93 protein-coding genes, 1 tRNA gene and 2 pseudogenes (2 of these 96 running past the window's edge) are annotated in these 115,343 nt (G+C 57.6%); 36 read left to right on the top strand and 60 right to left on the bottom strand.

The genetic code is table 11. The annotated features are described in order from the left end of the window. The 8 genes from FPK30_RS00870 to FPK30_RS00835 form a co-directional block, all read right to left on the bottom strand. Positions 1-2,331, bottom strand: the 5' portion of a protein-coding gene (locus tag FPK30_RS00870; protein ID WP_144084924.1) for a DNA polymerase III subunit gamma and tau. Its footprint begins 591 nt before the window's first position; only the first 2,331 of its 2,922 coding nucleotides appear in the window; its start codon is at positions 2,329-2,331; its stop codon lies off the left edge, out of view. 71 nt (positions 2,332-2,402) lie between these two features. Then, entirely contained in the window at positions 2,403-2,798 is a 396-nt protein-coding gene (locus FPK30_RS00865) for an Rv3654c family TadE-like protein (protein ID WP_144084923.1), read from the bottom strand. A 3-nt stretch (positions 2,799-2,801) separates the two neighbouring features. Then, on the bottom strand, positions 2,802-3,173 hold the full coding sequence (locus FPK30_RS00860; RefSeq protein ID WP_144084922.1) for a TadE family type IV pilus minor pilin: 372 nt from the start codon (positions 3,171-3,173) through the stop codon (positions 2,802-2,804). Then, on the bottom strand, positions 3,166-3,546 hold the full coding sequence (locus tag FPK30_RS00855) for a DUF4244 domain-containing protein (protein ID WP_232341847.1): 381 nt from the start codon (positions 3,544-3,546) through the stop codon (positions 3,166-3,168). Before FPK30_RS00855 ends, FPK30_RS00860 begins: the two co-directional genes overlap by 8 nt. Before the next feature lie 187 nt (positions 3,547-3,733). Continuing rightward, on the bottom strand, positions 3,734-4,276 hold the full coding sequence (locus tag FPK30_RS00850; RefSeq protein ID WP_144084921.1) for a pilus assembly protein: 543 nt from the start codon (positions 4,274-4,276) through the stop codon (positions 3,734-3,736). Further along, complete coding sequence (locus FPK30_RS00845) at positions 4,267-4,929, bottom strand: type II secretion system F family protein (protein ID WP_144084920.1); 663 nt, start codon at positions 4,927-4,929, stop codon at positions 4,267-4,269. The genes FPK30_RS00850 and FPK30_RS00845 overlap by 10 nt, the downstream gene beginning before the upstream one ends. 12 nt (positions 4,930-4,941) lie before the next feature. Next, positions 4,942-6,030, bottom strand: a complete 1,089-nt coding sequence (locus FPK30_RS00840) for a TadA family conjugal transfer-associated ATPase (RefSeq protein ID WP_144084919.1) — start codon at positions 6,028-6,030, stop codon at positions 4,942-4,944. Then, positions 6,027-6,989 (bottom strand): CpaE/TadZ family protein, encoded by a 963-nt coding sequence (locus FPK30_RS00835; protein WP_144084918.1) that lies wholly within the window; start codon positions 6,987-6,989, stop codon positions 6,027-6,029. The genes FPK30_RS00840 and FPK30_RS00835 overlap by 4 nt, the downstream gene beginning before the upstream one ends. A 670-nt stretch (positions 6,990-7,659) precedes the next feature. Between FPK30_RS00835 and FPK30_RS00830 the strand changes: the two genes are divergently transcribed. The 5 genes from FPK30_RS00830 to FPK30_RS00810 all read left to right on the top strand — a co-directional run bounded on the left by FPK30_RS00830 (position 7,660) and on the right by FPK30_RS00810 (position 15,013). Next, the gene (locus tag FPK30_RS00830; protein ID WP_144084917.1) at positions 7,660-9,906 is read left to right on the top strand and encodes an RNA degradosome polyphosphate kinase; all 2,247 of its coding nucleotides are present in this window, start codon (positions 7,660-7,662) and stop codon (positions 9,904-9,906) included. A gap of 61 nt (positions 9,907-9,967) precedes the next feature. Further along, on the top strand, positions 9,968-11,047 hold the full coding sequence (locus tag FPK30_RS00825) for an NUDIX hydrolase (RefSeq protein WP_144084916.1): 1,080 nt from the start codon (positions 9,968-9,970) through the stop codon (positions 11,045-11,047). Positions 11,048-11,060: 13 nt separating this feature from the next. Then, positions 11,061-11,756 carry a thymidine phosphorylase gene (locus FPK30_RS00820; protein ID WP_186279336.1) on the top strand — a complete coding sequence of 232 codons (696 nt, stop codon included), beginning with the start codon at positions 11,061-11,063 and terminating at the stop codon, positions 11,754-11,756. Between the two features lie 248 nt (positions 11,757-12,004). Beyond that, a complete protein-coding gene (gene upp / locus FPK30_RS00815) occupies positions 12,005-12,643 on the top strand; it encodes a uracil phosphoribosyltransferase (protein ID WP_015022561.1) in 639 nt (212 codons plus the stop codon). A 294-nt stretch (positions 12,644-12,937) separates the two neighbouring features. Continuing rightward, positions 12,938-15,013 (top strand): ABC transporter permease, encoded by a 2,076-nt coding sequence (locus FPK30_RS00810; RefSeq protein WP_144084914.1) that lies wholly within the window; start codon positions 12,938-12,940, stop codon positions 15,011-15,013. On the opposite strand, the gene FPK30_RS00805 is transcribed toward FPK30_RS00810, so the two are convergent. Beyond that, positions 14,982-16,064 (bottom strand): glycerophosphodiester phosphodiesterase family protein, encoded by a 1,083-nt coding sequence (locus tag FPK30_RS00805; protein ID WP_186279311.1) that lies wholly within the window; start codon positions 16,062-16,064, stop codon positions 14,982-14,984. The genes FPK30_RS00810 and FPK30_RS00805 overlap by 32 nt on opposite strands. 183 nt (positions 16,065-16,247) lie before the next feature. On the opposite strand from FPK30_RS00805, the gene FPK30_RS00800 reads away from it, so the two are divergent. Beyond that, positions 16,248-17,108 carry an aldo/keto reductase gene (locus FPK30_RS00800; RefSeq protein WP_144084912.1) on the top strand — a complete coding sequence of 287 codons (861 nt, stop codon included), beginning with the start codon at positions 16,248-16,250 and terminating at the stop codon, positions 17,106-17,108. A gap of 54 nt (positions 17,109-17,162) precedes the next feature. Here the strand turns inward: FPK30_RS00800 and FPK30_RS00795 are convergent, their stop codons facing one another. From FPK30_RS00795 to dnaB, 5 genes and pseudogenes are all read right to left on the bottom strand, one after another. Continuing rightward, positions 17,163-18,872: an ABC1 kinase family protein gene (locus tag FPK30_RS00795; RefSeq protein ID WP_144085194.1), complete on the bottom strand. Its 1,710-nt coding sequence runs from the start codon at positions 18,870-18,872 to the stop codon at positions 17,163-17,165. A 288-nt stretch (positions 18,873-19,160) separates the two neighbouring features. After that, positions 19,161-19,325, bottom strand: a pseudogene (locus FPK30_RS08375) (phasin family protein); the annotation flags it as partial. A 196-nt stretch (positions 19,326-19,521) separates the two neighbouring features. Then, positions 19,522-20,328 carry a type 1 glutamine amidotransferase gene (locus FPK30_RS00785; RefSeq protein WP_144084910.1) on the bottom strand — a complete coding sequence of 269 codons (807 nt, stop codon included), beginning with the start codon at positions 20,326-20,328 and terminating at the stop codon, positions 19,522-19,524. A 26-nt stretch (positions 20,329-20,354) separates the two neighbouring features. Then, positions 20,355-21,749 (bottom strand): Mur ligase family protein, encoded by a 1,395-nt coding sequence (locus tag FPK30_RS00780; protein WP_420809423.1) that lies wholly within the window; start codon positions 21,747-21,749, stop codon positions 20,355-20,357. After that, entirely contained in the window at positions 21,749-23,089 is a 1,341-nt protein-coding gene (gene dnaB / locus FPK30_RS00775) for a replicative DNA helicase (protein WP_121915062.1), read from the bottom strand. The genes FPK30_RS00780 and dnaB overlap by 1 nt, the downstream gene beginning before the upstream one ends. 415 nt (positions 23,090-23,504) lie before the next feature. On the opposite strand from dnaB, the gene FPK30_RS00770 reads away from it, so the two are divergent. Next, entirely contained in the window at positions 23,505-24,896 is a 1,392-nt protein-coding gene (locus FPK30_RS00770; RefSeq protein ID WP_260803927.1) for an MATE family efflux transporter, read from the top strand. 118 nt (positions 24,897-25,014) lie between these two features. Here the strand turns inward: FPK30_RS00770 and FPK30_RS00765 are convergent, their stop codons facing one another. The 9 genes from FPK30_RS00765 to FPK30_RS00725 form a co-directional block, all read right to left on the bottom strand. After that, the gene (locus FPK30_RS00765) at positions 25,015-25,353 is read right to left on the bottom strand and encodes a P-II family nitrogen regulator (RefSeq protein WP_101432992.1); all 339 of its coding nucleotides are present in this window, start codon (positions 25,351-25,353) and stop codon (positions 25,015-25,017) included. A 17-nt stretch (positions 25,354-25,370) separates the two neighbouring features. Continuing rightward, on the bottom strand, positions 25,371-26,636 hold the full coding sequence (locus FPK30_RS00760; protein ID WP_101432993.1) for an ammonium transporter: 1,266 nt from the start codon (positions 26,634-26,636) through the stop codon (positions 25,371-25,373). Positions 26,637-26,826: 190 nt separating this feature from the next. After that, complete coding sequence (ftsY, locus tag FPK30_RS00755; RefSeq protein WP_144084907.1) at positions 26,827-28,056, bottom strand: signal recognition particle-docking protein FtsY; 1,230 nt, start codon at positions 28,054-28,056, stop codon at positions 26,827-26,829. A 49-nt stretch (positions 28,057-28,105) separates the two neighbouring features. Next, on the bottom strand, positions 28,106-28,669 hold the full coding sequence (locus tag FPK30_RS00750; protein ID WP_144084906.1) for a hypothetical protein: 564 nt from the start codon (positions 28,667-28,669) through the stop codon (positions 28,106-28,108). Positions 28,670-28,733: 64 nt separating this feature from the next. After that, positions 28,734-29,321: a GNAT family N-acetyltransferase gene (locus FPK30_RS00745; RefSeq protein ID WP_144084905.1), complete on the bottom strand. Its 588-nt coding sequence runs from the start codon at positions 29,319-29,321 to the stop codon at positions 28,734-28,736. Positions 29,322-29,645: 324 nt separating this feature from the next. Further along, the gene (locus FPK30_RS00740) at positions 29,646-30,320 is read right to left on the bottom strand and encodes a response regulator (RefSeq protein ID WP_144084904.1); all 675 of its coding nucleotides are present in this window, start codon (positions 30,318-30,320) and stop codon (positions 29,646-29,648) included. Then, positions 30,313-31,218 carry a sensor histidine kinase gene (locus FPK30_RS00735; protein WP_186279310.1) on the bottom strand — a complete coding sequence of 302 codons (906 nt, stop codon included), beginning with the start codon at positions 31,216-31,218 and terminating at the stop codon, positions 30,313-30,315. The genes FPK30_RS00740 and FPK30_RS00735 overlap by 8 nt, the downstream gene beginning before the upstream one ends. 397 nt (positions 31,219-31,615) lie before the next feature. After that, positions 31,616-33,037: an FtsX-like permease family protein gene (locus FPK30_RS00730; protein ID WP_144084902.1), complete on the bottom strand. Its 1,422-nt coding sequence runs from the start codon at positions 33,035-33,037 to the stop codon at positions 31,616-31,618. Further along, entirely contained in the window at positions 33,037-33,774 is a 738-nt protein-coding gene (locus FPK30_RS00725; protein WP_144084901.1) for an ABC transporter ATP-binding protein, read from the bottom strand. The genes FPK30_RS00730 and FPK30_RS00725 overlap by 1 nt, the downstream gene beginning before the upstream one ends. A gap of 497 nt (positions 33,775-34,271) precedes the next feature. On the opposite strand from FPK30_RS00725, the gene FPK30_RS00720 reads away from it, so the two are divergent. Then, a tRNA-Lys gene (locus FPK30_RS00720) sits at positions 34,272-34,344 on the top strand. Positions 34,345-34,527: 183 nt separating this feature from the next. Here the strand turns inward: FPK30_RS00720 and FPK30_RS08330 are convergent. From FPK30_RS08330 to FPK30_RS00695, 5 genes are all read right to left on the bottom strand, one after another. Beyond that, positions 34,528-34,833: a type II toxin-antitoxin system RelE/ParE family toxin gene (locus FPK30_RS08330; RefSeq protein ID WP_144084900.1), complete on the bottom strand. Its 306-nt coding sequence runs from the start codon at positions 34,831-34,833 to the stop codon at positions 34,528-34,530. Continuing rightward, positions 34,830-35,120, bottom strand: a complete 291-nt coding sequence (locus FPK30_RS00710; protein WP_144084899.1) for a type II toxin-antitoxin system RelB/DinJ family antitoxin — start codon at positions 35,118-35,120, stop codon at positions 34,830-34,832. Before FPK30_RS00710 ends, FPK30_RS08330 begins: the two co-directional genes overlap by 4 nt. Positions 35,121-35,657: 537 nt before the next feature. After that, positions 35,658-39,494 carry a DEAD/DEAH box helicase gene (locus tag FPK30_RS00705; protein WP_144084898.1) on the bottom strand — a complete coding sequence of 1,279 codons (3,837 nt, stop codon included), beginning with the start codon at positions 39,492-39,494 and terminating at the stop codon, positions 35,658-35,660. Positions 39,495-39,616: 122 nt separating this feature from the next. Further along, entirely contained in the window at positions 39,617-42,655 is a 3,039-nt protein-coding gene (locus FPK30_RS00700) for a cation-translocating P-type ATPase (protein WP_415873695.1), read from the bottom strand. 454 nt (positions 42,656-43,109) lie between these two features. Next, positions 43,110-43,496, bottom strand: a complete 387-nt coding sequence (locus FPK30_RS00695; RefSeq protein WP_144084896.1) for a hypothetical protein — start codon at positions 43,494-43,496, stop codon at positions 43,110-43,112. Between the two features lie 75 nt (positions 43,497-43,571). Between FPK30_RS00695 and FPK30_RS00690 the strand changes: the two genes are divergently transcribed. From FPK30_RS00690 to FPK30_RS08320, 5 genes are all read left to right on the top strand, one after another. Beyond that, positions 43,572-44,273: an ABC transporter ATP-binding protein gene (locus FPK30_RS00690; RefSeq protein ID WP_052690805.1), complete on the top strand. Its 702-nt coding sequence runs from the start codon at positions 43,572-43,574 to the stop codon at positions 44,271-44,273. An 80-nt stretch (positions 44,274-44,353) separates the two neighbouring features. Beyond that, positions 44,354-45,700 carry an FtsX-like permease family protein gene (locus FPK30_RS00685; protein ID WP_222102852.1) on the top strand — a complete coding sequence of 449 codons (1,347 nt, stop codon included), beginning with the start codon at positions 44,354-44,356 and terminating at the stop codon, positions 45,698-45,700. A gap of 424 nt (positions 45,701-46,124) precedes the next feature. Continuing rightward, complete coding sequence (locus tag FPK30_RS08325; protein ID WP_269748805.1) at positions 46,125-46,427, top strand: ABC transporter transmembrane domain-containing protein; 303 nt, start codon at positions 46,125-46,127, stop codon at positions 46,425-46,427. A gap of 397 nt (positions 46,428-46,824) precedes the next feature. After that, positions 46,825-47,121 (top strand): ATP-binding cassette domain-containing protein, encoded by a 297-nt coding sequence (locus FPK30_RS00670; protein ID WP_198217313.1) that lies wholly within the window; start codon positions 46,825-46,827, stop codon positions 47,119-47,121. A 46-nt stretch (positions 47,122-47,167) separates the two neighbouring features. Then, a complete protein-coding gene (locus tag FPK30_RS08320) occupies positions 47,168-47,371 on the top strand; it encodes a P-loop NTPase family protein (protein WP_183122206.1) in 204 nt (67 codons plus the stop codon). A 1,141-nt stretch (positions 47,372-48,512) separates the two neighbouring features. Here FPK30_RS08320 and FPK30_RS00660 read toward each other — a convergent pair. From FPK30_RS00660 to FPK30_RS00640, 5 genes are all read right to left on the bottom strand, one after another. Further along, entirely contained in the window at positions 48,513-50,021 is a 1,509-nt protein-coding gene (locus tag FPK30_RS00660) for a HAMP domain-containing sensor histidine kinase (protein ID WP_144084893.1), read from the bottom strand. Continuing rightward, positions 50,009-50,740: a response regulator transcription factor gene (locus FPK30_RS00655; RefSeq protein ID WP_144084892.1), complete on the bottom strand. Its 732-nt coding sequence runs from the start codon at positions 50,738-50,740 to the stop codon at positions 50,009-50,011. Before FPK30_RS00655 ends, FPK30_RS00660 begins: the two co-directional genes overlap by 13 nt. A gap of 118 nt (positions 50,741-50,858) precedes the next feature. Beyond that, positions 50,859-51,683 carry an ABC transporter permease gene (locus tag FPK30_RS00650; protein WP_144084891.1) on the bottom strand — a complete coding sequence of 275 codons (825 nt, stop codon included), beginning with the start codon at positions 51,681-51,683 and terminating at the stop codon, positions 50,859-50,861. Between the two features lies 1 nt (position 51,684). Next, positions 51,685-52,521 carry a lantibiotic immunity ABC transporter MutE/EpiE family permease subunit gene (locus FPK30_RS00645; protein ID WP_121914933.1) on the bottom strand — a complete coding sequence of 279 codons (837 nt, stop codon included), beginning with the start codon at positions 52,519-52,521 and terminating at the stop codon, positions 51,685-51,687. After that, positions 52,518-53,213 (bottom strand): lantibiotic protection ABC transporter ATP-binding protein, encoded by a 696-nt coding sequence (locus FPK30_RS00640; protein WP_144084890.1) that lies wholly within the window; start codon positions 53,211-53,213, stop codon positions 52,518-52,520. The genes FPK30_RS00645 and FPK30_RS00640 overlap by 4 nt, the downstream gene beginning before the upstream one ends. Before the next feature lie 389 nt (positions 53,214-53,602). Between FPK30_RS00640 and FPK30_RS00635 the strand changes: the two genes are divergently transcribed. From FPK30_RS00635 to FPK30_RS00615, 5 genes are all read left to right on the top strand, one after another. Continuing rightward, a complete protein-coding gene (locus tag FPK30_RS00635) occupies positions 53,603-54,673 on the top strand; it encodes an iron-siderophore ABC transporter substrate-binding protein (protein WP_186279308.1) in 1,071 nt (356 codons plus the stop codon). Positions 54,674-54,692: 19 nt separating this feature from the next. Next, complete coding sequence (locus FPK30_RS00630; RefSeq protein ID WP_144084888.1) at positions 54,693-55,742, top strand: FecCD family ABC transporter permease; 1,050 nt, start codon at positions 54,693-54,695, stop codon at positions 55,740-55,742. A gap of 44 nt (positions 55,743-55,786) precedes the next feature. Further along, positions 55,787-56,803 (top strand): FecCD family ABC transporter permease, encoded by a 1,017-nt coding sequence (locus tag FPK30_RS00625; RefSeq protein WP_186279307.1) that lies wholly within the window; start codon positions 55,787-55,789, stop codon positions 56,801-56,803. Between the two features lie 5 nt (positions 56,804-56,808). Beyond that, complete coding sequence (locus FPK30_RS00620; RefSeq protein ID WP_144084886.1) at positions 56,809-57,672, top strand: ABC transporter ATP-binding protein; 864 nt, start codon at positions 56,809-56,811, stop codon at positions 57,670-57,672. Between the two features lie 214 nt (positions 57,673-57,886). Further along, positions 57,887-58,855 (top strand): siderophore-interacting protein, encoded by a 969-nt coding sequence (locus tag FPK30_RS00615; protein ID WP_144084885.1) that lies wholly within the window; start codon positions 57,887-57,889, stop codon positions 58,853-58,855. A 235-nt stretch (positions 58,856-59,090) separates the two neighbouring features. Here the strand turns inward: FPK30_RS00615 and FPK30_RS00610 are convergent, their stop codons facing one another. Both FPK30_RS00610 and FPK30_RS00605 read right to left on the bottom strand, forming a co-directional pair. Then, positions 59,091-59,666, bottom strand: a complete 576-nt coding sequence (locus tag FPK30_RS00610; protein WP_144084884.1) for an anthranilate synthase component II — start codon at positions 59,664-59,666, stop codon at positions 59,091-59,093. Further along, positions 59,647-61,290 (bottom strand): anthranilate synthase component I family protein, encoded by a 1,644-nt coding sequence (locus tag FPK30_RS00605; protein WP_144084883.1) that lies wholly within the window; start codon positions 61,288-61,290, stop codon positions 59,647-59,649. The genes FPK30_RS00610 and FPK30_RS00605 overlap by 20 nt, the downstream gene beginning before the upstream one ends. A 1,154-nt stretch (positions 61,291-62,444) precedes the next feature. Between FPK30_RS00605 and FPK30_RS00600 the strand changes: the two genes are divergently transcribed. From FPK30_RS00600 to FPK30_RS00580, 5 genes are all read left to right on the top strand, one after another. Next, positions 62,445-63,488: a LacI family DNA-binding transcriptional regulator gene (locus FPK30_RS00600; RefSeq protein WP_144084882.1), complete on the top strand. Its 1,044-nt coding sequence runs from the start codon at positions 62,445-62,447 to the stop codon at positions 63,486-63,488. A gap of 152 nt (positions 63,489-63,640) precedes the next feature. After that, positions 63,641-65,047, top strand: a complete 1,407-nt coding sequence (locus FPK30_RS00595; RefSeq protein ID WP_144084881.1) for a glycoside hydrolase family 32 protein — start codon at positions 63,641-63,643, stop codon at positions 65,045-65,047. A 111-nt stretch (positions 65,048-65,158) separates the two neighbouring features. After that, positions 65,159-66,478 (top strand): ABC transporter substrate-binding protein, encoded by a 1,320-nt coding sequence (locus tag FPK30_RS00590; protein WP_144084880.1) that lies wholly within the window; start codon positions 65,159-65,161, stop codon positions 66,476-66,478. Between the two features lie 135 nt (positions 66,479-66,613). Further along, positions 66,614-67,468 (top strand): carbohydrate ABC transporter permease, encoded by an 855-nt coding sequence (locus tag FPK30_RS00585; RefSeq protein ID WP_144084879.1) that lies wholly within the window; start codon positions 66,614-66,616, stop codon positions 67,466-67,468. Further along, positions 67,465-68,301 (top strand): carbohydrate ABC transporter permease, encoded by an 837-nt coding sequence (locus FPK30_RS00580; protein ID WP_144084878.1) that lies wholly within the window; start codon positions 67,465-67,467, stop codon positions 68,299-68,301. Before FPK30_RS00585 ends, FPK30_RS00580 begins: the two co-directional genes overlap by 4 nt. 383 nt (positions 68,302-68,684) lie before the next feature. Here the strand turns inward: FPK30_RS00580 and FPK30_RS00575 are convergent, their stop codons facing one another. From FPK30_RS00575 to FPK30_RS00525, 11 genes and pseudogenes are all read right to left on the bottom strand, one after another. Then, complete coding sequence (locus FPK30_RS00575) at positions 68,685-70,133, bottom strand: MFS transporter (RefSeq protein WP_144084877.1); 1,449 nt, start codon at positions 70,131-70,133, stop codon at positions 68,685-68,687. A gap of 38 nt (positions 70,134-70,171) precedes the next feature. Continuing rightward, positions 70,172-71,095 (bottom strand): nucleoside hydrolase, encoded by a 924-nt coding sequence (locus tag FPK30_RS00570; protein WP_198189387.1) that lies wholly within the window; start codon positions 71,093-71,095, stop codon positions 70,172-70,174. Between the two features lie 88 nt (positions 71,096-71,183). Then, the gene (locus tag FPK30_RS00565) at positions 71,184-72,428 is read right to left on the bottom strand and encodes an iron-containing alcohol dehydrogenase (protein WP_144084875.1); all 1,245 of its coding nucleotides are present in this window, start codon (positions 72,426-72,428) and stop codon (positions 71,184-71,186) included. Position 72,429: 1 nt separating this feature from the next. Beyond that, on the bottom strand, positions 72,430-73,095 hold the full coding sequence (locus tag FPK30_RS00560; RefSeq protein ID WP_144084874.1) for an HAD family hydrolase: 666 nt from the start codon (positions 73,093-73,095) through the stop codon (positions 72,430-72,432). 31 nt (positions 73,096-73,126) lie between these two features. Continuing rightward, positions 73,127-74,104 (bottom strand): nucleoside hydrolase, encoded by a 978-nt coding sequence (locus tag FPK30_RS00555; protein WP_144084873.1) that lies wholly within the window; start codon positions 74,102-74,104, stop codon positions 73,127-73,129. After that, on the bottom strand, positions 74,104-75,075 hold the full coding sequence (locus FPK30_RS00550) for a carbohydrate kinase family protein (protein WP_144084872.1): 972 nt from the start codon (positions 75,073-75,075) through the stop codon (positions 74,104-74,106). The genes FPK30_RS00555 and FPK30_RS00550 overlap by 1 nt, the downstream gene beginning before the upstream one ends. After that, positions 75,068-75,769 (bottom strand): phosphoribosylanthranilate isomerase, encoded by a 702-nt coding sequence (locus FPK30_RS00545; RefSeq protein WP_144084871.1) that lies wholly within the window; start codon positions 75,767-75,769, stop codon positions 75,068-75,070. Before FPK30_RS00545 ends, FPK30_RS00550 begins: the two co-directional genes overlap by 8 nt. Then, positions 75,762-76,586, bottom strand: coding sequence for an energy-coupling factor ABC transporter ATP-binding protein (locus FPK30_RS00540; RefSeq protein WP_144084870.1), 825 nt, complete (start codon positions 76,584-76,586; stop codon positions 75,762-75,764). The genes FPK30_RS00545 and FPK30_RS00540 overlap by 8 nt, the downstream gene beginning before the upstream one ends. Further along, positions 76,583-77,428: an energy-coupling factor ABC transporter ATP-binding protein gene (locus FPK30_RS00535; RefSeq protein WP_144084869.1), complete on the bottom strand. Its 846-nt coding sequence runs from the start codon at positions 77,426-77,428 to the stop codon at positions 76,583-76,585. Before FPK30_RS00535 ends, FPK30_RS00540 begins: the two co-directional genes overlap by 4 nt. Beyond that, the gene (locus FPK30_RS00530; protein WP_260803833.1) at positions 77,425-78,195 is read right to left on the bottom strand and encodes an energy-coupling factor transporter transmembrane component T; all 771 of its coding nucleotides are present in this window, start codon (positions 78,193-78,195) and stop codon (positions 77,425-77,427) included. Before FPK30_RS00530 ends, FPK30_RS00535 begins: the two co-directional genes overlap by 4 nt. Before the next feature lie 170 nt (positions 78,196-78,365). Then, positions 78,366-79,016: pseudogene (locus FPK30_RS00525) on the bottom strand (ECF transporter S component); the annotation flags it as partial. A gap of 338 nt (positions 79,017-79,354) precedes the next feature. Between FPK30_RS00525 and FPK30_RS00520 the strand changes: the two are divergent. Next, positions 79,355-81,226, top strand: coding sequence for a PfkB family carbohydrate kinase (locus FPK30_RS00520; RefSeq protein ID WP_144084867.1), 1,872 nt, complete (start codon positions 79,355-79,357; stop codon positions 81,224-81,226). Between the two features lie 394 nt (positions 81,227-81,620). Here the strand turns inward: FPK30_RS00520 and FPK30_RS00515 are convergent, their stop codons facing one another. Continuing rightward, positions 81,621-82,349 (bottom strand): helix-turn-helix domain-containing protein, encoded by a 729-nt coding sequence (locus tag FPK30_RS00515; protein ID WP_260803831.1) that lies wholly within the window; start codon positions 82,347-82,349, stop codon positions 81,621-81,623. 376 nt (positions 82,350-82,725) lie between these two features. On the opposite strand from FPK30_RS00515, the gene FPK30_RS00510 reads away from it, so the two are divergent. From FPK30_RS00510 to FPK30_RS00495, 4 genes are all read left to right on the top strand, one after another. Beyond that, positions 82,726-83,772, top strand: coding sequence for an NAD(P)-dependent alcohol dehydrogenase (locus FPK30_RS00510; RefSeq protein WP_144084865.1), 1,047 nt, complete (start codon positions 82,726-82,728; stop codon positions 83,770-83,772). 179 nt (positions 83,773-83,951) lie between these two features. Beyond that, the gene (locus FPK30_RS00505; protein WP_144085192.1) at positions 83,952-84,338 is read left to right on the top strand and encodes a VOC family protein; all 387 of its coding nucleotides are present in this window, start codon (positions 83,952-83,954) and stop codon (positions 84,336-84,338) included. Positions 84,339-84,544: 206 nt separating this feature from the next. Further along, entirely contained in the window at positions 84,545-85,438 is an 894-nt protein-coding gene (locus tag FPK30_RS00500) for a 3-hydroxyacyl-CoA dehydrogenase (protein WP_144084864.1), read from the top strand. A gap of 528 nt (positions 85,439-85,966) precedes the next feature. Beyond that, positions 85,967-87,661 carry an MFS transporter gene (locus FPK30_RS00495; protein WP_144084863.1) on the top strand — a complete coding sequence of 565 codons (1,695 nt, stop codon included), beginning with the start codon at positions 85,967-85,969 and terminating at the stop codon, positions 87,659-87,661. A 211-nt stretch (positions 87,662-87,872) separates the two neighbouring features. On the opposite strand, the gene FPK30_RS00490 is transcribed toward FPK30_RS00495, so the two are convergent. Then, positions 87,873-89,831, bottom strand: a complete 1,959-nt coding sequence (locus FPK30_RS00490; protein WP_144084862.1) for a right-handed parallel beta-helix repeat-containing protein — start codon at positions 89,829-89,831, stop codon at positions 87,873-87,875. A 151-nt stretch (positions 89,832-89,982) separates the two neighbouring features. On the opposite strand from FPK30_RS00490, the gene FPK30_RS00485 reads away from it, so the two are divergent. The 4 genes from FPK30_RS00485 (at position 89,983) to FPK30_RS00470 (ending at position 93,877) form a co-directional block, all read left to right on the top strand. Next, positions 89,983-91,296, top strand: coding sequence for an extracellular solute-binding protein (locus FPK30_RS00485; protein WP_144084861.1), 1,314 nt, complete (start codon positions 89,983-89,985; stop codon positions 91,294-91,296). 35 nt (positions 91,297-91,331) lie between these two features. Then, the gene (locus FPK30_RS00480) at positions 91,332-92,237 is read left to right on the top strand and encodes a carbohydrate ABC transporter permease (RefSeq protein ID WP_144084860.1); all 906 of its coding nucleotides are present in this window, start codon (positions 91,332-91,334) and stop codon (positions 92,235-92,237) included. Next, positions 92,237-93,067, top strand: a complete 831-nt coding sequence (locus tag FPK30_RS00475) for a carbohydrate ABC transporter permease (RefSeq protein ID WP_144084859.1) — start codon at positions 92,237-92,239, stop codon at positions 93,065-93,067. Before FPK30_RS00480 ends, FPK30_RS00475 begins: the two co-directional genes overlap by 1 nt. A gap of 186 nt (positions 93,068-93,253) precedes the next feature. Beyond that, positions 93,254-93,877, top strand: coding sequence for a TetR/AcrR family transcriptional regulator (locus tag FPK30_RS00470; protein ID WP_144084858.1), 624 nt, complete (start codon positions 93,254-93,256; stop codon positions 93,875-93,877). Positions 93,878-93,919: 42 nt separating this feature from the next. Here FPK30_RS00470 and FPK30_RS00465 read toward each other — a convergent pair whose 3' ends face one another. Next, entirely contained in the window at positions 93,920-94,321 is a 402-nt protein-coding gene (locus FPK30_RS00465) for a DUF4186 domain-containing protein (protein ID WP_144084857.1), read from the bottom strand. Between the two features lie 189 nt (positions 94,322-94,510). On the opposite strand from FPK30_RS00465, the gene FPK30_RS00460 reads away from it, so the two are divergent. Beyond that, positions 94,511-95,800, top strand: coding sequence for a class I SAM-dependent methyltransferase (locus tag FPK30_RS00460; protein WP_144084856.1), 1,290 nt, complete (start codon positions 94,511-94,513; stop codon positions 95,798-95,800). Positions 95,801-95,987: 187 nt separating this feature from the next. Here the strand turns inward: FPK30_RS00460 and FPK30_RS00455 are convergent, their stop codons facing one another. The 8 genes from FPK30_RS00455 to FPK30_RS00420 all read right to left on the bottom strand — a co-directional run bounded on the left by FPK30_RS00455 (position 95,988) and on the right by FPK30_RS00420 (position 105,300). Next, positions 95,988-96,539 (bottom strand): FMN-binding protein, encoded by a 552-nt coding sequence (locus FPK30_RS00455; RefSeq protein ID WP_144084855.1) that lies wholly within the window; start codon positions 96,537-96,539, stop codon positions 95,988-95,990. A 1-nt stretch (position 96,540) separates the two neighbouring features. Next, on the bottom strand, positions 96,541-97,368 hold the full coding sequence (locus tag FPK30_RS00450) for an ABC transporter ATP-binding protein (RefSeq protein ID WP_144085191.1): 828 nt from the start codon (positions 97,366-97,368) through the stop codon (positions 96,541-96,543). Positions 97,369-97,412: 44 nt separating this feature from the next. Beyond that, positions 97,413-98,579 carry an ABC transporter permease gene (locus FPK30_RS00445; RefSeq protein WP_186279331.1) on the bottom strand — a complete coding sequence of 389 codons (1,167 nt, stop codon included), beginning with the start codon at positions 98,577-98,579 and terminating at the stop codon, positions 97,413-97,415. Positions 98,580-98,595: 16 nt separating this feature from the next. Continuing rightward, positions 98,596-99,906 carry an ABC transporter permease gene (locus FPK30_RS00440; protein WP_144084853.1) on the bottom strand — a complete coding sequence of 437 codons (1,311 nt, stop codon included), beginning with the start codon at positions 99,904-99,906 and terminating at the stop codon, positions 98,596-98,598. Between the two features lie 21 nt (positions 99,907-99,927). Then, positions 99,928-101,202 (bottom strand): DUF2318 domain-containing protein, encoded by a 1,275-nt coding sequence (locus FPK30_RS00435; protein WP_144084852.1) that lies wholly within the window; start codon positions 101,200-101,202, stop codon positions 99,928-99,930. Positions 101,203-101,215: 13 nt separating this feature from the next. Beyond that, on the bottom strand, positions 101,216-101,839 hold the full coding sequence (locus FPK30_RS00430) for an iron transporter (protein WP_110417790.1): 624 nt from the start codon (positions 101,837-101,839) through the stop codon (positions 101,216-101,218). After that, positions 101,836-103,650 carry an FTR1 family iron permease gene (locus tag FPK30_RS00425; RefSeq protein WP_144084851.1) on the bottom strand — a complete coding sequence of 605 codons (1,815 nt, stop codon included), beginning with the start codon at positions 103,648-103,650 and terminating at the stop codon, positions 101,836-101,838. Before FPK30_RS00425 ends, FPK30_RS00430 begins: the two co-directional genes overlap by 4 nt. 159 nt (positions 103,651-103,809) lie before the next feature. Then, positions 103,810-105,300, bottom strand: coding sequence for an amino acid permease (locus FPK30_RS00420; protein ID WP_144084850.1), 1,491 nt, complete (start codon positions 105,298-105,300; stop codon positions 103,810-103,812). Between the two features lie 302 nt (positions 105,301-105,602). On the opposite strand from FPK30_RS00420, the gene FPK30_RS00415 reads away from it, so the two are divergent. Then, the gene (locus tag FPK30_RS00415) at positions 105,603-107,060 is read left to right on the top strand and encodes an amino acid permease (RefSeq protein WP_144084849.1); all 1,458 of its coding nucleotides are present in this window, start codon (positions 105,603-105,605) and stop codon (positions 107,058-107,060) included. 82 nt (positions 107,061-107,142) lie between these two features. On the opposite strand, the gene FPK30_RS00410 is transcribed toward FPK30_RS00415, so the two are convergent. Continuing rightward, complete coding sequence (locus FPK30_RS00410) at positions 107,143-108,153, bottom strand: LacI family DNA-binding transcriptional regulator (RefSeq protein ID WP_144084848.1); 1,011 nt, start codon at positions 108,151-108,153, stop codon at positions 107,143-107,145. Positions 108,154-108,273: 120 nt separating this feature from the next. Here FPK30_RS00410 and FPK30_RS00405 point away from each other — a divergent pair, with 120 nt between their 5' ends. Together FPK30_RS00405 and FPK30_RS00400 are read left to right on the top strand one after the other, a co-directional pair. Further along, on the top strand, positions 108,274-109,533 hold the full coding sequence (locus FPK30_RS00405; RefSeq protein ID WP_186279306.1) for an MFS transporter: 1,260 nt from the start codon (positions 108,274-108,276) through the stop codon (positions 109,531-109,533). A 43-nt stretch (positions 109,534-109,576) separates the two neighbouring features. After that, positions 109,577-110,440 carry an alpha/beta fold hydrolase gene (locus FPK30_RS00400; RefSeq protein ID WP_144084846.1) on the top strand — a complete coding sequence of 288 codons (864 nt, stop codon included), beginning with the start codon at positions 109,577-109,579 and terminating at the stop codon, positions 110,438-110,440. A 68-nt stretch (positions 110,441-110,508) separates the two neighbouring features. On the opposite strand, the gene FPK30_RS00395 is transcribed toward FPK30_RS00400, so the two are convergent. Then, positions 110,509-113,889 (bottom strand): endo-alpha-N-acetylgalactosaminidase family protein, encoded by a 3,381-nt coding sequence (locus FPK30_RS00395; protein ID WP_144084845.1) that lies wholly within the window; start codon positions 113,887-113,889, stop codon positions 110,509-110,511. A gap of 38 nt (positions 113,890-113,927) precedes the next feature. Continuing rightward, a protein-coding gene (locus FPK30_RS00390) for a UDP-glucose--hexose-1-phosphate uridylyltransferase (RefSeq protein ID WP_144084844.1) crosses the window boundary here: on the bottom strand, positions 113,928-115,343 show its 3' portion. The gene runs 57 nt beyond the window's last position; 1,416 of the gene's 1,473 nt are visible here — the last part of the coding sequence; its start codon lies off the right edge, out of view — the gene reads right to left on this strand; the stop codon is at positions 113,928-113,930.

Here is a 115,343-nt window from a genome sequence, read left to right as displayed (position 1 = left end):
GTCCGGCAGGGCCACCTTTTTGGACTCATGGTCTTTCTGGCCAGTGGATCCATCGCCGCCCTGATCAGGCTGCCAGGTCTTTTGCGGCGCATGAATCGCTGGCATGGGGTGAGCCCAGGGATCATCGTCCGGCAACACCGTTGAAGCGGTCGAGCCGAAACCCGCCGCTGGAAGCGGTTTCGAAGACGACTGGACAGGGCCACCGACCGGGTGGTGAGCGTCGTCGGAGCTCCCTTCGCCTGAAGCTTCTCCAGGAGTGGACTTCCCGTCTGATGCCGATGCTCCGGCCCCACCATCATGACCGGCCGAGGCCGTCATCCCTCTAGGAGCATGCCCCTGCTCTGTGGCCGCATGAGGCATGACCGCCGCCCCAAGGTTCATGGTGGCTAACCCGGCTCGCGCTAGAGCCACCTCCTTCTTGACCTCTGCCCGGCGCTGGGGAGACATCCTGTTGACGGACTCCACAGTCTCACCGTTGGCAGCCGTCCCCGATGGGGCGATCATGGTGGACTGTCCGAACTCCTGGCGAGCGCGGACCATGACGATACGCGGCACCTTGGTCTCCCCGTCAACCGACTGTGCAGCCACGGCCATGGCGAAGGCATGTTGACTGAGTGGACGGTCGAAGGTCATAGACAGCCGCTTGCGGCCGGAGGGGCCTGCTGTCATGGCTACGGTGGGCACCCGGTCTCGCACGACATACTGGCGGACCTCATCAGGCAGGGCAGCAACCAGGGCATCCCAGCGCTTATCCAGCTCTGTACCAGTCGGCACCTCGTTTGCCTGCCCTTGCGCAGTCTCCTGTTGTGCAGGCCGAGGTGTTTCCGCGGACCGGGCGGGTCTGGAGGGACTGGATGGCCTAGCTTGTCCCTCCGCCTGTCCAGTCGGCCAGGAGGGAGCTTCCTTGCGCTCGGGTTGGATAGGATCAGAGCCGGAATGGGGCGACTGCTCTTCGCCCTCTCGCTGTCCATAAGCGGAGGAATCAGAATGAGAGCCGGCCATGGTCTGTGGCCCGGCAGAGGAGGCGGGCGCTACAACAGATGGCGAGCCTGCCATGCTGGATTGTTCGGGGCGATCAGCGCCATCAGCACTGCCAGACTGCGATGCTGTGGACGGCCGACCGCTCCGCTGCGACCTGTCAGCGCCAATGAACCCACCGCGGGCGGGCGCCGTGGCCGACCCGGAGGGGGAAGCTGCCCCTGCGGCCGATGCCTGCTCCATAGGTTCGCAGCCAATTGCCAGCAGCCTGGCAGCCAGCAGCTCCAAGCGCATCCTGGGCGAAGTGGCCCCGTTCATTCCCGCCAGTGCATCGTTGATGATGTCGGCCATTCTGGTCAGGACCTGCAGATCCAAAGCATCCGCCTGCCGACGCAGATCGGCCACCTGGTCGTCGTCGCCATCTTCGCTCAGCACGCTTTCAGCCCGGTCCCCCGCCAGTTTGAGAACCAGCAGGTCGCGGACATGGGCCAGCAGATCCTCAACGAAGCGCTGGGGCTCGAACCCGCCGACGACAACCTTTTGAATGACCCCGTAGAGGCCAGCACCATCGTGGTCGATCAGCGTATCCACAGCTTCGCCGATCAGTGCGGCAGGAGTGAACCCCAGCAGAGCTACAGCCGCATCATAGGTGATGGTGTGCTCGTCAGCGCCTACCATGAGCTGGTCCAACACAGAAAGGGTGTCACGCACCGATCCGCCTCCAGCCCGCATGGCCAGCTTGAGAACACCGGGTTCGGCCTTGATGCCCTCTTTTTCGCAGATGCCCTCGAGATAAGGCCCCATGACTTCCTGGGGCACGAGACGGAAGGGGTAATGGTGGGTGCGGGAGCGGATAGTGCCGATCACCTTCTCCGGCTCTGTGGTGGCGAAGATGAACATGACGTGTTCCGGCGGTTCTTCGACGATTTTCAGCAGGGCGTTGAATCCTTGCTGGGTGACCATATGAGCCTCATCCAAAATGAAGATCTTGTAGCGGTCACGCACAGGGGCAAAGCCTGCCCGCTCCCTGAGCTCCCTTGCATCGTCGACGCCATTATGGCTGGCGGCGTCAATCTCCACCACGTCGATGGAACCGGGGCCTCCCGTGGCCAGATCCCTGCAGCTGTCACATTCGCCGCAGGGATGGCTGGTCGGTCCCTTGGCGCAGTTGACACAGCGGGCGAAAATCCGGGCACTGCTGGTCTTTCCACATCCCCTGGGACCGGAGAACAGGTAGGCATGGGTCAGCCGGTTCTCATCCAGAGCTCGGGTAAGGGGCACCGTGACCTGCTTCTGACCGATGATGCCGTCAAAAGTGTCAGGCCGATACCGCCGATAGAGTGCTAGTGCCATGGTTCAAGGCTATCCATTTCTTTAGACACGTTCGCTTTCCTTCCGAAGGCTTCCGACCACGCTTCCTGTTCTCATTCACAGGGCTCAGGCCCTGCCCGGGCCGACTGGACCAGACGCGGAATCATCGAGACTCCGGTGTCTACCCCCACCGAGACTTTCACGTCGCTCCCATCCACCTGGCAGTCTGTCAGGATCCCGCTGTTGAGACGGGCGACCCGGGAGGCCAGAGTACAGGGTTGCGCCTGTCCTTCGTCCAGGGCAGAAGCTGCAGCCAGAGCCGAGACATCGGCACCGGTGCGTGCATGTGCTCGACAGATCATGAGATTGCCCAGCAGGGCCGCCAGAACCAGACCCAGGCCAACCAGAGCCATCAGTATGATGCCCAGAACCGTACCAGATCCAGGATCCGAACCCCCTAGCCATGAACCGGTACGCTCCACGCGCGTCCTCCTGACATGTCCGAGCATGACTCATTCCTCCAATATGGCCACGGCATCGCCATGGACCTGTGCAGGCAGCACGCCCATCGGGCCGGAAACCACTGGGCATGACACCCTGACTGCCGTCTGTCCGGCCGATGGGCTCAACTTCACTTGAGTATGCGGACCGGCCATCCGGTGCACCAGCCCTTGGGGATCGCCCTTGCCCCGGGTGACGATCAGGTCTCTGGCAGCCGCGTTAGCCGCATCCTGACAAACCATGCCGGTTCTGATCGTCTGAGTCAGCGTCAGCAGTAAGAGAGCCAGAACCATGACGGCGGGAAGCACGATGGCGAACTCGGCCGTTACCGTGCCGCTGTCGGATCGCCACCGTCGTCTCCACTCGGACCGTCTTTCAGCCAACGGCACTGAGCGCCTTCTTCACCAAACCCATCAGCAGAGTGCGCGTGGAAGAGGATTTAACAATGGCCAGCAATACGCCGGCCAGCGTGGCAGCTGCCACCATGATCACGGCGTATTCGGCAGTGATGGCCCCCGATTCAGGTCTGGCCAGCACCACACCCATACGCGCACGCAGGGCACTCGCTGCAGAGTCCATAGCTTGGCTGATGCGAACATACAAAGCCGTCATGAACCGGTTGGAGCGCTGCCTCATTCTTTGCAGCCACCAGGACCCGGCACCTGCAGCAGGCCATGTCTCAGTTGGCACCAATTGCCCTCCTGCCTGTCTGGTCTGCAGATGGAAGACCGTCGCAACCTCCTGTGAATATGTCATCGTTCTCGCCTTTGCCTTTCCTTGCCTTCCCCGCCCCGACGAATGGCCGTTCCTCAGGGGAATCGGCATCCGGTACCTTTCACTGTGCCCGTTCCGGTCGGCCTCGGTCGCCTTATCGGATGCATGTGGACGAGTGAACCTGCATCGGCAGCCTGTGGACAACTCTGTCAGCATGGACTCCATGCCCTCAGGAAATCCGGCCTACGAAGGCCGCAATGCAGGGGATGACTCCTATCAGCACGAAGGCCGGCAGAATACACAGTCCGGTCGGCACCAGCAGCCTGACGGTTATCGCCGCTGTGGCCCGGGCCAGCACGCTGCGGGCATGGTAATCCAGCTGGCGCAGGGTCGTCTCGATACGCGTCAGAGGCGATGATCCCAAACGCCAGGACGGCTCCAGACAGTCAGCCAGGACCTGCATGGACTGCCCATAATCAGGATCCCCGATCGCTCCCGACCAAGACAGATCCCATCCGTTGCCACGTCCGAGCAGGTGAGCCACGCGAACCATCCGAAGCCCATAAGGGCCTGGCAGCAGCCCACCAACCACACCCAGGGCCCTGGGCAGGGAGGCCCCCTGACGAACAGCGACTCCCAACAAGGCCAATACCAGGCTCAAGGATGGCGTGGAGACCTGCTCATCGGCTAATCGCCCACCCGGGCCGTCGGATTCCATAAGCAGAAAGGCCAGTATGCTCGACAGGGCGGCAATCAGTGGTTTCAGATCCATAGATCCTCCCTGCCCAGATCGTTCATCAGCAGATGTATCCAAACCAGACCAAAAACATAGAAGGCCGCCCCAAGGATCAGACATATAGTTCCCAGGCCTGGGCGACATAGGAAGGACAACGGTCGCGCACCCATGAACTCTCCCATGATGATGGTCAGCACCGGCAAGGCTGACAGAAGACGGATCGTGGCCCTAGGCACAGCAAAGGCTTTTTCTCGCGCCTCATCCAGTGCCGCCCGCCGCCTCTGCATAGCTGCCACTGTCCGCAGCCCATCAGAAGCCCGGCAGCCCAGGATGGCGCTGAGCCCATAACAGGCCATCAGAGCCTGGGCCATAATCGTCAGAGTAGGCCCCCGTTCCTGAGGCAGGCACCGGTTCTCCAGCATGGCCATCACACGTTCCCGTGTGACCTCCTGGGTGGCGAACCGCCGCCCGGATGCCTCCTCGAAAGCCTCTACCAGACCGCCTCCATTGTCGACATAGGCAAGCAGGGAAGTGACCAGCACCGCCAGGCCGGGCCTATCCGACTGTGCAGAGGGCCTGACTGACATGGCCTTCAGTCTCGCGGATGCGCTGCCGCTAGGCGCGAACAAGACCAGACAGGCAATAGCCGTCATCATTGCAGCCAGCCAGGCTGCAGTCTCGTCATGCATAATCCACCTCAACTACGGAACGCCCGCCGGGGCGCTGGTCACAATGCCCCACCGCCTAGCGAACATTGACCAGGACGTTCCATATGTAGCGGCCCCTCGGCCCGTCCATGTACAGACGGCCTCCCCAAGAAGCCGGCCATCGGCTGCAGTTGTCAGTCGACCAATTTGAGCGATATGCCTATGGCCGCCGGAACGTTCCAGATGGATAACAGCATCGAACGCCCCCTGCGCCAGAGCAGCCAGGGCCCTCGGCTGCAACCCCGCCAGCAGCCCCAGAGTCGCCAGCCTAGCAGGAACGCGTTCCACATTGTCTGCATGCAGAGTCGCCATGCCACCCCGATGACCAGAATTGAAAGCCCGCAGCAGATCAGCTATTTCCTCACCCCGACACTCGCCCAGGATGATCCGATCGGGCCGCATGCGCAGTGTGGCCTTGACCAGATCAACCAGCCCCACACCCCCTGCCCCTTCGACGTTGGATTCTCTGACAGCCAAGGAAACCATATTCTCATGGCCGGCGATACGACCAAGTTCACGCACCTCCTCCACGACGACCAGCCGTTGCTCCCGTGGGCACATACCCAGCAAGGCTCGTAGGAGTGTGGTCTTGCCGGCACCCGTGCCTCCGGTTACCAGAATGCTGGCCCGATTGACCACCAGCGCCCGAAGGATGAAGAGCCAGCTGGCGGGACACAGCCCGGCAGCCGCCAGCTCCTCCAGACCTGGCGGGTGTCTGTTGGGCAGTCTGATGGAAATGGCGGCACCCTCGGGAACAAGCGGGGCCAGCACGGCGTGGACCCTGATCCCCTCCCTGCTGGAAGCATCAGCCATGGGCCGGGCATCGTCCAGACGACTTCCCAGCTGAGCGCATAACTGCACGGCAAAGTCCCTCACAGCTCGAGGGCCTTCGAATCCAGGCCGAAGCAGGACCTCCTCCATGCCCGCGCCTCGGTCGATCCAGACATGGCCCTGCCCGGTCACTGCGATGTCAGTCACCGCAGGATCGTTCGTCAGCCGGTCCAAGTACCCGAAAGTGGGCGGCTGACCGGAATCGTCGTCAGTGAATGGATCTTCATTGCTTTCCCCACTTCCTATGATCATTTGACAGCCCCAGACCGAACCGATTCGCGAGAAGATATCCGTTCTACTTTTCTTTCCCCGACGACGATCATCCCTGCGATCCGCTCAACCAAAGGATGAAGGGCCCGTGCGTATGTACGCGGCACCCGTTCCAGGCCACGCCCGTCCAGAACGGATGCCGACAGCTTCGGTTGCGGCTTAAGAACCACGTCCACCGATCGGCCCAGAAAATCCTCCGCCTGCTCCGGGTCGACGCCATGACTGACCCGGTGCTGTGTGGGCATCATTCCAATCAGAGCCATGGGGGGCCTACATGAAATCAATGGACTGTCTTGGGCTCGATCACCAGCATTGCTCCGGCCGTTCAGAGCATGGAGAAGCGCCTTCGCCCGTGCAAGGCCCAGCACGGTCATGTCCACCATCAATAGCGAAGGCAGCCCTTTCAGCGAGCGCAGATTACCCAGACCCCGGCCCCGACCGGCATCGATCAGCAAGAGATCAGCAAATCCAGCCATTGCGCTGACTGCCGCATCCAGATCCCACCAGCCCTGTGGCGGGGCACTCCAAGGATCGTTGCTGAGCAGCGGGATGCCATCCCAGGTCGGCAATTCTTCATGGAGTGCCTGAGGATCCACCCGGCCTAAGGGCGCGTGGATTCGCCCAAGCCGCATGCCAGGCGCTCCCTCGACGCCGACCAGGACATCCATCCCTCCGCCGTCCAGGTCCAGATCCACCAGAGCGCATGACAAGGCCATGTCCCGGAGCTGTTTGCCCATCAGAGCCGTCATGGTTGTCAGCCCAATTCCTCCCGAGGCCGAGAGAAAGACCAGACCAGCCACGACGGACTCATGTTCAGCATCTTTACCTACGCTCCGCCGATCGGACAGGATGGGTTGCTTGAATCGAACGGCATCCTCGCCTTGCAGGCGACCTGATCCTGAGGATCCCGGAAAATCAAACTGTCGGGCCGCGCCCGCCACTCTTCCTGGTCGGTGTTCCGGAGACAACCCGACTGAATTAAAAAAGCGCGGAGTCCATTCGGGCGCTCGCCCTTTCATGCCACCTTGTATCATCGTCGGCGGTCTGCATATGCTCATTCCAGTCATGGCTACCAGTACACCCGCCCCCTGGCATCAGCACCAGTCCCCAGAGCTTATGTGGTCGAATGACCCCATGTTTCCACATCGCTTCACCCTCACTGTGCATAAATCCATCGAGATTACGACACGCCTGGAACTGCAGCATTTTTGAGCCCACACCTATGAAAGGCCACAGATGATCACAGGGAAGCAACAGATTCCTCCAAACTTGGCGTATTCAGCCCGCCGTAATGCACGCAATCGCACAAAAGACCAAGCCGACTACTTGCTTCGCCCCAACTGCCAGTCATGCTTGCCAGCGGCCTGAAAACTGGCATAATGGCATATACAAGGACGGTTCGAGAACGAGGAAGCCCACAAAGTGTATGGCCACTAGGACCGATACGTTGAACGGGTGTATAAGACTTGACCGTTGCAACGATGATGTTGTGCAGAGATTCCATCCGGATCGACCTTGTGGGAACGGCCTCCTGCGGGGGGCCGTTCTTATTTATCCACAAGCGTTATCGACGATTGCAGAGGACGGCACCTGCGAATAGAGTGCTATGGTATGGTTCAGAAATTTGACGCACCCTCCAAGGCCTTGCTACGCAGCCAGATCGCGGAGCATATTGCCGAGACCGACGGCCAGGCACGGCATGTATCCAGGCACTCGGATCACCCGGTCTCGCCCTTGCCTGAGGATCGCTATTTCGACCGGGAGCTGAGCTGGCTCAAGTTCAACAAACGCGTGCTTGAGCTGGCCGAAGACGAGAGCGTGCCCCTGCTGGAGCGCGCCAACTTCGCTGCCATCTTCGCCAGCAATCTCGATGAGTTCTTCATGGTCCGCGTGGCGGGTCTGAAGCGTCGCGTGGACACCGGCATCGCTGTGACGGCCGCCAGCGGAATGAGCCCCCGTCAACAACTGCGGGCCATCTCCGAGCAGGCGCACAAGCTGCAGGACGAGCATGCCCACTATGTCATCAACCACATCCTGCCGGATCTGGCCGCCGAAAGCATCATCCTGCTGAGCTGGACACAGCTGAGCAGCCAGGAGCAGGAACGGCTCACCAACTTCTTCCGTAATCAGGTCTTTCCGGTCCTGACCCCGCTGGCCGTCGACCCGGCCCACCCCTTCCCCTATATCTCAGGCAACTCCCTGAACCTGGCGGTCCTGGTGGAGAACCCGACCTCAGGCAAGACCCACTTCGCCCGCGTCAAGATTCCCGACAACCTCTCCCGTCTGGTTCCTGTGGACGATCTGACCGACGAGGAGGGCCGGGAGGAGCGCTACGGGTTCATCACCATGGAGAACCTGATCATCGCCCACCTGGAATACCTCTTCCCAGGCATGATCATCAAAGAGGCCCGCTCCTTCCGCGTCACCCGCAACGAAGACATTGACGTAGAAGAGGACGACGCCGAAAATCTGCTCAACGCCATGGAGAAGGAGCTGCTGCAGCGTCGGTTCGGACCGCCCATCCGCCTGGAGATTTCCGACTCCGCCTCTCCCTTCCTCTCACAGCTGCTGGCCAGCAAGCTCCGGGTCAACCAGGAGGAGGTCTATCGACTGCCCGCACCTTTGGACTGCACGGTCCTGTTCGAGCTGCAATCCATCGACCGGGCCGACCTCAAGTTTCGCCCCTTCATTCCCACCACCAACCGGCAGATAGCCGAGGTGGAATCCAGCCAGGCCCAGGACATCTTCGCCGCCATCCGCGAGCATGATATCCTCCTTCACCACCCCTACGACTCCTTCTCCACCTCGGTCCAGGCCTTCCTGGAGCAGGCGGCGGCCGATCCGCGAGTGCTGGCCATCAAGCAGACCCTCTACCGGACCTCGGGCAACTCGCCCATCATCAACGCCCTGGTGGATGCCGCTCACGCTGGCAAGCAGGTCCTGGCCCTGGTAGAGATCAAGGCCCGGTTTGATGAGGAGGCCAACATCGCCTGGGCCCGTCAGCTGGAACGGGCTGGCGTCCATGTGGTCTATGGAATCGTGGGGCTCAAGACCCACTGCAAGCTCTCCCTGGTGGTCCGTCAGGAGCAGGACGGCCTGCGTCGTTACTGCCACGTAGGCACCGGCAACTACAACCCCAAGACCGCCCGCCAGTACACCGACCTGGGTCTGCTCACCTGTGACCCGGTGGTGGGACAGGACCTGACACGGCTTTTCAACCAGCTGTCAGGTTATGCGCCCAAGTCATCCTTCCACCGCCTATTGGTAGCCCCGCGCACGGTTCGCTCCGGGCTGCTGCAGCGGATCGCCCGCGAGGAAGAGACTGCCCTGAACGGCAAGCCTGCATGGATACGAATCAAGGTCAACTCCCTGGTGGACGAAAAGATCATCGACGCCCTCTACCGGGCCAGCCAGGCGGGGGTCCGCATCGACATCGTGGAGCGCGGCATCTGCGCCCTGAAGCCAGGCGTGCCCGGGCTGAGTGAGAACATCCGAGTCCACTCCATCCTGGGACGGTTCCTGGAGCACAGCCGCATCTTCGCCTTCGCCAACTCCCAGGGCCCTCAGATCGGCGAGGGTCCCCTGGCCGGTCCAGAAGTCTGGATAGGCTCTGCCGACCTGATGCACCGCAACCTGGACCGCCGTGTGGAGGCGCTGGTCCGGATCACTGCCCCCGAGCAGGTGCAGGGACTGATCGACTATGTGGATCTGCAGATGGCTGACACCACCAGTTCCTGGCACATGCAGCCCGACGGCACCTACGTGCGCCACAGCCGGGATGACCAGGGCCGGCCTTTGGTCGACTCGCAGGAGTACCTGATCGACCGCCACGCCCGAACCCCCAGGGCCAGGCGATGATGATGCGCCTCCAGGCCGGCAGGTCCGCCGCCGAGGTGGACGATCGGGATGGCATCCGGCCATGAGCAGGACGGTCGAAGCAGCCGGAGCCATTCTATACCGGTGGCGCACAAGCTTCCAGGGCTGGATGAAATTCAGCGACGACGGCCGGGCAGCCCCAGGAGCCAGCCCACGCTCCGACCTTGATGAGCTGGAGCTCTGCCTGGTTCATCGCCCCAAATACGACGACTGGAGCTGGCCCAAGGGCAAGCTGGAGAATCGTGAGACCCACATGCGGGCAGCCGTGCGCGAGGTGGGCGAGGAGACAGGCTGTCTTGTCCGGCTGGGGCCATACCTAGGGGATGCCGAATATCCCCTGAACAACGAGGGCCGACGCCGGGGCGGCAAGGGCGGCAGGCTCAAACATATCTGCTACTGGATGGCCACATCGACCGACTCGGAACACGCCGCCGGTCAGAGCACGCTGCTGGGGCCCATCCACCGGCCTGATTCCAGGGAAGTCGACCAGATACGATGGGTCGGAGCCTCCGAAGCCCGCAAACTATTGACCCACCCCAGCGACAGAACCATATTGGACGCCTTCGTGGATCGGGTGGAGCAGGGCGGCATCCGGGCTCGTCAGTTGATCATCGTCCGCCACGGCAAGGCAGTGGCACGGAAGGAGTGGACAGGCAAGGATGCGAATCGTCCTCTGACCCCCAGAGGCGCCGGCACCTCCTACGCCCTGGCTAGGGAGCTGGCCTGCTTCGCGCCCGACCGCCTCCTGTCCTCACCCTGGATCCGTTGTGTGCAGACGTTGCGACCCTACGCCGACGAGGTAGGCCTGCCCATGGAAATGGTGGCCTGCCTGACGGAGTCCTCCTACCACCGCCGCCCGGAACAGGCCCACAGCTGGCTGGACAGGCAGATGGCCGACCTGCTGACAGGCAACAGAACCACTATGATCTGCATGCATCGCCCGGTCCTGGGGGGCATCTTCGAAAAGCTTCGCGGGCTGTGCTCCAGCGGATCACTGTCCAAACGGCTGCCCGACGACTCCCCTTTCATGCCCACCGGCAACGCCGTCGTCCTGAGTTTGACCGGCGACCCCAATCATCCGACCATCATCGACATACAGAAGGTGACTCCCATTGTCTACTGACAGCAACTCCAGAATCGGCTCATCCTCAATCCGCTCTTCCCGTACGGGATTCGTGGCGTCCGGCACCGGAGCATCCCGGCCTTCACGCCCAGGCCAGCTGGACCCGGCCATCGCCGACCAGCTCTCCGGAGGCATGGATCCGCAGCAGATCAGCGAGATGAGCCACGTGTCTGCAGCCTCCCTGCTGGACCGGGTCCACCACAGCGCCGACCCCGTCATAGTAAAACGGGTTCTGACCCTGGTAGACCGCGAAGGCGTGGATGTCGTGGCCGAGCTCTGGAGCGACAGCGACCCCGACTCCCTGCCCGGCATCCTATGGCGGCTCTACATGCTTCGCAGCTGGATGCGTAAGGACGCTGACGGAATCAGTCGTCTGTGGCGGCTGGGCGAACCCACCGACACCGCTGCATCAGCCATCGCCGGCGTAGACCAGGCCCCGGAGGCCGACGACATCATCCGAACCGCCGACTCCATCCTCTCCGGAGCCTTCACCGGCGACTTCGCCATAGCCCTGGAACGGGCCGGAGCCTTCTGCGACGTGATCGCCCGCGGCATCAAGACCACCATCCGGGATGCCCAGAGCCGGCAGCTGGACGGTCAGGAGGCCAAGGATGTGGACGCAGCACAGCGCACCGTCAACTCCCTCAATCAGACGGCCCGTGACTTTATGCGGGGCGCCTCGCTCTGGCGGCGGGGACGGCTGGAGTAGAGCCCGCCGCCCTTTCAAGCCGGAAGCGTAAGCGCGCCGTGAGCACAGATCAGACTCCGGCATGCCCTACAATGGGGACTGCGCCGGACCATGGCTAAGCCCCGGGCTCCGTTTGTTGCCGCTGCGAGCGGCGTTTGCGCCGACAGGCGCTTGCATGGTTCGGCGTTTTCATTTCCATTCCCAAATCGAAGGCAGCATGGCTTGCCGGTCGCTACCAGAAGCCGACCCGCTGAGCTACGCTGAGAGGTATGGAACTTCACGTACTGGAACACCCGCTGATCGAGCACAAGCTGACCGTACTGCGGGACAAAAACACCCCTTCCAACACCTTCCGCGAGCTGATCAGCGAACTGGTCATGCTTGAGGCCTATGAGGCCACCCGAAATCTGGACATCGAAGACCACCCAATCGAGACCCCGGTCGCTCCCATGGTGGGCAAGAAGCTCTGCTCCCCGCGCCCCATGGTGGTTCCCATTCTGCGCGCCGGACTGGGCATGCTTGACGGCATGACCCGTCTGCTGCCCACCGCCGAGGTCGGATTCCTTGGCCTCAAGCGCGATGAGAACACCCTGGACATCATCACCTACGCCAACCGCTTGCCGGAGGACCTCTCCGGCCGTCAGTGCTTCCTGCTGGATCCCATGCTGGCCACCGGCGGCACCCTGATCGCCGCCACCAAATACCTGGCTGAGCGCGGCGCCAAGGACGTGACCTCCATCAACATTTTGGCCGCTCCCGAAGGCCTGAACCGCCTCAAGGAGGAGATGGACCCCTCCATCAACCTGAAGGTGGTGGTCTGCGCAGTCGATCAGAAGCTGAACGAGCACGCCTACATCGTGCCCGGCCTGGGCGATGCCGGCGACCGCCTTTACGGCGTCATCGACTGAGCTGGCGAACTGACAGGGGCATAAACCCCCATCTCTGACGAGGATCCGAACTTTGCGCGGTTCGGGTCCTTTTTTCAATCGCCTTCTACGGCAAGCCTCAGCTGAAGACACTCGGCAGGGCGCCCATTCCATCCGTGCTCCTCCCGCCCCCTCGCACCCCCCCCCGCCAAGCGCACAATCGCTCATCGCCACCCTGGTTCTCCCCCTGGTCTGACCCTGAAAACACCCTGAGTGGGCCTTTGCCCGGTGTTGCAATAAGAACAGCGGCATTCAAGGGCGAGAAAGGAGCACACCATGGAGGGCAAGTCCCTTTCCCTAGGTAGATCGCTGGCAGGAACCGGGACCCCAGGACCGATGGGCGGGGGCGGCTCGCAAACCGCAGGTCGAACCAAGGCACGCACTCCTGGACTGGGCTCCCTGGTGCGTTCCTTCCTGCATGAGCATCGGTCCTCCTACACGGTCATGGTCCTGGCGGTCATGGCCGCTTCGGTCCTTACCAGCGCCTGGATCCAGGTAGCCATTGCCGCTCGGAAGGGCGACGGAATGCCGGATACACGCGCAATGAATTCCTACGACCGCGCTATGACCCTGTCCTTCCAAGACGGCGCTTCACAGATATCCATAGGGTACGCCTGCATATGCGGGTTCGTCTCCATCTTCCTGGTCATCACTTCTGTGGGATTCCTGATCGAGCGCCGTCGTCGCGAGTATGCCATGATGCGGCTTTCAGGCGTCTCTCCCAGGACCGTGAGATTCATCTCCCTACTGGAATTCATGATTCCGGTAGGTTTGGCCGCCCTCCTGGGCAGTTTGGCGGGATGCCTGCTGGTGCCCGCATTCGCCAAGTCCCTAATCAACTCAGGCTTTGAAGCGCTGGAAATGACCGCGCATCCCCACCCCACGGGAATTTTCTTCACTTTCGTAGGGATACTCCTGGCAGGCCTCTTGGGAACCTGGTTCGCTGCCAGGAGGATTACCGCGATCTCTCCCATCGAGGCCCTGCAGGACTCGGGAAATCGGTCAGGGACCAAGTCAATCGGTCCTCTTCGCCTGATAATCGCCCTGGCCGGCCTGGCTGGAGGACTGGCCATGGTCTATCATCGCTTCAAGGGCATGGACATTGAAATCCAGATCATGGCCTCGACCGGCTGTCTGCTCGTCATCATCGGCGCCCTGGCCCCTGTCCTGGTTCCGGCCTGTGCCAACCTGATCGGCATCCCCTTCCAACTGGCCTTCCGAGGCGCCGGTCTCCTGGCGCGGCAAAGGGCGCGGAAGGAAAACCGGAGCTCCACCGCCGTAGCAGTGCCGATCATACTGATGCTGGTCATCGTAACCGGATTTATAGCCCTGGGACGATCCGGCTGGGCACAAGAAGCCATAAGCCGGTATAAGCCGATCGCTGCCGAAACCATGATCAACGCAGAGACCAATGATCCAAGAGACCTGGATCGCCGACTTCGGTCCATTGTAGACATCGAATCCGCAGTCACCTATAGCGAGGGATCCTGGACAACTGCGGACAAGGAAGATAATGGCGGCAATGACGAACCTTCCGTCATGGCTATGCACGTCAACAAAGCAGGCAAGAGCGTCAATACAATTAGCCCAATCTTCATCAAGGGCTCCGCTGCTGACCTGGGGCCGGGCAAGATCGCCGTCATAGCGAGTGGCCGCACCCAGGAGAAAAACCCTATTGGTCGCAAGCTGACTCTGATCGACAGGTACGACAAAGGCCATACGCTGACCATCACCGCCGTAGTCGATATGACCCCGACAGGGCAGACGGGCGAATACCTGATGACGGATGCAGACCTGTCGCAACTGGCGCCCGACAACAGTGGATCGACCACCCTGGCCAGGACCGCCCCAGGAGTTCAGACAGACGATCTGATCAGTCGGCTCAATGCAGCATGGGACAAGAAGGACATCAAGGCCTGCACCAAGAAGGAGTACATTCGTTCCAACATCCAAAGGTCACAGAAGGTGCAACGGGCCATGCCCCAGATAGCGAACGGGGCCATCGTCCTAACGGCCATATTCCTGATCCAGGCATGCGCCATCGCAGTCAATGAACGTCGCCAGGAGAATCGGAGAATGCAGGCTGCCGGTGTTTCACGTGGAACATTAGTCTGCTCCTCGATTTGGGAGTCAGTAATCGATGCCCTTTCGGCCATCCTTCTTTCAGCCCTGGCCATGGCGGGGGTGCTTGCCGTCATCTTCCACCAGTTGTCCGGCCAGATAGACATGAGCGTTGTGCCTCTCCCCTACGGCTACTTCCTGACCATGGCACTCTGGGCGATAGGCCTGGCCGCTGCGGCCTCAGGCCTGTATAGCTGGTTCAGCTCTCGGGCAGATACGACTCGAAGATAATCCCATCAAAGTCCGGACTGGCCTCCTCCTGCGCATGCTCGGAGCGGACGGTCCAGGCAATGGGCGTTCCACCTAGGAACCGATAGAGACGCATGGGCAGTGAGTGCCCGCTGTGCCACTCGCAGGCCACGAAGTCCGGCCGCCCCAGCCAGTTGAAGAGGAGGGACCCGGCCATCCAGCGCAGGGCCGATGAGCGGGAGTCCACCCGGCCATGGTAGGGGGCGACCAGTTGCCCCCTGGTGACGCCTGGGTGGTGAGCCCGATACCAGGCAAGGGCCAGGACGTTGAAGGACTCAATTACATAGGGGCCCTGGTACCTGGACAGGAGGGCATCGGTCCGACGCATGAGCTCCCGATCCAAGCCCCTGTCCATCTTGATCTCGACGACCAAGGGCACCCGGCCATCCACCAGAGCGAGCACCTCGGACAGAAGAGGCACATGCTGCGCGTCGGGATCGTTGAGGCCCCCGTCCCCGTCCTCCGTTTCGGGACCGCCATCGTGGTCGGCAGAGCCAGGAATTCCTTCCCCGGACTCAAGAGCCTGGGCAGGGCTTGGGCACAGGGGAATCCTCTGCAGCTGCTCATAGGTCAGGTCCGCCACTGCCCGGTTGACGCCAGCCATCCGCTGCAGGTCTCCATCGTGGATGACCACCACCTGGCCGTCCCGGCTGAGATGAACATCCAGCTCAATCCCGTAGCCGGCCCTGCAGGCCGCCTCGAAGGCAGCCAGAGAATTTTCAGGCGCCACTACCCGAGGGGACTTGGCTTGGGCCGAGACGTGCCTGCCTGAGGGACGATCGGATTCAATCTTCAGGCAGTCATGGATACGGTGCAGGTAGGCGGTCTGTCCAGGGTTGGGATTGGTCGTCTCCATCCCCGAGCCAGCGTCATGCAGGCCCCTATGGGCGTATGGATGCAAGGACAGGCCGACGGGCTTTCTCCGGCCCGCAACCACTGAAAGACCAGGGGCCAGGGCCCAGCACCAGCCTCCCAAAACACCGAATCCCAGACCCAGTGCGACCTTGCCGGCCAATCGTGCTTTGGACCCCATCATCGCCTCCAGCCATCAGCTACTTCACTACCCACGCTAGCATCGCAGGAGGCTGGACGCGCTTTGCTGAGCTTGACTTCAAGCTGCTTGAAGGCCCTATCCTTGAACAAGCAGATCAGAGAGGAACGCTCCCGCCTTTAGCCAACTCCGTCGAGCAATCTGCCAAGAAAGAAGCGCAATACCATGCAGAATGATTTATCCGCCTCCGTCCCGTCCGTCAAGCTCAACAACGGCGTCCTCATGCCTATGGAAGGCTTCGGGGTCTACCAGATCGCCGACCTGGACGAGTGCCGCCGCTCAGTTCTGGACGCCCTGGAGACCGGGTACCGGGCTATCGACACGGCCCAGGCCTATGGAAACGAGCAGGCCGTCGGAGATGCCCTGGCCCAGAGCGGCCTCGACCGCGACCAGGTCTTCCTGACCACCAAGGTCTGGATCACCAACTACGGGTACGACAAGACCAAGGCCTCGGTCGAGGAGTCCATGAAGAAGCTGGGCACTGACCACCTGGACCTGGTCCTCCTCCACCAGCCCTTCAACGACTACTACGCAGCCTGGCACGCCCTTGAGGACCTCTACGACCAGGGGGTCCTGCGGGCCATCGGCGTCTCGAACTTCTACGCCGACCGCTATGTGGACCTGGTCAAGTTCAACAGAATCGTCCCTGCCGTCAACCAGCTGGAGACCCACGTCTTCCACCAGCGCCCCCAGGAACGCACCTACATGGACAAGTACGGCACCCGGATCGAATCCTGGGGACCTTTCGCCGAGGGACGCCAGGGGATGTTCACCAACCCGACCCTGACCGAGATCGGGCAGGCGCACGGCCGGACCGCAGCCCAGGTGGCCCTGCGCTTCCTGGTCCAGGACGGGGTCATCGTCATCCCCAAGACCACCCACCGCGAGCGCATGCGCGAGAACCTCGACATCTGGGACTTCCAGCTCAGCGACCAGGAGATGGGCCGGCTGCGGGCCATGGACACCGGCAAATCCGCCTTCATGAACCATGAGGATCCTGAGACCGTGGAGGATTTCGCCAACTGATTCAGCATCTGACAGTATTTGACAGTATCTGTGCAGGATGGACGGGCTCTCAGCCTAGCCTTGGCCGTTGCGTCGCCGACGCTTGAGGGCCCGGTGCTTGATCAGGATGTCCAGGACTATCCAGACCGAAAGAATGAAGGCCACCACGTACCCCAGCATGCTGACCACCGGGATGCCGAAGACCACCGGCTTGACGCGGGCGAAGTAGACGATTGAAGAGCCCACATAGAGTCCAACGACAATGAGAGCCATGGTCAGTCTGTTGACCATGTCGGACAGCTGCTGCAGAGGTTCCTCGGAGCCTACCAGCTGCACATTGGCGCGCAGCTGGCCCCGGGTCAGCATCTTGGTCGCGGTCTGGGACTCAGCCAGGGCACCCAAAAGGCCATGCAGGGCCAGATCGCCTTGGATGCCCAGCTTCCGAGCCTCCTCCTTGAGGATGGACCCCGTGCTCTGGCTATAGGCGACATGATCAGTGATGATCTGCACGATGTTGGCCTCAGGCAGGAACTCGTCCAAGAGTCCTTCAAGGGTGACCAGGCACCGCGCCACCATGGTGACCGACCCTGGCACCTTGATGCCATGCCGGGCGGCCAGCCTCATCACGGCATTGACGTATTCGGCGATGTCCAGATCGGCCAGATCCAGCTTGCCGAACCGCTGGACGACCGCATCCAGGTCGGCAAGGAGATAAGGGTAGTCCTCGGCTCTGGCCTCTCCCGTACCGGCGAAACGGAGCAGCCCCTGGGCCAGGGCAGGTGAATCCTCGCGGCCTACTGCAAAAATCATGTCCTTCAAAGCCGATTTGGTCACCTCGTCCAGGCGGCCGACCATTCCCAGGTCGATCAGCACTATGGAACCATCGCGGATGATGATGTTGCCGGGGTGCGGATCGGCGTGGAAGAAGCCCCGGTCCATGATCTGGGTGGCATAGTTGTCGACCAGCTTGGTGCCGATCTCCTTCAGGTCATAGCCCTGGGCCACCAGCTGGGCGGGCCGTGAGAGCGATATCCCGTCGATGTACTCCATCACCACCACATGCCTGGTGCAAAGCTCAGGATAGGGCTTCGGGCAGTCGATGTAGGCGTATGAGCCGCAAAAATCCTTGAACTCCGCCAGATTGGCGGCCTCCTGCTGGAAGTCGACCTCGGACTGGAAAGTCTCCCAGAGCTCCTCGACCACTCCTCGGATGTCGATCACCTGGGTGCTGCGGACGAACCGGGAGGCCCACTTGACCATGCTGCGCAGAATGTCGATGTCCTGGGCCATGGTCTCTTGAATTCCTGGGCGCTGGACCTTGACGGCCACGTCCTCACCGCTGACCAGGCGGGCCCGGTGCACCTGCGCCAGGGAAGCCGACCCCAAGGGAACAGGGTCTATGGAGGAGAAGATCCGGTCGAGCGGACGGCCATACTCGGCGGCCAGGGTGCTGGTCACCACGGAGTACGGGATGGGATCCGCGTCGGCGCGCAGCTTGGAGAGCTCACGGCAAAAGGCCTCCGGCAGGATCTCCGAACGCATGGAGAGAATCTGGCCCACCTTGACGAAAGTGGGCCCAAGCGCCTCGAACAGTCGACGCATGGTGACCGGAGTCAGCCCGTGGATGATGTCGAACCGGTTGGCGATGCGGATCATCTCAGCCAGTCGACGGGCCCTGCCACGCCTGTGCCGGATCCTTCCTGCCGCCCCCTGCCGCTCTCCCGTGCCGACCCCGAAGAGGCCAATGGTCTGCACCGGGGCATCATGTCCGTTCATGGCATCCATACTCACCACTCACCTGCGTCCTTTATCCGCATGGCCGACCAGCGGCAGACATTCCGGCGCAGACGACCGACGCTGACAGTAATTGACTGCCTTTCAGCCCTGCTGACCTGCAATGGGATCATTGGAGGTGATGGGGATGGACCCGGACCGACGATTCGGCATTGGCGCCAAGGGATCATGGTCGGGACGACGGGGGTCAGGAGCAACATGGGTCGCAGGCCTGGGCGCGCCAGCAGCCGGTGCAGGAGCGCTGTCAGTAGGTGCAGGAGCGGGAGGGGTCTTCCTGTTCCGTTTGAGCTCAGTGTTGAGAATCTTCCCCTGCTCGACCGTCAGCTCGCCCTTCTTCACCAGACTGTCGATGACCTCCTGGCCCTTCTCCACGCCTGTGGCCAGCGCTCCAATGCCAGCCAGAAGCACCTTGTGCAATCCGTCACCAATATGTAAATCCGACATGATATGCCTCCCAGCATTCATACGCCCTTGAAGTACCGGGCCCTTTTGACCGCCAAGAGACGAGCGGCCGTCTCTCTTTACAGTCTAGCTGGTTATCATTGACCGATCCGATTCAACACCATGGCAAGAGGGACCGCAGCGCCTTGCCTCCTTGGCACGCCCCTGTGCCGGAACCGAAGGAACCGCAGGCTCCTCTTCATCTGGGCCTTGATGCAGCAATACGGCTGGCCTGATCCGCCAGGGAGTCCAGACGCTCCAACTCGCTCCGGCTCTTCTGGTCCATGGTCTCCTTCATCTGGGCGAAGGTGCCCTGGCCGTACCGCCTTTCGGCTGCGCCAGCGATAAGGAAGTCCGTAACAGCCGGGTTCTTCGGCAGCAGCGACCCATGCATGTAGGTGCCGATGACCTTCTTCCATCGGGCCCCCTCGGTGTGGTCCTTGCCGTTGTTGCCTCGGCCATCCTCGGTCACCATGCCCAGGGGATGGGCCCCCTCCCCCAGGTAGGTCAGACCCGAGTGGTTCTCATAGCCGACCACCCTGCCGAAGTCCTCTGCCTGCTCCACCAGGTTGCCGATCATCCGCTCAGGCTGAGCAATGGTGTGCACGTCAAGAATGCCGACCCCCTCCAGGCGCTCATGGTCGGAGGTCTCAAAATAATGTCCGAAGAGCTGATAGAGCCCGCAGATCATCAGCATGGGCACCTCCTGGTCGGCCAGATCGTGCAGAAGACCGCCCCGTTCCCGCAGGTCGTCGATGATCCGTTCCTGGCCATGGTCCTGGCCGCCGCCGCCCAGAATCATATCGATCCGCTCGGGCCAGGCATCACCGGGATCGTAATAGCGGACCATGGGGCGGAACCCGTACAGCTCAGCCCGGCGGGTCACGCTGAGAATGTTGCCCGAATCCCCATAGATGTTCATGTCACGGTGGTAGAGGGAGAGGATCTGCAGCGGCGGATGGTCTCCCACGGCCCCGACCTTGGCATTATCCTGTGTCTGCGGCATTCCTGCGCTCCTTTTGGTTGGCTCGCTCATGCGCCCACCCCGGCATCGTCCACGCTCGTGATCCTGCCGAGGGCGGACCGGAGCCGGAGCATAGACGTGTAGGTGCAGTAGATTCGCTTGGGTCGGCCGGGATGCACCTCAAGGAAGGCTGTCAGCGCCCGATCCAGGTCGGTCTCGATCGCCTCCGTGGGCACCTGGTCATAGGCCAGGCGCAGGGCCATGTCATAGGCCCGGGTGCCGGAGACCATGGCCACGCCGGTATCCCTGAGCGAGGTGAAGTCCACATCCCAGAGCCAGCTCATGTCACGCCCGTCCGCGTACTCGTCGCGGATGGCGATCATGGTGTCCTGGCCGGCAGGGTTAAAGGAGGACAGGGCCAGGCGGAAGCCCATGGGGTTCTTGACCAGGACCAGCTCAACCGGCGCGCCCTGGTAGGTGATGACCTCCCCGCGGCCGAAGGCGGGCGTCACCTTGGACAGGGCATCCATGAGCGCTGCATCATCAGGCTCCCTGTCCTCAAGAACGACCCTCACCAGCACCAGGGCAGCTGCCGCATTGTAGAGGTTGTAGACGCCCTCCAGACGCAGATCGGTCTCCAGAAGCCGACCATCCAGGCGGAAGGCGGCCCTGTGGTCCATGACCCGTTCCAGGGTAACCTCAGCTGGCAGCCGGTGACCTGGGCGAACGGGGCGGGAAGCGCTGGCCGTAGCAGCACCATCGGCATCCTGATCCGAGGCATGCATGTCGTCATCGGTGGGGAAATAGGTCAGCAAATCGTCCGACAGACCGAAGTAGGCCACGCCGGTCTGGGCCGGCGTCTGGGCGGCCAACCTAGCGATGCGCGGATCCTCACGGTTGAGAACCACCGTGCCTGTGGTGGCCTGAGCCACCTGACCCAGCAACCGAGCTGTAGTATCAATCTCCCCAAACCGGTCCAGCTGGTCGCGCATGACATTGAGCAGGAGGGCGTAGCGGGGCTTGACCTGCCGCACGAAGTGGACCGCATAGGCCTCGTCCAGCTCCAGGACGGCAATATCAGCATGCAGCCGACCGGACAGCCCCAGTGTAGAGACCAAGGCCGAAACCACGCCACGGGTGAAGTTGGACCCGGTCGGATTGGTGAAGACCTTGAGGCCCAGGGATTCCAGCATGGAGGCGACCATTCGGGTAGTGGTGGTCTTGCCGTTGGTCCCCGAGACCAGAACCACCCCGCGAGGCAGCCCCGACAGGGTCCTGGCCAGGAAGCCCAGGTCGATCCGCTCCACCACCTTGCCAGGCAGGGCCGAACCGCCGTGATGGGACAGACGCGCAACGAGACGCACCGCCTTGCCGACCAGAAGGGCCAGGAGGGAGCGCCAAGGCCGACGGGGACGACCGGGCTGATCGGCAGGCTGCGCCTTGGAAGCCGTGGAACGCATGATCAGACCCCTCCCTGCTGGTAGTCCTGAGGCATGTCCTTGAACTTGGACTTCTCGCCCAGAAAGGCCAGCTTGAAGGTGTCGGTGGGGCCGTTGCGGTGCTTGGCCAGGATGATGTCGGCCTCGCCCGGGCGGTCCTCCTTGTCGTAGAAGTCCGGCCGGTGGACCAGGAAGACCACGTCGGCGTCCTGCTCGATGGATCCCGACTCGCGCAGGTCGGAGAGCATGGGCTTCTTGTCGTTGCGCATCTCGGGACCGCGGTTGAGCTGGCTCAACGCCACCACCGGAACCTCCAGCTCCTTGGCCAGCAGCTTCAGGGCGCGCGAGAAGTCGGAGACCTCCTGCTGACGGGATTCGACCCGCTTGCCCGAGGTCATCAGCTGCAGGTAGTCGATGACCACCAGCTTCAGGTCGTTGGTCTGCTTGAGGCGACGGCACTTGGCGCGGATCTCCATCAGGCTCATGTTGGGCGAATCGTCCAGGAAGAGCGGGGCGTCCTGGAGTCTGCTCCAGAAGGTGTTCAGGGTGTTCCAACGCTCAGGGGTGATGTCGTCCGCCCGGCGCAGGGCCACCAGGGGGATGTCGGTCTCGGCCGAGATGATGCGCTGGGCCAGCTCGTTCTTGCTCATCTCCAGGGAGAAGACCACTGTGGTCATGTTGTTGTGGAGGGCCGCAGCACGGGCGAAGTCGATGCCCAGGGTGGACTTGCCCATGGCGGGGCGGCCGGCCACCACGATCATCTGCCCGGGCTGCAGGCCCTGGGTCACGTCGTCGATGCTCTTGAAGCCGGTAGGCACGCCCCGCTCCATGTCGCCGTTCTGCAGCTTGTCCAGCTGGTCAAGGGTGTCATGGACAACCGGCCCGATGGCCTCGTAATCCTGACGGACCCTGCCCACGCTCATCTCGTAGACCTCGGCCTGGGCCAGGTTGACGATGTCCTCCGCCTGGGAGCCCTCGGCCGAGTAGCCCAGCTGGGCGATCTTGGTGCCGGCCGCGATCACATTGCGCAGGATGGCACGCTGGTGGACGATTTCCGCATAGTAGGTGGCGTTGGCGGCTGTCGGGACCGAGGCCACCAGGGAGTGCAGATAGTCAGTGCCCCCCACCTTCTCCAGGTCCCCGGACTTGAGCAGCTCGTTGGCCACCAGGACCGCATCCACCGGCTGGGAGGCCGAGAAGAGGGTGACGATGGCCTCGTAGATGGTCTGGTGCTTGGGCTGGTAGAAGTCGGATATGTCGATCATCTGACTGACCTCGCCGATGGCATCCTTACTCATGAGCATGCCGCCCAGCACGGCCATCTCCGCATCGTCGTCATGCGGGGGCACCCGGTCGAAGAGCATGTCGCGGCCGGTCTGGGCATGATCGGTGGGACGCTGTTCGGGATGGGTGTAGTCGGTGTAGTCGTCGGAAGCCATAGCCACGATTCTACGAAGAGGACCGTCCTTGGCAGCCCCAAGAGACGGATTTCACTCAAGGCATTCACCGGGACGCGCCGACCGTACTGGACGGGCACAGGGTCGCCCTGTATGTGTACAGAAAAATAAGTTATCCACATTCAAGGCGTGTCCTAGAGGACATGTGCGCAACTTATCCACCTCATGGGTATAACTCTGTGTAAAACTTGGGGACAGTCTTCCACATCGTCAATCCAGCTTGCACTCAGGGCTGTTTGGTGATACGTCATCTGTCGGCAGGGCGTCCACGGACTGGCTTTCAGGGGTTGTGTATTCAGTCCAGAGCATTAGCATGGCGTCCATGCGCAGCCACAGGAACATCCCCGAAACCAAGACCGGATCAATCACGCCGGAAGAACGGCGGGCGACCTACCGGACCATTGCCGGACTGGCCATACCCACCTTCGGCCAGCTGATCGCCTCCCCGCTCTTCGTCATGATCGACACCGCCATCGTGGGCCACATCAGCGACTCGGCCCTGGCCGGGCTCTCCATCGGATCCACTGTGGTGCTGACCACCGTGGGCCTGTGCATCTTTCTGGCCTACGGAACCACCTCCCAGGTGGCCCGGCTCATGGGCGCCGGCCGCCGACGGGAGGGCATGCAGGCCGGTGTGGACGGCATGTGGCTGGCCTTCGTCATCGGTCTGGTCGTCTGCCCTGTTCTCCTGGCTTTGAGCCGACCCATCTGCAGCCTGATGGGAGCCCGTGGGCCGGTCCTGCAGGCGGCGCAGACCTATCTGAATGCTTTGGTCTTCGGCCTTCCGGCCATGCTCCTGGTCTACGCGGCCAACGGCATCTTCCGCGGACTGCAAAAGGTAAAGATCACCCTGGTGGCCGCCGTGTCAGGCGCCATCCTCAACACCGCCCTTGAGGTCCTTTTGGTCTTCGGCCTGCACATGGACATTCTGGGCTCGGGCCTGGCCACCCTGATCGCCGAGTGGGCCATGGGGCTCTTCCTGACCATCCCCGCCCTGGTCTGGGCCCGTCGGGAAGGCGCCCAGCTGCGGCCCCGGCTCTCAGGCATGGCGGCCAGCATGGGCGACGGTTTCCCGCTTTTCCTGCGGACCCTGGCCCTGCGGGTCTGCCTCTTTATGACCGTGGTGGCTGCAGCCCACTTGGGCGAGCAGGTGCTGGCGGCCTATCAGGGGGTCAACTCGGCCTGGAACTTCGGACTGAACATGCTGGATGCCGTGGGCATCGCCGGTCAGTCACTGGTAGCCACCGAGTTGGGCGCCGGACAGCGGTCGCGGGCACGGGTCATGACCGACCTGTCAGCCAAGGCAGGCATGGCTATGGGGGTGCTGGTCGGGCTGGTCATGATCGCCCTGGGCCTCTTCGCCGCTCCCCTGTTCAGCCCAACGCCGGCCATCAGGTCGCTGATCACCGTAGGCATGATCGTCCAAGGGGTCTTCATGCCCGTAGCCGGATGGATGTGGGCCCTGGACGGGATCCTGATCGGGGCCGGGGACTATCGCTATCTGGCGGCCACCTGCTCCCTGACCGCTGTGATCTACCTGATCGGGCTGCTGGGCATGACAGCTCTGGCCATGAGCTGGACGCCCACCTGGCGGATAGCCATGCTCTGGGCCGTGCTCAATGTCCTCTTCATCGGCGTCAGAGCTATCTGCAATGGCTGGAGAACGCGCACCGATGTCTGGATGGGGACGATTGGCCAGGTCAAGGAAGCCTGAAGAGTCATAGCAAAAAGCAGGACCCCGACCGCTCGACCATGAAATTGGCCACAGCTACGGGATCCTGCGAAACTGGTCAGTAGGAAGACGACCATGCAGACGGCAGCAGGTAGCTGCTTCAGATGGCGTCGACGCCGGTCTCCCCGGTACGGACCCTGACCACCGAGTCCAGGGTCTGCACCCAGACCTTGCCGTCGCCTACGGTGTTGGTGGCGGCAGCTTGGACGATAGCGTTGACCAGCTCGTCGACCCGGCGATCCTCGGTCAGCACCTCCAAGCGCACCTTGGGAACCAGATCCACCTTGACAGTGCTGCCCCGGTAGACCTCCTTATGGCCGCCCTGCCGGCCATAGCCCTGGGCTGACGAGACGGTCATACCGTGCACGCCGACCTCGGTCAGGGCCTGTTTAATCTGATCCAGCCGCCCGGGCTGAACAATGGCGGTAATGAGTTTCATGCTGCCTTCCTTTCTGATCAGTTCAGAATGGATCCGAAGTCGTAGGCGCTCTCACCCTGATCGCTCTGATCAACGCCGATGACCTCCTGATCCTTGCTGACTCGCCAACCAATGGTCTTCTCCAGCGCAAAGGCGATCACACCAGTGACTGCAGCTGCGTAGATGATCGCAATCAGCGCCACCAGGAACTGAACCAGCAGCTGCCGGAAATTGCCGCCGGCCAGGAAGCCCGTGCCGGTACCAAAGAAGCCTATCAGCAGCGTGCCCAATAAACCACCCACACCGTGGATGCCTACCACATCCAAGGAGTCGTCATAGGCGAAGCGGAACTTGAGCCCGCAGGCCAGGCAGCAGACGAAACCAGCCAAGAGGCCGATGACCATGGCCCAGAGCGGGGAAACCACGTCGGCCGCTGGCGTGATGGCCACCAGGCCGGCGACCATGCCGGATGCAGCACCCATGGCGGTGTAATGCCCGGTGCGGACCCGCTCAGTAAAGAGCCAGCCCAGGGTGGCGCCGCTGGCGGCGATGGTCGTGGAAACCCAGGCATATCCAGCCGTGCCGTTGGCGGCGAAGGCGGAACCGGCATTGAAACCGAACCAGCCGAACCAGAGCAGGAAGGCGCCCAGCATGACCATGGGCACATTGTGGGGACGTATGGACTCCTTGGGGAAGCCGATTCGCCTGCCGATGATGAGCACAATGACCAGGGCTGCTACTGCCGCGTTGATGTGAATGACCGTACCGCCTGCGAAGTCGTGCGCCTGAGCCCCGATGGCGTTGGAGATGGGTCCATCGGCAGCCAGCAGTCCGTGATTCCAGACCATGTGGGCCATGGGCGCGTAATCCAAGGTGACCCAGAGGGCCACGAAGATCATCCAGGTGCTGATTCTGACTCGCTCTGCCAGGGCTCCCGAGATCAGGGCCACGCAAATCATGGCGAAGGCGGCCTGGAAGGCAATGTCCACCGTGTGCGGGTAGGCAGCGTTGGCGGAATCAAGCGAGGTGAAGACCCCGTCCTTGGCCGTGACCGTGTCCTTGAGCAGGAAGCCGGTGATGGGGTCGCCGAAGACGCCTCCGATGTCCTTGCCTGCAAAGGAAATCGACCATCCCCAGAAGGCCCAGATAACCCCGGTCACGGCAATGGCCAGCGTGGACATCATCATCATGTTGAGCACGGCCTTGGCTCGGACCATACCCCCATAGAAGAAAGCCACCGCCGGAGTCATCAGGAAAACCATGGATGCCGCTACCAGCATCCAGGCAGCATTTCCAGAATCCATGCCTACACCTCTCTTTTCCCCATCCGGGCGGGCAGTCCCCGATAACGAGGGCTTCCCTCCGGACAGCCTACGTCAGATTCTCTTCCACTTCCCGATTCATCAAACAGGAAGAGGATGACGGTCAGGTCACCGTCGCATTACCTCCGGGTGACTATTGGATGACCACCTTATGACCAACCGACCGGCCGGACTACTCGTCTCCCAGGATGCCGTCGACAAAGGACTCGGGGTCGAAAACGGCCAGATCGTCGGGCCCCTCGCCCAGCCCGACCAGCTTGACGGGTACGCCCAGCTCCCGCTGGACAGAGACGACAATGCCGCCCTTGGCCGAGCCGTCCAGCTTAGTCAGGACAATGCCTGTGACCCCGATGGCCTGGGCGAAGACCTTGGCCTGGATCATCCCGTTCTGCCCGGTAGTGGCATCCAGGACCAGCAGAACCTCGTCCACGGGCAGGTTCTTCTCGATCACCCGCCGGATCTTGCCCAACTGATCCATGAGGTTGGCCTTGTTCTGCAGGCGACCGGCTGTGTCCACAATGAGAACATCTGCCTGATCATTTTTGGCCCGTTCAGCCGCTTCAAAGGCCACCGAGGCCGGGTCGGCGCCGTCACGGTCGCTGCGGACCACAGGCACGCCCACCTTGCCGCCCCAGGTTTCCAGCTGGTCAGCGGCGGCGGCACGGAAGGTGTCGGCAGCACCCATGACCACCGACTTGCCATCGGCCACGAAGAGCCGGGCCAGCTTGCCCGCCGTGGTGGTCTTGCCCGTGCCGTTGACGCCCACCATAATAATGACCGACGGCCTGTTGGCCTGGGGTCGGGCAGCCACAAGAGTTCGGTCCATATTGGGATCGACCAGATCGATCAGGCGCTGACGAAGGCCACGACGCACTGCTGCAGGATCCTTCTGCCCTGTGATCCGAGCATCGTCACGCAATTGCTTCACCAGCTGTTCGCTGGCCTCGGCACCCACATCCGCCATGAGCAGGGTGTCTTCCACATCCTCCCAGTCGGACTCGCTCAGATGATCCTTGGTCAGAATGGCAAAGAGGGCCTTGCCAAAGGGGTTGGGACTCTTGGCCAGTCTGGCCTTGAGCCTGGTCATGCGGGATGCAGAGGCCTCCGGATGCGCCAGCTCCTCCTGTGCCGACGATGCTGATTGGTCAGCCGAGGACGGCTGACTGGACTCCTTTGAATCGACTGAGCCGGAACCCGCAGAAGCACTAGATGCGTGCGAAGCAGATCGGGGTGCCTGGTCACCCGACGAAGCTGCTGGGAAGGCACCAGGCTCTTCCGCACTGTCGGGGCGCGCGGAATCCCCCGGGGACCGGTGTTTACGGACCGCCACCAGAATGCCGACCACTGCCAGCACCAGGACGATCAACACCGCGATAAGAATAAGGAGCTGCTGTGTTGTCATAGGTACCAGCCTAAAGGCGAAAAGGGACACGGATGGTCACCACCAGCGGTCACTTCCCGCTCGGATGGCTCGTTCCCGCCTGCGGACCGCTCTGGACTGCGGGCATGATGTCGGAGGTGGTGGGCTGAGGCTCCCGTCGCTGCCGACGCGAAGGCTCAGGGCTTGATGATCGCAGGGTGGAGCTCCTGGGGGCTGGAGGCCCAGAGGTCGCAGAAACCGACGGTACAACATTCTTCTTTTGTCTCGGGCTGGTCGAGGACGCGGAATCAGCGCTTGGGGGCCGAGGCAGATTTATCTCGTCCGTGGAATCGGAGGCCAGCATGCCTCGAACCTCCACCACGGAGGAGGAATTGACATAGACCGGATAGGGATGTTCGGTATCTTCAGCAGTTGATGCGCCCTCGTCCGATCCAGGGGCAAAAGACAGATGCCCTCCTGCTATACGTGGCAGTTTATTCTCTCGTTCCTGCTGACGGCGGGCCGCCCGGCGTACACGCTCATCCAGAGACTGGGAGAAGGCACGGTCCTGGGACTCACCAAGCGCCAAGCGCATGACAAATACGATGAATGCCGCAACCACCAGCACCCATACCAGGACAATCAGCCAGACCATACCTGCCATTCTCTCAGAAGAACCCCTCAGACGCGCTACAACACGAGGAATCTATCGGTCTCTTTCACACTGGTTCATGCTGACGTGTTCTTTGGCCTGTTGACTCGGTAGGCAGCTCAATCCAATACCGTTCTACTGGCTGACCAGATCTGCTAGGGAGCACATTCTCCAGTTGCCCGCCACACGAGAGGATGGTCCGGCGACTAGCCAGGTTCGATGGAGAGCAGGTAATCAGGACCCGGCGCATGCCCAGAGCGGCCGCCCGTCGCAGACAGCCATCCAGCATCAGTCCGGCATAGCCCCGCCGACGACAGTCCGGACGAACTGAATAGCCGATGTTGCCGCCTGTGCGCAGAAGCGCCTCGGTAAGCCGCAGCCTCAGCTGGATCGTTCCCACCAGTTTGCCGTCGGGGTCCAGGGCGGCGAACTGCAGAGCGGGCACAAATCCCGACGGCAGATCATCACCACGCGCCTGACGAGCCACCTCCGGCAGACCAAACCGACGAACCTCATCCAGGCTGTGGCAGCCCTCCAAGGGGCCGAGACCAGCCGCTTCATCCTCAGTCCGGGCACGACAGGACTGCAGATATTCCCAAATCACTTCGGTGTCCACCGCCCCTGGCTGGTCCATCCTCACCAGACGGATTCCCACGATCCACCTCCTATATCGAATGCTTGACCACCCTTTATCAGCTGCAACCTGACCAACAGTTGTGATTCAGCTTACTTGAGCAGCATTCAAGAGAACTGAAGTTTCAAAAGGGAACCAGTGTCGCCGGGACATCACGTGCATAACTGAATAGTTGAAACTCAATACAGCAAGAATCACAATGTTCAATAAAAGTTCTCCCAAACTTACGTTCTGGGCTTTAGTCCCTGGCTTCGGCCTCATCAGGTCAGCGAAAGAGTCGCTCTGGAATCTGTCATTCTTTCTGCTTTTCTCCCCGCAATGCCCGGAATGGCCGATCAGGGATCGTCAGTCAGACATTCCGGCCTGAAACCATGTGATGACAATTTGCGTACGATCTCGCAGACCGGTCTTGTCGAGTATGCGGCTTACGTAGCGCCGGACGGAGGTGATTTCGAGAGTGAGGCGCTGGGCTATTTCCTGGTTGGAGAGCCCTTGAGCGATGAGCCCGGCTATCTCGCACTCCCTGGGGGTCAACTTATCCAGCTGCTGCCTGGCCTGCGGGTCACTGATCTTATGCCGGGCATAGGCTCTGTCGCGGTTGATGAGCTCTGCTGTAATACGGGGGGTGAGCACTGCGTCTCCGTCAGCCACTGCGTGAATGGCTCGGTGCAGATCTCTCGTAGATACATCCTTGAGCAGAAAGCCGTAGGCGCCTGCGTGCAGACCGGTGAAGGCGTAATCGTCTTCGTCATAGGTGGTCAGAATCAGCGTGCGAATGTCGGGGAACTCCTTGGCAATGACCGCAGTGGCACTGATGCCGTCCATCACCGGCATGCGAACGTCCATCAGGATCACTCGAGGCAACGGCTGGGCGGCTGCTTTCATCTCCCGAAGCATGGTCACCGCCTCCTGACCGTTGGAGGCTTGTCTGACTACCTGTAAATCGTGGTCGGCCTCAATCATGCGTACCAACCCCTTGCGGAGGAGCGCAAGGTCATCGACCAGCATCAGGTCAATCATGGGCGTTGCACCCTTTCTCGCTGGTGCCAGGCAGGACGGCTTTTACCGTCCATCCCCCGTTCTCGCTCGGTCCGCAACTCAGACTCCCTCCCATCAGTCGGCATTGCTCGCCAATCTGTTTGAGCCCCACTCCTGGATGATCATGAATGGCTGGTTGCTGATCGCCCAAGACTGGCCCATGCTCATCCCCATGCCCATCGTCGTGGATGCTGATGCGGAGGGTGCCGTCCTGTCCATAGTCACGGGAGATGACGATGGTGCTCGGGTCTGAGGCATGCCGGAGCGTGTTGGTGATGGCCTCCCTGCTGACGATGAAGCAGAGGTTGTCCTGTCTGGGATCGTGCCGATGATGGCCTGTTTTAGTAGACACGACAGCCAGCCCAGCCGCGCGAGCATGGGCGATCACGGTGTCGAGTTCGTCGAGCGTGTGCAGCCTGGAGCCAAACCTGCACCCATCATCATCGGACTCTTCAGGCAGCGCCTCATGCCCCTGGACAAGGGTACGGACGGCTTGTCGGGTGTCAGACAACCCATCCCTAGCCACTTGGTTGACGCCCTTAAGCACCTCTTGCAGCTCTTCGATCTCAACCGAGTCAGCGAATCCCTGGGTCAGGGCGATGATCGTGGTGAGGTCGTGGCCCACGCTATCGTGCAACTCCCCTGCTACCTGGGCACGTGATATAGCCTGATCCCTTTGCCTGGCAAGCATTTCAGAGCGGATGCGCTCCTGCTCCTCACGCCGTTGCGTCTCGCGCCGAATCCGGTAGGATCTGACAGCTACGGCAGCGGCCACTACAGCCATGATGACTGCCATCCGAGCCGACCATTCCAGAAAGAGCATGTGCCCGGCATGCATACTGACAGTGACCAGGCTGACGGCCGCGACTGCCTCACTCACGCCTGCCGCAATCCTGGGTGCTGACGATAAACAGACACAGAAATAAAGAGCGCCTACCAGAGGTATCAGGAAGCTATCGTCCGAGGCGGCAAATGACAGGCCGATGTATACCAGGGTCTCCACGGTCGTGATGAGCAGGGGAAATTGTCTGCTCCAGTACGACAGGCAGGAACACAGGAGTCCGATCAGGCCGATGACAGTCTTCCAAACGGGCAAAGGAATGTTCTCGGCCCAGACTGGAGGAAACATGGGGGCGCTGACATAAAGAAGCGTATACGCCAGGCTCAGCAGAGGCGCGACAAATCTGGTCAAGCGTTGATTGCTCAACAGCTCGAATAGGTAGGTTGCCATGCCCTTCATCGCGCCCCCTCACGCCGTATGCCGAGGATGCCCAGGTTCATTCGCCAGTGTACTGTGCTATCACACCGGCAGGGGAACGACCTGCTGATTTGCGCACCGTGGCCCACGAAGCCAACGATGCCGCAGAAGACAGAAGCAGGTAGACCAGCGCCCAATGAGCCCAAGGTATGCCAATGCTGGCAGCGCCGAAGACCTTGCGGAATCCGGCAGCGTAAGCTATGACGGGCAGGATGCTGGAGGTGAAGGATATGAGTACGGCAGTAGTCGCCATGATGAGCCCTTCGAGAGCGGACATGAGCTCAAGTTGGTTCGGATCCGCGCCAGCGATCGAGATAAGGGACAGATCCAGGCTTCGACCATGGGCTGAGATCAGGTATCCTGCGCATACTCCAGCCAGCGTGACGACCAGTGCGGGGCCCAGAAGGGTAATGAGCATGGAGAAATCAGAGCTGCTGACATCCAGGTTGGGAGGCAGCAGATGACTGGAATCGGCGCTGGTCTGGTAGAAGGAATCGGTCATCATCAGCAATGAAACCCCCACGACCAGCGGTAGGACCGTGGAGCTGAGACTACGCATGCGGGCGCTGGCTTGCCGGCAGGCGATCAGCCATGAGGGGCTGTGAAGAGCGACGAGCCTGGTCCAGCCGCTGGTGACCGCACCCAGCAGGGAGGGACCCGCCAAACAGATTGCAGCCAGCAGGAGCATGAAACCGAAAGTGCTGCCCATGGCGATAGGCAGGATGGGCGCCGCGGTGTGCAAACGGACCAGTTGCTCATCAGGTATAGTCCTAGCCTGCATAATCGGCATCAACATAACCGCCGACGCTACCAACAGACACAAGGCAGCGGCGATACAACGAACCAAACCCGCTGCTTTTGGAGGGATGATTGCGGCCCGCAGGGATTCCACCGGACTGATCTGGCTGATGGTTCGGATGGTCAGCAGCGTGCCGACCAAGGCCACCAGTACTCCGCATGAGGTCCCTGCTGCCCAGGAAGCAAGCTGGTGGCTGACGATGAAAGGCTGCTTGCCGATCAGAAACTGCGAGGTCTCCCAGGCGTAGAGGGGGCGAACCAGCAGAAAAGAGGCCGTCAGCGAGACCAAACTGGCCGCGAGCGCCAAAATGAGCACGCGCAGACAGGTCAATGAAGTCAGCTGCCAGGGCGTGGCGCCTTGCAGGGCTAATAGGGCAAGGTTGCGTCTGCGCTGGTTGATCAGCGACGAAACGACTTGCAGAACGATCAATACTGCGGCAACGAGAAGTGCTACAAAGGGGATCATCAAATTTTGGTAGGCGGTGCGGCCTTGCTCGGCCATGCCGGGAAGATCACCCAGGGCCCTGGCTGAAGAGAGCATCATGGCAAGCAGGCCGATCGTGGTTTGCGAGGCGATCAGCACGAGGGCGACGCCAGACCAAGCCAAGGGGGCATCCTTGAAATCTCGCAGAAGAAGTCGCATCAGCTGCCCGCATTCGGCATGGGAACCTTGTCGGCTGCGGCTATGCGACCGTCGCACAGATGCACCAGGGTGTTGCAGCGGGAGGCGACTTCCGGACTGTGGGTGACCATAATCACTGCGTGGCCCGGTCGATCGGCGAAGGCGGCGAGTTCATTGACGACCGCATTGCCAGTCTCCTGGTCAAGGGCGCCAGTAGGCTCATCGGCGAAGATGATATCGGGATCCGAAATCAACGCGCGGGCCAAGGCCACACGTTGCTGCTCGCCCCCTGACAGGAGGGTCACATTGGCCTTGACCAGTCCCCCGATGCCCAGTCTGTTCAGCAACTTGACCGCCCGATCTTCCGGCCAGCGGGTCTTGCGCAGAATGAAGGGCAGCTTGAGGTTGTCCTCCACACTCATCGAAGGCACGAGATTATAGGACTGGAAAACGAAGCCCAAGTGCGCGCGGCGGAATCGCGCTGACGCTGCAGACCCCATGGCAGAGATGCGACGACCCAGGACTTCCACCTGGCCCGAGCTGACGGGTTCGAGACCAGCCAGGCAGTAGAGCAGAGTTGATTTGCCGCTGCCCGATGGCCCTATAATCCCGGTCAGGGCTCTCCAGGAAGCAGTGAACTCCACATTCTCCAAAAGAGTTATGGTCTCCCTTTTCCTGGGCGAAACCTGCTTGCACAGGCCGGATGCGCGAATGGCGAAGGACTCGCCCTGGCCGGAAGGATCGACGGTACACTTCATAGCAGTATCCCGCGCCTGCAAACGGGTGAATGCCAGTATGAGCCTGTGCCGCTCTGTACATGCGGCGATGCGCATTGAGCCGGATGTTTCATCGGAGCTCCCTCCCTCAGCGCAGTTGCGAGGACAAGAGATCGCCTCGCAGGGATGATTCTCTCAATCCGAGTACGGGGAATCAACGTCGCTCGCCAGTTCGCCATCTGCAGATGGCAAAACATTGTCCGACTCACTGCGCAACGGGTAGGAAGCTACCCTACGCTTTGGCAGAAGCTTTTGGCAGACAGGTTGGTTTACTGTCCGGCACGGATCCCGTTGGCAGGTTCAGAGTTTGCCCCACCCCTCCCCCACGCATCCCAACAACCTTCTTAAGTGGGCGGAAAGGTAGCGTTTCAAGTTGATATTCTTCGTTGATCTGTACGGGTTCTCGGTCTTGCTTCGCCAGAGAACCGGCTTGCCGCCAACTGGAAAAATCCAAGACAAACATGTAGTGTTGAGCTGTTGCCCCTCTGGCTCAATGGTTAGAGCAGCGTCCTTTTAAGTCGTGGGTTGTGGGTTCGAGTCCCACGGGGGGCACTTTGGATTACCGATTATTTAATACCAGCCACTATGCTCCGTAAAAGATTCATACCACGAGAGCGTGAGTATCTCCCGCCATACCCAAGTGCTACAACCCCGACACAGCATATATCCAGACCATTCGCCTGGGCAACAGCGTGCTGAGCACCTGATATATAGCCTTGATTCATTTGCTGGGGATCAGTATCTACCGCGCCTACCCAACACCTGATCGTGGGAACCTACTCGCAGCATATAGGCAGCGTCGCCCTCCCTATGCCACACCAGCAGCAGATCTCCAGCATTGCCCACATGGCACTCATAAACAGCCGCATAGCCTTGCAGCATATGCATCCGATGATGCGCCTTCAATGTCTGGAGCGACGCTTCAGAATTCTCCGCTATCAAATCTAGCACCTCCTCGACCGACTCTAATGGGACATGCCTGCGGGCCAGGCGCTTCAGGTCTCTCGTAAAAGCACCAGTGGGAACCAGCGCAAGCCTCATCGGTCCACGCCAGCAGCTGCTAGCACGCCATCCACCAAGTCCTTTCCTGTGGCGTACCCCTTAGTCTTCCCCCTCATGGCCAGACGGCGCGATTCCTCCAAGGCCTCCTCGGTTTCGGCAGGTAGGCCCAGGCTGAAGTCCAAGGGGATCCGCTGCTCCCGAATGATCTGCTTGTAAAAGGCTCTGGTGACCGTAGTCATATCCAGACCAAGCTCCTTCACGATACGATCCACCTGTTGCTTGTCTGCATCGGATATACGCACCGTAATCTGAGACATCTTCTCCATCGGAGCCCACCTTCCTCGTTGTCTATAATTTTGCATTAAAGTGCAAAATTACAGCTGATTTCTTACTTTAATGCAAAATTGCAGTGCATGGTAAGGCATCAATGTGTATAGCTGACAGCAATAGCATGCATCCATTGCTTCATGCTGCGCTGGGCGATTCCGACTACTCATGCTTCCAAGCCAACTTTGACGAAGCGGATCTCTACGAAAGCGATAGTCAACCGGTCTTCTACTACAACCAAACCGCCCGAACGAGAAAGACACTGAACTCAGCTACGCTCACCTCTTAAGGGCAATAGCCTTGGAACCAGGCAGCTGATTAATCATAGCCACGCTACGTCAGAGGTTTTACGCCGATTGCCATTCCGGCCCTATTCTGAATGCAGTCAAGCGAGAATAAACGGGCAGTCAAAGCGTAAGGCAAAGTCACTAATAACCCTGCCTCACTTTTTAATCTGCAACAAAAGTATTGGTCTTACAGACTGAGGATGACGTGCTGTATCAAAAGGAATTCTAGCCGCACCTTTCCAGCTCCACTCAGTTTTCTGCGCTCGCCTCCACCGGTAGGTCCTTTGCGATCCTGGACGTATAGGTTCCATTCTTCCAATCAGCAAGATTGCCGACCACGTAGACACGGCACTTGGCTCGCGACACAGCGACGTTGAGCAGATTGGGCGACCCGTTAACCCATGAACGAGAGCCTTCTCCACGCCTGCCAGCTCTGCTGCCAAGGACTATAAAGACCACATCGGCTTCCCGCCCCTGAGAGGTGTGGACGGTTCCGGCCTGGCTCGATGCCAGCCGGTTCGCTTCGCTGCCATTGCAACCAGTGCATTGCCGCAAGGCATCCGCGAAGGTGTCACGCACCTGGTTAGCCACAGCTCTGAACGGAGCGATGACCAGAATATTGGTGGGGTCGATCCCACCCTTGAAGAGCCCGCACAGACGCTTGTGTAGTTCGTAGCCTTCCTGCGGCCTCCATTGCGTTCTCCCGGTTTCGCCGGAATTAGGCGGCACATTGTACCAGCAGGAGTCCGGCAGCTCATCTCCCGCATGAGGCCCGGAAGGATAGGAACAGGGATGATGCTCCGGCCCTACGCGAACCATCCTGCCGGAGTAGGCCATATCGTTGCATATGGAGAACATGGGTTCATCACAGCGCCGATGCACCACCAGAGGCATCCCCAGCCAGTGGTCGTCCGTCTCGTCCAAAAGGCCGCAAGGAGTCTGGTAATCGACCAAGGCCTGCATGTTTTCAGATTCCAGTCCCAGGCGCTGGAGGTGATGAGTGCTCGCCAGGAGTTCACGCATCGGCTTGGGCATGGTATCCACGGGCTGAAGCTGCATAGGATCTCCAACTGCAACCGCATGTTTCACCCGCTGCAGCAGACCAGCCGCAGCCTGAGGCAGGGCCTGTCCGGCCTCATCCACAATCGCCCAGCCGAGCGCCTCCTTGCCTATCCCTGAAAACATTCTGGATATTGATGCAAAGGACGAGGAAACGACTGGGATCACCAGGAAGAAAGTCTGCCAAGCCACCAACCTCTCGTCATCCGTAAAGCCATTCGACTGCATCACGGCGCAAGCCAGGGAAAGATTGCACATGAACTGGTGGGCAGCACCTATGATGGCCTGCTGATGAAGAGCCAGCGCTTTAATGTAGACCTTCGTCCGCGCCTTGCTCCATTCCTGATCCATCCACGCAACATGGTCATCGCCAATGTCGGGCCTGGGCCACTGAATCTGCTCGGCTTCAGCAATTTGTCTTTCTACCGTAGTTAGCTGATCGAACAGGTCTGTAGCTTGTTTTTCGCAATTCTCTGAATCTTGTTTCGCATCATCAAGGCTATCCTGCAAAAAAGATAACTCCTGACTGGCAACATCAACTTCGGCGTCGCAATAGCCCCTTTCCTTCCACGCCTTTTCCAGAGTAGTGCGTTTCTTGCGCTCATCCTGTTGTTGTTCTTTCGTTTTTTGGAAAAGATGTTTCAAAGGATGTGCCCGACAAGATGATAGATGATCCTCATAGGCAGTTTCGGCTTGCTCCTGGGCAGCGCATGCGACATCGGCAGCTTGCTTGGCTTTTGACAGCCGCTCTTTTACAGCTATGATCTGTCTCTCGTACTGCATCTGCTCGACTTTCAAGTCGTGCCGCATTATCTTTAATTCATCAAGCTTGGCCGAAAGAGCGGATCGTTGATCACACAGGTCTGAATAAGAACGAACGAGGTTATACTCATACACTTTTTGAGCACGAATGTGCTCTTCTTTCTTCAGAGCATCATTGAATCCTCTTTTGGCTTCATCCCATCCGTCAATTACACTTGTCGTTGTAGATAAATTCTTCAAAAAATTATATACAAACTCATTCTTGAAAGAACCCAAGAAGCGCTTTTTATTGCGCCTATTACCCAAAACTGCGGATATTAGAGCCCAGGTTGAGCGGTCATTGGAGGGTTTACCCCCATTATGCTTATCCTGACTATTGAGAATTAATGTAGCAATGTCCCGAAAATCAAACCCACGAGGTGCCTGTTTCCACATGCTTTCGATATAGGATTCCCACTCACTGTCTATAGCGTCGGCTCTAGGCAGTTCTTGGCTGACATTCTCAACAGCCTTGTTGTTGCTCGAAGCCACAACAATCTCAAAACCAGTCACCGACGGATCAAGCGTCCAATATTTATAGCTCTTGCGCCGATCGAAAATATCCGTGGCATGACGTTGATACTTGAAAATATCGTCAGGCTGCTGTAATTTCGCCAATCGTTTAGCTCGTGCAACGATAATCTCGGCTACTACATCCTTCAAAAGGGTAGTCTTACCAGTACCGGGGGGCCCATTGACACCTAATAGCGGTGAGCCACAGATTCCTTCTGCAACTGCACGTATTTGATTAATGGCAAACTGCTGTCCAACGGACTGGAACTGATTGGAAGCACTAGGCCATCTTCCAATCGGCATACTGGAAGGTTTCACAGCACCATCAACGAGAAGACCCTTTGAATCCTCAGCCAAATTGAATCGTCGAGGATGGCTCATCGACAGATAACTCCTGACTGGACGAGAAAAATTGTTTGGTCCGTCGTTGTGAAGCTTTTCCAAATCGTCTAAGAAGAAGGAGTCGATTAACCCGCCATTGAGATATTCCGAATCAGCTTCCAAATGGCAATTGACATAATTACACATCAGAGGCGATCCGTCTTGCGGGGAGAAAAGAGGCGAACAACTTATACTATGGTCGTCAAGCCTCATCAAGTTTGTCGTCCTACGAATAAGCTCTCTTATGTCGTTTTTGGTAACCGGGCGTTTCTCGTGCGTTATCTGCCCCTGTGCATCTTTGAGTTCCTTGCACACTGAAGTGTTGAAATACGATTCGATTTCGTTCTCTGCCCCATCGAGTTCGGTAATATCAGGCCACCCAGTCGGGCAATCAGGCCAACCTCGATGATTGAACAAGCAAGAAACAGCTTTAGCATATTGAGAGATAGCCAGCGATCCTAAGACCAATCTGCCGTCATCCCCTATGCAAAACTCTATAAGAGAAGCCATGACACCAAGACCGCCTCCGCGCTTGTACTGGCGATGAGCAAGTTCCAGCATTGTCTCGTTTTGAGCTATCTCTTCTACAGATGACAGATTTCGGACAAGTCTAGCTGCAGTCATCAACGCATTCGTGACCACATCCTGGCGGAGTCCGACAGCTATTCGGAAACGTTCATGATGAAGCCACGGGCAATCTATATACGTCTCTAATGTTTTCCGGTTTCGTTTCAGCTTCACCGCCCGCAGGACAGGGGAAGAGACAAACCGGGGGTCGTAGTCCTTACAGTAAACAGCGCAGGCTACGCCGTGCCGCCGGACTTTTATTGCCAGCTCTCTCACTACCCTTAGAAGACACAAAACCATGGAATCCGTCAGCTTGGTACCTACCGGCAGAGGGTCGGATTGATTCACTATTCCACGCCATAGCTGATTTGTTTCTTCAAGAAGACCAGTTATGGCCTGTTCGTCGAGTCCCGATTTGAACGCCTGGGACCGTAACCAGCTCTCAGTATCTTCTGCAAACGAGAAAGGTTTGGTCAGCCGGGCGTTCATGTCTGTCTGCAGCCGGTATATTTTCCTGCTCTGCAGGTCGTTATAGAGGTTTGTATAGGAACGATGCTCATTGTCAACCGGCCCGATGAGAAGATCAGCATGAATGCCATCCCATGGAAGTCGCTCCTGCTCAGAAACGCTTACCCTTTGGTCGTCGTTGCGGGAGGAGGATAAAGCAATGAGCTGGTTATCCCTCCAATTTTGTGGCGAGAACAGTTCAACCGCGCACCAATATGACAAAACATCCATTGCATGCTGTTGCTCATCGTTCCCCATATTTGCCAGTATGCGGATAAGCGGGGACAGGCGCAGGAACAGGTTCGAGCCACGGATGAGGCCATAGGAGGCAATCCCGATGCGGCAATGTCTAGCGCAATCACCGCATCAGGAGGAATTGATCATGCCCGTATCCGTCTGACTGCCCAGTTGAACAGTTTGCGCAGCTCCGAAGCGACCAGGACCAGGGAAGCCAGCGCGATGCACTCCAGCCAAGCCTGGGGTTGGAGGGGGACGGTGCCGAAAGCCTCGCCCAGGAAGGGCACATAGATCACCAGAAGCTGGAGCAGTATGGAGATGCCGATGGCACCCCAGAGCCAGAGATTGCTGAAGAGCCCCAGGAAGGTCGACTTCCGTGAAGATCGGGAGGCAAGCGCGTTGAAGAGCTGGGAGAAGACCAGGATGGTGAAGCCCATGGTCCGCGCCTCCCTGATCTGCGCCTCGTGACCAATCGCCTGAACGGACCTGTCGGTGAAGATGCCGCCGCTCAGATGCATGTCCATGCCGATCAGGGTGACCGCAGCCATGACCAGGCCTATGTAGATGATGTCAACCCACATGTCCCGGTCGATCACCCGGTCATGGATGGAGCGGGGCGGGCGGTCCATCAGATCGTCGGTCTGCGGATCCACGCCCATGGCCAGCGCGGGAGCCGCGTCGGTCAGGAGGTTGATCCAGAGCAGCTGGGTGGCCAGCAGCGGCACGGTCACGCCTGCCATGCCGGGCTGCGATATGCCCAGAAGACCGGCGAAGACCACGCCGCCGAAGACCGTGAAAACCTCGCCCATGTTGGAGCTGAGCAGGTAGCGCAGGAACTTGCGGATGTTGTCGAATATGCCCCGGCCCTCTCGTACAGCCTGGACGATGGTGGCGAAATTGTCGTCCGCCAGAATCATCTTGGCCGACTCCTTGGTGACCTCGGTCCCGGTGATGCCCATGGCCACGCCGATGTCCGCAGCCTTTACAGCGGGGGCGTCGTTGACGCCGTCGCCGGTCATGGCCACGACCTTGCCCTGGTCCTGAAGCGATTCGACGATCTTCAGCTTGTGCTCGGGGGCCACGCGAGCGTAGACGGAGACCTTGGAGGTGGTCTCCCGAAGCTGGTCCGCGTCCATGGCATCCAGCTGCTCGCCGGTGCAGGCGGGGCCGCCGGGCTCGGTGATGCCCAGGTCACCCGCGATCCTGGCCGCAGTGAATGGATGGTCGCCAGTGATCATGATCGTTCTGATGCCGGCACTGTGAGCCTGAGCCACAGCCTGGCGTACCTCAGTCCGAGGCGGATCGATGATGCCGACCATGCCCGCCCAGATCAAATCGCTTTCCAAATGGGCGCTCTCCTGGAATACCTTGTCCGCAGACAGGAGAACTGCGGAAGCACGCTGAGTCTCCTTAGACAAACGGTCCGTCTGGCCTGTCCCAATCATGCTTGACGGCCTCTCCCCCTCGTCATCTTCGGTCAGGGACGACAGTTCCTGACCGGATACAGGCCGGAAAGCCTGTCCCAGAGTCCTGTAGGCATCGCCGGACAGATGGCTGACTTGGGCGAGTATCCTCTCCCGGTCAGCGCTAGTCATAGGCCTGACCTGGCTGTCTTCGAGAATCCGGTCGCACCGGCCGAGCAGCACATCGGGAGCACCCTTGCAGAAGAGGCGCGATTGCCCTTCGCTGCCGTCACGCGGAGCGGCCAGGACCGACATGAGCTTGCGCTCGGACGTGAAAGGAATCTCAGCCAGACGACGGTAGCCGTCAGCCTTGGCATCAGCGCCGACTTTGCGAGCGGCGACAATCAGAGAGACCTCCGTGGGATCGCCGACGCTCTGCCAGTGACCCTGCCCGGATCCAGACTGGGTCTGGGAATCAGGTTCGGCCTCGACCGGCTGCCAATGCAGGTCTCCGTCGTTGGCGATGGCCCCGACCATCAGGGTCTCTTCCACTGCCTCAGCCAGAGATGAACCAATGGTATCTGTCAGTTGTTGATCATCTGACCCACTGGCCTCGACCGGCTGCATGGTTCCCTCCGGAGCGTACCCGGTGCCAGTGAGCCTGACCTGCCCCGAGGGGACGACCACCCGTTCAACGGTCATTTCATTGCGTGTAAGAGTCCCTGTCTTGTCGGAGCAGATGACTGATGCCGATCCCAGGGTCTCCACCGAGCTGAGCTTCTTGACGATGGCATGATGCTTGGCCATGCGCTGCACGCCCAGGGCGAGAACCACAGTCAGGATGGCCGTCAGCCCCTCCGGCACAGCAGCTACGGCCAGGGATACGGCCATGAGCAGGGAATCAATCAGATCCTGGGTTGTCTGAAAGCCTTCCATCAGGGCCAAAGCAGCCAAAACCAGGGCGGCAATCAAGCAGACGGCCAGTCCGAGGAGCTTGGAGACGCGGGCCATCTCCTTCTGTAGGGGCGTGGGTTCCTCCTGGGTATCAGCCAGCATGTCGGCGATCTTCCCGACCTGGGTGTCCATACCAGTAGAGGTGACGATCATGCGCCCGTTCCCCTGGGTCACTGCGGTGCCGTTGAAGACCATGTTGGTTCTGTCACCCAGAGCCTTGGGCTGGTCAAGCCGACCGGGCCGCTTGCCCACCGGCAGCGACTCGCCGGTCAGCGATGCCTCGGCCACGCGCAGACCCGCGGCCTGGAACAGTCTTCCGTCGGCGCCGACCGAATCGCCTTCAGCCAGGACTACTACATCACCAGGCACGATCCTGCTGGTCTCCAGGCTGACCACCCGGCCGCCTCGCAGCACCGAGGCGTGCGGGGCCGTCATGCTCGCCAGAGCATCCACAGCCCGCTCGGCCTTAGCCTCCTGAGCGTACCCCAGGGCGGCATTAAGGATGAGGATGATCATGATGACGATGGCATCAAAGGGCAGGGGCTCCCCGCCTCCTGATGCCGGATGTGAGCGTTCCACCACCCAGGCCACCAACGAAATGGCCGTGGCTGCCAGAAGCAGATAGACCAAGGGGTCCTTGAACTGTTGAAGGAATTTCCTCCATGCAGGAACGGGAGGCGCTCCAGCCAGCTCATTAGGACCGAACCTGTCCAGCCGACGCGCCGCCTCGGCCTCATCCAGGCCCCGGTCGGGGTCCACATTCAGGGCAAGGGCAACCTGATCGACACCTACTATAGAAGGGTCCTTGAGGACGGGGCCATTCACTCTGCGCCTCTGCTCATGGCCCTGCCCTGCAGTCGGGATCACGCCGGTATCTGTCGATTGCTCATGCTTGGGATCGCTGGTCAACCCAGTCATGCCACTCTCCTGCTTATGCCACGGAGTAGTCAACGCTTCAGAGGCCCGTTGGAAGAAATCAGAGGCGGCCAGACCAAAACGCTGCGTGGATGCTTGCCAAGTTGAACCAATAATATACATAAACACGGCCGAAGTCGTCAAGGCCTTTGCTTCAGTATGCATTCTCAGGCCTGTCTCATGACAGAGACGGTATCTTTGCTGCACTTAACTTGGCAGCGCCCTAGTTGCCGAATCCCCCCCCCCAAAAAAAATACTAGATCTTCATTAGAAAAGCTTTAATCAATTTGGGCTCATCTGGCATAAAAACCCTTATCTGCCCTGAGAATCCTATTTAAGACCCTCTTGTGATTATTCGACAGGCTCAGCTGGCGTTATCTGAGCAGTAAATAGTCTTATAGGCCAACCATGGTAGTTCTTGCCAGCCGTCTGCCCTAACGATCCTTTCAGTGGAGACACCATTGGAAATAGCACTAAACACGAGAAAGAGAGGAGAGAGACGGACAAAATGCACAACATTATCGATCTGCAGAATAGTAATATCGCCATGAATGATGAAGCCGCTCATCACAGCGGCGTCAGCATATTTGCATGCCACGGCGGTGGGCATGATAATATCTGGAGTTGATGGACCTGCAGCTAATCCACAAAAATATGCCACTGCGATGACGCATTCACCAAAATGGCATGGGCTGTCATTTTTGCCCTGATGACGGCAGGGACAACAGTCATGTAAGTCTATGGGCGCCATCCTTGTATGGCATCCATAGCAATATTCTGATGAAGATTTATAAGTCGCGAGAACGGCGATGATGGGAGAACGGTGATGAGTGGTGCTTCAGTGAGTTCAAATGGATTGACAATGACGGTGACTCCGAGGAAGGATGATTCGATCACCATCCTCGACCATGTCGACTTCCATGCTGAGCCCGGAAGAATCACGGGGATTGTCGGCCCCTCAGGCAGCGGAAAGTCCACCTTGCTGTACTGCCTTTCGGGATTGGAACGTGCGACATCCGGAAGCATCTCCCTTCTAGGGCATGACATCACGCATATGCGAGCGTCCGCGCTCACTCGGTTTCGGCGTCGGCATCTGGGATTCGTGTTTCAGTCCTACAACCTGATCACGAGCATGACGGTGGAGGAGAACCTCGCGCTGCCATTCACCCTGCGCGGCCGTCGACTCCCCAAGCAAAAAGCGGATGAGATGTTGCGGTACTTCGGATTGGCAAACGAGAAAAAAAGGAGCGTGACGATGCTCTCAGGCGGAGAGCAGCAACGTGTCGCGCTTGCACGAGTGCTGCTCTCCGATGCAGATATCATTTTCGCCGACGAGCCGACTGGAGCCTTGGATCAGGAATCTGGCGCCAAGGTCATGCAGGTGTTCAAAAGCCTGGCTATGGATGCGGGCAGGACCGTAGTAATAGTGACCCACAGTGGAGAGGTAGCCGGACAGTGCGACCAGATCGTTGAGGTCCGTGATGGCCACGTGCTGAACGCTGATACGGAGAGCGGGGCCCGCATATGAGGGGCGCACTCTCTGATCTGAAAGCAGCCCCGGCCGTATGGGCCGGCGTATGGCTGTCACTAATCGTTTCCCAGACCGCTGTGTGCACTATCGTCGCCGCGCGCAGGGCTATTGATGCCGCTTACCACGGACCGGATGCCGGGTTAGGCGCCAACCTTTCCGGCCCAGCAATGCTGTTCAGCGTGGTCATAGCCGTGTTCGTGATGCTGTGGGTCGTGACCGCCGCTCTGAACCAGCGCAGGCACCAACTAGCATTGCTGGTCCTTCAAGGCGCCACGCCCTGGCAGCTGCTCTTCGGGAATCTGGCTATCATCATCGTCCTATTCATCTTGGCAGCAGTAGCGTCATCCCTCCTGACGCCGCTGGCAGCACCATATCTGTTCGACCTCCTGGCCAGAGCATTCGAGCTGAAACTGACGTATCAAGCAACCCAGCTGCTGGCATCCATCGGCACTGGGTTGGCCATTGCCGGAGTCGCCGTCCTTGCAGGCACAGTGCTGACCGTGCGCACACTATCCAAGATCAGGCCGATAGAGGCGCTTCGGCAGTCACAAAACCCGCCGAGACAAGTGAACGCATTCCGTGTTCTGCTAGGCGCATCGTTGCTCGTGGGAGCGATATGCGCGCTCATCATCCCGGGGACAGCTACACGCAAGATAGACTCTGGCGAGCTCGCCACGCACATTTCCGGCAGGAATCCCATAGAGTCCAGAGTGACAGGATTCATTGGGTTCTCCATGGGAGGCATGTTCCTCCTGATCTTCGCATTGGCTGTTCTGGCTCCCTATGTCATGCACTGGTTCACCAAAGGATGGACGCATCTTCTCCCCCTGCCATTCAGCACCTGGAAACTCGCTAGGCAGCAGGCCGTTGGGAGGATCCAACGACAGAACGCGACCATCATTCCCATGACGGCCGGCTTGTCGTTGCTCATGACTTTCTCTGGTGTGTTGCATACGCTGACCGACAGCCTCAAGAATTTCGCCAGCAACGGCCATTCCATGAACGTGAACCCACACATGCTGACGAACCTGATGGCCATGCTCGGCCCTGCGCTCATCATCGCTTTGGTGGGCGCAATCTCCGGACTGATGATCACCGCACGAGGGCGACGCCTGGATCTGGCGCTGACATACGTATCCGGTGCCAGTACCGGACAGTTGCGCATTTTGGGAGCCCTCGATGGTCTCATTTCGATGGTCACCTCGGTGCTGCTCGCCTTCGTCATCACACTGCTCAGCACCTGCGGCACCGCCTTCATGCTGCAACGATATCTGGGAAGCGCAAAGATAAGCGTTCAATGGGGATATTGGGCGGTCATCGCACTCCTCGCTATTGTCGTAGGCGCCCTCGTCACAGGCGTGCAGGCGCTGTGCGCGCGTTCCGAGGATTCTGTGAGGGTCATATCACGTGCAGTCGGTGAGTAACCACTCCCAACAAAGGACGAAAATGTCGCCACACAAGCGGAATAGTAATGAGAAAACCGCATCTTTGATAGACGTGCTACGCCTTTTGAAATCCATAAGGGTGTTTTATTCACGGTTAGTCTGCTAAGTATAGCGAGCGCCCTCTTAAATCTGGCTCAGCCACAGCTTGTCAATGTCATTCTTGGACGCGTGCAGCATAACATGCGATCCGCAGTGCCCCTCTAATAGCGTTGGCAGGAGTGTTTCTGTCCGGCGCAGCAATCACTTCTTTTGACGCTTACCTGCTGTTGAACGATATGAGACGGTCTCTAGTAATGCATATTCTGCATTTGCCGTTCAAAGATCTGGACCAGTCGCATACAGGCAACGTAATTTCTATTATTTCATCTGATACAAATGAACTGAAGCGATTGCTGACCGATAATTGCCAGAAGTTTTTGGCACTTTACTGGTGTTCATAGGCGCGTGTGTGGGAATGGTCATAATCAGTCCCGTCATGTTCGTTATCTCTCTTTCGACCTGTCTTGTTACTGTCGGTTTACTGGTAGTCTTATCCGGAAAATTACGAGACTGCTCCAGAGGGGCTCAAACGGCCATAGGAGATATGACGTCTGCAGCCACTGATGCTTTGATGAGTTTGAAAAGGATCAGGGTTTTCGACGCCACGGAGCGTGAGACCAATAAAATCGGCGAGAAGCCAGGCAAGCGTGCACATCCGGTCGTCTAATTTCAAAGAAGCAGTCACTGATATGGCCATCAGGAATGGCCTTAATGCAGTTGTGCCTGATGGTCGTATCGGGAATCGGCGCTTTCCAAGTGGCCAAAGGAGTGATGACTGTTCAGCAACTGGTAACTTCTCTATGTACCTAGAAATGATGCCCACGCCTATGGCGACACTTTCTTCGACATATAGCAGACTGTTCAGAGCGTTGGGCGCGAACTCCAGCATTCAAGCGATAATGAGAATGCCGACCGAAGATGCGACATCAGCATGAGCAGTATCCAGTAGGGTCCAAAGGAAGGTCACCAACTCCGATCAGATTGACATCGATCTTGACCATGCTGATATTCCGTATGATGACGCACGGAACAATCGTGGCGGGCTCCAACTGAATGAAGCGGGCGTGCATATGAAAGGCGGCGTCGTCTACGCGATAGTCGGACCATCCGAAGCGGGCAAATCAACCATGCTGGCCCTTATAAAGGTATTCTATAAGCCAAATCATGGCCATGTTCTCTTTAATGGCATTGATATTTCAACTCTCAGCTCCTCTTATGTACGTTCTCTGATCGGCTATGTAGAACAAGATGCCCCCATATATTCCGGTTCTTCCAGAACGAATCTGGCGATGAACAAGAACGGCGTATCCGATGAAGGCTGCTGGAATGCCTTAAATAAGGTGAACCTCACGCCAAAGTGAGAGACACCTTCGATGGATTGGATACCCCAGTAGGCAACGCGGTGTATTGCTGAGTAGCGGTGAACGCTATCGCTTGGCCCTGGCAAGGCTGTTGTCCATAAGGCGGCCGATCATGCTGCTTGACGAAACAACATACCATTTAGACGCTAAAAACGAGGAGCTCGTCGCACAAGTCATTCATGCCAATTCCCCGGAGCAGACAATAGTCATGGCGGCACAGAGAATAAAATCAATCGCTTCGTCAAAATAGAATCATAGTTTTGGCCAATAGAACTATCAATGGTTTCCTTTGGAAAATATTGTCTGCCAATCCTACTCTCCTATATGTATTGCTGTTAATAAACTTGATACCAATGTGAATTATTTGGCTATATATAAATATGCGCGGACAATACGATCCACCGGCAGCAAGGTTCTCACCTCAACAAAGGAACAGACGATTCAAACTATCGTCTTGCCCTCTAAAGATATCTTTAATGAAATTTATTGGCTGCTTGGTTTCCAGCATGATATGCAGTCATTGCTAGACTGATCATGGGATACCTAGCAGTAAAGTTTAGCGGGGAGTACAGTACGTGAAACTTATACAGGGCGCGCAGGAATAAATCTTGGAATTGCTCATTCTCAAGACATGACCCTCGCTGTTCCGCACAGTCAATCAGCTATCTGTTTTTTGACGACTATATGATCACGACAATGTTGATCGCCTACGGGCTTAAGGAGCCGGACCGGGCATCAGACCGCTGGTTAATAGCCTAAACGAGTGGGCGTGGGCTGATACATGACGTACGCTCTGGGCTTCTCATACCAGATAGGATGATGCGAAAAAGAAGAAGAGAATACGGCACCTATATTCCATGCCGGTCGTGCGTTTTGAACCGTATTACGGTATTTTTCATGCCGGGCCCTGACGACGATCTTGAGGCTTCTCCGGTCATCTCAAATAGTTTCAATTTCATACAGCTGCGTAGGCGTCATACGGGCATCGGCATCTCCGATCGGGTATGACTGCCTGCGCTGATGCCTGCTGTCTTGCAGTAGACAGGCCTCTTCGCCTATGTGTCTGCCGTTGATGCAAGCCGAAACCACCGTTTTGCCGTCGATCAGGCTTTCGCTATAGAATAGATTTGACCTCGGGATTCATTTCTTTTCCCTGCGCTCTTATCGCCTCCTCCAGCGACAGATCGCTCTGGTCAGCGTCATCTGATTTTTGTATGTAGATCCCTACAGATTGATAATTTCTGTTATCTGTAACGTACAGATCTGCCAAAGAATGGTGAACTTTAGTAATCAATTACTAAAGCGATTGCTAAATAATTGATGTTTTCATAATTATTGGCCCACGACTAACTAATCTTTGTTTGCTGTGACCGGTATCAGCTCCACTGAATTCACTGCACTGGCAAAGATACAGTGACTGCTGCGCCATCGCCACTGGCTGCATTGGCCAGGATTAGGCGGCCTCCTGCACTTTCCACAGTCGACCGCGCTGCAGCCAGGCCGATGCCATGGTGACCGCTGGAGCCGTGCCGACTGCTGTCAGCCTGATAGAGCCATTCCGTGGCATGGGCCAGAGCCCGGCTGCTGAAACCTGGACCCCGGTCACGCACGGTCACCACTAGGGCTCGCCCGCCCTCCTGACCACCCTCCAGCCTCCAGGTCAGCGTCACCAAGCCATGGTCCGGCGAGTAGTCGGCCGCGTTGGCGATGATGTTCATGATCGCTCGGGTAAGGTCAGCCGCGTCACCGGAAATCTGACCGGTGTCGGAACCTAGACGGTCATCCCGCTCAAGCCGCAGACTCCGGGCATTCAGGTAGCCTTGGGCCTGGTTGTTGACCGCATCTTTCAAAGCAACCGCCATAACCCCGGATCGCCCTGAAGCCGTGCCCACGGAACCCTGGCTGATGGCTTGCGCATAGTCAGCCATCTCACGGATGGCATCCTCGATGGAGTCCAGGTAGGACTGCTGCTCCCGGCTGAGCCCGGTCTCCCCCAGCAGGTCTGCATTGCCTCGCATGATGGTCAGCGGCGTCTTCAGGTCGTGTGCCAGGGCCGCCACCTGCCGACGCTGGGACTCCTGGGCCATCCAGGTCTTCTCCAGGGATTCCTTCAACGTGGCGCGCATCCTATCGAAGGACCCCAGCACCCGGTTGATCTCCAGCACGTTGCTGCGGGGCAGGGATGCGTCAAGATCCTGCCGCCCTATGTCGTCAGCCACCTGGTTGAAAACCTTGAGCTTGGACGATATGACATGGGCCGCCCGCAACCCGACCAGCAAAAGGGTGATCAGCAGGGCCGCCCCGCAAGACACCAGCAGAAGATTCTGGGGATTGGGATAGCGGTCCCGAGCCTGCCTCGATACCCACTGCGGCTGAATCCGATAGGCCAGGACGCATGGCCGCCCATCGGCTGTGGCATAGACGAGGTAGGTCGCATTCGGCCTTGCACGAGTGGCGAGAGGCCGTCCCGTCTTCTTCTCCCGCTCTTCCGATGGCATGGATGCCCTGTGCTCCCAGTGGTCGGCCGCCAGCTGGTCGGCCTCGCTGGCCATGCCGCCCTTCATATCTCCCCCCGTGGGATGCACCTGATGGTCATAGGTTCGGTACCAGTAAGCAGCGGGAATCATGGATTCGTCAATAGCAGTCGAACGGCCGATGGAGTGCCCCACCTCCTCCAGATGCTGTTCGCCATAGTTGGCCCAGAAGAAGTCACCCCTGGTCCCCAGGTTTATCCAGACCATATACATGCCGGCGAACAGCAGAGCCAGAATCAGCAGCACGTAGAGAAAGTATCTGATGATCAGCAGAACGATGGGCATTCCCTTGCGGCTTGGCCGGCCCTTGCCGTCGGGGTTCTGCTCCCCCGGCGCTTCGGGCACGCCGTCGGTCAGGCCGCCCATTGGTAACCCACCGACCAGATGGTCCTGATGGGGTCCACCCCCAGGGCCTTGAGCTTGCGCCGGGCATTGCTCAGATGGACTCTGACCGCAGCCGTGGCATCGCTGTCCGTATCCTCAGCGGCCGGGTCATCCTCAGCGGCCAAGCAGGCCTCCCATATCTGCATGGGCGCGTAGGCCCGCCCTGGATGTTCGGCCAGCAGTGCGCATATGCGGTATTCCGCATCCGTCAGATTGGCGTTGCGCCCGTCCACCCTGATCTGCCGCGCCTGAAGATCCATGTCCAAGGAGCCGAAACGCAGGAGCGGACGCCCACGCCGACTGCCCTGGGACAGCCTCGCCCTGACCTTGGCTCGGAGCTCGGCAATGCCGAAAGGCTTGCGTATGTAATCGTCAGCCCCCAGGCCATAGGCCAGGACCGCGCTGTCCTCGTCGGTCTTGGCCGTCAGGAAGATAATCGGGCAGGACACCCGTTCCCTGATGGAGGTCAACAGAGCGAAGCCGTCCAAGTGAGGCATCATGACATCGCAGAGGATCAGGTCGACCGAGAACAGGTCCATCCTCACGACCTCCCGGGAATCGTTGACCGCAGTCACGGCATAGCCGTCCTTGGACAGGGCGGCCATCAGCAGGGTGGTGATCCTGGGATCGTCGTCCACCACCAGGATGGATGCCCTATGCCTATCGTCCCCTAGGGAACCTTCGGCGTGCGCGTCAGCCACGATTGGCTCCTTTTCTGCGCTTGCCGACTCGGCCCAGCCACTTTTGAGAATGAACGCCTTGCGGGCCGGAATTCTTGCAAGCCTGATTTCTTGCGGACCGGAAGTCTTGCGACCCAGTCTAATCGCTGACCTTGCGACGATCCTCGAACCTACCGATCCAGAGCAGGAGGGCCAAGCCCAGGGTCAGGGTGAAGACCAGACAGGGAATCAGATTATCCAGAGCCGTCACGCCGATTGAAGCACGCAGACCCTCACCTCCCGGCATGGTCAAGGCCAGTGCCTGCTCGATTCCCAGGGAGCCGAACCTGGTAGGCCAAGTGAATGGTATCCACCGGGTGATTCCGGGGGTGCTGCCAACACCTGACAGGGTATGGCTGTACAGACCATTGAAGAGGCCGCCAAGGGAACTGATGGATATTCCGGTGCCGAGGACCCCAATAGCGATAGTCGTGTTTCTACCGAAGCGCAGGGCCAGGGCCATGGAGAAAAGGTAGAGGCAGAGGGAACCACCGGCCATGCCCAGGGTGGCGAGCGCTAGGGCCGAGATTGGCGCATCCAGTCCGCCGACCATAGCCATGGGCAGGCAAAAAGCCAGAGCCGCCAGGGCCAGAGCCAGCAGGTCCAGAAGCCAAAGCACCAGGATCTTGGCTGCCAGACCCAGTCGGCGGCTGGGAACCCCCAGAAGGTTGGCCATGTCGCCGGCCTCCCGCTCGGTTTCGATGTTCATGGCAACGACAATGGCGACCATCAGGGGCATGAAGGCACCCAAGACCTGAAAGAAGGCATCAGTCTCCAGACCAGGATCATAGGGGGCTGCGGCGAAGTAAGCGCCGCAGGCGAGCCCGGCCGCCAGGCCACAGATGACATGGATAGCGATAAGCACCGATCCGTGCAACCGTACGATTTCCGAGGCCACAACCCGGCCGACTGTCATCCTAGTCATGTCAGTTGGTCTCCTTCCGCGAGAACCAGATTCCCGTCAGGACGGACAGGAGCAGGAACCAGACCAGACAGGCCACCAAGGCCGTCAGGCTCTGCCCACCGAAGACAGACAAGGCAGCCTTGATCGGGCTGTTGTCTTCGGTCTCCAAGGGCACGCCATCAGGCATGACCTTCATGAAGGGCACCGGCAGGTTGATCATGGCGGCGGGCGGCAGGAAGGGCCATAGCCGTTGGTTTCCCCAGAAGGTGATCGAGACCAGCAGGTCCGCCATGTAAGGCAGGCCGAACCCAATCAGAACGCCGAACCGGGCGGTCAGCGCCAATCCCGCCGGTATCATCCAGGAACAGGCCAAGACCAGCATCAGGGCGCTGACTACGAAGTCGACTACAGACGGTCCCCCGACCCCGGAGACGGCGACCATGAGCGCCGAAAGACCCAGAGCCAGCAGGGTGGCGATGCCGATCAGAAGCAGGCAGTAGACGATCTTGGCCCACCAGACCAGAACAGGCGCGGCAGGCAGAGCCAGAGTGGTCCTCCACCGCTGCTTCCCGTCGATGTTGGCCACGGCAACGCTTATCAGAGCAGTCATGGCTGGGAGGAGCAGGACATACCAGTAGTTGACCCAGGAGGGCATCCAGACATGCAGCCCGAACGCGAAGCAAGCCACGATGACAATGAGCACCAGAGGGAAAGCCAAGGCCATCCGCCTGGGCGCGGCCGACCGGCCCTTCATGATCTCCGCTGCCAGGATCCTGCCAAAGGGGATGCCGTTGCCCCTGGTTCTGACTCTTTCAGCCGTATCCTGCTGGACGAATTGGTTGGCATTCATGTTGCTCATCGTGACCTCCTGAGCACGTCCATGAACAGCCCCTCCAGGTCCTCCCCGGCGTGCAGCTCATTCTCGTAGGCCAGGCGACCGTCCGCGATGATGCCGATATGATCCGCCAGGATCGACACCTCGGAGAGGATATGGCTTGAGACGATCACGCTCATCCCCTGCTGCGGGAAGCTGCGGATCATTCCCCTCAGCTCCTCGATGCCCAGCGGATCCAGCCCGTTGGTGGGCTCGTCCAGGATCAGCAGACGAGGTTTGGTCAGAATGGCGTTGGCTATCCCCAGGCGCTGCTTCATGCCTAGTGAGAACTGCCCAGCTTTCTTGGAGCCTGTGTCGCTCAGTCCGGCAATGGAGAGCGCCTGGTCGATCCGCTCATCAGGCAGGCCAAACAGGGTTGTGCGCACCTTGAGGTTCTGGCGGGCCGTCAGGTTGGGGTAGACGGGCGGCTGCTCGATCAGGGCGCCGATGTCGTAGAGGTCCCGGCGCGACCAGGGGTGCCCATCCAGAATCATGGATCCGCCAGTGGGGTGCAGCATGCCTGTGACCATCTTCAAAGTAGTGGATTTGCCAGCCCCATTTGGACCCAGGAGCCCGTAGACTCCGCCCTCGGGGACATGCAGAGACACCTGGTCGACGGCCCGTTGTCCGCGGCCGAAGACCTTGGTCAGACCCTCGGTCCGCAATATGTAACGCATGGTCAGCTCCTATTCGTTTCCGTGCAACAGGAGCCAGACTAAAGACCGAAAATAAAGAAAGATAAAGGAGCGGGCAGAGCCCTCCCGCAATCCAAGGAAGGCATCGTGAAAGGTGGAGGTCTGAGAGGCCTGGAACAGTCACAATTCTGCGTCTGTCGAACCTTAATATCCGACAGGATCCGTAGAGCAAGGGCTTTGTTGGATGGTTCCGCCGAAGGTCATGAGATGTTGATCGGACCCAACCCTCGCTTTCTCCTCGTTTTTACAGCGTGCCATTTAACACACGCAACCAAGGAAATCAACTCTTTTCTTCCCGTCGGGCCGATGCTACATCTGGTACCTGGCTCTGGTGCACCATGCCAATTCGACAGCACGATCAAAGGAACCACATGCACATTCGACCACTCCTTTCCCTCACCCGATTCAAGCGCGCTATCGCAGCCATCCTGGTGCTGGCAAGCGCCCTGTTCTTCCTGGGCGCCTGCGGATCGGACCCACAGGCAGGCCAGTCCAGCCATTCAGAAGCTTCGGGAGGGCAGGGCTCCTTCCCCGTCAAGATCGATCATGTTTACGGCACCACCTCGATCCCTTCCAAGCCCAAGCGCATCGCCACCGTCGGATGGGCCACTCCCGACAACCTCATCGCCTTGGGGGTCGTGCCGGTCAGCATCCAGAAGAACTCCTTCGGCAAGACCGTGGATGGAGGGTATCTGCCCTGGACCAAGGATGCCCTGGATGAGATGCATGTGGCCAAGGCGGATATGCCCAAGCTGCATGACGAATCGGACGGCATCGATGTCGAGGCCATCGCCGCGTCCAAACCCGATCTAATCATCGGCCTGCTCTCCGGCATGACCAAGAAGCAGTATGACACCTTGAGCAAGATTGCGCCGACAATCGCCTATCAAGAGGTTGCCTGGGGCGACCCCTGGCGCAAGGTCATCACGTCCACAGCCAAAGCCATCGGAGAACCCGAAAAGGGCAAGCAGCTGATAGCCGACCTGGAGGAGCGCATCTCAAAGGCCGGAGAGACCCAACCGGCCATCAAGGGCAGGACCGCGGCAGTTATGTATTTCGATGCCTCCAAGCTCTCTAAGTTCAGCGTCTACACCACCTCCGACGCCCGGCCTCAGTTCATGAACGACCTCGGCATGGAGACTCCGGAGTCCATCAAGGAGGACTCCAAGAGCACCAAGAACTTCTACAAGGAGATCTCCTCCGAGCATGCCGACAGGTACAAGGATGTCGACATCATCGTTACCTACGGCACCCCGGACCTGCTTGAAGCGATGCGCAAGGACCCTCTCCTCTCCAAGATTCCCGCAGTTGAGCGCGGATCCGTCGTGGTCATCGACAGTGACGGCGAGATGGCCAATGCCCTTGACCCCTCGGCCCTGTCCATCCAGAAGACGACCGACACCTACGCGCAACTTCTGGGCGAGGCTGCCGCCAAGGTCTAATCAGGCCGCAGGTGAGGGGATGAAAGAGGGAGAGGTGGCGCATATATGCGGTCGGCGGGCAGCCATGCATCGCAATGGAAACGGACCCATGGTCCTGTCCGGGCTGATTCTGGCGGTCTGCCTGGTCATGGTCTGCGCCCTGTCCCTGGTTTTCGGATCCCGTTCCGTCAGCCCTTCCGACATCCTCCACGCCCTGTCCACCTCCTCGGATGACATCGCGGTCTCGGCCATCCGCCTGAGAATCCCCCGCACCGTCCTCGGCCTCCTGGTCGGTGCCGGGCTCGGGGTGGCCGGGACCCTGATGCAGGGCATATCACGCAATCCACTGGCGGACCCGTCGATTCTGGGGTTCAATACGGGGGCGGCCCTGGCGATTGTCTGCTCCATAGCCTTCTTCTCCCTATCGACCCCGGCCCAGTATGTCTGGGTGGGACTGCTGGGCAGTGCGACGACCGCGCTGGTCGTCTGGGCCATAGGCTCCCTGGGGCCATCGGGTCCATCTCCGCTACGGCTGACCCTGGCCGGCGTCGTAATCAGTTCGGTACTGGGGTCCCTTACCTCCGCCATCCTTCTGCCGCGCGTCAATGTCATCAGCTCATATCGCTTCTGGCAGGTGGGCGGAATCTCGGGCGCCCGGTTCGACCTCATGATGCCGGTCCTGCCTATTCTCGCTCTTGGACTGATACTCGCCTTCTGCCTGACGCCCGGAATCAACGCCTTGACCCTGGGTGATCAGATGGCCCAAGGACTGGGTATGCGCGTCGGACGTGTCCGCAGCCTGGCCTGGCTTGCGGCGATACTCCTCTGCGCCTCCTGTACGGCACTGGCGGGTCCGATTGGCTTCGTCGGACTGGTGGTCCCCCATGTGGCACGACTGCTTATAGGACCCGACTACAGGCGAATCATGGCTCTGAGCATCCTCATCGGACCCCTCCTGGTGGTTGGCGCCGACGTGGTGGGCAGGATAATCACCCGTCCATCCGATGTGGAGGTCGGCATCGTCACGGCACTGATTGGGGCTCCCGTATTCGTGATTCTGGCCGGGCGCAGAAGAACCGCGGAGGTATAAGCATGGATGCTTGCCTCCTTCATGATTCGCATAGACCCGATGCGATGACCGACCTGCAACGGATACGACGGGCCCATACCGTTCGTTCACTGGCAGTCACTATCCTGCTTGTGATACTCCTGGTTGCTCTCGCGCTGTCCGACCTGGCTCTGGGACATCGCACATACTCCATGAACGACCTGATTGGAGCACTCCTGGGGCAGGGAGACGAAGGGACCAGGTTCGTGATTCTCCAACTCCGCATGCCCAGGGCACTGATCGGCTGCGCCGCCGGCATCGCGTTCGGTATGGCTGGGACTGGTTTCCAACACCTCCTGCGCAACATGATGGCCAGCCCGGATATCATCGGCATCACGGCCGGAGCCAACACGGCCGCCATCTTCGGCATTGTCATATTGGACCTGTCGGGCATGCCCCTGGCCTGCCTGGCGGTCGTGGGTGGTCTCATGACAGCCCTCCTGGTCATGGCCCTGGCCTGGCGCGGTTCGTTCGACCCGACCCGGCTGATACTGATCGGAATCGGAGTGGCCGCAGGGCTCAATGCTCTGGGTTCCTGGCTGATGATTCGCAGCAGCCAATGGGACATCCAGACAGCTACCCGATGGTTGACGGGCAGCCTGGCCGATGCCCAGTGGACCGATCTGCCCATACTGGCAACAACAACCCTGGTCGGCGCCATGCTCCTGTTGGCACTCGACAGGAATGTCAGCACACTGCAGTTGGGACCGGAGATGGCCGCCGGACTGGGAGTCAGGGTAAGCCGTGTCCAGTTCGAGGTGATCATCGTGGGTGTGCTGCTCCTGGCCGTCGCAACGGCGACCACCGGTCCCATCTCCTTTGTTTCGTTCCTCTCCGGCCCCATCGCCGCAGTCCTGGTTGGTCGGGGAACATCGGCCCTTATCCAGTCGGGCCTGGTGGGGGGTTGCCTGGTTCTGGGGTCGGACATCGTCGCCCAGCATCTGCCCACAACCCAGGTGCCGGTCGGCATCATCACCAGCATTGTGGGCGGCCCCGTCCTCATCCTGATCATGGTCCTCATGACCCGCAGACAGGAGCTCTGAACATCATGACGTCACCCCTGGCACACGACTCCTGGAGCAACGCGCATAAGCTGACCGCCTCGCACCTTCGCCTCACCTATGGCGGGCGTACGGTCATCGAGGACCTGAGTCTGGATATACCCCCACACACGATGGGGTCCATCATCGGACCCAACGGGTGCGGAAAATCAACCTTCCTCAAGGCCATGGCCAGGATACTGAAACCGGCCTCGGGGGCCGTCATGCTGGATGGAGAGCCCATCACCAGCATCCCCACCCGCAAGGTTGCAACGATTCTGGGGCTGCTGCCACAGAACCCGTCAGCCCCCGCCGGCATCACCATCGCCGACCTGGTCGCTCGCGGCCGATACCCCCACCACCACTTCATCGAGCGGTGGACAACCAAGGACGAAAAGGCGGTGGAACGGGCCCTTGCCCTGACCGGACTGACCGATATGGCGGGGTGTCCAATCGACCGCCTGTCCGGAGGCCAGCGCCAGCGCGCCTGGATTGCCCTGACCCTCGCCCAGCAGACCGACATACTCCTTCTTGACGAGCCGACCACTTACCTCGACATCGCCTACCAGCTTGAGGTGCTTGACCTGCTGAGCACCCTGAACAGGCAGGAGGGCGTCACGGTGGTCATGGTTCTCCACGACCTGAACATGGCCGCCAGATATTCGGATTGGATCCTGGCCATCAAGGATGGCAGGAGGGTCGCTTTGGGCGCTCCCGACGAGGTCATGACTGAGAGCCTGGTGACGGAAGTATTCGACATCGCATCCACCGTGGTAACTGATAGGTCAACCGGCACCCCGCTGATGACCCCGGTGCCCCTCCATAGTCTTACAGCTCACTCTGGCGGGGCTTGTAATGTACACGTACACTGAGATGACTCGGCAGGACGACACCAAACAACCCAATGATGTAAAACCTTTGACGCAAACCCCTTCGTCCTGCTCTCCACATCACTACCACCAACGTCCCAACCAGAAAGCCTCAAAGCCACCGACTCACGAGCCGTGACAACCTGAACGGAGTCCCATCCTCAGACAACTTGACGTCCAGGTCAACCCATAAACCCCAACCGAAAGAGAGCCAGCCATGGAACACCAAGCCAGTCGTCCTGTACCCTTGATCCCCTTCCGCGTCACCGTAGCCAGAGCAGAGACGCTCTCTCCCCATTTCAAACGAATTGTCTTTCAGGGGCCAGATTTACAGAATTTTGCAGATGCTGGGTACGATGAACGAATCAAAATCCTCTTGCCCCTCCCAGACGGTTCACTTCCGGCCCCTTCATTCTTCGAAGCGTCCCCCGAAGATCCGCTTGCCTGGTACCAAAAGTGGAGGACCCTACCCGCAGAGCGCCGCAATCCCCTGCGCACCTATACGGTTCGCAAGGTCAAGCACGAGAGCGAGCAAATCGATGTGGACTTCGTCATCCACGATCATGCCGGCCCGGCTGGAGCCTTCGCAGAGGCTGCCAAACCTGGCGACCAGGCCATTATCATCGGCCCGAATGCACAAGCCGGAGGACCGGTTGCGGGGATGGACTTTCACCCGGGGCAATCCAGACATCTTCTCCTGGTAGGCGACGAGACGGCAGTACCAGCCATCGCGGCCATAATGGACAGCCTGATCCGCGACCACTGGCAGGGTGACGGGGTGGCATTGATCGAGGTCCCGACCGAAGAGGATCGTCTTCCGCTGCCCGAGCACGCAGGAATCCGCGTCATTTGGACGACCTGCGACGAATCCGGGCATGGGCATGCCCTTATCGAAACCATGCGCAGCCTCCTGGAGGACCTGCCGATCCATTCGCCTACGGTTCTAGTCGCTGGCTCCTCTGAGAAATTCACAGAGGTCGATATCGATAAGGAGCTGCTCTGGGAGACTGCCGATGCCGCCCAAGCCGATGCCTCCATTCATGCCGACGACCTGTACGCCTGGATCGCCGGAGAGGCAGCCACTGTCCGCGAACTGAGGCGCATGCTGGTCAGAGACCGAGGAATGGACCGGCGCAACGTCTCTTTCATGGGATATTGGCGCCAGGGCCGCAGCGAAATGTCCTGACCGCCGAACCTCACACGCGTGTGGCCACCCACCTCTGTCTTCCCTGACCTATGAGTTCAGAGAGCGGTCGCACGAGTTCCCCTGACCGTGTGAGTTTCAGGTCACGGGCTGCCGAATTGAATCCGCTGCAGCATCTTGCTGGACTTACGCAGACAGGTCACAGGACTTGCTTGTTGCATAGCAGATTGCAAGGAAAACAACCCGGTCCGGTTCTGATGAGACAGTCCCTGTCAAATCAGCCGCAGTATTCCCGGAAGAAGTTGCCAATCACCTGGTGACCATACTGGCTGCCGATGCTCTCGGGGTGGAATTGGACACCCTCCATGAGCGATCGCCCCCGTCTCAGGCCCATCACATACCCGTCCAAAAGCGAGCGCGCGCTGATTTCCAGGTCCGCGACCTGCTTGACCGAGGCCTCATCGGCAACCAGGGAATGGTACCTGGTCACCTCAAAGGTGTCGGGCAACCCTGTGAAGCAGCCCCTCCCGTCGTTTCTTATCCGGCTCACCTTACCGTGCTGGCGACTTGAGGCCCTGACCACCTGGGCTCCGGCATGTACTGCGATGGCCTGCATGCCCAGGCAGATGCCGAAAACCGGCTTCCGTCCTGCCACCTGGTCCAGAAGTTCCAGGTAGCCGCAGTCCTCCGGATGACCCGGTCCGGGGCCCAGAATGACCGCATCGAAGGTGAGTGGGTCCACCTCGGCAAGATGGTTCACCCGGACAATGGTCGTATCGGCGCCCAACAGGTCCACGTAGTTCTTGACCACATAGACGAAACTGTCGAAGGCATCAACCAGCAAGACTCTCATGGGCCAGCTCCTTTCCGGTGATGGCCAGATAGGCCGAGCTCATCTTCTTCATGGTCTCCTGCCACTCGCTCTCAGGCTTGGAGTCCTCGACGATTCCGGCCGAGGCGCGCAGGTGGTACCTGCCCGAATGGTAGGAGGCCGTCCTTATGCACAGCGCCGTCAGGACCTGACCGTCGAATCCGAGGAAACCCACCGCTCCGGCGTATACCCCGCGCGAACTGACCTCGGTCTCCTCGATGATCTCCACGGCGCGCACCTTGGGGGTTCCTGTCATGGTGCCGGCGGGGAAGGCGGCAGAGAAGACGTCGTACTTGTCCAGGCCAGGCCGAATTCGACCGACCACGTCCGAGACCATATGAATGACGTGGGAGTAAACCTCGGTGGTCATCAGCCGGTCCACCTCCAAGGATTCGGGTGTGCAGCACCTGGCTACGTCGTTGCGCCCCAAATCCACCAGCATCAGGTGCTCGGCCCGTTCCTTGGGGTCGCCGGTCAGCTGCCTGATGGCCGCCTGTCGGGCCTCATCATCTCCGGGATTGCCGACAGTTCCGGCGATGGGCCTCAGGGTTATGTCACCATCGGGGGTCAGCCCGATGAAGAGCTCGGGGCTGGCGCCGATGACATGCACCCCTTGGGGAGTCACGAAATAGTACATATAGGGGGACGGGTCCTGCCGGCGCAGTCGCTGGTAGACCTGGAAGGGCGGAATCCTGGAGTCCACCTGAATCTCATGCCCGAGCTGGAGCTGGTACACATCTCCCTGGGCTATGTGCTCCTTGCCTTTGGCAAACCACCGATAGAAGAGGTCCCGGTCAATCGTGTCATGGGCCCTGTAAGGGAAGTTCGATCCGGCATCCTCAGACCCTGCATCGGTCCGGGCAAGGTCTTCCGCAAGGGGAGCGTCAGACCGCAGCAGGCCAAGTACTTCCGCGAACCGAATGGACACATACCCAACGCTCTTCCCCTCCGACTGCCCGTCAAGCCTGCTGCGCTCAATGCCACCCGCGCCTTCCAGCCCTATCAGGCTGTCGCTTTCCCCGCTTCCCTGACCACCCCGGATGTCGTACCCGCCAGGGTCGCCGCTCAGATGGATCAGCGTGGCGCAGTGGCCGCCAGCCTTCAGGTCCAGGGTGATGATTCCCCGGTAGAGGGTCAGCGAGATGACCGGCAGGGCCGCATCCCTGGGAATGCGCTCTTCCAGGTCCTCAATCATGAAAATGGTGTCATATCCGAAGTAGCCGAACCATCCCATCCCGAAGGGGCCTTCATGGCCGCCGCTGACGGCGAAGGAGGACTCAATCCCCCTCAGCACCGCGAACACCTCCTGGATGTCGGGGACCGGATGGTGAACCACCCCCTGCTCAATCCGGCCGAAGGCCTCCAACAGACCTGCCAGCTGTACGTTACCCAGCGGATCAATGGTCATAACGTGGTCCGTCACGCTCAGGGTCAACATGGGCTCGAATCCAATCACCGAACGGTTCCTGTCCGGATCGGGACCGCTCAGGGACTCCAGGAGGAAGAGCTGATCCTCCCGATACCTGGTGCGCAAACGCCTGTATATGAACAAGGCGTCAAGATCGCTGACGAATTTGTGGGATTCCATGGTTGCATTGATGGTCATAAGGACACTTCCTAGGTCGAATGCTGCGGTCTGAAAATGGCAGTGAAACCTCACTTGGTGCCGATTCGGCAGGTCATGGATATGAATTTCCCATGGATCTATGTCCGCAGATAATACAAGAACAACCTCAAATACCGAGGCGAATACAGGAATCAGCAGAAGAACCGGCTACAACATCAACGCCATCGAGCATCGACATAGAAGAAGACACCCTTGAGCAACCAAGGCTCCAGTGATGTCGTTTTCTCCATGGCCACGATGCTAGAGCACCCGGATGCAAACGCCCAGCCGGAGTCCATAATTCGGACGTAATCTGTCCATTTCAATAGAGGTCGGTGCTAGCTCCGAAATCCGCTGGCTTAGCGACAATGTGTCTTGTGTCAGGAACACCGATTGCTGCTAATTGAAATTCCAGCCGACGAGGACTATCTCCAGCTTATCTAAGCCCAATATTGTTGAGTTTCTGAAACATGACTTATGCCCCTGTCAGCGCCATTGACCTAAGGAGACGCCAGAGCGGCCCCGAATATGAATACTGAGGTGCACGGCAATATCGGAATGGGGCTTTACCCAGGCATGAGGCAAGAGCTGACAGACAAGCATCCTCGATCGAACATGCAACCAGAAGAAGATACATGCCAAGCATCTGAACGAATTCAAAATTCGATGATCTTAGTTTAAAACAATTTACGCTTCTTTTGCGTAAACAAGTTGCTGCCTATTATCAGGCTTTAGATCCTATACATGGACACAGCATCGAGTGAGCCTGAACTTAGAAATGAGAACCAATACACCCTCAAGGAAGCTCCCTCATGATTCTCTCCTAGTCCAGTCGTCGTACAGCGCTGTAATTATTTAATAATTTTTAAGAATGTACGATATTGCTAATTGAATAAGAACATCTTTATTTTGCAAAGTCGTATGAAACCAGCAGGTCTAGAGTTCTTTCAAGACGTTTAGCTGAAACATATGGGCATCTACCTAGCAGCATGATAAAACACTGCTAATGGTAAATTCAGAATCAGCCAAGACCACTCATCCTCGATCGAACATCCCTTCGCGGTATAGGCAGAGAATGGAAACCAGTAATTTATCGTATGGCGTAGTTAAGGAGCTAAAAACAATCAGAACAACCGGCGTTAGGATTACTAATCATGGTTACACTTCAAGATGTCGCAAAGGCAGCAGGCGTTTCTATTGCTACAGCTTCGTGGGCTATCAACGATAGCAAGGATGCAAGAATCCCCCAAGAGACAAGGCAACGAGTACGAAAAGTAGCAGTGAGCCTTGGATACAGACAAAATGCCTTAGCAAGAGGGTTGGCCCGCGGGCAATCCGATTCAATTGGCTTCATCAGTGACGGAGTAGCAACTTCGCCCTTTGCCGGTCAAGTAATTCGAGGGGCGCAGGCTGAGGCTTGGCAGAATGGCAAAATCCTCCTGGTTGTAGACACCAACGGCGATAAACGCATCGAAAAAGAGACCTTTGCCTTCATGATGGAAAGACAGGTTGAAGGAATCGTATATTCAACATGGGTGCATCACGCCGTTGAACCACCAAAAGAACTGCGCCAGGTCAATTCCGTACTGGTGAATTGTTTTGACAGGCGCAGACAATATCCCGCTGTGGTTCCTAACGAGATCCAGGGAGGTCGATCGGCAACTGAAATTCTATTAAAAGCCGGGCATCGCCGTATTGCCTTCGTCAATGACATCGATTCTTCTCCTGCTGCCATTGGAAGGTTGGAAGGATACCGGCAAGCCCTGTCGTCCTACGGAGTGCAATTTGATCCGTCAACAATAATAAGGGCTCCAAGCAATCAGGAGGGCGGCTACCGCTCCATAGAAGCAGTGCTTGCCACTAAGGCCACCGCTGTCTTCTGCCACAATGATCGCATGGCAATGGGTCTTTATGACGCCCTACATGAGAGGGGGCTCAAAGTCCCCGACGATATATCTATTGTTGGTTTTGACAATCAGGAGGTTATTTCAGCGCATTTGCATCCTGCATTAACGACGGTTGCACTTCCTCAATATGAGCTAGGCGTACTAGGCATCAGAACTCTGCTCGAGAGCACCGAGCAAGTAAAGCCACAAACTGATGAAACGAGCCAAACCAAGCGCAAGATTATTCACGTCACTTGTCCAATCATCGTGCGCGATTCAGTCTTCCCCTCCAATCAGGTAATTCATCACTAGAGCAAACAGCTCTCGGAAAAAGACTGCGCAGGTATTCCCTATTTGACAGCGCTCGTGTTCTAACATAGGATTGCTGAAGCGCTTAAACATAGACAGTCACAGCGGAGTGAACATGTTAGGTACTTGTTCATATTCTCGCTAGAAAGGATTTCATGAACAAGCTCTATTACCAATTCCCTGGTACTTGGTTCGGAGACTGCATGCCCTTCGGCAAGGGAAACAAGTTCTTCCTTTTTCATCAACGCGACACAAGACAGCCTGAGCCCTTCGGGCAACCTTTTGGCTGGTCTCTAGCCACCACTGAAGACTTTGTCCACTATCAGGATTGTGGCACTGCCATTCCCAGAGGTTCTGACGACGAACAGGATCAGTTCATCTATGCGGGAAGCGTGTTCTATGGGGAGGGGCAGTACCACGCTTTTTATACGGGCTATAACAAGGATTATCCAGCTGCAGGCAAAGCCTCCCAGGTGTTGATGCATGCCGTGAGCGATGATTTGTACCACTGGAGCAAAAGTCATGAGAGCCTCAAATTATCCCCTCAGGAAGGGTACGACGTAGACGAGTGGCGCGATCCCATGGTTATTCGGGATGAAGACCATAAGCGCTATCTGTTAATTCTGGGAGCTCGAAAGAAAGGCCCGAAGACCGCGCAGACAGGACGGACTGTCAAATTCACATCGAACGATCTGAAGCACTGGAAGTTCGAAGGTGATTTTTGGGCACCAGGTCTGTTTACAATGCACGAAATGCCTGATCTGTTCAAAATGGGTGACTGGTGGTATCACATCGTAACCGAATACAGCAATAAGCACGGCATGGTTTATCGAATGTCCAGAAGTCTTGATGGACCATGGCTGACACCCTACGACGATGCATTCGACGGTAGCGCATATTATGCCGGCCGTACTTTCGCTCTCAACGGTCACAGAGTGCTTTTTGGCTGGGTTCCGACCAAAATCGGCAATGACGATACGCATAATTATGAGTGGGGAGGTACTTTTGTCCCTCATGAGCTCTACCAGCGCCCCGATGGCAGCCTCGGCGCAAAGCCGCTGAACAGCCTCTGCAACGCTTTTAACCCAGCCCAAAAAATTAATAATATGTGTATCAGAGGGGATGGAAAGCAGATTGCAAAGGCTCTCAGTCCGTCCTGTGGCGACATCTTTGCTTTTGAAACGGACGTAGAGTTTTCCGATGGCACCCGAACCTTTGGCTTCAGGCTATATGCAAACGAGGAGACCGAACAAAGCTATCAGTTTGCTTTCCATGTGCAGCAGGGCTTCCTGCGATTCGCAGCCAACCCGAATTATCCTTGGTTTAATTACATGGACATTGGCATGGAAAGACCGTTGCGCTTGGAATCAAATCGACCAAACCATATTCAAATCATTGTGGACGACACCATAATGACCATCTATGTCAATGGCGTAGCGCTGAACGCTCGCGTATACCGCCACTTTGGCGATTCACTCGATGTGTTTGTGACTGACGGGGCGTTGAACCTGTCAAATACCCGAATAGCAAGAGGGCTTAAGAAGGGGTGCGATAGACAATAAGCCATGTAAATTTAGACCCAATAAGGTCATTGCACTATTTGCTTAAGCGCTTATCCAGCTTTAGAACAGACAATTATAACGAGGAAGTTATACCCAACAAATGGAGGAATTATGAAAAAGAGCACAACCATACTGGCTCTCGTAATGGCGCTCGCTTTATCAGGCGGAACGCTATCGGCTTGTGGCAATGCATCCAAAGCCGATAATTCAGGGAAAGGACATGTCTATTACCACAGCATGAAAGTCGAACAAGTTGGCCAATACAAGGAACTGGCCAAGCGCTTCACCAAGAAGACAGGAATAACAGTCGACATCACATCCGCATCATCAGATCAGTATGAACAGTCGCTCAAAGGAGAACTTGCTAAGTCGAAAGCGCCGACATTATTCGATGTTGATAACAACAACTTCCCGAATTGGACCAGTTACTGCGATGACATGTCTGACACGAATCCATATAAAGACCTCACCAAAAAGGAATTTGCGCTGAAGAGCGAGGGCAAGGTCAGTGCTGTTCCCTTCATCATGGAACGGTACGGGCTGATTTATAACAAAGCACTGCTGAAAAAATACTTTGATGCAAGCTGGTCAACAATCAAGTCGGTGGACAAGATAAACAACTTCAAAGCATTAAAGACCGTTGCAGACGAAATTCAGGAACATAAGAACGACTTAGGCGTATCCGGTGCCTTCACCTCCGCAGGCTTCGACCCCAGCTCCATGCACAGATTCAGTGATCAAACCGCACATATTCCCGTCTATTACGAATACAAAGATCAGAAGACCGACACTATTCCTGCGAAGATCTCCGGAAAATATATGTCTAACTTCAAAGATATTTTTGATTTGTATCTCAAGGATGCAACCGTAGCTCCTACACAACTGGCCGGTGCCACTATGGAGGATGCATACTCTGACTTCAATCTCAAGAAGGCGGTTTTTATTCAAACTGGGACTTGGGCGTATAAACAGCTGCGTGGTCAGGGTGTCGCAGATGAGGATATGGGTGTACTCCCTATTTATATCGGCGTCAAGGGCGAGGAAAAAGAAGGTCTCACCGTCAGCTTTGAGTACTGGGCTATGAATAAGAACGCATCCGACAAGGATAAGAAAGCCACCAAGGAATGGATGGATTACATTCTCAACGACAATGATGCGCGTAAATACACATCGGAGGAGATGGGCTTCGAAACCCCGTTCAAGTCATATGCAAAGGCAGGGTTTAAAACAGCGAACCCCATTCATCGCGCCAACGATGCTTATGCAAAAGCCGGCAATTATGATGTTGTCATCTATCCTCTTCCGTCTCAGCAGTGGGTCAGCACCTTGGGAAACGCCATGCTTGAATATGCTCAGGGGACCAAAGACTGGAGCAATGTAAAGACTGCTTTTGTAGACGGCTGGTCATCTGAATACAAGATAACCCACTGATTTCAGCAGGCCCCGGTATCTCCTTCGTCGGTTCCCCTAGTGCTATCAGGAGCCGACGAAGGACATTACTAGGCCATACTCGCCGCTCCTCAAAGCGGCAATTTGCGTTGATACTGTTTCGACATTGGAGTTTATATGCTTTCTATGGCTGGAAAATCAGTCCGCAAATGGTGGGCCCTGTTCGCTTTGCCAACTTTTGCGGCCTTTGTAATTGGATTCCTTGTTCCATTCGTCATGAGCATTATCCTGAGCTTCTGCCGTTTTGCCACCGTGACGGATGCGAAGTTCATAGGAATTCATAATTATGCAGCTGCGCTCAGTGATCCAGAGTTCTGGCATGCTCTGATCTTTACTGTAGCCTTTACGGTAGTCACGACCTTGATCATCAATATCCTAGGCTTCGCCGTGGCGTATTTGCTGACCACCAATATTCGTGGTGCCAACATCTTCCGTTCGGTCTTTTTTATGCCTAATCTGATTGGCGGCATCATTTTGGGATACATCTGGATGCTGCTGTTGAACGGCATTCTTGCACATTGGGGTAGATCCATCACGTATTCCGGAGTCTACGGATTCTGGGGGTTAGTGATCCTATATTGCTGGCAACAGATCGGCTATATGATGATCATCTACATCTCGGGTCTTCAGAGTTTGCCAGGTGATGTTATTGAGGCCGCCCAAGTCGATGGTGCCAATGGGCGGCAAACGCTCTTTCACATCACCATCCCCCTGATGATGCCTTCTATTACCGTTTGCACCTTTCTCACGGTCACCAACGGATTCAAGCTGTTCGACCAGAACCTCGCTCTGACGAATGGGGCCCCATCGAATTCGTCTGAAATGCTGGCACTCAATATCTATAGGACATTCTACGGGCGTCCTGGGTTTGAGGGCGTCGGTCAAGCTAAAGCAGTCATCTTTTTTGTCATCGTGGCTGCCATCGCGATCATCCAGAATCGACTTACCACGAGTAAAGAGGTTACAGCATGAATGGGAAAGTCAGACATCCTGCAATCTGGACAGTGTTTTTCAGCCTCGTAAGCCTATTGTGGATCTTTCCGATAGCACTGGTTGTGGTGAATGCCTTCAAGCAGCGCTCTTACATAACACACGACACATTTGCTCTGCCAACTGGCGAGCTATTTGCCGGTTTTGATAACTTCAACCGAGGCATAGAACAGACTGATTTCCTGTCGAGTTTTACCTGGACAGTCGTTGTCACAATTGGATCGGTGCTGCTGATTCTATTGTGCACCTCCATGTGTGCATGGTGGATAGTACGCGTGCACAACTGGGCTGCGAAGATACTCTATTTGCTGTTTCTCTCGAATATGGCCGTACCCTTCCAATTGGTCATGTTCACCTTGTCCAAACTCTCAGACACTCTAGGGCTGAATTCGCCTTGGGGACTGTGGATAGTGTATCTAGGATTTGGCGCAGGCTTGGCGGTATTTATGTTCACCGGTGTGGTGAAGGGAATCCCTGTCGAGCTCGAGGAATCGGCAATGATAGACGGTGCCAGCGTGCCACGCATCTTCTTCGGTATCGTGGTACCGATAATGAGGCCCTCAATCATTTCAGTGGCCATCCTCGAGGCTATGTGGATATGGAATGACTTCCTTCTTCCCTACCTCACATTGGATCTACGGAGGTTCAGAACCTTGAGCGTGGCGATCCAGCAATTGAAAGGAAGTTTCGGATCAGTGGATATGGGAGCGATGATGGCCTGTCTGGTTTTAGCCATCATTCCCATTGTGGTGTTTTACCTTATTTGTCAGAAGTACATTATCAAAGGTGTTCTTGCAGGAGCCGTGAAAGGTTGATCCGAACCCCCTCCTCCTCTCCGCGCAATAGCGCTGTATGAGGAGGTGGGGGGGGGGTGATCTGTGCTTGACCGGGTAATACCTAAACACCAAACAAATATTTGGTATTCGTTTCATCCTGGTTTGCAGAACCCAACAGGCCAGAAAAATACCAGATCAATTACTCTGTAGCTTTCTCGAAAAGCCAGTAGCAGTAATTGGTTGGATGTGCAGATTAGTAAATGATCGCAGTATTAGGAGATGCCGATCACCTGATCTAATCCAATATCAAGTTCAAGTCATCGCTTACCAACTGAATCAGTCTTGGAGTCATTCATTGGTATAGACAAGAACCGGGTACGGGAATTCGTCCCATGCCCGGTTCTTGTTTGTGCTGTTAAGGATCAGCCTTCGTCCGCAGCCACGCGTGAGTGGCTGTAGATCATCTTCATGGAGCAGATGAAGAGCACCATGCCCAGCAGAATGATCACGCCGCCAATCATGAAGACGTTGGCGTAAGTCGATGCCAGGCCCTGCTTGGTGCCAGCCAGGCTGCCCGAACCCATGGAACCGTTGGCCATGAGTTGGCCAAAGAGCGACACGCCAATGGAACCGGTTATGGCCTGGAGAAGGTCGTTGAAGCCTAGCGCACGGCCGGACTCCTCAGGCTCCACGGTCAGAGTCGCCGTGTCAACGATTGGCTGGTAGAAGAAGGAGGTGCCGAAGTAGTAGATGCAGGGTGCAACGGCCAAGGCCCAGATCTTGCCAGCGGGGATCAGGAAGGCGATGGCGATCAGGCCGCCACCCATGCAGGCCAGAGCCAGGATGACCGAAGCCTTGCGCCCGATCTTCTGGATGATCGGCCCGGCTGCGAATCCCATGATGCCAGCCAGGATGATGGACCAGACCAACAGGTTGGAGACCTTGGAGGAGTCGATGCCGTAGACGTTCAGACCAATGGCGTTGACGCCGGCGTTCAGAGTATAGCTGAAGAAGTAACCGACGAAGATGACGGTCATAGTCATGGCGAAGGCGGGGTTGGTCAGCATCTTCGGTGTGATGAAGGGGTTGCTGGCCTTGTTGACGTAAACCAGGAAGGCCACCAGGGTCACGATGCAGGCGATGCCCCAGCCCCAGTTGATATCAGTGAAGAACATGGTCACCGAAGCGGCGAACAGTCCAATCAGCGTGAAGCCGATTCCATCGATCTTGGCGCCAGCGGCATGCTGGTCAGGCAGGTTCTTGGCCAGCACGGGAATGAAGAAGACGGCCACGATGCCCACGCCGAAGAGCCAGCGCCAGTCGAGCAGGGTCATGTAGCCAGCCAAGAAGACTCCCAGGGCAGCGGCGAAGCGGAAGACTGCAACGAAGACGCCATACCAGAGCACGCGCTTCTTTTTCTCCACATACTTGGAAACCAGAACCAGGAAGATGGATCCGGAAACCTGCCAGCCGGCCGACTGCACCACACGGGCAGCGATGACGATCCAGATGCTGAAGGTACCGAAGCACCCCAGAATCGACCCCAGCACGAAGACGATCGTACCCAGGATCATCATCTTCTTCAAGGAGACGAAATCGCCCAGAGATCCGTAGATGACGCAGACGATTCCCAGGATGATGCCTGGCAGGGAGGTGATCAGCGGCGCCAGGTTGGCCTGGTTGAGCTGCTTGCCGATGTTCACGTAGATCATGCCAAAGGCCTGCTGCTGGAGCACGCCTAAGGTGAAGATGATCAAGACCACCGGGATGGCCACGCGGGCCATCTTGTTCATTTTCGCGAACTCCGGAGTCCCCTCCTCGGGAACGGGCGTGCCGTTCCTTTGCTCCTCGGAGACAGTTGACTCACTCATTATTTTTCAATTTCCTTTCATTTTCTCTTGGAAAAGACTTATTGTCGCTGAACGCGCGCTGCGCGGTCCACGAAGCTCTTTCGGAAACCGTCCACATCGACATCCACGCAAACATCCAAGTTCTTTTCCTCGCTGAGGATGCCGTCATAGTCGACGGCGGTCGCGCCCAAAGTTATTGGACTGGAAATTTCAACATCGACGAAGGCTGAGCGCATAGTAAACAGTTCTGGTTCGATCAGAACCATAGCTGCCGAAGGATCATACATCTTGATCCCCTCTTCGATGTGGCCACCGTCGTAAGAGCGGAAGAGGGAGCTGACCATCTTGCCGACTTCGCCTGAAGCTTCCAATGCATCCAGGTCATTGGCAACCAGGTGAGCCTTTCGACCAATATCCAGACCGACCATAGTAATAGGAAGTCCACTACGGAAGACCATTTTGGCTGCTTCTGGGTCAACGGAGATGTTGAACTCGCCGTAGACTCCGATATTTCCGCGTTCTGTTGATCCGCCCATCGAGACAATGCGCTCGATATGGCTTTTGACCTCAGGGAATGTCGCTAGAAGCAGAGCGATATTGGTCAGGGGTCCCAATGTCAATATGGTGACGGGTTCGGTGCTCTCCATGAGTACCTGACGTTCTTCCAAAACTGCGTTATTGGCAGTCAGCAGACTATTGTCAGGCTCGGGAAACTCAAAAGACCCCATACCCGATTTGCCGTGCGCTTCCGTAGCAAAACGGTTGTCTCTCATAAGCGGAGCAGCCGCACCGCGAGCAACAGGGATCCTCCTACCTAGGAAAGTCAGCAGCTTGAGAGCGTTATTGGTTGTATGTCCGATGCCCACATTGCCGGATACCGAGGCAATCAGCTTGATGTCAAAAGCAGGCTCATCTACCAGCAAGGTAATTGCCGCGGCATCATCAATACCAGGATCTGTATCGATGATCAGAGGTTTAGCCATCAGTTCACTCCTTTTCTTTGATGTCTAATGGAAAACTGGTCATAGGGAATCGGCTCACATGCCGCACGAGCGCAGATTCCCTCATCTCTTACTCCGCCTTAGAAGCGGTGGCATCACCGCCTGACCTTGAGGAATCGGCAGCCACGCCATGGCCCAAAGCCATTTGGAAAATCGCCCTGCAGTCGTCGCGGTTCAACCTGACTACGGAACCTATTGCTTGGTCAGGTCCGTAGAAGTCGATATTGTCCAGCATCTGCTCGATGCCGTCTTCAGGAATCGAATAATCAGCAAAGGAAATCGGCATGCTCATCGAGGTGAAGAAGTTCTCGGTTGCTGTCACGCCGCGCAAGGCCAGATCTGTAACATCCATGGTCTCATCGTGAAGGCCGAATACTTCTTGGGCATACCGAGCGAAGCGCCGAGGAGACTTGTTGATACAGTACCTCATCCATGACCCCATGATGATGGAGAGAGTGGCACCATGAGGGGTGTCATAAAGGGCGCTCAGTTCGTTGGCTATGGTATGGGTTGACCAATCCTGCTCACGACCGACCCCCAGGGTGTTGTTCTGCGCTATTGTCGAGGCCCACATTATCTGCGCACGGTATTCATAGTTTTTCCCGTCTGCTACTGACTTAGGGCCAATGGCGACCAAGGTACGAAGAGCGCCTTCAGACATACGATCTATGAGCCCGAAAGTGTCATCCTTGGTGAAGTAGCGCTCACAGATATGCGAAAACATATCCACAACCCCGCAAGCTGTAGGGAAAGCTGGAAGAGACTCGGAGAGCATCGGATCCATAAAAGCCAAAGCCGGGCGGACAACGGGATTGCTCACCAGCAACTTGCGATGCTCGTCCTCGTTGTTTATTACTGCTACCTGACTCGACTCGCTGCCGGCTGCAGGGCAAGTCAGAACAGCACCTACCGGAACCGTCCCCTGAGGCTCAGCAATGCCAGTGAAGTAGTCCCAGACATCGCGGTCACTCGCCAGTCCCAGACCAATAGCCTTGGCGGAATCGATGCTGCTGCCGCCGCCGATGCCCAAAACGCCTTCCACCCCCTCGCGGCGGGCAAGTTCAATGCCCTCTCGCACCTTCTGCAACCGGGGATTAGGCTGCACGCCTCCTAGCTCGACATATTTGACACCAGCCTGGTCGCAGCTCTTCCTGATCGCATCCAGGAGACCCGTCGTTTGCAGGTAGCTGCCGTCATCATGATGGATGAGGATCTTATGCACCCCGAGTTTTGCAAACTCCCGACCTACTTGTTCCTCAGCACCTCGTCCAAAAATGAATCTGGTGTTAATGCAGATAGTGAAATCTTGAAACATGTCATACTTCTTTCTTCAGAATCGAAGCCAAATCAACTACCTCGTGAGCCACATAAGTCGGATTCGCCTCGAGAAGATGCTCGGTGTCACCGTCGCCATAGGTCACACCTACTGACCTGACTGCATGAGTTGCAGCAGCCCTGATATCTGCCTGGCTATCACCGATCAATAGGCAGTCCTGCGCAGATAGGTGCCATCGATCCAAAATATACGAGACCATGGCTTCCTTGGTCATCTCTCGGCCTGAAGCCACTTCAGGGGTAATCCACCCTTGGAACTTGTCCTCCCAGCCCTTGGTGGTCAGCAATCGTTCAAGAGCTGGTTTCGGCTTCATGGTGACGATTACGTTTCCTATGCCTTTGCATCTCAATTCTTCAAGAATGATTGCTATACCCGGATACAGCCGAGTAGAGGGGAAATCATTTATGGTCCGGTAGTGGGTATTCACGTTCTTTTCGAAAGCTTCCAGCCTGTTCGGGCTTGGGCGGGGATTCACATGGTTGAAAATGGTCCTCATAGGGGCGCTCAGATTGCTGTTGTCCTGCATGAACGCAGCTGGGAATTCGCCACCTTCGAGACTTGCAGCATACACAAGCGAGCGCCATACATCGCTGCTACTGTCTGCAAGAGTCCCATCAAAGTCCCACAGCACCATGTGAATACCCACCAAAAAACTCCTAATTCCTGTCGTTTAGTTTTCAGTCATACTGACGAAGCGTCTTGTACAGCAGATCCACAAAGCCCGGGAAATCCAATTCAAGCGCTGCCTCAGCATTGGGTTGCTCCCCGCGGAAATCCATCTGCGGCGTACGCTCGATATCGACGGCCGGATCGATACCACGCAGGTGCCGGTAATCGCATACCGTCATTCCCCTGGTCAATTCGCCCTTAAGCTCGATATCAATATGCATGGAAGCCGACTTGATGAGATCAGGATTGATGATCCAAGCTGCTGCGCAAGCGTCGTGGATGGTGGCTCCTGTCAATTGCGTTTCGTCTTCGCAGGTTTTCAGGAAGTATTCGGTCAAATCAGCAGCGAAATTGGCAGCCTTGGTGCCAATATTCCGGAAATCTGCGATATGCTTCTCGGTCAGACAGCACTGCCGCGTCAGATTGATCCCTGTCATCTTGACATGAATGCCAGAATTAAAGACACGATAAGCGGCCTCGGGGTCAACATAAATATTGAATTCAGCAGTGGGAGTCCAATTACCGAAAGTCACCGATCCACCCATGATGCAAATCTCACGGACGCGGTCGACCATGCGCGGCTCGCGATTAAGGGCAGCAGCGATATTGGTCAACGGTCCCGTGGCAATAAGGGTTACATCATCAGTGCTCATGACCGTATCAACGATGAAGTCGACTGCATGTTTGTCTTGCGGCGAATGGGTAGGCTCGGGCAGAACGGGACCATCCAGTCCGGTTTCCCCATGGAACTGAGGAGCTGTGACCAGAGGCATGACCGTTGGCCTGCTATGGCCAGGGTAAACGCCGATATTGTCAGCCTGGCCGATGACTTCCAAAACCTTGATGGCATTCCGCGTGACGTTTTCCAGTGTGCAGTTGCCGCCAATCGTCGTAATGCCCAGCACATCCAGGTTCTGGACCGCCAGCATCATCGCGAAAGCATCATCATGTCCAGGATCACAGTCCAGGATTACTTTTTTCTTCATTATTCCTCCTTGAGTAATTCGTGATTGTTGAAAAAATCGTCAAGCTGTTGGATGTCAGGACAATGCCGAGCGCCCTTGTGGCTGACCTCATAGCCCGATACAGCGTTTCCCTGTCTCAGCGCCCCCGTGAGTTCTTCGCCGGACAGGATGGCACTGATGAAACCTGCATTGTAGGTATCTCCAGCGCCGACGGTGTCTGCTACTTCGACCTTGAAAGCAGGAACGTTGATCTCCGCGTTCCCCTGGGCAAATCCGACGGAACCCCGACTGCCATCACGCGCGACCACCACACGGCCATTGCTGGCTAGATTCCTGGCGTTCTCCCTCCAGTTATCTTGACCCAGATAAGCAAATTCTTCAGGACCTGAACCAAGCAAATAATCCACCTGAGGCAAGATCTCATTCAAAGCACCAGCAAAGTCGGAATCCAGCTCTCCGTTATCTACGCGAAGATTCAGATCCAGTGAAGTACGGATTCCACGCTCACGAGCCCAGGCGAACAAGCGGATGATACTGTCTCGAGAACTACCCGCATAGGTCAAGCACATGCCTGAACTGTGTATCCAGGAGACCTCGGCGAGCTTCTTCATAGGAAGCCTGTCCCAATCCAGTTCTTTGAAGGATTGATGATCTCTCGGCCAGCCCCAGAGATACCGTTCACCAGTTTCATCGATGAAAGCGAAAACACCGACAGTATTGACCTTTCGATCAACTACCAATCCGTCAACATCCACCCCGGCCTCTATCAAATCTTTCTTGGTAAAGCGGCCATAAGAATCATCGCCCACAGTCCCAGCAAAGAGCACATCGCGGCCCAGTCTCGAAAGCGCTACTGCAGTATTGGCACAAGTACCCCCTCCTACGACTTCTGGAGTCGGGTATTCGACCTTGGTCCTCTCTGGATTTAAAAAGCGTGGATATGGAACGATGATGTCCACATTGGCATCGCCGACAACCGCTACTTCAGGCATCGCGCGCCGCCTGGACGAAGGCTAAGACTTTCTGGGGATCTTTACAGTGAAGGCCATCACCCCGCTCATCGGAATAGTTGGTGAAGCTGAACGAATCCACTCCATAGGGGTCTGTCTGCGCTATTGCCTCAGCCACATTCTGTTCATCAAGTCCGCCGGCAATGATGCAGGGGACCTCGGTTGCCTCGATGATGGCCTTGTCGATGCTGCGATCATGAGTCAGACCGGTCGCACCGATGTCTCCGGCCTCAGGCGCCTTGGTGTCGATGAGGAAGAAATCCGAAACCGGCTCGTATTCCTTGACATATTCCAGCACCCTTTGCTCATCCAGCGGAACGCCGGCCAATACTGGGATGGCCTGCATGATTCGCAAAGACGGGAACCTCTTGCGGAGAACACGTATCTGTTCGGGTTCGATAGCATCGATGTCACCGGAAAGATGAAGGACATCAGGCAGGGCTTCGTTAAGGTTGTCGCTGATTTCGTCAATATCTTCAGCAACGGTAAGACCGACCTTGACGGCATCGTTACCTATGGCATCAAATATCGCCTTGGCCTGTTCGCAATCGAGCTGGCCTGGAGTACGTTTGATGCTTCCATAGGAGACGCCAAGATGGTCACCCCCTGCGTCGATGACCATTCGTGCATCCTCAACGCTTCTGATGCCGTAGATTTGGACGATGACCTTAGCCACGTTCTTTTCCTTTCTGTCCTGCTTGTCGAATGACTTCGGTGAATGCTTCAACAGTGAAAACTGGTTTGGCCATGCCTACTTCCTGCGCCACCCGCGTGATTGGAGGGGGCGCCACATAGGCCTTCTGCAGAATCTCTTGGCGCGCAAAGACCTCTTCCCTGCTTCCTGCCAAAAGAACCTGTCCTTTTCGCATAAGGACCACACGAGGAAAGTTCCGGGTGACAAACTTCATATCATGCGAAATCGCGATACATAGCTTGCCCTGATCTTTCAGCCTTGAAATAATGGCTGCCAGGCGGTCATTCCCGATCTTGTCCTGTCCGCAAGTCGGCTCATCAAATACCAAGGCTCCGGTATTCATCATGAGTACAGAACCGATAGCGCAGAATTTCTTCTCGGTGGGACTTAAATCGAAGGGATGGCTATCGAGTTTCTTCTCCAGCCCGACCAATTCCGCGATCCTGGTTGTTCTGTGCTCTATCTCCTCATCGCTCACACCGAGTTGGTGGGGTCCAAATTCAAATTCCTTGCGCACACTATCCAGAAACAGCTGGTCATCCGGATTCTGAAAGATATACCCTACTTTCCGGGCCCATTGAGCTGTCTGCGCAGTCGCGACATCGACCCCATCGATCAATATTCGACCAGAAGTGGGTCTGAGTATTCCATTCAGATGCTTGGCCAAGGTCGTCTTGCCGGCACCGTTTTGACCAATCAAGGCCACAGGCTGGCTGCCCTCAAAGGTCAGGTTGACATCCTGCAGGGCGCAATAGCCATTCGGATAGGCATGCCTCAGGTGTTCGACAACAATTTTCATAGCAAACCCCTGACTGTCTGCACAGCATGACTCTCATCAATGGGCAACTCGTCAAGATCAAAACCAGCAGACTGCAGGCCTCTGCCCAACTTGACATAGTCAGGCACATCAATGCCCCAATCCGGCGTACGGGGGTTGGTGAATACTTCCCGTGGTGTTCCCAAGGCGGCAACCTTGCCCTTCCGCATCACCATGACCTGGTCGGCATACTGCGCGACGCGTTCCATGTCATGATCAACCATGACGACAGTCACGCCACTGGAATTCAGATCTTTGACGATATTGAATATCTCTTCGCTTCCCAAGGGATCCAACTGAGCAGTGCATTCGTCAAGCACCAGGATGCTGGGCTCCATGATGAAAGCAGAGCCAAACGCCACTCGTTGGACCTGCCCGCCCGACAAGTCCAGGGGGTTTTTGTCGAGCAGCTCTTCCACATGCATCAGGCGCGCCACCTGAAGCACTTTTTCATGCATGACCTCCCGCGGCACTCCATAGTTGCCTAGGCCGAATGCAAGCTCCTCAGCCACTGTGCCGGCTGTATAAGAGAGCTGATTGAAGGGGTTCTGGAAAACCAATCCAATGGTCTTCGACAATTCAGCTATAGTCGTCTTGGCCACATCGACACCCTCAATTTGGACCAGCCCTTTAGACCTACCCACGAAATAGTGCGGGATCAATCCGACCAGTGCATTACAGAGGGTAGATTTTCCAGCTCCATTGGCACCGATGATGCAGAAAAAGCTGCCTTTGTCAACTGCAAAACTGATGCGCTTCAACGTACTCGACGAGGCATTTCGATAGCGGAATGAGAAATCCTTTACCTCAATTGCTTTTCTCATGCCCGGCCTCCCCACTGAATGCCAAGAGGAACGATCCCCATGCCTGACATGATGGAACCTGCCAGTACCAGCAAAAAAAGAAGCGTGGCACATGCAGTGAACAGGGTGTCTGTCCGCCTCCACTGGACCTTGATATAGCTGGTCTGGCGAATGCCCTTGATGCCAAACCCCCTGGTTTCCAATGTCATGCCTCTCTCTTGAGAGTCAGTCAGTGAAGAAAGAACCACCGGGCCCAGCAACGGTATGAAAGCTCTCGCCCTGGAAATGATGTTCCCGCTTGTTTCCAACCCACGAGAGTGCTGGGACTGCTCGATAACCGTTATTCGGCGCTGCATCTGAGGGACAACATTCAAGCTCGCCAGTATCAGGTAACCAACTTTGGATGGAACGCCGACTTGGCTTAATGCAGCTACCAAACGACCCATGTACGTGGTTTTGGTCGTCAGATAGAAAGACCCGAGGAAAACCATAAGGGTGACCACTATCTTGGCTGCGTAAAGACTGCCTTCCAACCCCATCCTTGCAAAATCCAAATCAAGTATGGTCTTGGTGTTCTTGGGACTGTAGCAACCTTGGATGAAGAGCAGCATGATCGTCACCGGTATGCCGAAACCAAGCATGATCTTGGCGAATGGTTTGAACTCATGCGCTGTTGCTGCCGCCAAGAAAAGCACGAGGATGAAAAGCAACCCAAGGGTAAAGTCCGGCCATGCTATCGTGGACAAACCAAGCGAACAAATCCCTACGATTTTCGCGATGGGATGCATTCGCGCTAAGGGCGAGTCAGGTATAGCGGCAGAAGCAGACCCGGACATCAGCGCTCTCCCTGATTGCTCGAGCCAGTGCTTGTCGCATCATGGCCATCGACGGATTCTGAGGCAGTGTCCTCAGCATGATCAGTCGCCGTCTCGGAAAGCTTCACGGACATTTCAGACGAATCTTCATCCGAGTCATCATCCTCATCGATGTCATCCAACTCGTCATCGTCAGTATCATCAAGAGCGTATTGGCTCAAGAACCGCTTGGGTATTCGACGCACTATGACATAAGCGATGAATACGGTGATTCCCTTATCGACCAAGTTCTCCAGCATTGAAGAGGAGACGACGGAAATAACGATATTCTTCATAGCGACCACCAAAGCCGCCGTCAGTACGGAAGTGCCATTGACGCCGGTTGCACCGCCGTATACAAAAACCGTCACTAACGAAGCGGTTATGGTATTGACCAAGGCGCAGGCCAACCAGACAAGTATGACGCCCCAGATCTTCTTGAAAAGTCCAGCCTTGACCATGTAGCCAACCACCAGGCCGCACAGGACACTGGATAGCGCATAAGGCAGGTAGACAGGATTGGCGACCAGAGACAGAAAGACGTTGGTCAGCAATCCACATAGAGCAGCCACCCAAGGACCGGACAAGCAGGCTATGACCGTAGTGCCGATCATGTCCAGAAAGAGCGGAAGTTTCAGTGTTGAGCTCAATGTGCCGCCGATAAGATTGATCCCCACCGCGATAGGAATCAGAACCAATGATTTCGTGGAAAACTGTGCAGCGATTCCCCTCAAAAACGATTTTGACTTCATCATCTGCGCCACCTTTGGTCCTTGACTACTTGTCTTTCCAGGTAATCAATGTCTCAAGTCATCTAACTTGCGTATCTTGGGAAATGATTTTCCTAAAATGTTTTCTCAGTCAGAGAGACTATCAGCCGTCAAAACGTGTGTCAAATTCGGAAGGCCCAATCCAGAAGCGACGACATGCTGACAGGTAAACCTTCCACGCAAACTACCGACCGGCTCGGCAAGACAGCGATAATAAAACTGGTGCGAGTGTCCGAGTAAACTGAGAGTCCATCCAGATGCGGCAGCATTTGCTGATAACGACCACGCAAGGCGCAGGAGTACAAGATTAGGCAAGGAGATCCATGAATATTAAGGACATTGCCAAACTTGCAGGCGTCTCCACTTCAACGGTTTCAAAAATTGTCAATCATAAAGACTCGAGTATCACAGAAGCGACACGGAATAAAGTACTTGATTTAGTAAAAAAATATCACTATACCCCCTACGCGTCGTCTAAGCCCAATACGACCAGCTGGCGCATCGGCGTGCTGCTGAGTTCCTCCATCTCCCTTGACTCAACTCTGGATGGCATCATTCAGCAAGCGCAGGCAAGCGGCTATGGAACACTGGTATTCAACAGCTACTCGAGCCACGAGCAGGAAGAACAGAATATTCAGGCTGCGATCGAGCACCGTGTGGACGGGATAATCTGGGAGCCGATTGATAAAAGCAGCCTAAAACTCAATAAAACCATCACAGCGAAAAAAATTCCCGAGCTCATCATTGGCCCTCTAGGCGACGATCGATCTGCACTGCTTCCATATGAAGAAGCGGCATATAACCTGACGCAGGAACTCATGGATCGAAACCATAGCAACATCGCCTGTCTTCTATCTCCTGGCAGACGGACTCAAAGCTTCCTGAGAGGATACCGTCGCTGCCTTTTCGAGAACAACATTGCCTTCCACAACGATATGGTGTTCTACGATATTGACGATAACCTGACCACAGTCATGGAAAACCGCCACGTCACAGGTGTCGTCGCGTCACACTACCGGCATGCCGTGGAGCTGCAACAGTATGCGCAATCCCTTCATTACCGCCTTCCTCAGGATTTTTCACTGGTCACCCTCAGAAACGATTCCGATGAACCCCTGCATTATCCGGGCATACCAGAAATATCCTCCTACAACATGAGGAACGCGGACTTTGGAACTCATCTGTGCTCCAGACTGATCAACACAATCGAACACAATAAAGCCGAACAGACAGAATTCAAACACCTTTTCATCCTGGACAATGAACACACCATAAGCCAGCCGCCTAACATGCGGCATAAGAAGATTGTCGTGATCGGCAGCATCAACGTTGACACATATCTTGCTACGCCGACACTGCCTAAGCCTGGAATGACTGTCACGACACGCAACTTCGCCTCAACGCCTGGCGGCAAAGCCACCAACCAAGCCGTAGGTGTAGCAAAGCTAGGACATCATGTCTCTTTGATCGGCAACGTAGGCAATGACATCTCGGCCGACTTCATCTACCAGGCCATGAATAGATTTCATGTTGACACCACAGGTGTAATGCGAATCAAAAGAACCGATACCGGCAAAGCCTATATCTTTGTCGACAACAACGGCGAATCGATGATTTCCCTGGTATCGGGAGCCAATAGCACTTTAGCGCCTGACGATATTGATGGAAGAGAGCATATCTTCAGCAACACAGCCTACTGCTTAATACAAACTGAAATCCCGCTCGAGGCAGTTAAAGAAGCCTGCATGATGGCGAAAAAACATCACGCCATCACGATTCTAAAACCCTCATCATGCTCACATCTTCCCGATAATATTCTTAATTTAATCGATATTCTTGTTCCCAATCAAAATGAAATCGAGACACTGTTTCCGCAACCAGGTTCTATCGTCGAGAAGGCACAATACTCCATATCAAAAGGCGTGGGAACTGTGATAGTCACGCTGGCCGATCAAGGCTGCGTTCTAGTTACCGAGAACAACCATAAGCACTTCCCAGCAGAGCAAACCCGAGTCATCGATGATACGGGCGCAGGCGATGCGTTCATCAGTTGTCTTGCAGCCTGCCTCTTGGAGAACCGCACTCTGGAAGAAGCCGTGCGCATAGCCAACCTTGCTGCAGGTTTCAGCGTTGCTCACGAAGGTGCCATTCCTTCTCTGATCAGCAGGAGACAGCTAAAGTCCCTATTGGCTTAACAGCGCTACTGCCAAATATTGTTGCGGGCTCCCGACCTTATCGGTTAACGGTTGTGAATGCAGCTTGCTCTGGTCAACAACGCATGCCACGTGACCACGCTGTTATCCTAACCGATTCGACGTCAGAGGCGTTGAAATAAATTCAAGACCAATATCCGACTCTCAATCAAGAGGTCGTATTCAACGGCTTAATGTAGCATATCAAAAAACAACTTTCCTTACCGGCATGAATACCGACTGCGACATCTCGGCGAATCTTAAAAAAAAACGCTACCTATGCTTTTATACTGAGCTTGATCCAAGGGATTCCTTCACCAGCCTTATACTCGGTGACGATAGAAAATCAAGGCAGAAACAGATCGGATGCAATCGCCCACAAGGCAGTCAACTGGATCTAATGGTAATGCGCCTGCCGATATGCGCGCGGAGTGGTACCTGTTTCCATCTTGAAGCGACGATTGAAGTTAGCCGCGTTCCTGAATCCGCTCATGACCCTAACCTGTGCAATAGGCAGATCTGTGGTGACCAAAAGGAGCGAAGCACGAGCTGTTCTCAAACGACAGACCATTTCTGAAAAATTAATCCCTGCGGCCCTTTTAAAAAACCGTGAAAACGACGACGGGTCCATAGCCACCTGGGCTGCCACATCCTCCAGGGTGATACAGTCTCCGATATGGGCCTTTATATAAGCAAGGGCCTGGTTGACTCGTTCCGCCATTCCCGGCGACGCCTCAGGCTGGTAGCCCGGTGTGACTACCGTTGTCCACTCCCCTCGTGGAGCCTGTACAAAGATGCGGAAGATTTCAAGAAGGTCGATGAGCCGATCCAAGTCGTGGTGCGCACCCATGGCGGTCAAGATAGAAGCCACTCTACCGGCGGATTGACCACGAAGCACAATGGCTTGGTCACCCCGCCTCAGCAGAGTCAGTATTTGCATGGCCTCGGGAAAAATCTGCGCCAGGGCCTGGATCCGGTTAGGAAGCACCTGACAAGCCACATCACGATTTGGTATGCTCGTTTTCTCATTCGGCCCAATCTCGGAAATCCAATTGTGGGGAACATTACTGCCTAAGAGGGATACTTGGCCTGGAGCAAAAGGAACCATTCCGTCACCTGCCATCATGGTCCCCATGCTCTCGCGAATCAGGTGGATTTCTATCTCAGGGTGATAATGCCACCTGGCCAAGGTTGATGGATACCCGTGTTCGAGCCATCGGATAGACTCGTTTCCCTTGGGCACAACGACCTCCAAGGATCCTTGGTCGATGATGTTATGACTCATGTACCTACCCAACTTCAACGCGTACAGGAAAGCGGCCTTTCAATAGCCTCTGCTCGGACGCAGCAAAGGCTATCCTGCTCATTCTAGGGCAAAGAATCAAAATAGTATCAGAAGTGGTTATCAGAGCACCTCTTCTCACACCTAGTCGACCTTAAGATGAAATCACACAGATGCTGCATTGACATCAAGACTTTCACTCTGGCAAAGGAGCATGATTATGAAAGCTGTCGTCCTTGAAAAGAAAGGCGTCATCAACGTTCGAGAAGTACCGGATCCTTCGGCCCCAGGTTCTGGCGAGCTCCTGATTTCGCCCCATACCGTGGGCATTTGCGGATCTGACGTGCACTATTACCTGAACGGACGCGTCGGAAAATACGTGGTTGAAAAGCCCATGATTCTTGGGCATGAGGCCTCTGGCACGGTTCTAGAGGTAGGGCCAGGAGTCAAGGGGTTCCAGGTTGGCGATAGAGTAGCCATGGAACCGGGCATTCCTGATATGTACTCCAGGGCCGCAAAACTCGGTTTGTATAATATTGACCCTTCTGTCCGCTTCTTCGCCACTCCGCCTGTAGATGGGTGTCTGAGCGAGAAAATTGTGCATCCGGCTGCCTTCACCTACAAATTACCAGACAACCTAACCTACGAAGACGGAGCCCTGATGGAACCACTGTCAGTGGGAATGTGGGCTGCCACTAAGGCTGGCATCAAACCCGGTGACATTGGGGCCGTAGCGGGTGCTGGAACAATCGGCCTCCTGACAGCAGCATCAGCCATAGCAGGCGGATGCGCTAAAGTACTGATCTCCGATGTTTCACAGGATAAGCTCGAGCTGGCAGCCAGCATCCCAGGAGTCGTTCCTGTTAACTTGAAAGAGGAATCCTTCCTCGACAGAGTCATGGAGGAAACGGATGGCTGGGGTGCAGACCGGGTTTTCGAAGCCTCAGGAAACCTTAAGTCCTACGATGATCTTTGGAGACTGGGAGCTCCTGGCAACACCACTGTTATCATTGGCATTCCTGCCGACGGAAAGATACCCATGGATGTCACGGAAGTCCAAGCACGCGAGACTAGAATCGAAAACGTATTCCGCTACGCCAACGTCTATCAGAAAGCAATAGACATGGTGGCCGCCGGCAAGATCGAGCTTAAACCATTCGTTTCCCGGACCTATCCTATGGAGCAGGCCAAGGAGGCTTTCGACAGATTTGCCGAGGGTCACCCCGAAGACGTCAAAATCCAGATCGAGGTACCTCAGAATCATTAAAGAGCGGCAGCAAAACCCTGCACAATTCACCAGAGGACCTTCTGCCTAAGCCGTCATCTCGAGACGATCCATATTCCTCTATGCAAGCCAAACAGCAATCTATAACCATCAACCTATTCTTGAACTGGAACGTGCCCAGCATTGCACACAGATTTTCAAAGGAGCAATCCATGCAGCCCATGTCTTCATTCACTACAGACCTCCAGCACTCGGGTATGATCGCCAAGAATCTGGACGAAACAATTGATTTCTACACCAACAAGCTCGGTTTCGAAATAGCAGGAATATTCCCCAATAAAGAGAACCGCTGTGCCTTCCTTCGGTACGGGCATCTGACCATCGAAACATGGGAAGGCGACGAGGCGCCAATGACTACGGGAGCTATCAACCACTGGGCCTTGGACACCCCAGACATCAACGCCGCCTACCAGAATGCGAAAGATTTAGGGCTGGAGATCAAGGAAGACAGTATTCAATCCATTCCTACCTTCTGGGATAAGGGGATTCGGTACTTCAACATCTATGGACCCAACAGGGAGACCATTGAATTCTGCCAAATCTGCTGATCCGACCTATGGACCTATGCCCGCTCAGGCTAGCTGAAAGTGTGAGAAATAATACAAAATTATCAGCACCTATGTCTGGAGTCAACAGTCTATTTTGGCCAAAAAACGCCATTCCTGCCGAAAACCACCAGATTCATGAGAACAGCGCTGTATTAAGATTGAAGTGTGTATCCGACGGTGGATACCAATGACGAAAGAAGTTTCGCATGACAAATATAACGCAAGTTACCGTCGCTGGTGGTGGCGTGCTAGGAAGCCAGATTGCCTATCAGACGGCCTTTAAGGGGAAGAAAGTCACTGTATACGACATTAACGATGATGCAGTGGCAGCAGCAGAGAAACGTGTCAACGCTCTGCGGGATTCCTATAAGCGGGATATCCAGGCAACCGACGAACAATTCGATGCTGGTCTGAAGAACTTGACTTTCACCTCAGATCTCAACGCTGCCGTCGCCAATGCGGACCTGGTTATTGAAGCAATTCCTGAGAAGCCGTCGATCAAGCACGACTTCTATACCAGCCTGGCCAAGGTTGCTCCCGACAAGACAATCTTCGCCAGCAACTCCTCCACCTATGTGCCCAGCACCTTCGCAGGAGACACTGGTCGCCCTGAGAAATTCCTCAACCTCCACTTCGCCAACCAGATTTGGTTGATGAACACTGCGGAAATCATGGGCAGCAGCCAGACCGATCCCGCAGTATACGAGGAAATCGTAGAGTTTGCTAAAGAAATCGGCATGGTGCCTATTGAGCTGCACAAGGAACAACCAGGCTACGTGCTTAATTCACTCCTGATGCCTTTCATGGGTGCAGGCGGCATGCTTTGGGCCCACGACATAGCCGACCCAGAAACCATTGACAAGACCTGGATGATCGCCATGGGATCCCCCAAGGGACCCTTTGCCATCTTCGATATGGTCGGACTGCGCACTGCTTACAACATCATCAGCCAGCGCCAGGGCGACAACCCCCAAGCAAAGCCCTTGCTTGAGAAGCTCAAGGCCATGATCGACGAAGGTAAGCTGGGGCAAGAATCCGGACAAGGCTTCTACCACTATCCGAATCCCGAATTCCAGGATCCCAACTTCCTGAAGGCGTGATTCAACTGACTGATTGCCCAGATGCAACACAATCTGGCCCGATACAATAGGGCCAGATTAGATAGTTCTCATATATCTCATCTGTTGGGCTAAAACTCAGTAAGAATTCATCAAGGCCCGGCGGCTCCCGTTGAGTGGATCCGCCGGGCCACACTATTAGGCAAAACCACAATCTCGATCATGAGAGATGGCTCTTATTCTTACTACTGATTTTCTAAAATGTGTGCTCTGATCACCATTGATAGCAAGAGTCGCATGGTTCTTCCTTTAATTCATTTAATAACGCTGATGACTATTCAACGCCAAGGTAGGCGCTCAGATCAGCCTTGGCCAATCGAACAATCATGATAAACCACTATAGGGCGTTATCCTGGCACAGGCATGTCAGTCTACCCTCAAACTAACAGCAAATAACCTAAGTGTTATAATGGCTGTTTATGACATTTTTCAAAAGACACTTGATAGGAGACCACTGAGGCACACAAAGACACTCGATCCGCATAACGGCCCAGAGCCCGAGAAGGAATAATGGCACAAATCGACACAAGTTCAACTGACGGATACAGTACCGACGAGAAGCAGAAGCAAAAGCAGGACAAAAAGGCTAAAGCCATCGCTAAGCGCAAGGCCAAGAAGCGCAACCAGCGGCCGCACCGGGGCTGGAGCGAACGCCTGCATCTGACCGACATCAACGTGGTGGACAGATCCACCCTCAAGCGGGCCATCGCCGGCACCGTGGTCGGCAACTTCATGGAATGGTACGACGTGGGGGTCTACGGCTACCTGGCAGTGACGATCGGCCGTGTCTTCCTGTCCGACGCATCTGATGCCGTACAGCGACTCTTCTCCCTGGGCGTTTTCGCCGTCACCTTCATCGCACGGCCCTTGGGCGGCGTGGTCCTGGGCCAGCTGGGCGACAAGATCGGCCGCCAGCGCATTCTGGCCTTCACCCTGCTGAGCATGTCCGCGGCCACTCTGCTGATCGGCCTTCTGCCCAGCTATGCGGTCGTCGGTCCCCTGGCGCCCATTCTGCTCATCCTGCTCAAGCTGATCCAGGGCTTCTCCACAGGCGGCGAGTACGCGGGCGCCTCGACCATGGTCACCGAATACTCGCCGGACCGGCACCGCGGCTTCTTCGCCTCCCTGCTGGATGTGGGATCCTACCTGGGCTACGCCTTCGGAGCAGCCTTGGTCTCCCTGCTGGAGTTCTCCATCTCCCCGCAGGCCATGCTGGCCTGGGGCTGGCGCATCCCCTTCATCATTGCCCTGCCGCTGGCTGCCATCGCGGTCTACTTCCGAGCCAAGGTCCAGGACACCCCCGCCTTCCGTCAGGCCCAGGATGCCAGCGACGAGAAGACCAAGAGCCAGCACAAGAGCCTCTTGGATCTGATCCGGGGCTACTGGCGGGAGCTGCTCATGGCCTTCATCCTAGTGGCCGCAGCCAACACCCTGAGCTACACGCTGACCGCCTACATGCCCACCTACCTGTCGGGCACCCTGCACTACAACACGGCCCAGGCCAATCTGCTCTCCCTGCCGGTCCTGCTCATGGTGGCCTTCTGCATCCCCATCACCGGAGCCCTCTCCGACCGCTTTGGCCGCAAGAAGGTGCTGTTCATGGGGGCATTCACTGGACTCTGCCTGTCCCTGCCGGCCTTCCGACTGTTGGAGCATGAGACCACGGGCGCCGTCTTCGGCGGACTGGTTCTGCTGGCCATCCCGGTCATCTTCTTCGTGGCCAACCTGGCCTCCACCCTGCCGGCCCTCTTCCCCACTGCCTCCCGTTACGGCGGCATGGGACTGTCATACAACCTGGCCGTAGCGGTCTTCGGCGGGACCGCACCCGTCATCATGGAGGGGCTGGTGACCGCGACCGGCAAGTCCCTGGCGCCCGCCTACTGGATCATGTTCACCTCGACCTGCGGTCTGATCACCGTGCTCTTCCTGGCGGAGACCGCCCGGCGCCCCATGCCCGGCACCCTGCCCACCGTGCTCAACCGGCAGGAAGCACGTGACCTGGTGGCCACCCAGGACCGCAATCCCGACCTGGACGTGAAGACCATCATCAAGGATGCCGAGGAGAGCGGGGTCCGCAAGACGCCGAAAAAGCTGGCTGCCGAGACACGCAAACTTCTGGGCATCCCCCGCTCTGGAGACAAGAAAGCCCGTGAGGCAAAGCAACCGAAAGATGCTGAACCCTCAACGAAACCCGCGAAGTCATAGCACTCCGTGAATCTGACATGCTCCCTCAGCTGATGCGCCAAGGAAGGTGATCTCCTCCCAGTCAGCAAATCACCGCCAACATCCGGATCCGAGACCTTTGCCCCTTTCAGCCCATGACGACATCCCTCGGCATTCAAACGAAAAGAGTGGACGGAGTTCGTAGAAACTTCCGTCCATTCTTTCTGGCTTCAGGCCATCCGTGATTCAACTCCTACATAAGCCGCACATGATTCTTCCCTGGTGTTAGCTCCTCAAGAGGGCCGGGCACCGGGGCATCCCCACGAGCGATGCCAGTCAGGTCCCTATCTATGGCAATCGGGCTGCCATCCGGGGCCTCATACCGTTCTTCGGACATGCGCGGCGCTCCCAGCATGGCGGTGTCAACAATGCAGCAGCCCATGTGGAACATGGCCTCAGGCAATTCCCCATCCAGCCAAACAGATCCGTCACGGTCTGTTGCGACTTTGAATCTCGGATTATCCGAAACCTTGCAGGCATCGATGTCCTGAGAGCATGACTGTGCGCCATTGAGATAGACGTTGCGGTCAATATAGGCAGGCTGCTTCACTCGTTCGAAAAGCTCAAGGTCCCCCGGACCATGAGCATGAACCAGGTCCCGGTACTCGTCCATGCTGCCTGGGCACCCCTCATAGGTCTCTGTCCCCCTGGTAGTCACCCCAGGCAGATAAGCTTCTCCTCCCACAAATATGTTCTGATAGATCCGGTCGTCGCCTCCATAGACGCAGGCCGTGCCAGCGACAGTGGTCGAATGCGGCAAATGGTAGGGAGTGAACCGGTCGAGGACATCGCGGCGCTGGGCGGACCCGCAGAACAGGTTGTGCACAAAAGCGGTGCCCTGTGCCACATTGTCCAAGTTGTATGCCGAGGCGAACACATTGTTGTCGACCAGGCAGGGGCCGTGAGTGACTTCAATCATAAAATCACGGATATTGTCATTGAAAACATTCGAACTCACCCGCGTCCCCTGGGCCTCCCAATCCAGCCAGATTCCCAATGTGGAGTCATGGATGTGATTATGCCTGATAATCACATCGATTGCGGTATGCAGTTTGATGCCGGCTATCTCATGGCCGAAGAACTCATGTTTATTGCCAATATCATGGATGTCATTGTCCTCAATCACCGAACGGATGCAACCCAGATGCCCGACGACTCCATTCTGGCCACAGTCGTGGATATGGTTATTGCGCACGAGATGCGAACCGACGGTCTCCATATCCCACCCGGCATGGCGAGCGCGGAAAACCGTTTCCAATTGCGTCTGATACCCAGGCTTGTACCCCCACCGGGTGGATTCGCTGTCACCCGTGGACCAGTCCTTGCCCAGCGAAACTGCGCTGCACCTGGCGTCATGCAGATCATTTCCCTCAATGACCCATCCCTTTGACCAGTGGGTGCCGATCAGACCCTGCTGGTCACCCGTGGGGGGAGCCCATTGGCAGGCAGCCTGGGCCATCTCGAACCCGGTTACTGTTATGTAGTTGATGCCGGTACGCAATGGGTAGAAGCAGGTCGGGCGCACATTGATCTCCACCAGACTGGCGTTCGGATCATACCCTTGGAAATTCGCCCAAATGCAGGTTGTCCGATCCCCGACCTGTGCATACCACTGATAGACCGTATCCTCTGGATGAGCCACCGGCTCCTCCTCCTTGACCCAGTCGGGTCCGAAACCGGTCTTGCGCATCTGGGGATTGCGCACCGACTCCACGTCCGGAGCCTGGTACATCGACTTCCCATTGATATAGACCTCGCCGAGAGTCATATTCCATGTACTCGGCCGTTCCAGCCAATCACCTTTCAGAGGGGTTGCAAAGGGGTTGAAGCTTCCGAACAAGCTGTTGTCGATTTCGGCCGTCCACACTGAATTCCCACGATCCTGCCAGCAGTTGACGCGCTCTGAACCCTTGATCACCGGATGCTCGCCGGGAGCGGCAGTATAGGTGATCCGGTCATACCGGTCCTTGCCGCCGTTGATTGGATTCACGCTCTCCCTGTATGTGCCAGCATGCACCATGACCACATCGCCGGCCAAGGCCACATCGGCTGCCTGCTGAATGCTGCGAAAAGGCCTTTCCACGCTGCCATCGCCGCAGTCATCAGAGCCTTCCTTCACGTGCAGAACCCGGCTTCCAGTGTCTGGTCTCATTATTTCCTCCTTGAAGAGACGGGAATTAAATCAATGAACTAATTTGCACTTAGTAATTACTAAGTATATAGTAATCATCGACTCCCGACGACGGAAGCCCTCGGGATTCAGATAAAACGAAGAGAAGATAGGACTCAAAGAGGAGACTGACATGAAACAATCGGGCAAACTCATTGCAGCCATAGCATCCACGGCCATGCTACTAGGAGCCTCCGCCTGCGGTTCCCAGCCTGGAAACTCGTCAGGCAGCAAAGCGGAAGGCGCCAATTTGACAACCTGGGCCATAACGGATGCACCCTGGCACCCCATGAAGGACGCCTTCAAGGAATGGAACAAGGACCACAAGGATGCCCAGATCAGTGAGGAAAGCTTCGCCAATGACGCATACAAGGAGAAAATCCGCACTGCAGTCGGTTCAGGCAACGCCCCTACTTTCTTCCCCAGTTGGGGAGGGTCGCCGCTAACCGACTACGCCAAGAGCAAGGCAATCACCGACCTGACCCCAGAGCTCAAGACCGATATTCAGAGCAAGGTGCTTGACTCGGTTTCGGCGGAGGCCTTCAGAGACGGCAAGCTCTATGCCGTACCCACCGGACCGGTTCAGCCTGTTCTGATTTTCTACAACAAGAAAGTGCTCAAGGAGGCGGGCATCGACTCGGCCCCACAGACCTGGGACGAACTGGTCGCCGATGTTTCAGCACTGAAAGCCGCCGGCAAGACCCCCATCTCCCTGGCGGGTGGCAGCAAGTGGCCATACTTAATGTGGGCCGCATACCTTGTTGACCGCATCGGAGGCCCTGAAGTCTTCAACAATGTGCTCAAGGGCAAGAAAGACGCCTGGAGCGATCCTGCGGTGACCAAGGCCATGGGGATGATTCAGGAGCTGGTCAAGGCAGGCGCCTTCGGCGATTCCTACCAGTCCCTGACCGCCGATGACAGGAAAGACACTGCACTCATTACCACTGGGCAGGCGGGCTTTGAACTCATGGGGTCCTGGGTGTATACGGACCTGATCAGCATCAGCAAGGACTTCACCGCCAAGGATCTGGGCTATGTTCCTTTCCCGACCGTCAAGGACGGCAGGGGCGACCCCAATGACCTGACAGGAAATCTGTCAAACTACTGGCAGCTTTCGTCAAAGGCTAGCAAGGAGCAGAAGAAGACCTTCGTAGACTTCGTCAAGGCCAAGAACTATTCCGACACCATGGTCGATGCCATGCTCAAGCAGGGGCAAATCCCCCCAGTGAAGAACATTGATTCCAAGGTCAAAGCCACGGACGATGGTTCAGGCTACTACCTCTGGCTGTACCAGGCCGCAAAAAAGGCGCCAAACTATCAGCTCTCCTGGGATGTTGCGCTTCCCTCTGAACAGAGCCAGGCCATACTGAACAACCTGGAGCAGGTGTTCCTGAACACCATGTCTCCTGATCAGTTCGTATCGGCGATGAACAAAACGATCAAATAGCTCCCAAGGTACAAACAAGCTATGAGAGGAGCGCTATGAGGAAAACACATCAAAGGGGCACGGAGAAGACCCTGCACAAGGGACCGTCATTATGGTACGCCTTGCCGGCCCTGCTGCTGTTCGGTCTATTTGCGGCAATTCCCCTGGTAGGTGTAGTCATCCTGTCCCTGACCAACTGGGACGGACTGGGAGCGGTTACATGGAATGGCATCGGCAACTGGATCAGAATGCTCCATGACCCGCTGGTGCTCAACGGTCTGAAGCTCACTGTGATACTCACCGTTGTCAGCTGGCTGGTGCAAACCCCCATCTGCATCCTTTTGGGGGTCTTCATGGCAGGAAAGCAGCGGTACAGGGCCTTCCTGTCAGTATTCTACTTCATTCCGCTCCTCTTCTCGTCCACTGCGGTCGCCATAGCCTTCAAGAACCTTCTGGATCCGCAATTCGGCCTTGGGAAGGCTTTGGGGTGGAAGTGGCTCGCACACAACTGGCTGGGCGATCCCAACACCGCCCTCTGGACCCTGATCGTTGTGGTTTCCTGGTGCTTCATACCATTGCATTCGCTGCTCTATCAGGGTGCAGTACGGCAGATACCCCAAAGCCTGTATGAGGCAGCCATGCTGGACGGAGCAGGGACTGTACGCCAGTTCTTCTCCATCACCCTGCCGCAGATCAAATATACCTTTGCCACCGATTCGACCCTGATGATTGTGGGATCGCTGACCTATTTCGATCTGGTCTATGTCATGACCGCAGGCGGGCCGGGAAATGCCACCCGCATTCTTCCCCTGGACATGTATCTCAAAGGTTTCAAGAGCTATGACATGGGCGGGGCGAGCGTCGTGGGGGTCGTCATCCTCGTCATGGGCATTGCCATATCGCTCCTGCTCAACAAGCTATCGGGTTCCGACAAGATGGAAAGCCAGATGGAGGGAGTCTGATGATCAGGATCAAAGGAAAGCAAATCAACATCGTCGGAGGACTCTTGGGCTGGGTCTGGCTGGCCGTCGTGGTAGTGCCCGTATACTACATTCTGGTAACGTCAGTCCGGAATCAGAACGATATGTTCTCCCAAAACCTGCTTTCGTTGCCAAGCCATATCACTTTTGGCGCATATCGGAAAGTCTTCCAGAATCACTTCCTCAGGTACATCTGGAATTCGGTCTTCGTCACGGTCGTCACCGTAGCCATAATTCTGCTGGTCACCTTCATGGTGGCTTACATGATCGTGCGCAGAAACGACAAGTGGTCCCGCCGAGTCTACAAGTTCATCATCACCGGCCTGGCCATTCCCATGCAGGCCGTGATCATCCCAGTGTATTACCTCATTATCCGCATTGGCCTCTATGACACTTTGTGGGCCTTGATCCTGCCGTCAGCAGCCTTTGCGATTCCCATCTCGGTAATGATATTGACCAACTTTCTGAGAGATATACCCCAGTCTCTTTTCGAAGCCATGTCAGTGGACGGGGCCAGCGAGTTCATGACCATGACGAAGCTTGCCATTCCTATGGTCAGGCCCGCAATTGTCACAGTAGCTATCTATGACGGCCTGAATGTCTGGAATGGTTTTCTCTTCCCGTTGATTCTGACCCAGTCTGCAGATAACCGCGTGATACCCCTGTCGCTCTGGCTTTTCCAGGGGCAGTTCACTGTAGATACACCTGGAATACTCGCAGCAGTGGTTCTTTCGGTGCTGCCGATCCTGACGGCCTACATCTTCGGCCGCAAACAGATGGTCGCAGGCTTGACAGCCGGGTTCAGCAAATAATCCTCAAGGCAGCCCAGTGGAAAGAACAGATCGGGGCCAAGCGGAACGGTTTTCCGCTTGGCCCCGATCTGTCCAGACGATGCATTGCCGGTTGACGAATTATCCTGATATAAGTGGTTGCATCAAGTACATTGAATACAGATACAATGCTGTTGGTATACGTCGACTTTCTCAGGGGGATGACCAATGAATAGGCGAAAGCGTTCTACTTCGTCACCGCGAATGTCGGCCGACCAACGCAGGACAAGTATCCTGAAGTCAACCATCGCTTGTATTTCCAAGTTCGGCTTCTGGGGGTTCACCATACGTGACGTGGCGGAAGCTGAGGGAATGACTGAGGCAGGACTTCTGTACTACTTCAAATCCAAAGAGGAACTGCTCGTCAAAACCCTGGAATATGCCGATATCATCAACGCCGAGGCCATCGCCAAGCGCCTTGGAATCAGCGAGGAAACCGATATTTCAGATGGGCTGTGCTACCACGGTAATTTCAGCCTCAAGACCCTGACCACTGCGACTGTGGAGGTGAACGTCTCCCGACCGCAATTGGTCAGTCTCTATATCGTCCTTCAAGGCGAATCCCTGGAAGACAAGCATCCCGCCCACCAGTTCTTCCTCGATCGCGAGCAGAAGGTTCTTCACGATTATGCCTACGTTGCCAAGAGGGACAGGCTTGAGAACCCCGATCGAATAGCCCTGCAAACGCTCAGTGCCATGGATGGGCTCCAGCTGCGGTGGCTGACAGGCGGTAAAACCATGGATTTTGTTGATGAATGGAAACGCTTCATCAACATCATCATTCCCGACTGATCCATAGCCACGATTAGTGACAGAAGCGCCGCAACATCAGTATCAAGCCGGATGATTCACCAAATCGCGCTCGATCCAGGCCATGACCAGCTTGGCCAGGGCATCCACCTCAGCATCGGTCAGAGCCCGGCTGCGCGGGATGCGGTGCCAGCGCTCGATGCACCCCCGGCAGCAGGTGGCCGTGGCATGCTGGGCCGTGAAGACCGGATGTCCGCGGTAGGGGGTCTGCTTGCCGTCCTTCAAAGGGTGGGCAGGCCCCACACGCTTGGCCAGCATCTCGTGGGCGTGGCGGTCGATGGTATCCCTGCCCTTGGCGCGGGCGTAGGCGCGGTCCTTGGCCGAAAGGGAGAAACCGGACCGGAAGCGCGAATGCCCCAATCTGGCAAGCGTGTGCTGAATCCAGGCCTCATCTGCCCCGGCCGACGCTGATCCGCTGCTGGTCATTTCCCGCTCGCCTCCATGTTCTGCCTTACCAAAGAGTCTGTACCCAGGCAAGGTTTCCCATGCGGAATAATTCACTGAACATGACACTGATAGGGACCAGTGTCAGGGGTAGGGTGAAGACAGTACTTGTATCCACTAACTACCAGACCCGCCATGTTCGGTCATGTCCGGGTCACACAAGGGGGCTTCATGGCCAAAAGCAAGATGACTGTAGCCGAGATGATCGGGCTCTTCCTCACCCCTGACGCGCCTGTGCAGGTGACCGCCTTCGATGGGTCGGTCTTCGGGCAGGACCAAGCGCCGCTGCATCTGGAAGTCAAGAATTCCCGTGCCATGTACTACATCACGGAAAATCCCAACGACCTGGGTCTGGCCCGCGCCTACCTGCAGGGCGATCTGGATTCCCCCGAGCTGCTGCCAGGCAACCCCTACCAGGTCCTCAAGGAACTGATGGGCCTCAAGCACTTCGTCAAGCACCCCAGCAAGATGGAGCTGGCCCGGGCAGCTGCGGCCGTCTTCTCACACGGGGTGCGCGTACCCGAGCCACCGGCCATCGAGGGGCCCTCCCTGGCCAAGCGACTGACTGAGGGCATCCGTCCCCACACCCGCCGGGGCGACGCAGCCACCGTCAGCTACCACTACGACCAGTCCAATGACTTCTACCGGCTCTTCCTGGGCTCCTCCATGACCTACACCTGCGCCGTCTTCGAGAAGGCGGACGACAGCCTGGAAGACGCTCAGTGGCACAAGCTCAACATGGTCCTGGACAAGATGCACTTGAACGAGGGCGACCGTCTGCTGGACGTGGGCTGCGGCTGGGGCTCCATGGAGATCGCGGCCGCCCGCCGCGGCATTCACGTCATCGGCGTGACTCTGGCTGAGGAGCAGGTCGAGTGGGCCCAGAACTGGATCCGCCAGGAGGGCCTGCAGGATCTGGCCGAGGTCAGGCTGATGGATTACCGCGACGTGCCCGAGTCCGGCTTCGATGGCATCTGCTCCATCGGCATGATGGAGCATGTGGGCTACAAGCAGTACCCCTCCTACTTCAAGGAGATGATGGACAAGCTGCGTCCGGGCGGCATCCTGCTCAACCACCAGATCACCCGCACCAACTCCCACGACCACAAGCGGGCCGGGGGCTTCATCGACCGCTACATCTTCCCCGACGGCGAGCTGGCCAGCCCGGCCGAGATCGAACTGGCCATCCAGGACACCGGCTTCGAGGTCATCACCCAGGAGAACCTGCGTCAGCACTATGCGCTGACCCTCAAGCACTGGACCGAGAACCTCCAGGAGCATTGGGGCCAGGCCAAGCCCATGGTGGGCGAGCCCAAGGCGCGGCTCTGGGGCCTATACATGGCCGGGGCGCGGCTCAACTTCGAGCTGGACAACATTCAGATACACCAGTTCCAGTGCATCAAGCCCGATCCTGAGACCGGCACGGACACCTATCCGCTGCGCCCCTGGTGGGATCGCTAGTTGGCCTGACGCGACCGTTAACTGTATAGGTCTGAAAGGGGCGAGGAATCGAATCCTTGCCCCTTTTGTTTTCTGCTACCCGTACAACCCCCACCCCCACAGCATGCCATCACGTAGCCTGATGGCACCTTGGCGTTCCGAGGCATCGAGCACCTAGCATTGGCTACCAGAACACTCAGCCCGGTTCTCAGGACGATCTTTCCGCCGAAGCCTCCAGCCGGGCCAGATCCAAGGCCTTGTTGAAGGCGTCCGAGGTCCAGCTGGCCCCGGCCACCTTCTCCACCTTGAGGTCCTTGAGCGGGCGCCCTTGGATCACACCAGGCACAGCCCGGGCGAAGCGTTCCATGTGACCGCGCGAGATGGGCGAATCCGAATGCCCCTGGACCTGGACCCGGCTCACCTGGCCTCCCGACAGGTCCAGATCCACATCAATGGTGTCAGCCCCGTCATGTCCGTACTTGCCCGTCAGAGCGTACGTGCCGTCGTGATAGTTGCCCGTGTCAGCCGGAGCGGCCGGCAGTCCATCGCGGGAGACGGCCGTAGGCTTGCCCTCGCCCGCACTGCCGGATCCTTCCGTTGACTCTGGAGCAGAGCTGGACTCCGCACCTGACCCCGCGAACTCGTCGTCCATGGGCTTGGCCTGCTGGCTTCCGCAGCCGCCCAGGAGAGAGCCGACCGCCACCAGGATCGCCAGGGTTGCCGAGGCCGTGACCAGTCCCCGAGACCTGCTTGTAGCCATTTCAACGCCCTCCTTCTGCATCAGCAGCCGATCCCGGCAGGGAGCCGCCGGTCTTGGCCGTCTTGGTGGGGTCATGGAAGCCCACCGGAATATCCTGGTCCCCTGGATCGCCAGGGGCACCACTGAATGCCGGACGACCTCCGGCTGCCAGGTAGGCCCGCTTGGCCTCCTCATCGTTCCACTGCTCGCCGGCCAGCACCCCGTGGTTGAGCATGATTTCCCGCTGGGCGCACGAGGCCACCAGGGCATCGTGGGTGACCACGATCAGGGAGGTCCCCTGATCATGCAATTGCCGGAAAAGGTCCAGCACGATCCGCTCATTGGCCTCGTCCAGGTTGCCAGTGGGCTCGTCAGCCAGGATCAGCTTGGGCTCGTTGATCAGCGCCCTAGCCACGCAGACCCGCTGCTGCTCGCCGCCCGAAAGCTGGCTGGGCAGATGGCGGGCCCGATCCGCCAGACCAACCCGGTCCAAGGCCTTCATGGCCTGGTCCTCGTCCACCACTGAGTGGTAGTACTGGGCCACCATGACGTTCTCCAGGGCGGTCAGATGCGGGACCAGGTAGAACTTCTGGAAGACCAGCCCGATCACGTTCTTGCGCACATCGGCCAGCTGGGACTGGCTCAAATCCTCCAGCGGCCGCCCCTGCAGACGGACCGAGCCCCGGCTGGGGGTGTCCATGCAGCCCAGAATATTCATCAGTGTGGTCTTGCCTGAGCCGGAGGACCCCACCACGGCCAGCCACTGGCCCTGCGGGACGCTCAGGTTGAGATCGTCCAGAGCGTGCAGATCGCCGTAGATCTTGGATACATGGTCCAGGTCCAGCAGCATGCCGCCGCCCGACGGGGACTCGTTCGCCTTTGCCTGCGTCATTGTCATTCCTCCCTCAAAACCAGGGCCGGGTCGATACGCGAAGCCCGGAGCACCGGCCGGATGGATGCGATCATGGATATGGCCACGCTCAGCAGGACCGTGCCCAGGGCCAGCCACCAGTTGAAGCCCAGCGGCCGCTGGAAAACGGACAGGCAGAGCAGCCGGGCGAAGCCATAACCCAAGGCGGTGCCGATCAGACCTCCAGCCAATCCGTAACAGGCCGACTCCGCCAGGAACTCCATAGCTATCCCCCGCGAGGATGCACCCAAGGCCTTACGCAGGCCGATCTCGCTGCGCCGCTGGGAGACAATGGAGGCCATGGTGGTCCCCACGCCCACAAAGGTCAGGACCAGCACCACCACCGAAACCAGCCAGAAGAGCGACTGGAGCATGGCGATGGTATGGCTGTCGCCCGCTGTGATCCTGGTGACCGGTCGGGCCTTGACCCCCATGGAGGTCATGTCGTTGATGCTGGCAGCGATGGTCTTCAGCCCCGAAGTCATGGTGTTGACCGAGTATTCGATGACATCGGTGCCCCGCTTGGCCCCGGTCAGGAGCTCCAGATCGGCCAGGTCGGCGTAGATGATCCGGTCTTCGGGGCCGCCGGTATCGACGATGCCTCCCACACGAAAGTCTCGCCCCTGACCTCCGGTCTTGCCGGTGCTGGTGGCCTGGCTGGCCGGGTAGCCGATGGTCATCTGCTTGCCGGTGGTCAGCCCCAGGGAATCTGCCAGATCCCGCCCCACCATGACTGAACCGGGCTGCGGCCAAGATCCCTCCACACTCCAGTGACGGTTGAGCTGACGCACCTGGTCGGGGTGGATGCCGGCCATCTCGCGGGCCCCGGCATTGACCTGCACCGTCTCATATCGATAAGTGGCATACCGGGCCGGGGCCTTGGCGGTCACCATATGAGTAGTGTGATCCACCATGCCCTGCTCGATGCCGGAGCCGGACCTATTGCCCCCCTGGATGGGCGAGACGACCAGGTTGGCTCCGTAGGAGCGCATCTCCTGGTTGATCTGCCTGGGGGCCTCGATGCAGACCGCCGCCAGGCAGAAGAGGGTGGCCGCACCCACCAGGGAGGCCACCACGGCCATCAGGGCCCGGCCCCTACGACGGAAGACGGCCCCGAAGAGCATGGTCAGGAACATGCGGGTGTTGGTCATATGGCTTGTATGGCGATCAGCGGCCATGAAGTACCTCCGCCGGCCGAAGCCGCAGAATCGATCTGATGGACGAAATAGACGCCAGCAGCACGGTCAGGGCCAGCAGCACGAAGACCAGCACGAAGACCATGGGCCTCATGGTGATGCCCGAGCCGAAGACCACTCTGCCCACAATCTGTGCCACTCCGGAGCCCAGCAGGGCGCCGACCAGAGCCCCAGCCAAGGCGATCAGCGCCGTCTCGGCCAGCACCAGTCGGGACACGGCCCCGTCAGTGGCGCCCAAGGCCTTGAGCAGGGCAAACTCCGAGGACCTCTCGGATATGGAGGATGCCATCAGATTGGCCACGGCGATGGCTGCCGCCAGCAGGCTGAGCACAGTCATCAGGATCATGACCGCCTGGGTCTTTTGCAGAACATCGCCCTGCAGGGCTGCCACCTGTCTGACCTGCTTGGCCATGGACCCGGGGATGGCCTCCTCGATCTGGTAGGCAATAGAGGAGGGGTACGCCGTGCAGTACCAGGTCTCCCACTCGTCCTGGGAGAGGGCAGCTGGGTTTCGTGCGGCCTTGCGGGCCAGGTCGTTCTCGGGCGTGGTCAGGGCCTTGACCTCCACCTGGTCGATCTGATCGGTCAGGCCGGACATCTCCTGCAACGGCTTGGTAGGCAGATAGAGGGAGGAAGCATCCGAATCACCAGAGTCGAAGATGCCCACAACGGTGACGGTCCGCTGCTGATTACCCAGGCCGACCTTGACCTGGTCGCCAACCTGACGGCCACCCAGTCGTGCAGCCAGCTCCTTGCCCATCATGGCCTCAGACTTGCCGCCGGATACGGCCCCATCCTTGGGCCAACGTCCTTGAACCTTCCACCAGGGCCGAAGGCCTTTCAGACCTGCAGTGCTGCTCTCGCCGCTGTCGACCTTGACGCTCCGACCGAACCAGGTGCCCACCAGGGGGGCGCCGACCTGGTCCACGGTGCCACGAAGGTCCAGGCGCGGAGCAAAGTCGGTGATGTTGTAGGCCCAGAAGATGGTCTTGATCTTGGGCACCTGGGATTCCTTGAGAAAGGCGGTCGGCATTGACTCGTCGCCTGAGGGACCGCCCTCCTGGTCGCCGTAGAGGTCGGAGACCACAGCATCCGCCTTGGCCTGGACCGTGATGTTGGATCCGTAGGTGGACAGTTCCGCGTTGAGCTTGTCGCCCACGTCGAAGACCACCCCCAGCATGGCCGTGGCCACGCAGGCCGACAGGCAGACCGTGACGGCGATGAGCATTCTTCGCCCGAACTGGCGGCTGAATGACCGCAGCATCATTCGCATGAAGAACATAACAACCGCTCCTTCCTTCTCTCAGCTCTTGAAGTGCGAGGACAGGGCATCCAGATCGGCGGTGCTGATCAGTATGGCCCCTCGGCCTGTCTTGTAAGGCAAGGGAACGGGATTGCAGCCGCCCTTGAACCCGATGGTGGCCAGGTTGATGGCTACGTCGCACTTCTTGCAGATAATCTTGCCGTCTTTTTCGTAGTAGCCCGCATCCCCGCAGTTATCGCAGGCATCCAGCCCTACCCCGTAGGCTGCGCCATTCTTGCGGATGATGATGAAGCGCATCTCGGTGCCGTCCTTGGCCCGGTAGCTGAATCGATGCAGGTGGCCATCCTCCACCTGGGAGAAACGGATGGTAGCCGTATCGGAGGTCAAGGAATACTTCTCCGGAGGCGAGAGCACAGGCACCTGGTGGGCCTTGGCGGTACCCACCGTCAGGGCCAGGGTGACGCCGATCATGGCCACCAGGCTCCAGACCGCCGATGCCAGGGCCCGTCGGCGGAAGGCCCGGTGGCTGCGGTCGTCGGCTGTGGAGGCTCCGGTCACCGGCATGCGCCAGCCTGCAACCAAGCAAGCCAGGACAGGAATGATGAAGACCAGGACCTGGGCAAGAACCAGGATCAGGTCGGCGTTGTATCCCAGGGCCATGATCCGGAAGGCCCAGCCGTGCAGAAGAACCAGGCCGGTCGTCTGCATCAGGGCCACCAAGGCTACGCCGTGCCGGACCAGCAGCAGGACCACCATGAGCAGGGCGGCCAGACGGAAGGCTATCCGGGGGCAGGAGGTATGCATGGTCCTCAGAATGGCAGCCACCGTCACAGCGGCAGCCAGACCCAGGAGGAAGCCCAGGGCCCGCAGGAGCATGGCCGAGGTCAGCACCGGCTCCCCCGGCTCCACAAAGGCCGTAAGCTGCAGGATGACATCAGGCAGGGCTCGGAAGGCGGTCAGGGCTATGGCCAGGGCTGCCAGAGCGTTGGCCAGATCCATGGCCCAGGGGCGGCGATGCCAGTCTGAAACCAGCCGGTCGGCGGCCAGCACCACCGCGATGGCCGCCAGATCGGCCAGAACGCAAGCCACCAGGGTCGGATAGTTGACCATGGTCCGGCGGTTGATGATCACGGTGGCGCGCAGGAGGGCAAAGACCAACGCCCCCAGCACGCCGACCCCCAGGCCAATCAGTCGCCAGGAGGAGGAGCGGGGCCGATCGCGGCCCTCGCCAACCCCCAGAAGCACGCTGAAAACCATGACCAGGAGGGCCGGGGCCAGCGTCCCCGGCAAGACCGTGACAAATTGTTCAAGCATGGTGCATGGCAGCTTACCACTGGTGGGGCGTGTAGTCCCAGTCCCAGCTGACCACGATGGGCTCGGTCCAGAAGTGTCCCTTCACGCCGGTCTCCGGGTCGACGTGCAGCATCCAGCCCTTCTTCTCAGGAGAGTCGATGGAATAGGTCAGCTTGTAGGATCCGGCCTTCTCCATCTTGATGTTGGCCCCGTAATGCGGGCCATCCGAGGCGTTCATCTGCATGAAGGTGCCAGACTGCTTGTCGTTGGGGTCATCCTTGTTCTGAATGGTGTAGTTGACGGTCAGATCCGGAACGAACTCGCCCTTGGCATAGCCCAGGTTGTTGTTGGGCAGGGCGTGGATGTCAGCCTCCAGGTGCAGGCTGGCATCCGCTGCCTTCAGCCCCATGGAGGCGGGCTCCATGTCGATGGGCTGGAAGAAGACCGTGCCGATGTTCAGGGGGCCCTTCTGCTGATCGTCGGGCGGGATGGGGATCTCCTCGAACCCGGCCCCCTTGCCCGCCGAAGACTGGGAGGCACCGGAGGCCTCAGGCGCTTGGGCCTCACGGGTGCCTGACCCGCTGGAGCCGCACCCCGCCAGGGCCAGGGTGCCTGAGAGCACCAGCGCGACCAGGGCGGTCAATTGTCTCTTCTTCATGATTGTCCTTCGCTCTTTGGTGTTTGCATGGATGCCGTGACCTCAGAGGGCACAGCTCCTTCGGCGGCCTGCTCGGTTTCCGTCTGAAGAACGGTTGCCGACGTCGACCCGCCGGAGTCCTGATTCGACCGTGACAGCTCCTGCTTGTGCAGGCGGTGGGTCGACACAATTGCCAGCACGACCACGACCAGGGCCGCCAGAATCTGGGCGCCGATGGTCTGCGTGTAGGGATACAGCCCGATCCAGTCGCTGGTGGGCACACCGGGCAGATAGGTGGCCGGCACCAGGTCGCCCTCGATCAGGGCATGTACGCCGCCCCCGGCGAAGATGACCACCATGACCGCCATGAGCAGGCTGGTGATGATGAAGAAGGGCCGGATGGGGATCTTGACCGAGGTGAAGCGGATGAGCACGAAGACGATGACCAGGACCACGGCGGCAGCTGCAAAACCGGTCCAGATCTCCCGTGAGCCGCCAGGGGCCATGGCGAAGATGGCCTGGTAGAACATGACCGTCTCAGCCCCCTCCCTGAAGACCGCCAGGAAGGAGAGCAGGGCCAGGGAGATCACGCTGCCCTTCGAGATGGCCGCCACCGTCCGGCTTTGAATGTAGTGGTTCCAGGATTCCACAGAGGACTTGGACAGCATCCAGTTGCTGGTGTAGAGCAGCATGAGCATGGCTACCAGGGCCACCACGCCCTCCAGGATCTCCTGCTGGGGACCGTTCCCGTTGAAGAGCAGGGTGAAGAGCAGGGCCACCAGCCCGCTGGCCACCAGACCTGCCGCAATGCCCCAGTAGATGTGCCGAACCTTGTCTTTATGGCCGGCCTTGACCAGGTAGGCGATGATGGCCGCTACCACCAGGATGGCCTCCAGACCCTCCCTCAGCAGAACCACGAAAGCCTGGCCGAAGGCGGAAGTCAGGAAGGACGTCCACCCATTGACCTGGTCTGCGGCGCCCCCGTCCAGAGTGGCTGCGTCCTCGACCAGCATGCTCTTCAGGTCGTTCACCAGGGTCTTGGCCGGTTTGCCGGCCACCATGGCCATCCGGGTCTCCTTGAACTGGTATTCCACCTGAGAGACCCTGTTGCCACTGATGGCGTTCATGACGTTCTTCTCGAAGCCCAGCTTTTCGTAATACTGGTAGTAGGCCTTGTTGACCAGGTCGGATCCCGCCTGGCCTTGTCCCTTGGAAGCCTGGGCGAGCGCCTGATCCAGAATGGGCGTCATCTCGTGGGCCACCTGGGTCCAGGTCCGGTCGCCCTTGCCGGTGTTCCGATGCTTCTTGGCTGCGTCCAGCCGTCGACGATCCGCCTTGATCTGCTCTTGCTGGGCCTTGGCGTAGGCACGGGGATTGGCCAGCCCTTGGGTGGCATCCAGCTGGGTGGCCGCAGCAGCCAGATCGGCCTTGAGCTTTTCACTGCCCTGGGTCAGGGCCTGCCCGGCATCCGGGGCATAGGCCTGATTCTGCAGGGCCTGGAACTGCCCATCCAGAGCGTTGCGCCTATCCTGCCCCAGGGTCGACTCGACCACCGAGACGAATCCGGATCCCACATAGCTTACGTTGTAGGCCCCCATGAATTGCGAGGCCGCCCCGGCATGATCCCCCCGGGCATAGTCCTCACACCCTCTATCCAACTGATGGGATACTGAGCCAGCCACCTGGGCCCAGCTGTCATAATCCGTGGCTCCGCTCGCCGCCATGGCCGACTGCGGGGTCTGCAGGACCAGGAATATCAGGGCCAACAGCAGGCATGAGAGCAGGGAGCCAGCGGTCCTGGCCACTCGTGTCCTGCCGACCTGTGCAACCATGGGTGATGATCTCCTTCGTCAGTCCCTCGTAATCGAACCTGCGAGAAACGAGGGCCGATTTGACAACTACCGAAAATCAATCTAGCTCAAGCACAAGTGGAAAAACAGACTTGTTTATAGTGTTTTGAGGCCATATAATGCGCCCGCGCTCGCAGACGGTCAGTCGCCCGGCAACGGCTCACCCCTGTGCTTCCACAGGCAGATGCCGCCGAAGACCAGCAGCCAGACCAATCCCAGTATGGCTGGATACCTGGTGTCGGGAGCCAGGAAGAGCGAGAGGTAGATCAGGACGAAGAAGGCGATGGCAACGGCTCCAGTCACCCGGTAGGCCGGCATGACGAACCCGTCAGGCATGAAGTCCGGGCTGGTCCGGTAGCGGCGGTGAGCAAGCAGGGTCAGAATGTAGATGAAGATGATGACCGCGCTCGAGCAGGAGGTGAACAGGACGAAGGTGTTCTCGAAGCCGGGCAGCAGATGTAGCACCGGGGATAAGAGGATCAACACCCCAGACAGAATGATGGCCCGGGCGGGCACCTTGCCGCGGCGCGAGATCGTATGCAGGCTGCGCATCACCGGAGAGTGGCCGGCGGCGGCCAGCTGGAAGAGGTTGCGGCCGGCGGAGTAAAGCAGGGAGTTCAGTGAGGAACTGGCTGCCGTGATGACCACGAAGAAGACCAGGGCGGCCGCCCAGTCGACGCCGGCGTAGCGGAAGACCATGACGAAGGGCGAGGTGAAGCTGCCGTCGGCGTTGGGGCGGAAGGAGCGCCAGGGCACGATCAGCATGATGGCGACCAGGGCGCCCACGTAGAAGATCAGCACCCTCAGGATGATCTGGTTGATGGCCTTGGGCAGGACCTTGCGGGGATTCTGGGTCTCGGAGACGGTGACCCCCACGAATTCGATCATCTCGTAGGCGAAGAAGACCATCTGGAAGCTCATGAAGAAGGCCATCCACCCGTTGGGCGCCATGCTCAGGCCGGTGGTGATGTTGTCCAGGCCCGCATGACCGGCCGGGCTGATCCGATCCTGGCCCGGCATGCGAACGGCCGGATAGTGGAAGCCCATGATGACCATGACCACGGCCGTGGCGATCATGGCCAGGATCAGGGTGATCTTGATCATGGAGAACCAGAACTCGGTCTCCCCGAAGACCCGCACGGCAATCAGGTTGATGCACACCATGGCCGCCAGGAAGCAGAGCTCGATCAGACCCCGCCAGGCACTCAGATCAATGCCGAAGGTGCCGAAGAAAGTGACGAAGTAGGTGCCCACGGCAGTCAGCTCGGACATGCCGATCAGGATGAGCACGATCCAGTAGGACCAGCCGGCGAAGGACCCCCACCCCTGGCCCAGGTAGCGGCTGATGAAGGCGATGAAGGTGTGCTGGACGGGGCTGCGATACATGAGCTCGCCGATGGCCCGCATGAGCAGGTACATGATCAGCCCCACCCCGATGTAGACCAGGATGATGGAGGGACCGGTCAGGGCTATGGACTTGCCCGACCCCAGGAAGAGCCCGGTGCCGATGGTGCCGCCGATGGCGATGAACTGTACATGACGGTTGCTCAGACCGCGTTCCATGCCGTCGCCTGCCGAGGCGCTGTCACCTTGATTCTGCTGTGCCAAAGGGCCATTGCCCGTACGGTTCATGCGACTGCACCTCCTTGTCTTCACAACCCATTACTTATCGCCGTCCAGAAAGGGATATCCCATCAAGGCCGGTAGGACAGCAATACCACAGAGGTGTCGATAACCGGGAGCAGACGGCAGGCACCGACGCCCATGGTAGGACCTGACGGTCACCATCCGGTGAATTGACCGTCTCATATGACGGACGCTTCTGTTCCACAATGCAAAGGCATACTCATTCCGCTCGGACCGGCTCCTATAGGGTTGGCCCTGTCAGCCGGTCACATTCAGCTGACCACTACCACCTAAGGAATGACATCCCCATGGATCAACCCAAGGAGTCGCAGGGCAAGAACCTGCGCAAAACCCTGAAGAACAGGCACATCCAGCTCATCTCGCTGGGCGGCGCCATCGGAACGGGACTCTTCTACGGGTCCGGGGAATCCATCTCATTGGCAGGGCCGGCCATCATCATCGCCTACCTGATAGGCGGTCTGGCCATCTTCATGATCGTCAGGGCCATGAGCGAAATGAGCGTGGAAGACCCCAAGTCCGGCGCTTTCAGCTACTACGCCACCCGCTACTGGTCCAAGCGGGCAGGGTTCGTTTCTGGGTGGAACTACTGGATGAACTACGTGCTGGTATCCATGGTTGAGCTGTCCGTGGTGGGCACCTTCGTCAACTTCTGGTTCCCGGCAATCCCCGCCTGGGTCTCTGCGGCCTTCTTCCTGGTAGTCATCACGGCCGCCAATCTGATGGGAGTCAGCAAGTTCGGCGAGTTCGAGTTCTGGTTCGCCATCATCAAGATCGCGGCCATCATCGCCATGATCATCGGAGGTCTGGCGGTCATCATCCTGGCCCTGCCCACCGCAAACGGACTGCGGGCCTCCTTCGCCAACTGGTTCACTGTAGGCGGCGGGTTCCTGCCCAATGGACTCATGCGGCACGGGGCCAATGGCCAGTGGACCGGTCTGCTCATGTCGCTGGCGGTGGTCATGTTCAGCTTCGGCGGCACCGAGCTCATCGGCATCACCGCCGGAGAGGCCTCCGATCCCCGTCGGACCATCCCCAAGGCCACCAACGCCATCATCTGGAGGATTCTGGTCTTCTACATCCTGACGCTTGGGGTGATCATGGCCGTAGTCCCCTGGAATGCCATCGGCAAGCCCAACGCACAGGGCATGGTCGTCAGCCCCTTCGTCCAGATATTCGACTCGGTGGGAGTCCACGCGGCCGCAGGCATCCTCAACTTCGTCTGCCTGACGGCGGTCATGAGCGTCTACAACTCGGCCCTCTACTCCAACTCCCGCATGCTCTTCTCCCTGGCCCGGCAGGGCAATGCCCCCCGGTACCTGAGCCGCCTGTCCAAGGGCGGCGTGCCCTACGCAGGAGTGCTGACCTCGGCCTGCATCATCGCCCTGGCCGTGGTCGTGGTCTTCCTCTGGCCCCAGTTCGCCTTCAACTATCTGATGAGCATCGCCACGATCTCGGCCATCATCAATTGGTCCATGATCATGGTGACCGAGATGCTCTTCCGGCGTGCCGTGGCACGAGGCGAGGGGCCGGGCGACCTGACGGGCAAGACCGGTGAGAGCGCTGTGAACGCCCTGCACTTCAAGCTGCCCTTTGCGCGGGTGACCCCTTGGGCGGTCCTGGCTTTCCTGGCCATGATCGTGGTGCTCATGTGCTTCTCGTCCAGCTACCGGGTAGCCGTCATCGCCGGGCCCATCTGGCTGATCGTCCTTCTGACGGCCTACCAGCTGACCCAGCGACGAGCCTGAATGACGGATTGATAGGAAGAGCCAGCTGTCACTCTAGCGTGGACTGTTGTCTCTGCTCAGCATTGAGCACTATCCCCTGATATCATGCAGATTCTCGTTCGACCACCCACAAGGTGGCATCGTTGCGCTCAACTGGAGCCGGTTTTGCAGACGAGTTACATGCCGCAACAATGCTATCGAGATATGCAGGGATGATGCTGTCGTAATCGATACTGGTCAATGCAGGCTGCAGATAAGCACTGATTGGCTCATTGTCCACTCCAATTATGCGCATATCTTGAGGAACCCGTATACCTTGCTTTTGTGCTTGAGCCATAATCGGAGCAGCATGCTCATCATTGAAAGCACAGACCCCGTCACATTCTGCCTCTCTAAGCCTCTCGACCATCAATTTAGCCGACTGGCCGTTGTCGTGAAGAGAAATACTTCCATTGGAAACCAGTTCAAGACCTGCTGCCTCCAGGGCTCTACGAACACCCTTTATACGATCGTTCATCATGGCGCTACTACTCGGAGTCGCAGTCCCTACATAGGCAATCTTGTCACACCCTTTATTCAATAAATAATTCGCTTGAACTGTACCGAGCTGGACCTGGAAATCGGCAAACAACTGAATGGGTTGGCCCTTTATTGCCTCTTTATTCTGCGGCCTAAAAAACTCTACAACAGGTATACCCATTTGCTGTAGCATGGCTTTGTCATCGACACTCAGATCAAAAAAAGGCACGACTACGCTCGGAGTTATCTCCCACAAGAGCTGACGGAGCGGAGTGGTTGAACCCGCAGTTCTCGAGAAGATGCAAACCAGGCCTCGATCATGAAGTTTCTCGCTCAAGGAGCTCCATGCTTCATCCGCACGGGAGGAAGGCTCAGCGTTGACTGTCAGACAGAGCACAATTGATCCTTTGCCCTTTCTCAAGGTCCTTGCTGCTGCAGATGGAATAAATTCGAGCTCCTTGACTGCCTGAAGAACCTTTTTGCGGGTCTGCTCAGGAATGTTGGCAGCGCGGTGATTAAGCACCAAGCTGACCGTTGTTCTGGAAACGCCAGCTCGATTTGCCACATCCTGACTTTTCGCCTTTCGTCTGCTCATGCGGATGCCCCTCTACACCTCTATTTGACAAAATCCTAGATCAGTTTATTATAACTTAGTAACACGTGTTACTAATACGTGTTACTTGCGAGGATGCAAGATGAGCGAAGGAGATCAACTGTGAAAAACGAGGAAGCGGTCAGCGTCAGACGCCCCGTAAGCGTCACACGGATTCTTGTACTTCTGTTCCCAGCCATAGTTGGACTATATGGGGTGTACCAAGCAATCAATCAAGTTCTATTGCCTGCTCAGATCGTCAGCATCAATGCGACCAATAAGGTCCATGACACAGCCGTGGCTTCACTGGTCGAGTCAATCGTTGGCACTGTGATCCTTCCCATTGGCGCTGCTATTTCAGACAGAACACGTTCGAGGTTTGGGAAGCGGACGCCCTGGCTGATGTTCTCCGCAATAGGCACAGCACTCATGTGTGTTGGAATGGGCATGATGACCAGCATCGCCATGGTTATTGTTTTCGCGGGTTTGGTCTGGTTTTTCGCCAACTGGTTTCAGGGCGTTATCTACGCGGTAATTCCCGACAGGATTCCTGAGGAGAACCGAGGAGTAGCTTCTTCGGTCACTGGGTTGGGTCTTCCGTTTGGCATCCTAATTTTCGTCAACGTGGTATCACGAACCGGCCAGCACTGGGGATACGTGATCATTGGAGCTTTCATTCTTCTGGCTTCACTTCTGTTCTGCCTTTTTGCTCCAGAAGCCCCGTCCTTGGATATGCCTAAACCAGCGAGAAAGCAACATTCCAGTTGGAGCCTCAATGCTGTAGGACATTTCTTCTCTGCATTTCTCCACTGGGACTTCTCTATGGCTTTTCTATCAAGGTTCGCTTTCTACTTTGCATCTTTTGCCATATCCAATTTCACATTCTTTATTCTGACTGACTACATTGGCACTAAAAACCTCCCCGGCAACAACGCCACGGCAGGGGTTGCCACGGTTTCGACCATCTCCACCATCGCCCAGATAATCGCAATTGTGGTCTTCGGCAAGGTGGCAGATCTCCTCAACCGCAGAAAACTGATTGTCGCACTGTCCTCATTGGTCTTCATGACTTCATTCGTCGTCCCGCTCGTTATGCATAGCTGGACAGGAATGCTGATTTATGCGGCCATCAATGGGGCAGCAGGCGGCGTCTACTTCGCCGTAGATATTGCGGTCATGTCCTTGGTTCTGCCCAATAAGGCCAACGAGGGCAGGGATCTTGGCATCCTAGCCATTGCCACCTCGGTTCCGGCAGCAGTAGCCCCCCTGATCGGTTCTACGCTCATTAATGCCACCGGCTCCTATGTGTCTGTCTTCGTGTTTGGCATCGTGACCTCGTTGCTCGGCGGAATTTTTGCGATGCTGATTCGTTCGGTCAAGTGACCATAGTACTTAAAAAATTACTGTATGAAAGGAAGCAAATATCATGCCCTATGCTCACAACGGTGACATATCCATCTATTACGAAAAGTATGGTCCTGTCGATGGGCCTGCCCTGATCATGATTGAAGGATACACAGCTCAACTAGTTGGTTGGGACAAAGGATTCGTGCAGAAACTGAACGATCTGGGCATTCAGACCATTTTACTTGACAATAGGGATGTCGGTCTATCCAGCCAAACAGGAACTCCCGACCAAACTGACAAAGCTTATGACATTACCGACATGGCCAATGATGTCTTGGCGGTTGCAGATGCAGAAAAGCTCAAGACTTTCAACATCATGGGCGAATCAATGGGCGGAATGATCACACAAGAGGTTCTGGTCGATTATCCCGATCGCATTAGCTCAGCCGTCATCATGTTCACGGCCCCATCCTGGGGAAAGGAATGGATGTCGACTGCCGACTCTGCCGAGTCAGGTAACAACGCCGGTCTCGATGTCGCATCGAACCGCGACCAGGCCATCGATCTTTTCGTATCACGAGAAAAAGCCTGTCATGTCAATTCTGCCTATCCCTTCAATGAAGAGAAAGCCCGCCAACTGGGAGCGCTGACGTATGACCGTTGCTATCGACCCGACGGATGGAGGAGGCAGCAGGCTGCAACAAACTCCTTCAGTCTGGACCAAAACAAGCTCGGCAAATTGACCCTGCCAGCAGCAATCATTCATGGACGCCGCGATCCCTTCTTCAGCCCTAAAGCCGGCATTCGGATTTCCCAGCTACTCAGGAATTCAGAACTGCATATTTACTCTGGAATGGCCCATGAAATACCGGAACCACTCTGGGATGAATTCGCACAGATTGCTTCACGGACCATTCAGAGAGGCGAATCTAGTCGAGGCTAATAATCAGCCCTGGTTGAAGAATTCCGATGCCCTTGTAGCCTCTTCCTTCTTGACTCAGGAATCTTTGACTAGAGACTGGTAATCCACAGATTGTCGACAACCAGATCCTGGTAGCCAGCCATGTTGGCCTCCGAGCCGCTGCTGCCTTCCAGATCTGGTTGTCTGTCAGTGGAGTAAATGCCGAACCAGGTACCGCCATTCGGATCGCCAGTCAGCTCGAACTCGCATTTGGCAGTGACCCCCAGAGCCTTGTGCAGGGGATGCAGATGCAGGTTCGAGTTCTCACCGGAATACTCGCCTCTTCCTGTTGCCAGGGCGTATATGCCGTCTGATCCGCACTGGTAATCGAACGAGACCCTGTAGTGTCGGCCCGGCGCAAAGGGGACGTTCTGGGGAATGGTCTGGAAGAGGAGAGCGCGTCTTCCAGTCAGACCGTTGACTTTCAGAGACCAGTTACCCTGGAGGACATCATTCATCCTTTTGACCGTCCACCCGGCCTGAGTGAAGGGCTCATGCAGCTGGGCCAGGTGGATTCGGTTGTCTTCCACCCCTTCGGCCCCAGCTACCACAAAGGGCCAGATCCCCTGGACGTTATTCTCGAAGTCACAGGTAAGCTCAATCAGATGACCGTCCTGGTCCAGGCTGATGCCGTCATAGTCGTTCTCGACCAGGCGAATGTCGTCGACATACGCGACACCATCCCCTTCATGCGCCAAGGACAGACAGGTCTGCCCACCCTTAGGCGCCGTGAAGAAGAGATAGGCATTCTGAAAGTAGCTGCTGCCGTCAGTCGTTGGAGCATCGGTGTTGTGAGCATAGGCCTTGACATAGTTTTTGGCAATGCTCGGGCCGCTCATATTGCGAGCCAGCACCCCACCCTGGTCCGCTTCTATACTCAGCTCGACCTGGCCGCCACGGTTGTCAAGCCCTAGATAGAGGGCATACCGTCTACCTGGCACCAGGTTGGTCAGGGGTTGCACAGCACAGACCGAATCCTCAAGCCTGAGCATGGGATTGGCGCACTGGCCCTTGGTGATTGAGGCACGCCCGGGCCCCTTCACGGACCAGACCGACTGGAACAGCCTTTCGCCGCCGTTGAACCCTGCATCCACTAGATGCTCTCCCGACCAGTCCATCTGGACTCCCTGGCCCGCATGCCGGCAGACCAAGTAGGGTGTTCTGGGCTTGGCATCCAGGGTGAGGCTCCCCTGCACCACCGGAATCTCCCTTGACTCCGATCTGCCCTGGTCGGTCAGCCGGTAGACAATGACGGTAGAGGCATCGCGCCACGATTCCGGGAGCTCCCAGGCGGTCGAGCCGCCTGCAGTATTCCAGTGGTAGAGCTTCTGCTCATCTGGATCAAGCAGGTCACCTGTCTTGGCATTCCAGACCCAGGGCAGCAGATACGCCCCTTCGCCGGTTCCAGTTTCAATCCCAGGCTTGTCGGCCTTGGGGTCATTGGCCTTCAGATCGCCGACAAGCACCACGCAGCCATTCAGCCTCATCGTGCGCTCGCGGTAAGCGGGCGATGCCTGCTCATTGGAACCCCTGGAGATGATCAGTCTGTCACCTTGATCATTGACCAGCTCGATCTGTTCGTTCCCCTGATTTTTGGTCGAGTCACGTACTGAATCGACATTGATAGGGTCGTTGTACCAGGCCATGATTCTGAAGTGCTGGATGAACTTGGTCGAGAGGTCGCAGGTGTAGAGGTTATCCATATAGGCATCGAAGTCATTGCGCCCCTGCCAGCCCTCGAAGTCCTTCATGCTGTAGCCGCCCAGGAGCGGGGCGTTGGCTGCGCCTCCGAAGGCTCGGTGATCACCTATCCAGCTGTCTTTCTGGTGGTTGCGCAGAAAGCGCATGACCTGGGAATTCTCACCTTTGTCGCGGGGGGATCCATAGGTCAAATCCAGGGACCAATGCTGGAAGGTGGCGTCATACTCGTTGGCCGAAGCGTACTCCGTGCCAATCCCCCACCCGTTATCGGTCAAAATCTTCGAGAGCTGCCTGGTTTGCCAGGAATCCTCCTCCCCCGAGGTCCCATCGCCCCAGACATCCACGTACACGAAGTCCATCCTGTCACCGACCTCACGGGCGAGTGCGGCGAAGCGCTCCCTCCTGGCACCCGAGGCCAGGTCGTAGATGCCATCGATACCAACGGTCTGATCCAGCCAGTTCCAGCCGTAGCAGAGACCGCCCTTGTCGTCCCTGCGAATCATGTCTTCAGAAAAGGCCTTGGCCTCGGGAAACATCTCGTCCACATTGACATGGACGCCAAACCGGGCCCCATAGGCCTTGCCCCTGTCCATCAAAGCATTCAAGTCCTGGACTCCGCCCATTCGTCGACCGATGTCGTCGTAGTCCGGATGGCCAGAGTCGTGGCCCTCGTTGCCATATCCCTTGAGAAGTATGGACTGACCTAGGCCATCGGTGGCCAGGGCCACCCGCTTGACATTATCCAAGGTTGTCATGAAGGGATTCTGGGCCTGAGAGCCGAAGTTCATGGCTATGCGTCGTGCCACCTGATCCGGGATATCATCAGAACCGTACGGATTGTTCATGATGTGCCTGAAGGCGATGGCACCATCCTGCCAGTTGACCACCCCGTCATCATTCAGGTCTCCGGCCAGAGCCACGGCCATGGCGGGCTTGTCCGTCTCCCCGACCGTATAAGAGCGTCCATGGGAATCCTGGACCACCCGGTTGTATATCCAAGGTGCGCTGGTCAGGCCGAGGACGGTGACTCCGTCCACCTGGTCGCGAACCGCCAGAACCCTGGTGTTCTGCGCACCACCGGTTCCCGTTTTGCTGGCAGTGGTCCCGTCATGTTCGGAGTTGCTCCAGAGGCCGGCACTGAGGCCATCCGCAGAGAGGAAACCATACATGTAGTCCTGCCCAATAGGGTCCTCCTCCATCTGCTCGGTGACCGCCCGGTGTACATCACCACTGATGGAGACGTCCGCAGACATGCGAGCGCCGGTAAACTCCGCATGCGCCTGAGTACTGGCCACGGAAATCAGGCATTGTCCGGGGAAGGCCACCGTCTGGACTAGATGATCGGGGCAGGCCTGGTTCCGGATGGAGATCACTTCGAATCTCAGAGAGGCGTCCTCGACTGAGATACGGATCGCCAAAACCACATCGATCCCCTGACCTGCAGCAATCACATGAAGTCGATATACCAGACTGGTCTCATTCTCCCGCTCCAGCTCCACCCGATCGGGACCCAGCTCAATCTCGATGCCGTTGATGGCCACCAGACGCAGATCCCGGACCTGCCCAAGCATGGTTCTTTCAGCCTGAGGCGTCTTCAACCGATAGTCAATCACCGAAGGAAAGTCGGGCCTGAGGCGCACTTCCATTACTTGAGTACGCAGGGTCTCCCAGGAGTCCGTGGCACCCGGCCTCGCGATCGGCTGGTGTCCGCCCATGATTGTTTCATCCATCGGTCATCCCCTGTCATTGGTGTTATTCATCTACGCCACTACCGGCAACCCAGCCCCCGCAGGAACCCCTCGGTCTGCTCGGGCCGCTTAAAGACTGCGGTGTTGCCCAGGATCCGGGCGCAGACACTGCCGATCTCACTCTTAAGGGCCTCATGTACCTTGTCTGGATCATGCGAACCCTGCAGAGTCTTAGTAATTTCGCCATACTCCAGGCTGAAGTCGGCTACTTGTTCGGGAAGCCCGGTACCTGCCACCAGGGCCTCTTCCAGGCAGGCAAGCTGGCCGAGCAGCCTTCCGGGCAGGACGAAGAGCCCCTGGGCCTCAATCAGGCCAATGGGTTCCTGCTTGACCGGATAGAACTCCGGATGCACATGGAAGATGCCATCAGGAAACTCCGAACTGACACCGTTATTACGCAGGATCAGGCTCATCTCGTAGCCTCGGTCGGTCTTGACCAGGGTGGGCGACAGGGCTGATTGCCGCCCTTCTGATCCCTGGCTGGTGATGTTCAGGTCCGGGTTATCGTAATCCACCCAGGCCTGCCTGATGGTCTCGCTGGCCTCGATAATCTCCTGCCGCAATGGCGAAACCACTCTGACCACGGTCCCCGGCCAGTCCAGAATCTCGATAGGGGTATCAGGATGGCCGTCCAAGTGCAAGGTTCGCCAAGCCCTGGCCTGATGCATAGGCAGGCGCTCTCCTCCGCCCTGATAGTGGTCATGGGCCAGAACGGATCCGCCAATGCGGGGCAGGGCAGCGTTGCAGCCTAGGAAGTAGCCGGGAAAACGGTCCACAAAATCCAGCAGGTTCCCGAAGGTGTCCTGGTCCACGTGCATGGGGGTGTGATCAGCGTTGACACAGATGCCATGCTCGCGAAAGTACCCATAGGGCGAGAACTGCCAGAACCAGTCATGCCCACCCAGAGTCAGGGGGATGGTCCGCAGTGTACGCTTGTCACGCCCGGCGAAGCCCTCATTTTCATGGCAGATTGTGCACTTGGGGTACCCTCCTGCGGTGCTGTTGCCCGCCGCAGCCTTCTTCATATCCTTGAATTCCGGCTTGGCCAGGTTGACGGTGACCACCACGCCCCCGGATGAGAAACGAGGGTTCCTATCCAGGCGGGACTTTTTGATGTAGGTGTTTTTGACGCAATAGTCATAGAACCAGTGCATGGCGGCCATACCACCCTGGGCCCTCTCCACCTGTGTGAAGCGCCACTGCAGATGGGATGGCCTGGAGGACAGGATTCCCATAACCGTATCTGCCATGGAAGGGGCATCATCCTGAGCCATAAGTCCGGCACCCTCCAAAGCCTGTATAAAGGATTCCAGGAGATCATCGACGCCACCAGAGGCGGGATCAGCAGGTCCATCCCCGGAATCGTAGGAGTCCAAGGAGAAAAGCGCCAGTATCTGATTGCGAACCCAGTCGACATCGGACGGGTCCAGGTCCAG

The organism is Bifidobacterium apousia (assembly GCF_007559275.1).
Classification (GTDB): domain Bacteria; phylum Actinomycetota; class Actinomycetes; order Actinomycetales; family Bifidobacteriaceae; genus Bombiscardovia; species Bombiscardovia apousia.
The sequence above is the reverse complement of the archived record's forward strand: the minus strand, read 5'-3'. Positions and strand labels throughout refer to the sequence as shown.

Excerpts from the sequence above, each read along its gene's own strand:
- FPK30_RS00865 (WP_144084923.1), bottom strand. The coding sequence starts at position 2,798 with ATGCTCGGACATGTCAGGAGGACGCGCGTGGAGCGTACCGGTTCATGG.
- FPK30_RS00855 (WP_232341847.1), bottom strand. The coding sequence starts at position 3,546 with ATGACATATTCACAGGAGGTTGCGACGGTCTTCCATCTGCAGACCAGA.
- FPK30_RS00850 (WP_144084921.1), bottom strand. The coding sequence starts at position 4,276 with ATGGATCTGAAACCACTGATTGCCGCCCTGTCGAGCATACTGGCCTTT.
- FPK30_RS00845 (WP_144084920.1), bottom strand. The coding sequence starts at position 4,929 with ATGCATGACGAGACTGCAGCCTGGCTGGCTGCAATGATGACGGCTATT.
- FPK30_RS00840 (WP_144084919.1), bottom strand. The coding sequence starts at position 6,030 with ATGATCATAGGAAGTGGGGAAAGCAATGAAGATCCATTCACTGACGAC.
- FPK30_RS00830 (WP_144084917.1), top strand. The coding sequence starts at position 7,660 with ATGGTTCAGAAATTTGACGCACCCTCCAAGGCCTTGCTACGCAGCCAG.
- FPK30_RS00825 (WP_144084916.1), top strand. The coding sequence starts at position 9,968 with ATGAGCAGGACGGTCGAAGCAGCCGGAGCCATTCTATACCGGTGGCGC.
- upp (WP_015022561.1), top strand. The coding sequence starts at position 12,005 with ATGGAACTTCACGTACTGGAACACCCGCTGATCGAGCACAAGCTGACC.
- FPK30_RS00810 (WP_144084914.1), top strand. The coding sequence starts at position 12,938 with ATGGAGGGCAAGTCCCTTTCCCTAGGTAGATCGCTGGCAGGAACCGGG.
- FPK30_RS00805 (WP_186279311.1), bottom strand. The coding sequence starts at position 16,064 with ATGGGGTCCAAAGCACGATTGGCCGGCAAGGTCGCACTGGGTCTGGGA.
- FPK30_RS00800 (WP_144084912.1), top strand. The coding sequence starts at position 16,248 with ATGCAGAATGATTTATCCGCCTCCGTCCCGTCCGTCAAGCTCAACAAC.
- FPK30_RS00795 (WP_144085194.1), bottom strand. The coding sequence starts at position 18,872 with ATGGATGCCATGAACGGACATGATGCCCCGGTGCAGACCATTGGCCTC.
- FPK30_RS00785 (WP_144084910.1), bottom strand. The coding sequence starts at position 20,328 with ATGCCGCAGACACAGGATAATGCCAAGGTCGGGGCCGTGGGAGACCAT.
- dnaB (WP_121915062.1), bottom strand. The coding sequence starts at position 23,089 with ATGCTCTTCGACCGGGTGCCCCCGCATGACGACGATGCGGAGATGGCC.
- FPK30_RS00770 (WP_260803927.1), top strand. The coding sequence starts at position 23,505 with ATGCGCAGCCACAGGAACATCCCCGAAACCAAGACCGGATCAATCACG.
- FPK30_RS00765 (WP_101432992.1), bottom strand. The coding sequence starts at position 25,353 with ATGAAACTCATTACCGCCATTGTTCAGCCCGGGCGGCTGGATCAGATT.
- FPK30_RS00760 (WP_101432993.1), bottom strand. The coding sequence starts at position 26,636 with ATGGATTCTGGAAATGCTGCCTGGATGCTGGTAGCGGCATCCATGGTT.
- ftsY (WP_144084907.1), bottom strand. The coding sequence starts at position 28,056 with ATGACAACACAGCAGCTCCTTATTCTTATCGCGGTGTTGATCGTCCTG.
- FPK30_RS00750 (WP_144084906.1), bottom strand. The coding sequence starts at position 28,669 with ATGGTCTGGCTGATTGTCCTGGTATGGGTGCTGGTGGTTGCGGCATTC.
- FPK30_RS00740 (WP_144084904.1), bottom strand. The coding sequence starts at position 30,320 with ATGATTGACCTGATGCTGGTCGATGACCTTGCGCTCCTCCGCAAGGGG.
- FPK30_RS00730 (WP_144084902.1), bottom strand. The coding sequence starts at position 33,037 with ATGCGACTTCTTCTGCGAGATTTCAAGGATGCCCCCTTGGCTTGGTCT.
- FPK30_RS00725 (WP_144084901.1), bottom strand. The coding sequence starts at position 33,774 with ATGAAGTGTACCGTCGATCCTTCCGGCCAGGGCGAGTCCTTCGCCATT.
- FPK30_RS08330 (WP_144084900.1), bottom strand. The coding sequence starts at position 34,833 with ATGAGGCTTGCGCTGGTTCCCACTGGTGCTTTTACGAGAGACCTGAAG.
- FPK30_RS00710 (WP_144084899.1), bottom strand. The coding sequence starts at position 35,120 with ATGGAGAAGATGTCTCAGATTACGGTGCGTATATCCGATGCAGACAAG.
- FPK30_RS00705 (WP_144084898.1), bottom strand. The coding sequence starts at position 39,494 with ATGGGGAACGATGAGCAACAGCATGCAATGGATGTTTTGTCATATTGG.
- FPK30_RS00695 (WP_144084896.1), bottom strand. The coding sequence starts at position 43,496 with ATGGCGCCCATAGACTTACATGACTGTTGTCCCTGCCGTCATCAGGGC.
- FPK30_RS00690 (WP_052690805.1), top strand. The coding sequence starts at position 43,572 with ATGAGTGGTGCTTCAGTGAGTTCAAATGGATTGACAATGACGGTGACT.
- FPK30_RS00660 (WP_144084893.1), bottom strand. The coding sequence starts at position 50,021 with ATGGGCGGCCTGACCGACGGCGTGCCCGAAGCGCCGGGGGAGCAGAAC.
- FPK30_RS00650 (WP_144084891.1), bottom strand. The coding sequence starts at position 51,683 with ATGACTAGGATGACAGTCGGCCGGGTTGTGGCCTCGGAAATCGTACGG.
- FPK30_RS00645 (WP_121914933.1), bottom strand. The coding sequence starts at position 52,521 with ATGAGCAACATGAATGCCAACCAATTCGTCCAGCAGGATACGGCTGAA.
- FPK30_RS00640 (WP_144084890.1), bottom strand. The coding sequence starts at position 53,213 with ATGCGTTACATATTGCGGACCGAGGGTCTGACCAAGGTCTTCGGCCGC.
- FPK30_RS00635 (WP_186279308.1), top strand. The coding sequence starts at position 53,603 with ATGCACATTCGACCACTCCTTTCCCTCACCCGATTCAAGCGCGCTATC.
- FPK30_RS00630 (WP_144084888.1), top strand. The coding sequence starts at position 54,693 with ATGAAAGAGGGAGAGGTGGCGCATATATGCGGTCGGCGGGCAGCCATG.
- FPK30_RS00625 (WP_186279307.1), top strand. The coding sequence starts at position 55,787 with ATGACCGACCTGCAACGGATACGACGGGCCCATACCGTTCGTTCACTG.
- FPK30_RS00620 (WP_144084886.1), top strand. The coding sequence starts at position 56,809 with ATGACGTCACCCCTGGCACACGACTCCTGGAGCAACGCGCATAAGCTG.
- FPK30_RS00615 (WP_144084885.1), top strand. The coding sequence starts at position 57,887 with ATGGAACACCAAGCCAGTCGTCCTGTACCCTTGATCCCCTTCCGCGTC.
- FPK30_RS00610 (WP_144084884.1), bottom strand. The coding sequence starts at position 59,666 with ATGAGAGTCTTGCTGGTTGATGCCTTCGACAGTTTCGTCTATGTGGTC.
- FPK30_RS00605 (WP_144084883.1), bottom strand. The coding sequence starts at position 61,290 with ATGACCATCAATGCAACCATGGAATCCCACAAATTCGTCAGCGATCTT.
- FPK30_RS00600 (WP_144084882.1), top strand. The coding sequence starts at position 62,445 with ATGGTTACACTTCAAGATGTCGCAAAGGCAGCAGGCGTTTCTATTGCT.
- FPK30_RS00595 (WP_144084881.1), top strand. The coding sequence starts at position 63,641 with ATGAACAAGCTCTATTACCAATTCCCTGGTACTTGGTTCGGAGACTGC.
- FPK30_RS00590 (WP_144084880.1), top strand. The coding sequence starts at position 65,159 with ATGAAAAAGAGCACAACCATACTGGCTCTCGTAATGGCGCTCGCTTTA.
- FPK30_RS00585 (WP_144084879.1), top strand. The coding sequence starts at position 66,614 with ATGCTTTCTATGGCTGGAAAATCAGTCCGCAAATGGTGGGCCCTGTTC.
- FPK30_RS00580 (WP_144084878.1), top strand. The coding sequence starts at position 67,465 with ATGAATGGGAAAGTCAGACATCCTGCAATCTGGACAGTGTTTTTCAGC.
- FPK30_RS00575 (WP_144084877.1), bottom strand. The coding sequence starts at position 70,133 with ATGAGTGAGTCAACTGTCTCCGAGGAGCAAAGGAACGGCACGCCCGTT.
- FPK30_RS00570 (WP_198189387.1), bottom strand. The coding sequence starts at position 71,095 with ATGGCTAAACCTCTGATCATCGATACAGATCCTGGTATTGATGATGCC.
- FPK30_RS00565 (WP_144084875.1), bottom strand. The coding sequence starts at position 72,428 with ATGTTTCAAGATTTCACTATCTGCATTAACACCAGATTCATTTTTGGA.
- FPK30_RS00555 (WP_144084873.1), bottom strand. The coding sequence starts at position 74,104 with ATGAAGAAAAAAGTAATCCTGGACTGTGATCCTGGACATGATGATGCT.
- FPK30_RS00550 (WP_144084872.1), bottom strand. The coding sequence starts at position 75,075 with ATGCCTGAAGTAGCGGTTGTCGGCGATGCCAATGTGGACATCATCGTT.
- FPK30_RS00540 (WP_144084870.1), bottom strand. The coding sequence starts at position 76,586 with ATGAAAATTGTTGTCGAACACCTGAGGCATGCCTATCCGAATGGCTAT.
- FPK30_RS00535 (WP_144084869.1), bottom strand. The coding sequence starts at position 77,428 with ATGAGAAAAGCAATTGAGGTAAAGGATTTCTCATTCCGCTATCGAAAT.
- FPK30_RS00530 (WP_260803833.1), bottom strand. The coding sequence starts at position 78,195 with ATGCATCCCATCGCGAAAATCGTAGGGATTTGTTCGCTTGGTTTGTCC.
- FPK30_RS00520 (WP_144084867.1), top strand. The coding sequence starts at position 79,355 with ATGAATATTAAGGACATTGCCAAACTTGCAGGCGTCTCCACTTCAACG.
- FPK30_RS00515 (WP_260803831.1), bottom strand. The coding sequence starts at position 82,349 with ATGATGGCAGGTGACGGAATGGTTCCTTTTGCTCCAGGCCAAGTATCC.
- FPK30_RS00510 (WP_144084865.1), top strand. The coding sequence starts at position 82,726 with ATGAAAGCTGTCGTCCTTGAAAAGAAAGGCGTCATCAACGTTCGAGAA.
- FPK30_RS00505 (WP_144085192.1), top strand. The coding sequence starts at position 83,952 with ATGTCTTCATTCACTACAGACCTCCAGCACTCGGGTATGATCGCCAAG.
- FPK30_RS00500 (WP_144084864.1), top strand. The coding sequence starts at position 84,545 with ATGACAAATATAACGCAAGTTACCGTCGCTGGTGGTGGCGTGCTAGGA.
- FPK30_RS00495 (WP_144084863.1), top strand. The coding sequence starts at position 85,967 with ATGGCACAAATCGACACAAGTTCAACTGACGGATACAGTACCGACGAG.
- FPK30_RS00490 (WP_144084862.1), bottom strand. The coding sequence starts at position 89,831 with ATGAGACCAGACACTGGAAGCCGGGTTCTGCACGTGAAGGAAGGCTCT.
- FPK30_RS00485 (WP_144084861.1), top strand. The coding sequence starts at position 89,983 with ATGAAACAATCGGGCAAACTCATTGCAGCCATAGCATCCACGGCCATG.
- FPK30_RS00480 (WP_144084860.1), top strand. The coding sequence starts at position 91,332 with ATGAGGAAAACACATCAAAGGGGCACGGAGAAGACCCTGCACAAGGGA.
- FPK30_RS00475 (WP_144084859.1), top strand. The coding sequence starts at position 92,237 with ATGATCAGGATCAAAGGAAAGCAAATCAACATCGTCGGAGGACTCTTG.
- FPK30_RS00470 (WP_144084858.1), top strand. The coding sequence starts at position 93,254 with ATGAATAGGCGAAAGCGTTCTACTTCGTCACCGCGAATGTCGGCCGAC.
- FPK30_RS00465 (WP_144084857.1), bottom strand. The coding sequence starts at position 94,321 with ATGACCAGCAGCGGATCAGCGTCGGCCGGGGCAGATGAGGCCTGGATT.
- FPK30_RS00460 (WP_144084856.1), top strand. The coding sequence starts at position 94,511 with ATGGCCAAAAGCAAGATGACTGTAGCCGAGATGATCGGGCTCTTCCTC.
- FPK30_RS00455 (WP_144084855.1), bottom strand. The coding sequence starts at position 96,539 with ATGGCTACAAGCAGGTCTCGGGGACTGGTCACGGCCTCGGCAACCCTG.
- FPK30_RS00450 (WP_144085191.1), bottom strand. The coding sequence starts at position 97,368 with ATGCTGCTGGACCTGGACCATGTATCCAAGATCTACGGCGATCTGCAC.
- FPK30_RS00445 (WP_186279331.1), bottom strand. The coding sequence starts at position 98,579 with ATGACCAACACCCGCATGTTCCTGACCATGCTCTTCGGGGCCGTCTTC.
- FPK30_RS00440 (WP_144084853.1), bottom strand. The coding sequence starts at position 99,906 with ATGTTCTTCATGCGAATGATGCTGCGGTCATTCAGCCGCCAGTTCGGG.
- FPK30_RS00435 (WP_144084852.1), bottom strand. The coding sequence starts at position 101,202 with ATGCTTGAACAATTTGTCACGGTCTTGCCGGGGACGCTGGCCCCGGCC.
- FPK30_RS00430 (WP_110417790.1), bottom strand. The coding sequence starts at position 101,839 with ATGAAGAAGAGACAATTGACCGCCCTGGTCGCGCTGGTGCTCTCAGGC.
- FPK30_RS00425 (WP_144084851.1), bottom strand. The coding sequence starts at position 103,650 with ATGGTTGCACAGGTCGGCAGGACACGAGTGGCCAGGACCGCTGGCTCC.
- FPK30_RS00420 (WP_144084850.1), bottom strand. The coding sequence starts at position 105,300 with ATGAACCGTACGGGCAATGGCCCTTTGGCACAGCAGAATCAAGGTGAC.
- FPK30_RS00415 (WP_144084849.1), top strand. The coding sequence starts at position 105,603 with ATGGATCAACCCAAGGAGTCGCAGGGCAAGAACCTGCGCAAAACCCTG.
- FPK30_RS00410 (WP_144084848.1), bottom strand. The coding sequence starts at position 108,153 with ATGAGCAGACGAAAGGCGAAAAGTCAGGATGTGGCAAATCGAGCTGGC.
- FPK30_RS00400 (WP_144084846.1), top strand. The coding sequence starts at position 109,577 with ATGCCCTATGCTCACAACGGTGACATATCCATCTATTACGAAAAGTAT.
- FPK30_RS00395 (WP_144084845.1), bottom strand. The coding sequence starts at position 113,889 with ATGGATGAAACAATCATGGGCGGACACCAGCCGATCGCGAGGCCGGGT.